Origin of the sequence: Rickettsia endosymbiont of Urophora cardui, assembly GCF_964030725.1 — a bacterium.
Lineage (GTDB): Bacteria > Pseudomonadota > Alphaproteobacteria > Rickettsiales > Rickettsiaceae > Rickettsia.
In genome coordinates this window covers 461372-576714 of sequence record NZ_CAXIPY010000004.1, presented here as the reverse complement: position 1 = coordinate 576714, position 115343 = coordinate 461372, and the positions used below count along the sequence as shown (strand labels likewise).

Here is a 115343-nt window from a genome sequence, read left to right as displayed (position 1 = left end):
AGAGAAAAACTTAAATAGCTATTAGCAATTATTGTATTAGTCGACTTATTTAACACTATTGCTTCATCAAGCGATCTCATTTCTGCTTCGGTGTTTAATGTTGTAGTAAATAAAGCGGGATTATGAATTAAATCATAATACATATCACTTAAATCCTCAGCAACAGCAAGTGCTGTCTCTCGTAACAGCACTTTATGTTCAGCAATATAAGAATCACCAACCATTATAGATTGATCAAGTACCACAGAAATTTTTCGATCGAACCAAGCTTGAATACTAAGATTTAAAAAATAAGCAGAAGATATTGAAACGATTATAGTGGGAATAGCAGCAGCTAGACTAAACGCAACTACTATACGATTTTGTAACTTAGAAGTATTTTGATCGCTATTTTTAAAGAAAAAACTTTGGAAAAATTTGCGAGTTAATAATATGCCAAGAATTAAGAAAATTATTAAATCAATTAGTAAAAACCAAATCACTTTACTAGCATTAACTGCACCATTTTTTGTGCCGATAGATATTGTGTAATAAGTGAAATAAGAGAAAATAATAGCTATTGCGACTAAAATACCTATAAATCTTTTACTATAGAGATATTTAAATAAAAATATTTTTAATTTCGGCATCTTGCTATCTTAAAATCTTAATTCGTTTGTTATTTTAACGTGTTGCATGGCTCGTAAATCGTCATTGCGAGCGACCAAAGGAAGCGTGGCAATCTCATGAATTAGAACTCCTAAGATTGCCACGTCAAGGCTTCGCCTCTTCCTCGCAATGTGACGACTCTCCATCCACGCAAGCGAGTCTTATAGCTTAATCCATTAAGATACTGACACTAAATTTGTGTGATGCCTTATTATATGACATATTAAACATTACCACCATGTAAGGACCTTAGTGAAATAAGCTATACGCAGGAATAACATTGACTATGATAACAAAAAAAGCTAGAAATACTACTATTTCTAGCTTTTATGCTTTCTAATAAATGAAGATGGTAATATAATGGACTGAAAAAATTGGACAAAAAAATGAAGGAGTGTGTTTCCGCAATAAGTTAGAATAAATAGCAATAAACTTAAGAGGAAAGATGAAGAAAAATAAGTTGATGAACGAACATTAGATGTAATAGTTGAGATTATATCTTACATTTAGTAAAATAGGTAGTCTATCCGCCAAAAACACTTCAAATCCTGATCATTTGTAATGGGATAGAGTTTTGACAACAAATTGCTAAGATTTTCAATAAAAATTAATAAGTTATGTTAATTTTTACTGATACATTTCTGTGTTGGTCTAATTTTGATATGGAGCTATTGTTAACGATTTTTTATCGTTCATCTAGTTTTTGCATGATGATATTTTTGATTTATGTGGAGTTAGACACGATTTGTAAATGATTTGCAATGCATCGTAAATTCAAACCAATAGCAGAGATTATTGGATTGATAATATCTCCTATCATACCTTTCAAGAAGTTTCTACCCATCCGACCATATTGCTTTAAGTGACCTATTATTGGCAGGAGTTTCGCACTTAGCAAAAAGTATGTTAATCTAGAGAAAAATAGTTTTAGATAAAAATGACAAGAACAAAATGTAGCAAGGACTTATATAAATCATTTTTACAAGCAAGTAGTGTCAGATATACTAGCAAGGCATTATCTGAAGTGAGTCCAGTAGATCTATCTCACGATAGTGCAAGTCGATGGTTAAAGAGTAAGGATTTTCGTCCTAGCGAAATCTATAAGGAAGTGTCAAAATATATAGATTGGGAAGCACCGTGTTTATTAGTGGGGGATGACACCTTATTATCAAAGCAATACAGTCAGAAGATTGAGCTTGTACGTTATCAATATTCTGGAGCTGTACATGATGTTATACCTGGTATAGGAATGGTAAACTTACTACATTACAATACTAAAATTGCTCAATCTACTCCCGTAGATTATAGAATATATGATAAAGACACTGATGGTAAAACAAAGAATGAGCATTTTTGTGATATGCTTACTTTAGCTAAAGAAAGAGGTCTCAATCCTGATGCCATAGTCATGGATGCTTGGTATAGCGGGTTGAAGAATTTAAAACATATACGTAATTTAGGCTGGCTATGGGTTACCACCCTAAGGAAAAATAGAAAAGTTAATCATAATGTTAGCTTGGAAAGTTTAGAGATACCCGATGAGGGGCTAAAAATTCACCTACGTGGATACGGTTGGGTTACGGTATTTAAGTTTGTGGCAAAGAATGGTCGCATTGATTACATAACAACGAACTTGGACAATCCCACACGTGAGCAAATAGAGAAAATTGTTAAGGCACGTTGGTCTATAGAGGTTTATCATCGAGAATTAAAACAAACTTGTGGTATTGAACGCTGTCAGGCACGCACGGGCCGAGCTCAAAGAAATCATATTTGCCTTGCAGTATTTGCCTGGCTTGATATGAATAAAAGGAGGATAAATGAAAACATTACTTTATATCAACAAACTTGGGAAGTTATAAAATGTAATAGTTGAGATTATATCTTACATTTAGTAAAATAAATTAATTATTAAATGGAGATAAAGAATGAACTTAAATCAAAAAATAATAAAACCAAAATTAGGTTTACTTGAATTAGCTAAGAGCCTTGGTAGTATATCATCAGCATGTAAAGCGATGGGATATAGTAGAGATAGTTATTACAGATTTAAAGAACTGTATGAAACTGGTGGCGAAGAAGCGTTGTATGAAATTAGTCGAAGAAAGCCAATAATAGCGAATAGAGTTGATCCTGCTGTAGAGAAAGCAGTACTAGATATGGCAATAGAATATCCAGCATATGGTCAGCTAAGAGTATCAAATGAGCTTAAAAAGACAGGTGTACTTGTATCACCTGGGGGAGTAAGATCAATTTGGTTACGTAATGATTTAAACAACATCAGTAAAAGACTTAAAGCATTAGAAGCAAAAATGGCTCAAGATGGTATTGTGCTTACTGAGGCACAATTACAAGTGCTAGAGAAGCGTCGTAATGAAAAAGAAGCTCATGGAGAAATTGAGACACAGCATCCAGGATATCTAGGATGCCAAGATACATATTATGTAGGCAACTTTAAGGGTATAGGTAAGGTTTATTCTCAGGTATTTATTGATAGCTACAGCAGAGTAGCTGATGTTAAACTATATACTGATAAAACAGCTTTAACTGCTGCTGATATGCTTAATGACCGAGTGTTACCATGGTATGAGACTCAAGGGATACCAATACTTCGTATTCTGACAGATCGTGGGTCAGAATATAAGGGGAATATAGAGCATCATGCTTTTGAATTATTTCTAAGTATCGAAGGTATAGAGCATACTACTACTAAAGCATATTCTCCTCAAACAAACGGTATGTGTGAGCGTTTTAATAAAACCATGAAACAAGAATTCTTTGATACAGCTATGCGGAAAAAGATTTATACAGCTCTTGATGACCTACAATTAGATCTTGATATCTGGCTAGAGTATTTCAATAATGAAAGACCTCATTCTGGTAAATATTGTTATGGAAAAACTCCTATGCAAACTTTTAAGGATAGTAAGAAATTAGCTGTTGAAAAGAATAATGAAATCTTGTATCTTGAATATGTATCTGACAGTCAAAATTTAACTGACAATCAGGGGCAAAATTTATAGTGTCTGTAAGATCAAATCTTAACTTCTACATATAAAAACATCAATTCAAAACAATATCAGATGGCTTTTAACTGATTCGCAACTTTGCTAAGTGCGAAACTCCTGATTGGTTCTATGGCACTGCGTCTCTTGATCATAGACTTGTCCTCTTGTAACAACTTCTTCCGCGTTTTTGGGGTATATACCTTACTCTTCTCCTTTACATTGCTACCACTATACCCAAGATCAACAAATGATTTCTTTATCTTGATTCCAGTGACACTCTCTACTGCTTCAAAGCTCTGATGCAATGTATGACCATCATAAGGATTATTATGAAACGATTTTGCGGATAAAACAAAATTTCTACGACCACTTACTACTACCGCTACTTTATTGCCAAACTCATATGGCTTGTTGCGTTTTCCCTTTCCTATACACTCTACTTCAGGGGCATGAAAACTATATAATACTTTGTTATCTTCTTTATATTGCTTTTTAGCTTCTCTTTTTAAAACAGATTGGTTATGTATTTGTTTTATTTTTTGCAATACTTCTTGATTTTTGAGAGACAAGTTTAATTGCTTATTTTTGATCTCACGCTCACATACTCTAATCAAACGACCCAGTAATATTTTTAAATGCTTCATTATTTTCCAACGCTTCTTGGCTTTACTATGTTCTTTATATTTCCATAGCTTTACTATATCGCGTTTATAGGTTCTAGCGTATGTTTCATTCAAATGTATACCCAAACTGTTGCAAAGCTTTACTATGCTAAGCCTAGCTTTATCCATTAAATAAACATCGTGTGGGTGTTTGATATTCTTAATTTGTACAGTCGTATCAGCGATGATTAATTCCAAATCTTTTTTTTTAATTGTGTTAGTTTTTATCCCAACCCTGATCAACTCCGATAATATCTCATTATATCCAGCTTCACCTAATACACTACGAAACCGTCGTATACTAGTTTCCGAGATAGCTATGTCTTTTTCTATATATTCCCACCCGCAGAAATACTGCCAATACATATTCTCTTTTAGCTCTTCCTCTGATAATGAATCTGAAAAATTATACATTGCTTGTAGCATCGTTATGCCAAGCATCACTCTATGACATTTTCTATTTCTACCAAATTTCTTAATACAAACATTTTTTGATAACCACTCTTCGAGCCTAGACCAATTTATTAATTCTCTTAATTTATATAGCTTATTATTTGGGTTTAATTCTTCTTTTAATTTATAACCAAACAGTTTCCCTTGTTCTTGCGATTTGATAATGTTGTCTATTGGCATTGACTGAAATCCATAAGGTTTATGACCATATTTTATCATTTTCTTACGGGTAAATTCCAGTATTAATTAAGCCAGATTTATATTTTCTTCCCATACCTCATGGCTTTGTTGCATAAATAAGCTTTTGAATATACTGCCCCTAACCCCGCAATGCTAGCCTAGCCAACAGGCACAGAGATAGGTTTACCAATTTCAAACATTTTGTTTAATAAGTGGCATTTAATAGACATTTCTTTTGTCATATTTTGAGGCTCTGTCTCATCAATTGTGTAAATTTCGTGAACCATTAAATTCTACCATCAAATTTGATCATAAAATGAGCCATAGCTTCATTCCAATTGGGGATAGGCATAGACCATTTTTTGGTAATATAATCAATTGTCAGATATAAAACTTTAAATACTGCGTCATCATTTGGAAAGATGCGTTTATTCTTAGTAACTTTTCTCAATTGGCTATTCAGCGATTCTATCGCATTTGTAGTGTAAATAATCTTACGAATCTCCTTTGGATATTGCAAGAAAATTATCAAATTATCCCAATTATTATACCAAGATTTAGCTATATGCGGATATTGCTTACTCCATTTTTGATCAAATGACTCAAGAGCTAATTCTGCTTCTTTTTCAGTAGCAGAAGTATAGATTAGTTTCAAATCCGCTGCTAATTGCTTTCTATCTTTATATGATACATATTTGAGGCTATTCCTGATCTGATGGACAATACAAATTTGATGTTCAGTTTTCGGATATACTGATGCAATAGCATCAGACATACCAGTTAGATTATCACTACAAGCAATTAAGATATCTTTTACTCCTCGATTCTTCATTTCAGTAAAATTACCAAGCCAAAATTTAGCTCCTTCATTCTCACTTATCCATAAGCCTAAAATATCCTTTCGGCCAGATAAATCTATTCCTAAAGCTACATATACTGATTTATTAATAATAAGTTTATCTTGTCTTACTTTCACTACTAAACAGTCAAAATATACTATAGGGTATACTGATTCAAGAGGTCTACTCTGCCAAATCTTGACCTCATCTATTACTTCATCTGTAATCCTGCTGATTAGGCTCTCACTGATCTCAGCTCCATATAATTCTTGCAATTGTGTTTTAATATCAGACACACTCATACCCTTCGCATATAAGGATATTATCTTTTGGTCTAAGCCATCTATTCTTGTTTGTTTCTTTGAGACTATTATAGGTTCAAATTTACCTTGTCTGTCTCTTGGAACATTTAGCTCTATAGTACCATTCTCACTAATCAGATTCTTACTAAAACTACCATTCCTCGCATTCTCAGTTTCAGCTCTATCATACTTGCTATAACCTAAATGTTCTGACATCTCAGCATGCAGTGCTCGCTCTAAAATACCCTTGGTTAATTCCTTAATTAATCCATTCTGACTTAGTACTGTTTTTAAATCTACTCCGCCTTCTATCAGCAAATCTATTGCTTCATTTATTTTTTTATTCTTCTCTATTTGCATTTCTGTTACCTATATTTTTAATTACTTCTAATATAGGCTCAACAAAAATTTACACAATCATTGCAAAAGACTCTATTTTGATCATGTCTTGATAGAAACTTACTACCAAAAGAAGTTTTAAATCGAAAGAACGTGTTCTCTACACGCTCCCTTCTACCATAATTATTCTTTACCCTCCATGCTTGGTATCCTTTGTTTTGTTGATATATAACAGCTGCATCTCTCTCAGTTTTATCCCTAAGCGATTGAACTTTTACTGAAGAGTTTGGGGGTCTAATAACTGGTTTTATCTTCTTCTTTCTCAACAATTGATATGTAGATTCACCGTCATACCCTCGATCTCCCAGAAAATCCTTGGCTCTGACATTAGCTATTAGTAGTCCAATCTGTGATCTATCATCTATAGTATGCTCTGTGGTACTATCGGCAAGTATCATACCTTGATCTTCTATAACGATATGTAGCTTTTTCCATATGCGACGCTTATATTGCTTACCATGCTTATTTTCTAGCCATTCGTTCCCTGTGTAGGCTTGTATCCCTGTACTATCCATTGAAATACAACTAAATTCTTTATCTTGATTTCCATGTAAATACCTAAGATCTAATGACTTCATACGCTTACTTAATGTTGTATAGTCTGGACATCTAATAGATAAACCCGATATTTCAAAGAGCCAGTTTATAAAGCCTTGGGTTTGGCGTAACTTAAGACCGAATAAGCATCTGATCTTCAAACACTGTAATATAGCGTGATCACTATAGCGTCTAGGTCTTCCTCGTTTCATTTCCTCTCTGTAATCAGCATACCAGCCAATCGCCAAATCACTGGCAATCATAAAATCTATGCGACCCCTATTGCGTAAAAAATTATTATATTCTGACCAATTCGTTATTTTATATTTAGAATACTTGCGTGATTTACTAAAAGGGGCTTTCTTCCGAGATCTCATATAATCTGGATTATTTTTAATTCAGGACATCTTACCAGATTATCACCACTCTTGCTCTACAAATCTTATTTATGCAACAAAGCCGCGATATATAGGGACGATAGTGGACTAATGGTATGGACCTCCTGATATAGAGAATGAAAAGCAGTTGCTAATCTTCTAGGGTTAATATTTAACATATTAAAACAACAATTAAGGAGGTCCATATGGAGGTTACTACAATTGGTATAGATATTGCAAAAAGAATTTTTCAAATTCATGGTGTAGATAAAAATGGCAAGACAGTATTAAAGAAAAAATTGATGAGAGATCAGGTTTTGACATTTATGGCTAATTTACCACAATGTTTAGTAGGGATGGAAGCTTGTGGTGGTTCTAGTTATTGGGCAAGAGAAATAACTAAATTAGGGCATGAAGTAAAACTAATGGCACCGCAATTTGTCAAACCATATGTTAAAACTAATAAAAATGATCAAGCAGATGCTGAAGCGATATGTGAAGCCGTGACAAGACCTAATATGAGATTTGTTGCAATTAAAACTATAGAGCAACAAGAAATTTTATCAATACATAGGGTAAGAGAGAGATTGGTAAAAAATCGTACAGCACTTGCTAATGAAATTAGGGGGCTACTACATGAGTTTGGTTTTATTGTTCCTCAAGGCATTAATAAGGTTATCACAAAATTAATTGAGATTTTAGATGCAGGGAAATTAAGCCAGTTAAGTTATCAAACATTTAGTGAACTAAAAGAAGAATTCTTAGATAATAACAGAAAAATAAAAGAGATAGAAAAACGATTAACAATGATAGCAAGTAACCTAACTCAATATCAACGATTAAGAGCTATACCTGGTCTTGGTTTAATTACTGCTACTGCTTTAATAGCATCAATAGGTAATGCTACAAGTTTTGAGAATGGCAGGCAATTATCGGCATGGCTAGGATTAGTGCCAAGACAACATTCAAGTGGTGGGAAGGATAAGCTGCTGGGAATTAGCAAGCGAGGTGATGTATACTTACGCACTTTATTAATTCAAGGGGCTAGAGCTGTACTAAATGCCAAGATAAGATTTACATCGGAAGAACAGAAATCTAAAAAAGATTTTAGCCAATTTACGAAATGGATGTTTAATTTATCTGAGCGAAGTAGCCATAATAAAACGACAGTTGCCATAGCTAATAAGTTGGCAAGAGTGGTGTTTGCTGTACTAAGATCAGGAGATGATTATGTAGAGAGTAAAGTTTGTAGCTAAAGAGTGTGTAGCATAGCACTTATAAGTAAAATAAATGGTGATTTATATAATGAATAGGTAAAAGCAAAACAATATGTAAGAGATTCCAACCCGAAATATGCTTGAGATAATTAATATTGATGGTAAATAAGACAAACCTTAGCTTACAAAAAAACTGCGTTTTTCAGTGGCTCTTTTAGAAGCCGATGGACTGATAAGTATATAGTTTGTAAGCCAGCGAATTCCATCAGGGCTGTAGAATAAATTAGGTTGATTTATCAGCTATAAGCCGGATACATGACTGCATTTGTTTGTTTTTATTATTGATGTTATTTTTTTCTTGCATTCTACAGGAGGTCCATACATGAAAAATCAAGACAAAAAAATGAGTAGTATGTTTTCCTAATTTTTCGATTATCAGGCAGCAATTTGCTGATAATTTTGCATATAATTCAGATATACATTCATAGGCTTTTTATAACCAATACTTGAATGAAATCTGTGATAATTATATTTATTCAGATAATGATCAATCCCCTCTTTTAACTCTTTAACATTGTTAAAATCATTAATAAAGATACAATTATATTTTAAAGTTCTAAAAAACCTTTCTATTACTATATTATCAATACTTCTACCTTTGCCATTCATTGAAATTTGGATATCATGCTCCTTGAGAATATTTATGTGGTCATAACTGGTATATTGGCTACCTTGATCACTATTAAATATCTGTGGAGCGTTATACTTACTGAGAGCTTGTTTCAAGACATCAGTTACAAGAGATGCATCCATAGAATTTGACAGTTTATAGCTCAATATGGCCTTGCTATGCCAATCTATAATAGCTGCCATATACATAAAGCCACCATTAGTTCTAATGTAAGTAATGTCACCACTCCAAACCTCATTCACATTAGGCACATACACTTGCTTTGTTGAGCCAGATTTAGTCCAATATTGATCAAGTAAGTAGCTATAGATCTTATGCTCACTATCGTTTCGAGAAGTAGATGGTAAATTCCAGTATTAATTAAGCCAGATTTATATTTTCTTCCCATACCTCATTGGGTGTTTTATAACCGAGCACTTTTCTTGGTAAATTATTTAAAAAATCCTCAATTTCTTGTAATTGCTTTATTGTTAATTTTTTTATATCTAAAGATTTAGAGTATACTCTGTGCACCATTGAGTTAATCTTCTCTATCAATGGTTTTTGCCATGGAGAATAAGGATTGCAAAAATATACTTTTCGTTCAGATTTTGGCAATAGTTGTTCATGATTGGTAAATTCTTTGCCATTATCTAACGTTATGCTTTTGATTATATGCGACAATTGTTTAAGTTTTTTATTCATGTTACCAATCACATCTTGTGTTCTTTTTGAACGGTTTAAAGTGAGAAACACTTTTTGTGTTCTGATATCCACAAGAGCGCCTATATTACGACTTTGATTACCTTTGTTAAAAGTTAAATCACCTTCTAAATGACCTATTGCTGCTATCTTTCTATTTATCTCTGGTCTTTCAGTAATGGAAACTCGATTTGGTATTGTAATTCTTTTGTTTCTGATTCTTGTACCATGATGCAACCTATTTTTCCTTTTTCTTGCTAAAGATAAATATAATTTTTGCCTTTGTGCTATAGGAGATGTATAAATAAACTGGTATATACTCTCTGTAGAAATATTGACAGTATCTCGTGATAGTTTACGTCTACCTGAAATTATATCTGGTGAAATACCCTGTGTTAACTGCTTTATTATTTCTGCTCGTAAATTATTATCAATATCTAATTTTCTTTTTCTCTTACCTTGCCTTAAACTGCAAGCAAGTGTGTTAGCCCTATCTGGTCTATAATTATGCCTCATTCTCTTGAGTTCATAACATATAGTGCTTTTATCACGGCCAATCTTTGTCCCTATATATCGCGAGCTATAACCACTCTTATTCATTTCGTATATTTTAAATCTTTCATCTATCGTTAAATGAGCCATGATATATCTATATTTAAATGATGCTCCTCGCAGCAGAGCTACGAGGTATCTAAAAAAGTTTTAGTTGTTTCTTATGATATCACGAAGCAGAGCTTCGGGGAATTAAACCCTGAGAGATTAATTATAGAACTTTCCGATTTTTTCTTATGTGGGTAAATAGCTTCTATACCCATCATCCTCATATATTTCAGTACTCGATCTTTACCGACAATAAAACCATCTTCTAGTAACTGTTGATGAATATAGCGATAACCAAATTCAGGATTATCTGTATATATTTCATCTATTCTATTTAAAATACTTAATTTATTTATACTCATCTCCTTGGATTTATAGTAGGCTGTAGATCGACTAATCTTTAATAGTTCACACTGTCTTGATTTTGAGAGTTGATTTAGCTTGGAGTGTACAAGACTCTTTTTATTTGATAAATCCAAGCTTTTGAGCTTTCCCACGGCCCAGTCCCTCTCAACTGTGATTCTACCAAGAGCTTTAGCAAGTTCATCATTTTGCTCTTGTAAATGATTTATTTGTGCTTGATATTCACTCAAAACTTTAGCTGGTTCAAAAGCTAATGCCGCATTACCTAAAAACTGTTTTTTCCAATTTTGAATTGTTTTAACACTTATTGCATATTTTGAAGCTAACTGACCAAGTGTCGACTCCTCTTTTATTAATTCTAATACTATCCCCGTTTTTTCTGAAGCACTGAAAATTTTTACTTTATTTTTCTTCATCTTTCCTCTTAAGTTTATTGCTATTTATTCTAACTTATTGCGGAAACACACTCCTTCATTTTTTTGTCCAATTTTTTCAGTCCATTATACCAGATAGGGCTAACACACTTGCTTGCAGTTTAAGGCAAGGTAAGAGAAAAAGAAAATTAGATATTGATAATAATTTACGAGCAGAAATAATAAAGCAGTTAACACAGGGTATTTCACCAGATATAATTTCAGGTAGACGTAAACTATCACGAGATACTGTCAATATTTCTACAGAGAGTATATACCAGTTTATTTATACATCTCCTATAGCACAAAGGCAAAAATTATATTTATCTTTAGCAAGAAAAAGGAAAAATAGGTTGCATCATGGTACAAGAATCAGAAACAAAAGAATTACAATACCAAATCGAGTTTCCATTACTGAAAGACCAGAGATAAATAGAAAGATAGCAGCAATAGGTCATTTAGAAGGTGATTTAACTTTTAACAAAGGTAATCAAAGTCGTAATATAGGCGCTCTTGTGGATATCAGAACACAAAAAGTGTTTCTCACTTTAAACCGTTCAAAAAGAACACAAGATGTGATTGGTAACATGAATAAAAAACTTAAACAATTGTCGCATATAATCAAAAGCATAACGTTAGATAATGGCAAAGAATTTACCAATCATGAACAACTATTGCCAAAATCTGAACGAAAAGTATATTTTTGCAATCCTTATTCTCCATGGCAAAAACCATTGATAGAGAAGATTAACTCAATGGTGCACAGAGTATACTCTAAATCTTTAGATATAAAAAAATTAACAATAAAGCAATTACAAGAAATTGAGGATTTTTTAAATAATTTACCAAGAAAAGTGCTCGGTTATAAAACACCCAATGAGGTATGGGAAGAAAATATAAATCTGGCTTAATTAATACTGGAATTTACCAATAACTCTTCTACAAAGCTTTAAAGCAGAAGAGTATTGTTTATTAAATAATATATAATATAATAACAAATTAAATAAGCTACATTTACTTGAGAAAATCATGACGCCAAAAACACCTCTTTTAGATTCCGGTCGGTTAAACTGTCAAATACCAAACCATAAAGCTAAAATTTTAGAACTTAGCAAAAAACAGGAGTTAAACTCTTTATATGTCGAATTTATTGAAAAATTTTTGAGTTATATTCCTATTGATTATGATTTTGAGAATAAACAAAAACTATTTTTTGATTTTGCCGATGAAGCTTTTAACTTTTTTAAGTATAGAGAAAAAGGCGAGAGAAAAATATCAATAACAAATACTGTTATTGAAAACGATTCAGCAATAAATGTGTTAATATTGCTTGATAATAAACCTCATATTGTTGATTTTATCGTATGTCTTCTTAAGAATAAGGCACTGCAAACTAAATTTTTGCTGCATCCAGTAATAAAATGTACTCGTGATAGTAAAGGCAACCTAAAAAAAATACTAGAAAATTCAGCCGCAGAAAAAAAATCAGAATCTATATTACATTTAACAATCCTCGGAAATTTTGATGATAGTGCAGCTAATTTACTAACAAAAGCTATAAATGATAGGCTAGATGAGCTTGAGGAAAGCCATAATGCCTTGCCAAATATGCAGGCAAAGCTCCAAGATTTATCTAAAAATATAATCGATAATGAGAAACTGAATTCCGTAGAGGCTAAAGAATTTTTAAGTTGGTTACAAAATGATAATTTAATTTTATTAGGTACTATTGATTTTGAAGTAAATTCTACAAAATTAAGTAACAAGATTGGGACAACAAAAATATGGCAAGAAGTAAAAGATGAAATTGAAGATATTGTAAAATGTTCTGCTAGCCCATTATATCAAAACCAGCTAATAATACTTGGTAAGATAAATAGTGCCTCGCTTATTCATACGGATAATTTAATTGATTATATTTTAGTAAAGAAAATTGACTCTTCTGGTGAATATATTTCAGGAAGTATAATTTTTGGTATATATAACTCAAATATGTATTACCATTCAATAAGTAATATCCCAATTCTTAGGCAGAAATTTAACTTCGTAATAGGGAAAGCTGGTTTTGCACTGTCTGGTTATAATGCTGATAAGTTAAAAATTTTAATGGAGTCCTTACCTCGTGAGGCTTTAATTCAAATTGATCAAGGTGATTTATATTGCATGTGTTTGCACATGCTTTCTAGTACGATGAGTAAGAAGCTTAAATTATTCATTCAATATGATTGGTCGAGTTCTTTTCTAAATATTATAATTTTCTTACCTAGAGAGCGTCTAACTTCTGAAATACATAACATGATAGATTGTTATTTAGCTGAGAAATTCGGCAGTAAAATCCTATCTAACTATATAACTGAAGTAGTAGGCAGCTTTTCTTATCTTTTTGTCACCCTTGAAGCACAAGATAAACATAAAATAAATTTTGAAGCGGAAAAAATTCAGCAAGATTTAGATCGTATTTCTAGATGTTGGAGCGAAGATTTTTATTTGAAACTTTCTAAAAAATTTGGTGAATATCAAGCAGGAATTAATTTTAAATTATTTGATAATATTTTTCCTGCTGATTATAGGCAAAAATTTTCTCCTGAAATAGCTTTAACAGATATTGAATATTTAACTGAAGCAAGTAGGAATCAAAGACGCATGTTTAATTTGATTGCTACAGGTGAATCAGAATTTTATCTAAAAATATATAGTCCAGGAGTTAGTCTTGCTCTTTCTAATATATTGCCACCAATAGAAAATTTAGGATTTAGTGCAATTGACGAGCAAAGCTTTGTAATTAAAGAAGTCGGTGAGATTAAAGAAAGCTGGATATATAATTTTATTTTAACTTCTGTAGTACCGGTAAAAGATAATGTTCATGAGCTAAAAATAAATGTTGAAGAAGCCTTAGATAAAATGGTTCTTGGCATGCTTGCTAATGACTCTTTAAGTAAATTAATAGTACTTGCCGGTTTTAACTGGAAGCAAGTTAAACTAGTCAAAGCTCTAACAAGATATTTACATCAAACAGGCTTTAGTTATGGCAAGGGTTATATGCAATTGACACTTCTTAAACATCCTGAATATACGAAAAAATTAGTAAATCTATTTGATATAAAATTTAATCCTAAACATCTCGATCATGATTTCAAGGACATCAAAAAACAATTAAATGATTATTTATTAAAAGTTGAAGTAAGTAGTCAGGATAAAGTACTGCGTAGTATGCTTGGTGTTCTTGAGGCTGTTACTAGAACAAATTACTATCAACCTAACAAACATTATTTTTCATTTAAGTTCGATTCCTCTAAAGTCCCCCATTTACCTCAGCCAATCCCATTTGCTGAAATATTTGTTTATTCAAGAAGTTGTGAAGGAGTGCATTTAAGAGGTGGTCCCGTATCACGCGGGGGGCTTAGATGGTCAGATAGAGCAGAAGATTATAGATATGAAGTACTTGGGCTTATGAAAGCACAAATGACTAAAAATTCTGTTATAGTACCTGTTGGTTCTAAGGGCGGTTTTTATCTTCATTTTACTGATGAGGGAATGAGTCGTGATGAATATATGGCAAAGGTCGTTGAGTGTTATAAGAATTTCCTTAGAGGGTTACTGGATATAACCGATAACATAGTTGATGGCAAAGTAGTACACCCTCAAGATATCATTATTTATGATAAGGAAGATCCATATCTTGTAGTTGCTGCCGATAAAGGAACAGCTTCATTTTCAGATTATGCTAATAGCGTTTCCAGAGAATATAATTATTGGCTTGATGACGCTTTTGCTTCAGGTGGTTCTGCTGGTTATGACCATAAGAAAATGGCTATTACCTCTAAAGGTGCTTGGATTTCTGTAACTAATCATTTCAAGACTTTAGGTATAGATGTACAGAAAGACCCTATCACTGTGACAGGGATAGGCGATATGTCAGGTGACGTATTCGGTAATGGAATGCTTCGTTCAAAAGCTATTAAGCTGATTGCTGCTTTTAACCATAAGCACATATTTATTGATCCTGAACCTGATCCTTTAACAAGCTTTAATGAGCGTTTACGTCTATTTAATTTAAAAGGTTCTAACTGGTCTGATTATGATAGTAAGCTGATTTCTAAAGGTGGCGGAATATTTGAGCGTAGTAGTAAATCAGTAAAATTATCGCCAGAAATTAAAAAATTACTTGATGTAAATGATAGTGAAATATCACCTGAAGAGCTAATTAAAGCTATTTTAAAAGCTGAAGTTGATTTGCTATGGAATGGTGGAATAGGCACTTATATTAAAGCAAAAACAGAGAATCATCTAGAGATCGGCGATAAAGCGAATGATAATTTAAGATGTAATGGTGAAGAAATTAGAGCAAAAGTTATTGCGGAAGGCGGAAATGTCGGTGTATCGCAACGAGGCAGAGTTGAGTATGCTAAAAAAGGCGGACGCATCAATACCGATTTTATTGATAATTCAGCAGGTGTTGATTGTTCTGACCATGAAGTAAATATTAAAGTTGCTTTTAGTAATTCTGTTGCTTCCGGTAAGGTTACTTTAGATGAGCGTAACAAGCTGTTAATTGATATGGCAAAGCAAGTTGAAGAATTGGTTTTAGAGGATAATTATAAGCAAACCGAAGCAATAACGATTATGCAGTTATCGCCTACCTTAACAGTCAGTATATTCAGTCAGTTTATAGATATTTTAGAAGAAGAAAAAATATTAGTACGTGAGAATGAATTTTTACCAACTTCCGAAGAATTAAATAGAAGAGCTATAAACGGGGAAGTATTAACCCGTCCTGAACTTTGCTTATTACTTTCATATAGTAAAAGATCGGCTTCTCATGAATTACGTAACTCAACCTTTTCTCATGATAAATATTTTGATTCTTATCTTGTAAATTATTTTCCTAAAATAATGCAAGAGAAGTTTCGGGGGGAAATTTTATCTCATCCTCTTAAGCATGAAATTATTAAAACTGTTGTAATAAATAAAATAGTTAATCAGCTTGGTGGACCACTTATTAGCATAACAAAACGTGAAACTGGTGCTCCTCTTTGCGACATAATAAGATCATATACTATTATTTGTGAAATTTTTGAACTTGATGATATATGGGAAAAGGTAAGCAATCTAGCTACTAATATCGATTATAACATTAAGGTTGATATGTTTACTGAGATAACAAAATTAATGCGTCGTGGTATTTCTTGGGTTATCAAGAATTTAAAACATCCAATTAATATTAGTAAAACCATAGAAGAGTTTAAAAAACCTGCACAGAATCTAAGAGAAGTAGTAGGTAATTTACTAGCCGGAGAAGCAAAAATAAAGTTTGAAGAAAAGTTAAACTATTATGTGAGTAACGGAATAGACAAATCATTTGCTAAAGATATTCTTACCTTTGATAGTTTGATTTCGGTATTTGATATAATACATGTAACGAAACAAGTATCAGGTAATGATGCAGAAATGACAAAAGCTTATTTTACAATCGGTAATATGTTTAGTTTAGACTGGTTACGTAAAACTTGTGATAGACAATTAAACGATTCATATTGGCGTCGTTTGGGTCTACAATCCTTAAAAGATGACTTATATGACAAACAACGTAGATTATTAATAAAAATTATTAATAAATCTCAAACAACTATTGATTTAGATTTATGGATTGATAATAATAAAAGTTTAGTTAAGAATTTTCTTGATTTTATTAAAGAAATTAAATCTCAGGAAGTTATAGACTTAAATGTAATAATTTTAGTAAATAAAAAATTCGAAATATTTTTACAAAAACTTGAATAATTATGCCATCAATGCTTAAGCAGACCAGATTAGATTTGGGTGAAACCTTAAACCAAGTATCTCTAGATTTGAAAATTAGAAAAAAATGAAGGAGTGTGTTTCCGCAATAAGTTAGAACAAATAGCAATAAACTTAAGAGGAAAGATGAAGAAAAATAAAGTAAAAATTTTCAGTGCTTCAGAAAAAACGGGGATAGTATTAGAATTAATCTCTCAGGGTTTAATTCCCCGAAGCTCTGCTTCGTGATATACTACTTGAATGGAAGAAAGCAGTTATATACATAAGAGTCATAATGTCACAGTACTAATATATCATTTAGTAACGCCGGCAAAGTATAGAAGAGTAATATTCAATCAAGAACTAGATGATTATTTGTGTAAAATTTGTGAGCACATAGAAGATCGTTATGAAATTAGATTTTTAGAAATAGGAGTAGATAAAGATCACGTACATTTTTTATTACAGTCAATACCAATGTATAGCCCAACAAAAATAACTCAAATCATAAAAAGTATTACTTCTAAGAAAATGTTTAAGAAATATCCAAATCTTAAAGAAAAATTATGGGGAAGTGAGTTTTGGAGTAAAGGATATTTTATGAGCACAGTAGATAAACATGGTGATGAGCAGAAATTACGTAGTCCGTCCGCCAAAACTCTACAAGCCTTATAGATAATATGGTTTTAAGACAAGAAGTAATACAACAATCCGTAAGAAAATGATAAAATATGGTCATAAACCTTATGGATTTCAGTCAATGCCAATAGACAACATTATCAAATCGCAAGAACAAGGGAAACTGTTTGGTTATAAATTAAAAGAAGAATTAAACCCAAATAATAAGCTATATAAATTAAGAGAATTAATAAATTGGTCTAGGCTCGAAGAGTGGTTATCAAAAAATGTTTGTATTAAGAAATTTGGTAGAAATAGAAAATGTCATAGAGTGATGCTTGGCATAACGATGCTACAAGCAATGTATAATTTTTCAGATTCATTATCAGAGGAAGAGCTAAAAGAGAATATGTATTGGCAGTATTTCTGCGGGTGGGAATATATAGAAAAAGACATAGCTATCTCGGAAACTAGTATACGACGGTTTCGTAGTGTATTAGGTGAAGCTGGATATAATGAGATATTATCGGAGTTGATCAGGGTTGGGATAAAAACTAACACAATTAAAAAAAAAGATTTGGAATTAATCATCGCTGATACGACTGTACAAATTAAGAATATCAAACACCCACACGATGTTTATTTAATGGATAAAGCTAGGCTTAGCATAGTAAAGCTTTGCAACAGTTTGGGTATACATTTGAATGAAACATACGCTAGAACCTATAAACGCGATATAGTAAAGCTATGGAAATATAAAGAACATAGTAAAGCCAAGAAGCGTTGGAAAATAATGAAGCATTTAAAAATATTACTGGGTCGTTTGATTAGAGTATGTGAGCGTGAGATCAAAAATAAGCAATTAAACTTGTCTCTCAAAAATCAAGAAGTATTGCAAAAAATAAAACAAATACATAACCAATCTGTTTTAAAAAGAGAAGCTAAAAAGCAATATAAAGAAGATAACAAAGTATTATATAGTTTTCATGCCCCTGAAGTAGAGTGTATAGGAAAGGGAAAACGCAACAAGCCATATGAGTTTGGCAATAAAGTAGCGGTAGTAGTAAGTGGTCGTAGAAATTTTGTTTTATCCGCAAAATCGTTTCATAATAATCCTTATGATGGTCATACATTGCATCAGAGCTTTGAAGCAGTAGAGAGTGTCACTGGAATCAAGATAAAGAAATCATTTGTTGATCTTGGGTATAGTGGTAGCAATGTAAAGGAGAAGAGTAAGGTATATACCCCAAAAACGCGGAAGAAGTTGTTACAAGAGGACAAGTCTATGATCAAGAGACGCAGTGCCATAGAACCAATAATGGGTCACTTAAAGCAATATGGTCGGATGGGTAGAAACTTCTTGAAAGGTATGATAGGAGATATTATCAATCCAATAATCTCTGCTATTGGTTTGAATTTACGATGCATTGCAAATCATTTACAAATCGTGTCTAACTCCACATAAATCAAAAATATCATCATGCAAAAACTAGATGAACGATAAAAAATCGTTAACAATAGCTCCATATCAAAATTAGACCAACACAGAAATGTATCAGTAAAAATTAACATAACTTATTAATTTTTATTGAAAATCTTAGCAATTTGTTGTCAAAACTCTATCCCATTACAAATGATCAGGATTTGAAGTGTTTTTGGCGGATAGACTACGTAGGCTCTGTCTCATCAATTGTGTAAATTTCGTGAACCATTAAATTCTACCATCAAATTTGATCATAAAATGAGCCATAGCTTCATTCCAATTGGGGATAGGCATAGACCATTTTTTGGTAATATAATCAATTGTCAGATATAAAACCTTAAATACTGCGTCATCATTTGGAAAGATGCGTTTATTCTTAGTAACTTTTCTCAATTGGCTATTCAGCGATTCTATCGCATTTGTAGTGTAAATAATCTTACGAATCTCCTTTGGATATTGCAAGAAAATTATCAAATTATCCCAATTATTATACCAAGATTTAGCTATATGCGGATATTGCTTACTCCATTTTTGATCAAATGACTCAAGAGCTAATTCTGCTTCTTTTTCAGTAGCAGAAGTATAGATTAGTTTCAAATCCGCTGCTAATTGCTTTCTATCTTTATAACCTGAATTCTGGATTAATCTAGGTTTGGAAGTAAGTATTTACAAAGGATAGAAGACACTCTATATAATTTTTAGCAAAAAAACAAGAGTATCCCCATGAAGAAAGATATTACTGCATTATTTTGTTTTGTCGATGATTTTTGTAAAATTAGCGAGCAGTGGATTAATCTCTCAGGGTTTAATTCCCCGAAGCTCTGCTTCGTGATATCATAAGAAACAACTAAAACTTTTTTAGATACCTCGTAGCTCTGCTGCGAGGAGCATCATTTTTGAATCAGTATTTAATATACTAAAAAATAGAATGAACCTAGAGCATACAAGGCATAGATCTCCTGTTAATTTCTTGGTGCATATTCTAGCTTGTGTTACTTCTTATGCTATCACTAAATCTCGTATAAAACTTGATGCTTTAGCTCCAGAACAACTTCTCTTATCCTAAATTGGCGTTAAGAATTTTAAATAAAAAATTATGTTAAATAATATTAGAAAAACTGCCGATAGTTTTATAATGCGGGTTTTATTCGCAATGATCGTTTTTGCCTTTGTTGGCTTTGGCATTAAAGATGTATTACATGGAAGAGGAGGTGGTGGCGATATCGTAACTTTTTCTCATGCGAAAAACATATCGCAAGAAGATTTCCTGCGGGCAAAATCTTTAGAAATTAACGCTATATCTAAACAAGTAGGAGTGAGCCTAACGGAAGAAGAAATAGCACAATTAAATATAGATAATAGAATCTTAAAAAGGCTTGTTTTTGAGAATATCTTAGATTATCTAGTTAGCTATTATGATTTTGATATAAGTGATGATACTGTAAAAAATTTAGTAAAAGAATCACCAGTTTTTAAAAATGATCAAGGAATTTTCGATATAAAACTTTTTAAAACTTATTTTAGAAATTCTTATACAGATGAAGAAAAATATTTAGTACATTTTAAAGAAAAAGCCTTAAAAAATATTTTTGCTGGTACTTTTTTAGATAGCTTTTATGTTCCGAAAGCCATGACTGATAATATAGTAAATTATATGGCTGAAAAAAGAGAAGTAGAATTAGTACAAATGAATCTACAAAACAAGCCAAAAGATTTACAAATCCCAGTTCCTTCTGATCAAGAATTAAAGGATTTTTATCAAAATAACAAATCTTCATTTGAAATACCAGAGAAGCGTAGCTTTTCATATATAAAAGTTACTACTGAAAACTTACAAAAGAAAATCCAAGTTACTAAAGAAGAATTATTAGAATTTTATAATGAGAATAAAGAGGAATTGGGAGAACAAAGTTTTGAGGATGTACAAAAGCAATTATATGAACAAATAGAATCTCAAAAAATTGATATACTCAATATGGAGCTTGCTAAAAACTTAGAAGATGATGTTGCAGCTGGTTCTAGCTTAGTTGAAATCGCAGAAAAATATGAGCTGCCTATTAACAATATCAATAATATAAGCTATGCCGATTTGATCGAAGACAAAATAATTGCCGAAAATGCCGATAGTATTTTTGAGCTTAGTGAGGGAGAATTATCTTATCCGATTGAGGCAGAAGATAAAAGCTATCTAGTACTTGTTGAATTAAAATCTATAAATCCAGCAAAAATACCTGAATTTGATAGTATTAAAGAACAGATAAATAGCACTTGGATCAAGCAATATCTTGCCGATCTGAATATAAAAATTATGAAAGATTTAGCAAAAGAAGATAATTTTGATACAGAAGATAAAGCATCAAATGCTAAAATACGTAACAAAACTTATATAAGATCAGAAATGGAAAATGATCAGATGCTAACTCCTGAAATATTATTATCCATTTTTAACACTAAAATAGGTGCTAATACTCCTGTATTTCAAGTAGGTGATGACTTATATTTTGCCCATATTAAATCTACAAATATAGATGAGCAGGTGGCTAAAAATATTAGAACTAACTCAGAAAAAAATATAGTACACACTATTAAAAATTCTATAATTGATGAATTGATTAACTATACGATCAAGCAAAATGATATGAAAGTGAAGACATAACTCGCTTCTAAAGGTAATTTGGACGTCAAGAAGGTAACTTCGTATCCTCACGTACTTTTGGTACTGCGTGCCGTGTTTCCTACAAATTCCTCTTTATTAGCTTCGCTATGTAAGAACCCCTTATTTACTTATGAATAAAATATGAGCTTTAGAGATTTACCCGAGTTTTTGAAATTGTTAGAAAAAAACGTTGAATTAAAGCGTATTTCTGTTGAAGTTAAAACCGATCTAGAAATTACTGAAATCAGCAGAAGAGCATTGGAGCAAAATGGTCCTGCTTTACTTTTTGAGAATGTTATAAAATCTGACGGCAGTAAATCTACAATACCTGTTTTAACCAACCTTTATGCTAGTATCAATCGTATTTATATGGGGCTTAAGCTTCAGAATATTCAGGAATTAAGAGAGCTAGGAGTTTTACTTGCATTTCTTAAACAACCGCAACCACCATCATCTTTTAAAGAAACATTATCGATGTTACCGCTAGCAAAGCGTATCTTTGCTATGTCGCCTAAAACAGTTTCAAAAGCCGCTTGCCATGAGATTATTATCGACAAGCCTGACCTTAATATATTACCAATCCAAAAATGTTGGTCTCTTGATGTTTCACCTTTAATTACTTGGCCTATAGTTGTAACTAAAGGACCAACCGATGAAAAGGTTGATAATTATAATCTCGGCATATATAGAATGCAGGTTATTTCGGAAAATAAATTATTGATGCGATGGCTTAAGCTGCGGGGTGGTGCAGAGCATCATAAACGTTGGAAAGGAGTAAAAAGAGAGCCTTTTCCAGCTGCTATCGTTATTGGGGCAAATCCGGCAGTAACTATGGCAGCAGTAATGCCGATACCGGAAAATATTTCGGAATATAATTTTGCTGGATTACTTGGTAATGAAAAAATAGAATTGGTAAAGTGTAAAACCATTGATTTAAAAGTTCCAGCACATAGCGAAATAGTGCTTGAGGGGTATGTTAGTCTAGATGAGTATTTACCCGAAGGTCCTTTTGGCGACCATACCGGATATTACAATGATGTTGAAGAATTCCCAGTATTTACTGTAACAGCAATAACGATGAAAAAAAATCCTGTATATTTGAGTACTTATACAGGCAAACCGCCAGATGAGCCATCAATACTTGGTGAAGCATTAAATGAGATTTTTATCCCTCTTATTCAGCAACAATATCCAGAAATTGTTGATTTTTGGCTGCCCCCTGAAGGTTGTTCATATAGGGTGGCGGTAGTATCAATTGGAAAGTTCTATAATTAATTAAGCCAGATATAATCAATTTTTAATCTCTCAGGGTTTAATTCCCCGAAGCTCTGCTGCGTGATATCATAAGAAACAACTAAAACTTTTTTAGATACCTCGTAGCTCTGCTGCGAGGAGCATCATTTAAATATAGATATATCATGGCTCATTTAACGATAGATGAAAGATTTAAAATATACGAAATGAATAAGAGTGGTTATAGCTCGCGATATATAGTCCGTCCGCCAAAACTCTACAAGCCTTATAGATAATATGGTTTTAAGACAAGAAGTAATACAACAATCCGTAAGAAAATGATAAAATATGGTCATAAACCTTATGGATTTCAGTCAATGCCAATAGACAACATTATCAAATCGCAAGAACAAGGGAAACTGTTTGGTTATAAATTAAAAGAAGAATTAAACCCAAATAATAAGCTATATAAATTAAGAGAATTAATAAATTGGTCTAGGCTCGAAGAGTGGTTATCAAAAAATGTTTGTATTAAGAAATTTGGTAGAAATAGAAAATGTCATAGAGTGATGCTTGGCATAACGATGCTACAAGCAATGTATAATTTTTCAGATTCATTATCAGAGGAAGAGCTAAAAGAGAATATGTATTGGCAGTATTTCTGCGGGTGGGAATATATAGAAAAAGACATAGCTATCTCGGAAACTAGTATACGACGGTTTCGTAGTGTATTAGGTGAAGCTGGATATAATGAGATATTATCGGAGTTGATCAGGGTTGGGATAAAAACTAACACAATTAAAAAAAAAGATTTGGAATTAATCATCGCTGATACGACTGTACAAATTAAGAATATCAAACACCCACACGATGTTTATTTAATGGATAAAGCTAGGCTTAGCATAGTAAAGCTTTGCAACAGTTTGGGTATACATTTGAATGAAACATACGCTAGAACCTATAAACGCGATATAGTAAAGCTATGGAAATATAAAGAACATAGTAAAGCCAAGAAGCGTTGGAAAATAATGAAGCATTTAAAAATATTACTGGGTCGTTTGATTAGAGTATGTGAGCGTGAGATCAAAAATAAGCAATTAAACTTGTCTCTCAAAAATCAAGAAGTATTGCAAAAAATAAAACAAATACATAACCAATCTGTTTTAAAAAGAGAAGCTAAAAAGCAATATAAAGAAGATAACAAAGTATTATATAGTTTTCATGCCCCTGAAGTAGAGTGTATAGGAAAGGGAAAACGCAACAAGCCATATGAGTTTGGCAATAAAGTAGCGGTAGTAGTAAGTGGTCGTAGAAATTTTGTTTTATCCGCAAAATCGTTTCATAATAATCCTTATGATGGTCATACATTGCATCAGAGCTTTGAAGCAGTAGAGAGTGTCACTGGAATCAAGATAAAGAAATCATTTGTTGATCTTGGGTATAGTGGTAGCAATGTAAAGGAGAAGAGTAAGGTATATACCCCAAAAACGCGGAAGAAGTTGTTACAAGAGGACAAGTCTATGATCAAGAGACGCAGTGCCATAGAACCAATAATAGGTCACTTAAAGCAATATGGTCGGATGGGTAGAAACTTCTTGAAAGGTATGATAGGAGATATTATCAATCCAATAATCTCTGCTATTGGTTTGAATTTACGATGCATTGCAAATCATTTACAAATCGTGTCTAACTCCACATAAATCAAAAATATCATCATGCAAAAACTAGATGAACGATAAAAAATCGTTAACAATAGCTCCATATCAAAATTAGACCAACACAGAAATGTATCAGTAAAAATTAACATAACTTATTAATTTTTATTGAAAATCTTAGCAATTTGTTGTCAAAACTCTATCCCATTACAAATGATCAGGATTTGAAGTGTTTTTGGCGGATAGACTATATAGTTTTCATGCCCCTGAAGTAGAGTGTATAGGAAAGGGAAAACGCAACAAGCCATATGAGTTTGGCAATAAAGTAGCGGTAGTAGTAAGTGGTCGTAGAAATTTTGTTTTATCCGCAAAATCGTTTCATAATAATCCTTATGATGGTCATACATTGCATCAGAGCTTTGAAGCAGTAGAGAGTGTCACTGGAATCAAGATAAAGAAATCATTTGTTGATCTTGGGTATAGTGGTAGCAATGTAAAGGAGAAGAGTAAGGTATATACCCCAAAAACGCGGAAGAAGTTGTTACAAGAGGACAAGTCTATGATCAAGAGACGCAGTGCCATAGAACCAATAATAGGTCACTTAAAGCAATATGGTCGGATGGGTAGAAACTTCTTGAAAGGTATGATAGGAGATATTATCAATCCAATAATCTCTGCTATTGGTTTGAATTTACGATGCATTGCAAATCATTTACAAATCGTGTCTAACTCCACATAAATCAAAAATATCATCATGCAAAAACTAGATGAACGATAAAAAATCGTTAACAATAGCTCCATATCAAAATTAGACCAACACAGAAATGTATCAGTAAAAATTAACATAACTTATTAATTTTTATTGAAAATCTTAGCAATTTGTTGTCAAAACTCTATCCCATTACAAATGATCAGGATTTGAAGTGTTTTTGGCGGATAGACTATATACCAGTTTATTTATACATCTCCTATAGCACAAAGGCAAAAATTATATTTATCTTTAGCAAGAAAAAGGAAAAATAGGTTGCATCATGGTACAAGAATCAGAAACAAAAGAATTACAATACCAAATCGAGTTTCCATTACTGAAAGACCAGAGATAAATAGAAAGATAGCAGCAATAGGTCATTTAGAAGGTGATTTAACTTTTAACAAAGGTAATCAAAGTCGTAATATAGGCGCTCTTGTGGATATCAGAACACAAAAAGTGTTTCTCACTTTAAACCGTTCAAAAAGAACACAAGATGTGATTGGTAACATGAATAAAAAACTTAAACAATTGTCGCATATAATCAAAAGCATAACGTTAGATAATGGCAAAGAATTTACCAATCATGAACAACTATTGCCAAAATCTGAACGAAAAGTATATTTTTGCAATCCTTATTCTCCATGGCAAAAACCATTGATAGAGAAGATTAACTCAATGGTGCACAGAGTATACTCTAAATCTTTAGATATAAAAAAATTAACAATAAAGCAATTACAAGAAATTGAGGATTTTTTAAATAATTTACCAAGAAAAGTGCTCGGTTATAAAACACCCAATGAGGTATGGGAAGAAAATATAAATCTGGCTTAATTAATACTGGAATTTACCTCAAATTGTAATAGTTGAGATACCGTCTTGAGTGTCAACAACTTTTTCATTATTTTACCTCAATTTTATTTTACAGGGTTTTTATATTTGCACTAAAAGATGTTTTGTTATTAAGAACACCATAAATTATGTGAAGCAACTTACGCATAGCAGCAATCACTATAACCATTTTAGATTTTCCAACATTGCTCAAACGTTGACTAAAATCCTTAATAATCGGATTATGTTTTATAGCAACTATGGCAGGCATATAAAAAGCTTTACGTAAATTAGCATCTCCTGTTTTTGATATTTTTCCTATTCCATGGACAGAAGTGCCTGATTGTTTTGGCTTTGGGTTAAGAGCAACAAACGCAGCTAGTTGTTTTGCAGAATTAAAATTTTCTACAACAAGAAAAGCAAGTATCACTCCTATTGTTTTTTCTCCTATACCAGGGATTGAATCAAGAAGTTTACTTTTATCATGTAAGTCTTTGTGTCCTTTAATATGATTAGAGATAAGTTCTTCTACTTCCTTAATTTGCTTATCCAGAAATTCAATATGAATCATAATGTTAATGGCAACTGCTTTACTTGCTCCGCTCAATCTATTATTTTCTTGATTTTTATTAGCAATCAAACTATCCAAGCGTCTTACCCATTGTTGTAATTCTTTAATATGTATAGGGGTTGGTTGCCAAAGATCAGGTTGCATAGCCTTGCAAAAAGAAGCTATCAATTCACAATCAGATTTGTCAGTTTTAACTCTTGAAAGCTTGCTCATTGCAAAGCCCTTGATGCGAGCTGGATTTACGACACTAACTTTAAATGTATTATCATAAAGATATTGAGCTAACCTAACTTCGTAACCACCTGTTGATTCCATACAAGCGTGAGCAGTATCTATTCCCTTTTTTTCTAACCATTGTTTTAGTGCAGCAAAGCCTTTTGCAGTATTATTAAACTTTTTGGTTTTGATTTTATTATCATTTAATAAAGCTACGTCAAATGTTGCTTTAGAAATATCTATACCCAAAATAATGCTACTCATATTTGACCTTCTATGTTAATAATAAGTAGAATACCCAAAGATCAACCTTGTAAATACAGGTTCATTGATTAATTTCAAGACCTAAGAATACCGTCCGATCTTTAATGAGTATGTGAAGACTAATTGTTTGATCTCAACTACAGGGTTACATAGCCCTAAGATTTAATACGGCATATTAGTCTTCTTACTTAAGTGCCCTTAAGTATCTTATAGTTGTTTACTAAAGACAATACTAAGATACAAGATTATATCTTACATTTAGTAAAATAAATTAATTATTAAATGGAGATAAAGAATGAACTTAAATCAAAAAATAATAAAACCAAAATTAGGTTTACTTGAATTAGCTAAGAGCCTTGGTAGTATATCATCAGCATGTAAAGCGATGGGATATAGTAGAGATAGTTATTACAGATTTAAAGAACTGTATGAAACTGGTGGCGAAGAAGCGTTGTATGAAATTAGTCGAAGAAAGCCAATAATAGCGAATAGAGTTGATCCTGCTGTAGAGAAAGCAGTACTAGATATGGCAATAGAATATCCAGCATATGGTCAGCTAAGAGTATCAAATGAGCTTAAAAAGACAGGTGTACTTGTATCACCTGGGGGAGTAAGATCAATTTGGTTACGTAATGATTTAAACAACATCAGTAAAAGACTTAAAGCATTAGAAGCAAAAATGGCTCAAGATGGTATTGTGCTTACTGAGGCACAATTACAAGTGCTAGAGAAGCGTCGTAATGAAAAAGAAGCTCATGGAGAAATTGAGACACAGCATCCAGGGTATCTAGGATGCCAAGATACATATTATGTAGGCAACTTTAAGGGTATAGGTAAGGTTTATTCTCAGGTATTTATTGATAGCTACAGCAGAGTAGCTGATGTTAAACTATATACTGATAAAACAGCTTTAACTGCTGCTGATATGCTTAATGACCGAGTGTTACCATGGTATGAGGCTCAAGGGATACCAATACTTCGTATTCTGACAGATCGTGGGTCAGAATATAAGGGGAATATAGAGCATCATGCTTTTGAATTATTTCTAAGTATCGAAGGTATAGAGCATACTACTACTAAAGCATATTCTCCTCAAACAAACGGTATGTGTGAGCGTTTTAATAAAACCATGAAACAAGAATTCTTTGATACAGCTATGCGGAAAAAGATTTATACAGCTCTTGATGACCTACAATTAGATCTTGATATCTGGCTAGAGTATTTCAATAATGAAAGACCTCATTCTGGTAAATATTGTTATGGAAAAACTCCTATGCAAACTTTTAAGGATAGTAAGAAATTAGCTGTTGAAAAGAATAATGAAATCTTGTATCTTGAATATGTATCTGACAGTCAAAATTTAACTGACAATCAGGGGCAAAATTTATAGTGTCTGTAAGATCAAATCTTAACTTCTACAAATGAACCAAAAAATGTTGAACTGTACTATTCATTAGTATTATTTAAATCATTATTTATAACTGATTTGATTAATTTATTATACTTTTCTTTTATTGCAACTAAATTATAGTCACCATCATAGTACCCCTCTATGCTAATAATTTTTTGTATGTAGAAATTTAATTGTTCCACTTCTGATGAACCAACATTACTAAAATAAGATTTAATTTTTTTTATTTGATTGATAAGCATAGGAATATCATCAGGTTTTATTACAAACAATCCTATAAATAACACTATTAATGTTTGTATTAGTGACATATTTAAATTAATTTTTTATGCTTATATTTTGGATTTAAAGTATTTTCTCCATTTATTTTTAACATATACTCGTGATAATCCTGATAATTTCCTTCAAACCAAGTGGCATTGCCTTTTATATCATATGCAATAATGTGAGTAGCTATCCTATCTAAAAACCATCTGTCATGACTAATTACTAATACACAACCTGCAAAATCTAAAATTGCATCTTCAAGAGCTCTTAACGTATCAATATCTAAGTCATTAGATGGTTCATCTAATAATATAACATTTGCTCCTTCTTTTAATAACTTCGCTAAATGCACCCTATTACGCTCTCCTCCAGAAAGTTGTCCAACTTTTTTTTGCTGATCACCTCCCCTAAAATTAAAAGCTGCACAATACGCTCTACTTTTAACTATTCTGCTACCAAGCTGTAGTTCATCTAATCCTTCTGCAATTTCTTCCCAAACAGTTTTATTACCATCTAAATGATCACGCGATTGGTCAACATATCCTAATTTTACTGTTGAACCAATTTTAATAGAGCCTTTATCAGGTTTTACTTTACCTGTAATAATATTAAATAATGTAGTTTTCCCTGCACCATTTGGTCCAATTATCCCTACAATCGCTCCACGTGGAACTTTAAAACTAAAATCCGATAAGAGCGTTTTATCATTGTATTTTGTGGCTATATGTGCTGCTTCAATAACTAAATCACCAAGACGTGGACCATTAGGTACAATTATTTGAGTAGGATCACTTTTTTGTTCCTGCTGTTTGTTTAACAACTCTTGATATGCTGTAATACGAGCTTTGCTTTTTGATTGTCTAGCCTTTGGGGCTTGACGAATCCATTCTAATTCACGATTTAATTGTTTTTTTCGCTCATCTTCTTCTTTACTTTCTAGAGCCAATTTTTCTTGTTTTTGTTCCAACCACGAACTATAATTAGACTTCCAAGGTACACAATGACCTCTATCTATTTCTAATATCCATTCTGTAACATTATCTAAAAAATAGCGATCATGTGTAATAACTATTACAGTACCTTTATATTCTTTAAGATAGTTCTCAAGCCAAGAAACTGATTCTGCATCTAAATGATTTGTCGGCTCATCAAGTAATAACATATCAGGTTTTTCTAAAAGAAGTTTACATAAAGCAACTCTTCTTTTTTCTCCACCAGAAATTTCATTAATATTTGCCTCTTTTGATGGGCAACGCAATGCTAGCATTGCAATTTCTATTTCTCGCTCTAAATCCCACGCATCACAATTATCTATTTTTTCTTGTAATTCTGCCTGCTTATCAAAAAGTTGATTCATTTCTTCATCAGTGATTTCAGTAGCCAGCTTATTACTTATTTCATTAAATTCATCGATAAGCTTTTTTTTCTCATGCAGGCCTTCCATAATATTATCAAATACATTTTTATTTGGATTAAGATATGGTTCTTGAGGTAAATAGCCTACTTTTATATTTAGTGCTGCCATTGCTTTACCATCAAATTCCTTATCTATACCTGCCATAATTTTTAATAAAGTAGACTTACCTACTCCATTTGGTCCTATTATTCCAATTTTAGCACTTGGTAAAAAAGATAAATTTGTTTCTTTTAAAATTTTCTTACCGTTTATAGTTTTACTTAAACCATTTATTTCATAAATATATTGAGATGACATAAATTATTTATTTCCTTGTATTAACTTAACTCTAACAAAATTTTATCTAATTCTTTTAAATCCTTATAATGGAATATTAACTTTCCTCCTAAAGAATAATTTTCTATTGTCACTTTTATATTAAATTTTTCTGACAAAATTTTTACTAATGATTGTAAATCATTATCTTCTGTTTTTTCTTTAAAAAGTTGTTTTCCTATTCTATTATTATCAGGATACTTCGTATATTCATTTTGAGACCATTGCCTCACTAACTCTTCTGTTTGACGCACATTCAAATCATTGTCTATAACATAATTTGCTATTACTTCTGCATGCTCATGATTTATTAAGCATCTAGCATGTCCCATACTAAGTATATTTTCATCTAATTTATTTTGAATAGATTGTGGTAAATTATTGAGCCTTAGTAAATTAGCTATATGACTACGGCTTTTACCAAGTCTTTCTGCTAATTTTTCTGCTGTATAATTAAAATTTTCTACTAAATATTTAAAGCCACGAGCTTCTTCCATGACTGTTAAATCCGATCTTTGTATATTCTCAATTAGTGCTATTTCCATACTCTCTTTAGCATCTAAATTTTTTATAATTACCGGTATCTCAGAAATCTTTGCTAATTTACATGCACGCCAGCGTCTTTCACCTGCTATAATTTGAAAACTATTATCAATAATAATAGGCTGAAGTAAACCATTATTTAATATAGAATCTGATAATTCTTTTATTTTATCATATTCAAAATGTTTTCTAGGCTGATTTTCATTTGGTTTTATTCTATCAATATTTATAATTTGTACTATTTCTAAACTTTCTTTTTCTGTAGATATAACCTCTTCACCTAATAATGAAGACAAGCCTCTACCTAACCCTTTATTTTTCATTATCTCTTCCCAAAATTTCTTTTGTAAGTTCCATATACGCCACTGCTCCTGCACATTTATAATCATATATAATAGCAGGTTTTCCATATGAAGGAGCTTCAGATAATTTAATGTTTCTAGGAATTACAGTTTTAAACACTAATTCTCCTAAACAACTTCTTACATCTTCTTCTACTTGCTCAGTTAAACGATTACGCCTATCATACATTGTAAATAATATACCTGCAATCTTTATCTTAGGGTTTAATCTTTTTTCTATAATTTCAACTGTCTTTAGCAAATGACTTAACCCTTCCAAAGAATAAAAATCACATTGCATTGGAATTAATACCTCATCGCCTGCCACTAAAGCATTTATTGTTAATAAATTTAACGAAGGTGGGCAGTCAATAATTATATAATCATATAATGCTTTTATTTCTTCTAATAACTTCATTAAAATATATTCTCGTTCTTCTAATTTTACTAAATCTAGTTCAGCAGCAGATAAATTAGTATTTGAGGTTATTATTTCTAAATTTGGAATATTAGTAGAGATTATTGTATCTTTTAATTTGATTATATTTGTTAATGCTTGATATATAGTATTTTTTCGTTGTTGTTGACTAACGCCAAAACCAGTACTACTATTACCTTGAGGGTCAAGGTCTATTACTAAAACTTTTTTATCCATAGCTGCAAGAGCAGTAGCTAAATTTACAGTGGTAGTAGTTTTAGCTACACCTCCTTTTTGATTAACTACGGAAATTACTTTTACAGTCATATTATTTTTGTTAAGCCGCTAATTTCTAAAATTTTACTTTCTTTTGAAGTTATACTTTGGTTTATTAAACACTTAAATAACCATTTTTTTCTAGCTTCTTTTATTTCAGATAAATAGCTTTTTCCTTTTGGAAGCAAAAATTTATTTGGCACAGAGATATTTTTTGTGCAATCAAATATTGTATTTAAATTAGAAAAAGCTCTACAGGTTAATATATTACAGCTTATTTCTGTTTTTTCAATTCTTTGATTAATTATTTGTATATTATTATTTGATATTTTTGCTGCTTTCTCTAAAAAGATGCATTTACGTAAATCAGCTTCTATTAAACTTGTCTTTTCTACTCCAGCGATAGACAATATTATACCTGGAAAACCTGCCCCACTTCCTATATCAACCAAATGTATTTCTTTATCGTTAATATACTGTATTAATTGCAAGGAATCTAATATATGACGTTTCCAAAAATTTTGCGTACTATTTTCTGATATAAGGTTAATAGCTTTATTCCACTTTTGTACTAATTCTTGAAAAATTTGTAATTTTTCAATTACTTCATGTGGAACTTCTATCATTATATTTAGTTTTTAAATAAATTATAATAGCAGTAATTGCAGCAGGAGTAACACCGGAAATTTGTCGTGCCGCAGCAATAGTAATAGGGTTATGATAAGAAAGCTTTTCCTGTATTTCTAATGATATACTTGGTATTTTAAAATAGTCAATATTTTTAGGAATTGGATAAGCTTCCTCGCTTTGGAATAAATTAATGTCAGCATGTTGCCTGGCTAAATACGAAGCATATTTAGCTTCAATATAAAGTAGTTGTAAAATATTATTATCTATATCTTTAAGTACAGGAAAAATTTTAATAGCTTGTTCAACATCAAAATTAGGTATTTTAAATAAATCTAACACTGTTTTATGTGTACCATCCTGTGCAACTTGTATCCCCATTTTAGCGAGTTTACTAGTAGTTAAAGATAAAGTATTTAATAATGATTTTGTACTTTCTATATTTTTACATTTTATTGCAAATATTTCTTTACGCTTTTCAGATATAACACCAATACTTATTCCCATCTCTGTCAAACGTAAATCAGCATTATCTGCTCTTATAGATAATCTATATTCTGAACGTGAAGTAAACATCCGATATGGCTCTAACGTTCCAAACGACGTTAAATCATCTATCATGACTCCAATATAACTATTTGCTCTTGTTAGTACAACAGGCTGTTGATTTTTTACTGCTAAAGCGGCATTAATACCTGCTACTATACCTTGTCCTGCAGCTTCTTCATATCCTGTAGTACCATTAATTTGACCTGCAAAATACAAACCTGTTATTTTTTTTGTTTCCAGTGTACTACTTATTTCACGTGGATCAATATAATCATACTCTATAGCATAACCTGGACGTAAAATTATTGCATTCTCTAAGCCTGGGATAGTTTTTATTAATTGATGTTGTACTTCTTCAGGTAAAGAAGTAGAAATTCCGTTTGGATAAATTGTATGGTCGTCTAACCCTTCAGGCTCTAAAAAAATACGATGCTCTGATTTTGTACTAAATCTAACTATTTTATCTTCTATAGAAGGACAATAACGTGGACCTATCCCCTCTATTTGACCAGAGTACATTGCGGATTTACCAAGGTTTGCTCGGATAATATTATGCGTTTCTGTAGTAGTTTTTGTTACAAAGCAATTTATTTGGGGGACATTTACATTATCAGTTAATTCTGAAAAAGGTCTAGGCATTTTATCCCCAGGTTGTGATTCTACTTTACTGTAATCAATAGTACGCCCATCGATTCTTGGAGGGGTGCCTGTTTTTAATCGCGAGAGTTTAAAACCTAGTCTTCTTAAGGTATTTGATAACCCATAAGATGGTTCTTCATCTACTCTACCAGCAGGGATTTTTTTTGATCCAATATGAATTAGCCCTGATAAAAATGTACCTGTAGTTAATATAATTTTTTGACATGGTATTTTACTACCATTATTTAAGATGACTGCTTTTATTTCTGAAGATTTAATTTCAATATCTTCTACTTTTGCATATAGTATTTCTAAATTTGGGTAGTTTGTTAGTATTTGATACATTGCTTTTTTATAAAGCTTTCTATCGGCTTGTGCTCTAGGTCCCCAAACTGCTGGTCCTCTAGTTTCATTAAGCATTTTATAGTGTATACCAGCTTGATCTATAACATATCCCATTAATCCATCAAGTGCATCAATTTCCTTCACTAATGTACCTTTTGCAATTCCACCAATTGCAGGATTACAGGACATTTCACCCAAATTTTCTGGTTTTGGCGTAATTAATAGAGTAGAAACCCAAAGACGTGCGGAGGCGGCAGCAGCTTCAACACCAGCATGCCCACCTCCTATCACTATTACGTCATATTTTTGCATTAATTATTATATAATTTCAGATTTTTTAAAGAAAAACTTAATTTCTCTTTTTGCACTATTTTCACTATCAGAACCGTGAATACTATTAGCTTCAATTGATTCACCTATATCCTTTCTAATAGTTCCAGCTTCAGCTTCTGCTGGATTAGTTGCTCCCATAACTTTACGGTTTAAAGTTATAGCGTCCATACCTTTAAGAACTTGAAGCACTACTGGACCTGAAGTAATATATTCAACTAAACTATCAAAAAATGGCCTTGCTCTATGTTCATCATAAAAACATTCTGCTTCATATTTAGTTAAAGTTGTCATTTTCTGAGCTACTATTTTTAAGCCCGCATTTTCTAAGTAAGTATTAACTTGCCCTATTTTATTCCTTTTTATAGCATCAGGCTTAATCATTGAAAAAGTATATTGTATTGTCATTTTTAACCCATTTATATAATTAATGATGCTCCTCGCAGCAGAGCTACGAGGTATCTAAAAAAGTTTTAGTTGTTTTCTTATGATATCACGAAGCAGAGCTTCGGGGAATTAAACCCTGAGAGATTAAATTTATTTCTTTGCTGAACAATTCCATGTTAAAGCGAATAAGCTACTTCCTAAAAGAACAGAAATACTAAAAAATATAAACACCCCATCCCATCCATAATTATCACTTATCCATCCAACACCGACTCCTGCAATTGCTGCTCCTAAATAACCAAACAATCCTGATAATCCATTAGCTGTGCCAACAGCTTGACGAGTACTAAAATCAGCCACGGTAATACCTACAAGTAGTTGTGGACCTGAGACAAAAAAACCAACAAGAGAAAGAATTACTATACTTAGCAACTCGCTTTGGATAGGAAGCTTCCAAAATAAGATTAGCAATAAACTAAGTGCTAGCATACATATTGTACTTACAGGACCACGTCTTCCTTGAAATAATTTATCAGATAAAAAGCCTGCTATTAACGCCCCTGGAATGCTTATCATTTCATATAAACCTATTTGTAAACCAGCATTTAAAAGACTTATACCTCGTAAATCTTTTAAAAATGTAGGAGCCCAATAAATTACCCCTAAACGTATTATATATACAAACATGTTTGCTAAACAAACATACCATATTAATTTATTGCAAAATACTATTTTAAGTAATTCGGCAGTTGGCAATTTACCATAATCACTTATTAATTCAGGAGGGTAATTTTTATATTCTTCAACTGTAGACAAACCTACTTCTTTGGGAGAATTACGAAGTCTATTATATAAAAAAATTGATACTACACAAGCAACCACGCCAGGTACAAAAAAAGCAGATCTCCAACCGAACTTATCAATCAGGTAACCACAGCTTACCATAGCAAGAGCACCGCCTATTTGGTTAGAAGTTGCTCCCATTGCCCATTTAGTTCCTAGCTCTTTAGAAGCAAACCAGTGAGTTAACATTTTTGTAGCAGGAGGCCAGCCCATTGACTGAAACCAATTACTTGCTATCCACAAAATACCAATAAGGAATAAAGAATCTGAAAAGCCTATTAGAATAGTGATAATACCCACGCACAAAAGCCCCAAAACCATAAATATCCGAGCATTAGTCTTATCACTGATAAATCCATTACAAAATTTACTAACTCCATACATTATGGAAGAAGCAGTTAATATCCAACCGATTTGAGTTTTTGTAACATCAAAATATTCTCTAATAGCTGGCGTTGCTATATTAAAATTTTGACGACAAAAATAAAAAGTTGCATAACCTATAATGATAGAATACAAAATCCTTATTCGCCAACTATTATATTTCTTAACATATGGTGTTCTTGGAATTTTAACTTCATATTTTGTATTTCTCATATCATAAATCCTATAATTATAAAGAAAACAGGTCCCTAAAAACCTATTTTCTTATATTGAAACTATTTTTCAGTATTATTTACTAAAACTTGATATTCTTTATTTAATCCCTTAACGGCATATATCCATAATATTACTATCACAAAAAATATAGAAGCAAAATATGGGGTTGCTTCAACAAACCCTAATGCCGGGAATATGATAAAAAATGTAGATTGAATAATAGCACCACCTGATTTACCAAATCTTCCGCCGATAACTTCAACAGCAGCTTGACCTTTTACTCGTAAATCTTTATCAAGTGGAATATAAGCCATATTTTTAGTAGCATCAAATAGAGAATATTTTACACCTTTACTTAAAACATTTTGAATTGTACCGATCATAACCGCAAGTGCTAAAGGACCTGATGCTAAAATACCTGTTAGATACATAGCAATTACACTATCAAAAAAGATAAACGCAAAAAACGCAATACCGGTAATTAGCATCATTAAAGGCGTAATCATCGCAGCAGTTAACCAAGATACTTTCCTCAAAATATTACTTCCTATAATCATAAAAGCTATAGCAACCCAACCTTGATAAGCTTGAAACTGCCCCATATACATAGTATAAGCTTCTTTTGTCGGGTGTAATTCTTTTAACTTTGATTTCCAAACACCTTCAACGAGATTTACAGAAATACCATAAGCAATAAGTAATAATGCGATATAACCTACATATTTAGAAGTAAATATCATTTTAAAGCTTTCTATTAACGACATCTTAGCTTTAGCCTTTTTCTCTTTTACAAGTGCTGGATCATAAAGTTTAGGATCAGTTAAAACATTTTTATTCATCCATCTATATGTAAGTATTACAGCCAAACTACTTATTATCATAATAACAAATAATGGAGTAAACTTTAAATGCTCTGCTACTATTTGGGTTTTTTCATGTAAAAAATACCCAATAATTAGCGATGTTACAGGTAATGCTAAATTAGCAAGCAATCCAAACATTGAATAAAAACGCTTAGCTTCATCGGTTTTAGTAATTTGGTTAGCAAATTGCCAAAATAGTAAGCTTAGCATTAATGTTCCCCAAAGCTCAGCCATAGTATAGAAAGATGCAAAACTCCATTTCCCAACTATTCTTATAAACCATTTAAAATTAGGATATGCTAAACTTAAGGATTCTATAGTTTTAGGATTAGGGTGCACTAAATCAGGATTAGGGTAAAGAACAAATGCAAATAATGCAAAATATGCTAGGAAAAAAGAAGTAATTACATAAAATACGTTTTCTTGCTTTAAAATGTCACATAGCTTAACGTAAACTATCATAGCAATTACCGCAGAAGGAAGTACTATATAAGTTTTTAAGAAGCTTATTGCTTCAGCTCCTATATCAGTTACTACAAAACCGTCTTTAATTGAACGAAGTGTTGAGTAATTTAGTAAAATACAAAACATCATAAATGCCATTGGCAAAAACTTTTTGTTCTCATACCTCTCAATAGGCCAAATTACTTTTCTTAGTTCCGAGATATAATTATCGCTTTTCGTAGTACTCATAAATTAAATTTTTCTATTTGTTTCAAAGGTAAGTATTGTACTAAAATATGTTAGAAAAGTCAAATATGATGATTATTTATAATAGGCTGCAATCAATATGACCCAAGAATTTTTATAAATTATTTCTTTAACCTCAAATCCTATTTTTTCATAAGCATCTCTAACATCTTCCAATTGATTATCAAGAAAACCTGACAATACTAAATAACCATTTTTATTCATAACTGAAGTTTTGACAAAAATTCTAATTTTTCTGACTAAAGTAAAAATTTATATTTAAAGTTAAATATTTAGTGCTTTTATCAGCTTAAAAGCGATATTTCTACAATTTAAAGTAAATTATTTGATATATAATACAAATTATAGATTGATACACTCGCCACTTTTTTTAGTTAATCACCCTGCATTGTAAATGCAGGGCTTAAGATTACGGCATAAATGCCTTAGCTATAGCTAGTTTTCAACTTGAAAGTTTCCAAACTTATCATCTCTCGATTCATGTTTATCAATATAGTCCTTAATCATTTTGTCAGTCACATTGCCTGTGGTTCTGACAAAATATCCAACAGCCCATAAGTGTTTACCCCAATACTGTTGCCGTAATTCTGGAAATTCCTGCTGAATCTTCCTTGAACTCTTTCCTTTTAGATACTGTACCCCCTTACTAATACTTTGATAAGATGGCACAGATACATAGATATGTACGTGATTTGAAGCTATCTTCCCTCTTAATATCTCTACACCATTATTCTTACAGATCTCTTGGATTAGGTCCTTGACTCTCCTACCAATATCACCAACCAATATATTATAGCGATATTTAGTCACCCATACTATATGTGATGAACGAACATTAGAATTACCCATGACGAATATTAAAATTACCCATTTTTGAGTAAAAAATATTGTCTAAAGTGTTACATTATTATCCTCCGATTTTATAGTTAATTTTTTGCCTTTAGCTGTAGCGATTCTATAACTTTCAGTATTGAGTTCAAGAATTGAAGAATGGTGAACCAATCTGTCAATAACTGCTGACGTAGTCATTTCATCTTTAAAAATAGTATTCCATTTTGCAAAAACTAAATTGCTAGTAATTAATATACTACGCATTTCATAACGTTCAGCTAATAAGGTAAATAAAACATCAGTTTCTTCACGATTATATGGTACATATGATATATCATCAATTATCAATATTTCAAAATAATCGAATTTTTTAATAATTTGCTTAAGTTTTAAACTAAGCTTTGCTTCTAGTAATTGTTGAACCAAATTAGCTGCTGTTGTATATAATACACGTCTACCAGCAAGACACCACTCACGCGCTAAACCTATACTAAGATGACTTTTGCCAGTGCCAGGATTACCAAAAATAAGTATATTTTCATAGCGATCCATAAATTCTCCTTGTGCAAGATATTGGATCTTAGTTGGCGATAATCCTGGGATACGCTTAATATCAAAGTTGCTTAATAACTTATCTCGAGAGAGTTTTGCTTGCTTCAGCAATCTGGCAATACGTTGTTGTTGTCTATGTTCTAACTCACGTATGGCTAACTCCTGTAGATAATCTATATATGTTTTCTTTTCTTGCTCAAAGCTTTCTGCAACTGATTTATAGCACGATGCAAAAGTAGGTAGTCTATCCGCCAAAAACACTTCAAATCCTGATCATTTGTAATGGGATAGAGTTTTGACAACAAATTGCTAAGATTTTCAATAAAAATTAATAAGTTATGTTAATTTTTACTGATACATTTCTGTGTTGGTCTAATTTTGATATGGAGCTATTGTTAACGATTTTTTATCGTTCATCTAGTTTTTGCATGATGATATTTTTGATTTATGTGGAGTTAGACACGATTTGTAAATGATTTGCAATGCATCGTAAATTCAAACCAATAGCAGAGATTATTGGATTGATAATATCTCCTATCATACCTTTCAAGAAGTTTCTACCCATCCGACCATATTGCTTTAAGTGACCTATTATTGGTTCTATGGCACTGCGTCTCTTGATCATAGACTTGTCCTCTTGTAACAACTTCTTCCGCGTTTTTGGGGTATATACCTTACTCTTCTCCTTTACATTGCTACCACTATACCCAAGATCAACAAATGATTTCTTTATCTTGATTCCAGTGACACTCTCTACTGCTTCAAAGCTCTGATGCAATGTATGACCATCATAAGGATTATTATGAAACGATTTTGCGGATAAAACAAAATTTCTACGACCACTTACTACTACCGCTACTTTATTGCCAAACTCATATGGCTTGTTGCGTTTTCCCTTTCCTATACACTCTACTTCAGGGGCATGAAAACTATATAATACTTTGTTATCTTCTTTATATTGCTTTTTAGCTTCTCTTTTTAAAACAGATTGGTTATGTATTTGTTTTATTTTTTGCAATACTTCTTGATTTTTGAGAGACAAGTTTAATTGCTTATTTTTGATCTCACGCTCACATACTCTAATCAAACGACCCAGTAATATTTTTAAATGCTTCATTATTTTCCAACGCTTCTTGGCTTTACTATGTTCTTTATATTTCCATAGCTTTACTATATCGCGTTTATAGGTTCTAGCGTATGTTTCATTCAAATGTATACCCAAACTGTTGCAAAGCTTTACTATGCTAAGCCTAGCTTTATCCATTAAATAAACATCGTGTGGGTGTTTGATATTCTTAATTTGTACAGTCGTATCAGCGATGATTAATTCCAAATCTTTTTTTTTAATTGTGTTAGTTTTTATCCCAACCCTGATCAACTCCGATAATATCTCATTATATCCAGCTTCACCTAATACACTACGAAACCGTCGTATACTAGTTTCCGAGATAGCTATGTCTTTTTCTATATATTCCCACCCGCAGAAATACTGCCAATACATATTCTCTTTTAGCTCTTCCTCTGATAATGAATCTGAAAAATTATACATTGCTTGTAGCATCGTTATGCCAAGCATCACTCTATGACATTTTCTATTTCTACCAAATTTCTTAATACAAACATTTTTTGATAACCACTCTTCGAGCCTAGACCAATTTATTAATTCTCTTAATTTATATAGCTTATTATTTGGGTTTAATTCTTCTTTTAATTTATAACCAAACAGTTTCCCTTGTTCTTGCGATTTGATAATGTTGTCTATTGGCATTGACTGAAATCCATAAGGTTTATGACCATATTTTATCATTTTCTTACGGATTGTTGTATTACTTCTTGTCTTAAAACCATATTATCTATAAGGCTTGTAGAGTTTTGGCGGACGGACTAGGTAAGCAAAGGTTCTTGAGTAAATTATTTAGCGGTTGCGGAGTTATTATCTGTTTACTCATGCAACCTCCATTGTTTTAAAGCAATGTAATTGATCATATTCAGACAGTATTGGTTGATTAATTTTTACTGAACAAACAGTTTGAGTCTGGCTATTTAGTAAATCTGTAATATGATCAATTATTGGCTCAATCTTCTTTTCTAATAGCACTTCTAACCTGAATTCTGGATTAATCTAGGTTTGGAAGTAAGTATTTACAAGGGATAGAAGATACTCTATATAATTTTTAGCAAAAAAACAAGAGTATCCCCATGAAGAAAGATATTACTGCATTATTTTGTTTTGTCGATGATTTTTGTAAAATTAGCGAGCAGTGGATTAATAAATCATTTCTAACAATGATGCTCCTCGCAGCAGAGCTACGAGGTATCTAAAAAAGTTTTAGTTGTTTCTTATGATATCACGAAGCAGAGCTTCGGGGAATTAAACCCTGAGAGATTAAAAATTGATTATATCTGGCTTAATTAATTATAGAACTTTCCGCTGTATCAAAGAATTCTTGTTTCATTGTTTTATTAAAACGCTCACACATACCGTTTGTTTGAGGAGAATATGCTTTAGTAGTAGTATGCTCTATACCTTCGATACTTAGAAATAATTCAAAAGCATGATGCTCTATATTCCCCTTATATTCTGACCCACGATCTGTAAGAATACGAAGTATTGGTATCCCTTGAGTCTCATACCATGGTAACACTCGGTCATTAAGCATATCAGCAGCAGTTAAAGCTGTTTTATCAGTATATAGTTTAACATCAGCTACTCTGCTGTAGCTATCAATAAATACCTGAGAATAAACCTTACCTATACCCTTAAAGTTGCCTACATAATATGTATCTTGGCATCCTAGATACCCTGGATGCTGTGTCTCAATTTCTCCATGAGCTTCTTTTTCATTACGACGCTTCTCTAGCACTTGTAATTGTGCCTCAGTAAGCACAATACCATCTTGAGCCATTTTTGCTTCTAATGCTTTAAGTCTTTTACTGATGTTGTTTAAATCATTACGTAACCAAATTGATCTTACTCCCCCAGGTGATACAAGTACACCAGTTTTTTTAAGCTCATTTGATACTCTTAGCTGACCATATGCTGGATATTCTATTGCCATATCTAGTACTGCTTTCTCTACAGCAGGATCAACTCTATTCGCTATTATTGGCTTTCTTCGACTAATTTCATACAACGCTTCTTCGCCACCAATTTAATACAGTTCTTTAAATCTGTAATAACTATCTCTACTATATCCCATCGCTTTACATGCTGATGATATACTACCAAGGCTCTTAGCTAATTCAAGTAAACCTAATTTTGGTTTTATTATTTTTTGATTTAAGTTCATTCTTTATCTCCATTTAATAACTAAACAACCCTCAGCTATAAGCTGAGGGGTTATAAAGTGGAATCGATTAGAAATCGATCATCATTTACTGGCTCACCTTCTTGTTCATCAATATACTGCTGTATCATTTCGTCAGTAATATTACCTGAACTCACCGCCATATATCCTCTAGCCCAAAAATGATTACCCCAAAATTGTTTCCTTAAATGAGCAAATTCTTGCAATAATATTCTTGAGCTACTCCCTTTTAGATATTGTACAAGCTTACTTAAAGCCACTTGAGGACGGTATGAAATAAATATATGAACATGATCACAAGATACTTTACCTGAAATTATATATGCTTCATGTTCCATGCAAATTTGCCTTAATAAATCCCTGACTCTCTCAGTTACTTTTCCTACCAATGCTCTTTTTCTATACTTTGGTATCCATATAATATGTACTTTTAAATCATACTGGCTATGACTATTTTTTCTATAACTTCTCATATCTTTTTATCAATTCGTTGCTAAAGCAACTTCATTATATCTTCCCTTCGCCTGAAGGCGAGGGATTTTTTATCCCCGTAGGGGGACATTAATTTATTTTACTAAATGTAAGATATAATCTTGTATCTTAGTATTGTCTTTAGTAAACAACTATAAGATACTTAAGGGCACTTAAGTAAGAAGACTAATATGCCGTATTAAATCTTAGGGCTATGTAACCCTGTAGTTGAGATCAAACAATTAGTCTTCACATACTCATTAAAGATCGGACGGTATTCTTAGGTCTTGAAATTAATCAATGAACCTGTATTTACAAGGTTGATCTTTGGGTATTCTACTTATTATTAACATAGAAGGTCAAATATGAGTAGCATTATTTTGGGTATAGATATTTCTAAAGCAACATTTGACGTAGCTTTATTAAATGATAATAAAATCAAAACCAAAAAGTTTAATAATACTGCAAAAGGCTTTGCTGCACTAAAACAATGGTTAGAAAAAAAGGGAATAGATACTGCTCACGCTTGTATGGAATCAACAGGTGGTTACGAAGTTAGGTTAGCTCAATATCTTTATGATAATACATTTAAAGTTAGTGTCGTAAATCCAGCTCGCATCAAGGGCTTTGCAATGAGCAAGCTTTCAAGAGTTAAAACTGACAAATCTGATTGTGAATTGATAGCTTCTTTTTGCAAGGCTATGCAACCTGATCTTTGGCAACCAACCCCTATACATATTAAAGAATTACAACAATGGGTAAGACGCTTGGATAGTTTGATTGCTAATAAAAATCAAGAAAATAATAGATTGAGCGGAGCAAGTAAAGCAGTTGCCATTAACATTATGATTCATATTGAATTTCTGGATAAGCAAATTAAGGAAGTAGAAGAACTTATCTCTAATCATATTAAAGGACACAAAGACTTACATGATAAAAGTAAACTTCTTGATTCAATCCCTGGTATAGGAGAAAAAACAATAGGAGTGATACTTGCTTTTCTTGTTGTAGAAAATTTTAATTCTGCAAAACAACTAGCTGCGTTTGTTGGTCTTAACCCAAAGCCAAAACAATCAGGCACTTCTGTCCATGGAATAGGAAAAATATCAAAAACAGGAGATGCTAATTTACGTAAAGCTTTTTATATGCCTGCCATAGTTGCTATAAAACATAATCCGATTATTAAGGATTTTAGTCAACGTTTGAGCAATGTTGGAAAATCTAAAATGGTTATAGTGATTGCTGCTATGCGTAAGTTGCTTCACATAATTTATGGTGTTCTTAATAACAAAACATCTTTTAGTGCAAATATAAAAACCCTGTAAAATAAAATTGAGGTAAAATAATGAAAAAGTTGTTGACACTCAAGACGGTATCTCAACTATTACATTTTATATCTGACAATTGATTATATTACCAAAAAATGGTCTATGCCTATCCCCAATTGGAATGAAGCTATGGCTCATTTTATGATCAAATGTGATGGTAGGATTTAATGGCTCACGAAATTTACGCAATTGATGAAACAGAGCCGACAATTGATTATATTACCAAAAAATGGTCTATGCCTATCCCCAATTGGAATGAAGCTATGGCTCATTTTATGATCAAATTTGATGGTAGGATTTAATGGCTCACGAAATTTACACAATTGATGAAACAGAGCCGACAATTGATTATATTACCAAAAAATGGTCTATGCCTATCCCCAATTGGAATGAAGCTATGGCTCATTTATTCTTTTCTATAAAAAGGTGCAGAAATGCACTTCTTTATAGAAAATCCCCGATATTCTCTAAAAACAACCTAGCCCTATGAGAAGCTGTGTTGTTAAAAAACTCTTGGGCTGGCTGATTTGCTAAAATCTGTCCTTGATCCATAAAAATAATACGATCAGCTATCAGTTTTGCAAATTTTAAGTGATGGGTTACTACTACCATACTCATTTGTTCTTTTAGTAAATTTATATTCTCGATCACATCCTTAATATTTTCAGGATCTAACGCTGAGGTCGGTTCATCAAATAATAAAATTTCTGGCTTCATCATTAAAGCCCTTGCTATTGCAATACGCTGTTTCTGCCCGCCGGACAAATTTGCCGGATATGAGTCAAACTTCTGGCTTAGCTTAAACTTCTCAAGCAATTCCTTTGCTTTTAATATAGCTTCATCTTTTGGAATTTTTAAAACATTCACTGGTGTATAGATCAGATTATCACCTACAGTTAAATGCGGAAAGAGGTTAAAATTCTGAAAAACCATCCCCACCTTTAGCCGCAATTTTCTTCTATCTTTTGGCAGCAGCTTTTTGCCATCTACAAGCAAAGTTCCGCTAGTTGGCTCTTCTAAATTATTTAAAACACGCAATAACGTAGTCTTACCACCCCCTGACGGACCAATTATTACAGTGGTTTCTTTAGAGGTAAAACTTAAATCTATATTTTTAATGCCATAATTTTTGCCGTAACGCTTACAAACTTTTTCTAAAATAATCATATATTACACTATAAACCTATAGCCATCATAAAGCGGCTTAACATTATCTGGAAGTATTTTTGTAATTTCATGATAATCTATAGTATGACGCATATTTGTCAATAATATTTGCTCTGGTTTATATTTCTCTCGCCACTCTAATACTTTATCAAGCCCTGCATGGTTTTTATTTGAAGTATAATCCATGCAATCTAAAATCCATATTTTTATATTTTGCAAAAATTTTTCTGACTCAGGGGGAAAATTAATAACATCAGGCGAATAAACAAAATCACCTATCCGCAAACCTAAACTATCTATAGGACCATGATTTTGTCTAAAAAACTGTATTTCAATTGTGTTAATCTTAATTTTCTCAAAAAAATCAACATTTTTAGTTTCAAATATCTGTCCTTGCTTGAATAAATTAGTACTAAACAAATAATCAAATTTTTTATGCAAGTTTTCAGCACTATTATTTTCGGTATAAATTTCTAGCGGTTTATTCTGCATAAAAGCAAATATCCGCAAATCATCAATTCCGTTAAGATGATCCGAATGATAATGGGTTAATACCGCACAATCAAGTTTATTTATCTTTTCTCTTACTAGCTGATGTTTGATATCAAAGCCAAAATCAACTAATATTTGACTATTTTCATCATCGATATATATTGCTGATCTAGTTCTTTTATTGTACTTTGAATCTGATAAACATACAGAGCAACCGCATCCGATTACCGGTACGCCTATAGATGCTCCGCAGCCCAGTATTGTTACCTGTAACATAAACTAATAAAATAATGTTTGAAGTTTTTTATAATTTTTGCGGTTTAAACCAAGAAATATTTTTATTCTTAAATAAAATTACTAATATCGGGCTGTTTGCCTATTTTTTAAGAATATTTTCTTTTTGTTTTAATATCGCTAATTTTGCCATAATATATATTTTATACTGTATATATCTTTATATTCAACTAAAGAAAATCAAAAACGATAATGAGCAACAAAATAAATTTTGGCATAGTTATAATAAATTAGTTGAAATCGGGATAGTATATGGCGTATCTGGTTTGGTTTTTACTGCTCTTAAATTTACTGTTAATTTACCACGCCCTTATTGTAGCCTACCTGAGGGAAGTTTTATCACTATATTAAATACTGCAAGTGAAAGATGCTTATCGAGTTTTCCAAGTAGTCACGCAGCACTTAGCGTTTTATTAACGTATTTTATTTGGAATTATGTAAAATTACCAGTTAAAATATTAATGATTTGTGTTATTATATTAGTGTCTCTATCTCGCATTAGTCTTGCTATGCACTATCCAAGCGACATAATTTATGGTATTATCACCGGGCTTATAACAATATTAATTGGTAGGCTAATTGACCGAATTTTTAAAAATAATGTAATAAAGTGGGTGGGCAGGTTTATTCTTCGTCATTGCGAGGAAAAACTGTAAGTTTTGACGAAGCAATCTCAGGCGTTTTTCTTCATGAGATTGCCACGTCGCTACGCTTCTCGCAATGACGACGATCAAGCCACGGAATGACACATTTGGAACAAATATATGCTGTTGTATAGAAAATATTTTATAAAAAATATCCTACCTCTGCTTATAGTCATTACTTTTTCAATAACTAGCTTGGTATGGATTACTCAAGTATTAAAGCTTTTATATTTATTTGATAAAGGTATAAAAGTTATGGATTTCTTGAGTTTAATAATTTTAGTACTGCCTACCTTATTATTTATTCTGTTACCCATCATAACAGTTATTACAATAATTTATATTTATAATAACCTAAAAATTGAGAGGCAATTAATTATATTACAAACTTCGGGAGTAGGTAACCTACAATTAGCCTTACCTGCTTTATATGTTGCATTGATAGTTGCATTACTTGCTTATTATATATCTTCCACTGTCATGCCTTTATCCCATATAAAGTTAAAATCACGTTTAAGCTTTATAAAGAATAACTACATATCAAGTATGATTGAGGAAAAAACTTTTAACAAAATAACGAAAGATATTACTGTTTATATAGATAAAAAATCTGCAGGGAATGTTATGAAAGGCGTAATCATATTTGATAACCGCAATACTGATAACCCATCAGTAGTATTTGCAAATTCTGGCATACTTGATATATATGAGAATGATCCTATTTTTGAGCTTAGTAAGGGTAGTAGACAAGAATATGACATAAATGGGAATATAACGCAGCTAACTTTTGATTCATTGATGATAAAGCTGCAAAATGATAATCCATTAATCTCACAAAGAACAACACATAATAAGGAAGCAAACGAATATTATATTGAAGAATTGCTTGAACCTCCTGTTGATTTAAATCCCATGAAAAAAATTAAATTAATTGCCGAAGCCCACCAACGAATCATCTGGCCTTTATATAATTTTGTATTGCCATTTTTAGCATTGGCAGTTTTCTTAAAATATCCTTATAGTAAAAAAACAACTTTCATGCCGATATTATTTGCTGCTTTATCAGTATTAATAGCTACTTCTGCTCACTTTACATTACAAAATTTTGCTTCAAAAAATTTAGCTTTTATTACTGCTTGCTACTTGAATATATTCTTTATTTTATCAATAGGGTTATATTTATTTATACGTAAAAAGATATAGTTCCCCTGTCATCCCGTGGTTTATGAACTAGAGCCAGTTAAAAATACTAATAAAATTAGTCTTTTTAACTGAATCCCGCTACAAGTGAGCTAGATGACAACTGGAAAACTGATCCACGCGGGCAATGTCCCCACGGCATGACACAAAGGGTGTTTTTCAAGCTATATTACTCCTGAAGTTTTGACAAAAATTCTAATTTTTCTGACTAAAGTAAAAATTTATATTTAAAGTTAAATATTTAGTGCTTTTATCAGCTTAAAAGCGATATTTCTACAATTTAAAGTAAATTATTTGATATATAATACACATTATAGATTGATACACTCGCCACTTTTTTTAATAAACATTTTTTGTCAAAACTTCAGTTTATAAGAAGGTTTGCCTGAACCTTGATTCTGTACATAATTACGTAATTTCTGCTCATCACCATGTTTACCTACTGTGCTCATAAAATATCCTTTACTCCAAAACTCACTTCCCCATAATTTTTCTTTAAGATTTGGATATTTCTCAAACATTTTCTTAGAAGTAATACTTTTTATGATTTGAGTTATTTTTGTTGGGCTATACATTGGTATTGACTGTAATAAAAAATGTACGTGATCTTTATCTACTCCTATTTCTAAAAATCTAATTTCATAACGATCTTCTATAGCTAACGCGACTAGAATTATTCCTTAGAATAATGTAAGATAATGATTTTAACTACGGTAGAGATGAAAGCATACAGTCAGGATTTAAGAGATAGGGTAATCAGTCTTCACAAAACCTCTAAATATAGAATAAAAGCAATATCAGACTTATTAGGTATAGAGCGTCATACGATATCAAATTGGATTAGACGTTATAAAGAAAATGGAGACTACAGCTCAAGACAACATCTGCAAAGTGGACGTGATGCTAGGTTTACTAATAAGGAGAATATAATTGAATTTTTAGCAAATAATCCTGATAGCCGAGCTATAGATATAAGAGATGCAGTAGCGCCCGAGCTGCCAATGAGCACATTTTATGACACGCTTCATAGAATGAAAATTACATATAAAAAAAGAGCCAAAATACAAAGGCAGGGATGAAGAAGCTAGAAAACAATTTGTGGAATATATTGATCAAATAGCATCTGATAAACTTGTGTATTGTGACGAAATGGGGGTAAGTAATAATATAACCATGTTGTACGGATGGTCAGAAAGAGGAACAAGAGCTTACTCAGAGCAAGCAGGTTTTGCTACTGAGCGAGTAAATATAGTTGCTGGTTATAATAATGGCACCAAAGAACTAAACAACCCTCAGCTATAAGCTGAGGGGTTATAAAGTGGAATCGATTAGAAATCGATCTGATGAACGAACATTAGAATTACCCATGACGAATATTTGTAATAGTTGAGATACCGTCTTGAGTGTCAACAACTTTTTCATTATTTTACCTCAATTTTATTTTACAGGGTTTTTATATTTGCACTAAAAGATGTTTTGTTATTAAGAACACCATAAATTATGTGAAGCAACTTACGCATAGCAGCAATCACTATAACCATTTTAGATTTTCCAACATTGCTCAAACGTTGACTAAAATCCTTAATAATCGGATTATGTTTTATAGCAACTATGGCAGGCATATAAAAAGCTTTACGTAAATTAGCATCTCCTGTTTTTGATATTTTTCCTATTCCATGGACAGAAGTGCCTGATTGTTTTGGCTTTGGGTTAAGACCAACAAACGCAGCTAGTTGTTTTGCAGAATTAAAATTTTCTACAACAAGAAAAGCAAGTATCACTCCTATTGTTTTTTCTCCTATACCAGGGATTGAATCAAGAAGTTTACTTTTATCATGTAAGTCTTTGTGTCCTTTAATATGATTAGAGATAAGTTCTTCTACTTCCTTAATTTGCTTATCCAGAAATTCAATATGAATCATAATGTTAATGGCAACTGCTTTACTTGCTCCGCTCAATCTATTATTTTCTTGATTTTTATTAGCAATCAAACTATCCAAGCGTCTTACCCATTGTTGTAATTCTTTAATATGTATAGGGGTTGGTTGCCAAAGATCAGGTTGCATAGCCTTGCAAAAAGAAGCTATCAATTCACAATCAGATTTGTCAGTTTTAACTCTTGAAAGCTTGCTCATTGCAAAGCCCTTGATGCGAGCTGGATTTACGACACTAACTTTAAATGTATTATCATAAAGATATTGAGCTAACCTAACTTCGTAACCACCTGTTGATTCCATACAAGCGTGAGCAGTATCTATTCCCTTTTTTTCTAACCATTGTTTTAGTGCAGCAAAGCCTTTTGCAGTATTATTAAACTTTTTGGTTTTGATTTTATTATCATTTAATAAAGCTACGTCAAATGTTGCTTTAGAAATATCTATACCCAAAATAATGCTACTCATATTTGACCTTCTATGTTAATAATAAGTAGAATACCCAAAGATCAACCTTGTAAATACAGGTTCATTGATTAATTTCAAGACCTAAGAATACCGTCCGATCTTTAATGAGTATGTGAAGACTAATTGTTTGATCTCAACTACAGGGTTACATAGCCCTAAGATTTAATACGGCATATTAGTCTTCTTACTTAAGTGCCCTTAAGTATCTTATAGTTGTTTACTAAAGACAATACTAAGATACAAGATTATATCTCACATTTAGTAAAATAAACTAAACAACCCTCAGCTATAAGCTGAGGGATTATAAAGTGGAATCGATTAGAAATCGATCATCATTTACTGGCTCACCTTCTTGTTCATCAATATACTGCTGTATCATTTCGTCAGTAATATTACCTGAACTCACTGCCATATATCCTCTAGCCCAAAAATGATGTAGAAGTCAAGATTTGATCTTACAGACACTATAAATTTCGTACCTGATTGTCAGTTAAATTTTGACTGTCAGATACATATTCAAGATACAAGATTTCATTATTCTTTTCAACAGCTAATTTCTTACTATCCTTAAAAGTTTGCATAGGAGTTTTACCATAACAATATTTACCAGAATGAGGTCTTTCATTATTGAAATACTCTAGCCAGATATCAAGATCTAATTGTAGGTCATCAAGATTTGTATAAATCTTTTTCCGCATAGCTGTATCAAAGAATTCTTGTTTCATTGTTTTATTAAAACGCTCACACATACCGTTTGTTTGAGGAGAATATGCTTTAGTAGTAGTATGCTCTATACCTTCGATACTTAGAAATAATTCAAAAGCATGATGCTCTATATTCCCCTTATATTCTGACCCACGATCTGTAAGAATACGAAGTATTGGTATCCCTTGAGTCTCATACCATGGTAACACTCGGTCATTAAGCATATCAGCAGCAGTTAAAGCTGTTTTATCAGTATATAGTTTAACATCAGCTACTCTGCTGTAGCTATCAATAAATACCTGAGAATAAACCTTACCTATACCCTTAAAGTTGCCTACATAATATGTATCTTGGCATCCTAGATACCCTGGATGCTGTGTCTCAATTTCTCCATGAGCTTCTTTTTCATTACGACGCTTCTCTAGCACTTGTAATTGTGCCTCAGTAAGCACAATACCATCTTGAGCCATTTTTGCTTCTAACCTGAATTCTGGATTAGCTAATTTTGAGATATAGCAGGTTGGAAAGTTCTATAATTAATTAAGCCAGATATAATCAATTTTTAATCTCTCAGGGTTTAATTCCCCGAAGCTCTGCTTCGTGATATCATAAGAAACAACTAAAACTTTTTTAGATACCTCGTAGCTCTGCTGCGAGGAGCATCATTTAAATATAGATATATCATGGCTCATTTAACGATAGATGAAAGATTTAAAATATACGAAATGAATAAGAGTGGTTATAGCTCGCGATATATAGGGACAAAGGCATTCCAAATTGATCTATGTCTTGTATGTTCGATCTCGAAAGCACCCTTCAGCACACTAAATACTGTTTCGATAATTGAGCGTTTGCGTAATAATATTTTTTCAAATAATGGCATAAGTTTATTCTTCATTTTCTTCTTTATGCCAGTTACTAACTTGATTCCTTTGCTGTATAGATCATCAAAGAGCTCCTGTTTGATATAACCCTTATCGCCAAACAATAATCCCGTGATATGTTTGGTGATTATCGAAACCGGCGCTCTATCATCTACATTACCAGGCGTTAGTTTTAGACCTTGAATCTCACCTTTTTCGTTAATAACCAAATGTAATTTTAGACCAAAAAACCAACTTTTTGTTGTTTTACCCAAAGCAGCAATACCGGCAAAGACTTTATTACGAGAGATTCTTTTTCGATGACAAACCTCTAAAGATGTGGCGTCAATATAAGAAACTCCCGTAGATTGAGCTGCCTGCATATACCATTCAAGTAATAAAACTAAATAACTCAGAACTCTTGGTTTTAGAGCTATAAAACGAGTATATGATGGAAGAGTTACAAAGTCTGATTTATATAATTGTAGATAGGACATATAAAAATATTTAAAGTTTTTACAAGGTGATTGATGGTATAAAAGCACTATTGTTAACAGCTCAGAATGGCTTTGTTGCATAAATAAAATTTGTAGAGCAAGAGTGGTGATAATCTGGTAAGATGTCCTGAATTAAAAAATAATCCAGATTATATGAGATCTCGGAAGAAAGCCCCTTTTAGTAAATCACGCAAGTATTCTAAATATAAAATAACGAATTGGTCAGAATATAATAATTTTTTACGCAATAGGGGTCGCATAGATTTTATGATTGCCAGTGATTTGGCGATTGGCTGGTATGCTGATTACAGAGAGGAAATGAAACGAGGAAGACCTAGACGCTATAGTGATCACGCTATATTACAGTGTTTGAAGATCAGATGCTTATTCGGTCTTAAGTTACGCCAAACCCAAGGCTTTATAAACTGGCTCTTTGAAATATCGGGTTTATCTATTAGATGTCCAGACTATACAACATTAAGTAAGCGTATGAAGTCATTAGATCTTAGGTATTTACATGGAAATCAAGATAAAGAATTTAGTTGTATTTCAATGGATAGTACAGGGATACAAGCCTACACAGGGAACGAATGGCTAGAAAATAAGCATGGTAAGCAATATAAGCGTCGCATATGGAAAAAGCTACATATCGTTATAGAAGATCAAGGTATGATACTTGCCGATAGTACCACAGAGCATACTATAGATGATAGATCACAGATTGGACTACTAATAGCTAATGTCAGAGCCAAGGATTTTCTGGGAGATCGAGGGTATGACGGTGAATCTACATATCAATTGTTGAGAAAGAAGAAGATAAAACCAGTTATTAGACCCCCAAACTCTTCAGTAAAAGTTCAATCGCTTAGGGATAAAACTGAGAGAGATGCAGCTGTTATATATCAACAAAACAAAGGATACCAAGCATGGAGGGTAAAGAATAATTACGGTAGAAGGGAGCGTGTAGAGAACACGTTCTTTCGATTTAAAACTTCTTTTGGTAGTAAGTTTCTATCAAGACATGATCAAAATATGACAAAAGAAATGTCTATTAAATGCCACTTATTAAACAAAATGTTTGAAATTGGTAAACGGAAAGTTCTATAATTAATTAAGCCAGATATAATCAATTTTTAATCTCTCAGGGTTTAATTCCCCGAAGCTCTGCTTCGTGATATCATAAGAAACAACTAAAACTTTTTTAGATACCTCGTAGCTCTGCTGCGAGGAGCATCATTTTAAATATAGATATATCATGGCTCATTTAACGATAGATGAAAGATTTAAAATATACGAAATGAATAAGAGTGGTTATAGCTCGCGATATATAGGGACAAAGATTGGCCGTGATAAAAGCACTATATGTTATGAACTCAAGAGAATGAGGCATAATTATAGACCAGATAGGGCTAACACACTTGCTTGCAGTTTAAGGCAAGGTAAGAGAAAAAGAAAATTAGATATTGATAATAATTTACGAGCAGAAATAATAAAGCAGTTAACACAGGGTATTTCACCAGATATAATTTCAGGTAGACGTAAACTATCACGAGATACTGTCAATATTTCTACAGAGAGTATATACCAGTTTATTTATACATCTCCTATAGCACAAAGGCAAAAATTATATTTATCTTTAGCAAGAAAAAGGAAAAATAGGTTGCATCATGGTACAAGAATCAGAAACAAAAGAATTACAATACCAAATCGAGTTTCCATTACTGAAAGACCAGAGATAAATAGAAAGATAGCAGCAATAGGTCATTTAGAAGGTGATTTAACTTTTAACAAAGGTAATCAAAGTCGTAATATAGGCGCTCTTGTGGATATCAGAACACAAAAAGTGTTTCTCACTTTAAACCGTTCAAAAAGAACACAAGATGTGATTGGTAACATGAATAAAAAACTTAAACAATTGTCGCATATAATCAAAAGCATAACGTTAGATAATGGCAAAGAATTTACCAATCATGAACAACTATTGCCAAAATCTGAACGAAAAGTATATTTTTGCAATCCTTATTCTCCATGGCAAAAACCATTGATAGAGAAGATTAACTCAATGGTGCACAGAGTATACTCTAAATCTTTAGATATAAAAAAATTAACAATAAAGCAATTACAAGAAATTGAGGATTTTTTAAATAATTTACCAAGAAAAGTGCTCGGTTATAAAACACCCAATGAGGTATGGGAAGAAAATATAAATCTGGCTTAATTAATACTGGAATTTACCCCAAAATTAGGTTTACTTGAATTAGCTAAGAGCCTTGGTAGTATATCATCAGCATGTAAAGCGATGGGATATAGTAGAGATAGTTATTACAGATTTAAAGAACTGTATGAAACTGGTGGCGAAGAAGCGTTGTATGAAATTAGTCGAAGAAAGCCAATAATAGCGAATAGAGTTGATCCTGCTGTAGAGAAAGCAGTACTAGATATGGCAATAGAATATCCAGCATATGGTCAGCTAAGAGTATCAAATGAGCTTAAAAAGACAGGTGTACTTGTATCACCTGGAGGAGTAAGATCAATTTGGTTACGTAATGATTTAAACAACATCAGTAAAAGACTTAAAGCATTAGAAGCAAAAATGGCTCAAGATGGTATTGTGCTTACTGAGGCACAATTACAAGTGCTAGAGAAGCGTCGTAATGAAAAAGAAGCTCATGGAGAAATTGAGACACAGCATCCAGGGTATCTAGGATGCCAAGATACATATTATGTAGGCAACTTTAAGGGTATAGGTAAGGTTTATTCTCAGGTATTTATTGATAGCTACAGCAGAGTAGCTGATGTTAAACTATATACTGATAAAACAGCTTTAACTGCTGCTGATATGCTTAATGACCGAGTGTTACCATGGTATGAGACTCAAGGGATACCAATACTTCGTATTCTGACAGATCGTGGGTCAGAATATAAGGGGAATATAGAGCATCATGCTTTTGAATTATTTCTAAGTATCGAAGGTATAGAGCATACTACTACTAAAGCATATTCTCCTCAAACAAACGGTATGTGTGAGCGTTTTAATAAAACCATGAAACAAGAATTCTTTGATACAGCTATGCGGAAAAAGATTTATACAGATCTTGATGACCTACAATTAGATCTTGATATCTGGCTAGAGTATTTCAATAATGAAAGACCTCATTCTGGTAAATATTGTTATGGAAAAACTCCTATGCAAACTTTTAAGGATAGTAAGAAATTAGCTGTTGAAAAGAATAATGAAATCTTGTATCTTGAATATATATCTGACAGTCAAAATTTAACTGACAATCAGGGGCAAAATTTATAGTGTCTGTAAGATCAAATCTTAACTTCTACAAATGATGATCGATTTCTAATCGATTCCACTTTATAACCCCTCAGCTTATAGCTGAGGGTTGTTTAGTTTTCCTATTCTATGCCTTTGCTGATTTGTTGATAATAGACGGTGTTCTATCCATTCTTCATATATTTTACAAAAATTATCTACTAAATAGTCCGTCCGCCAAAACTCTACAAGCCTTATAGATAATATGGTTTTAAGACAAGAAGTAATACAACAATCCGTAAGAAAATGATAAAATATGGTCATAAACCTTATGGATTTCAGTCAATGCCAATAGACAACATTATCAAATCGCAAGAACAAGGGAAACTGTTTGGTTATAAATTAAAAGAAGAATTAAACCCAAATAATAAGCTATATAAATTAAGAGAATTAATAAATTGGTCTAGGCTCGAAGAGTGGTTATCAAAAAATGTTTGTATTAAGAAATTTGGTAGAAATAGAAAATGTCATAGAGTGATGCTTGGCATAACGATGCTACAAGCAATGTATAATTTTTCAGATTCATTATCAGAGGAAGAGCTAAAAGAGAATATGTATTGGCAGTATTTCTGCGGGTGGGAATATATAGAAAAAGAATAGCTATCTCGGAAACTAGTATACGACGGTTTCGTAGTGTATTAGGTGAAGCTGGATATAATGAGATATTATCGGAGTTGATCAGGGTTGGGATAAAAACTAACACAATTAAAAAAAAAGATTTGGAATTAATCATCGCTGATACGACTGTACAAATTAAGAATATCAAACACCCACACGATGTTTATTTAATGGATAAAGCTAGGCTTAGCATAGTAAAGCTTTGCAACAGTTTGGGTATACATTTGAATGAAACATACGCTAGAACCTATAAACGCGATATAGTAAAGCTATGGAAATATAAAGAACATAGTAAAGCCAAGAAGCGTTGGAAAATAATGAAGCATTTAAAAATATTACTGGGTCGTTTGATTAGAGTATGTGAGCGTGAGATCAAAAATAAGCAATTAAACTTGTCTCTCAAAAATCAAGAAGTATTGCAAAAAATAAAACAAATACATAACCAATCTGTTTTAAAAAGAGAAGCTAAAAAGCAATATAAAGAAGATAACAAAGTATTATATAGTTTTCATGCCCCTGAAGTAGAGTGTATAGGAAAGGGAAAACGCAACAAGCCATATGAGTTTGGCAATAAAGTAGCGGTAGTAGTAAGTGGTCGTAGAAATTTTGTTTTATCCGCAAAATCGTTTCATAATAATCCTTATGATGGTCATACATTGCATCAGAGCTTTGAAGCAGTAGAGAGTGTCACTGGAATCAAGATAAAGAAATCATTTGTTGATCTTGGGTATAGTGGTAGCAATGTAAAGGAGAAGAGTAAGGTATATACCCCAAAAACGCGGAAGAAGTTGTTACAAGAGGACAAGTCTATGATCAAGAGACGCAGTGCCATAGAACCAATAATAGGTCACTTAAAGCAATATGGTCGGATGGGTAGAAACTTCTTGAAAGGTATGATATGTAGAAGTTAAGATTTGATCTTACAGACACTATAAATTTTGCCCCTGATTGTCAGTTAAATTTTGACTGTCAGATACATATTCAAGATACAAGATTTCATTATTCTTTTCAACAGCTAATTTCTTACTATCCTTAAAAGTTTGCATAGGAGTTTTTCCATAACAATATTTACCAGAATGAGGTCTTTCATTATTGAAATACTCTAGCCAGATATCAAGATCTAATTGTAGGTCATCAAGAGCTGTATAAATCTTTTTCCGCATAGCTGTATCAAAGAATTCTTGTTTCATGGTTTTATTAAAACGCTCACACATACCGTTTGTTTGAGGAGAATATGCTTTAGTAGTAGTATGCTCTATACCTTCGATACTTAGAAATAATTCAAAAGCATGATGCTCTATATTCCCCTTATATTCTGACCCACGATCTGTCAGAATACGAAGTATTGGTATCCCTTGAGTCTCATACCATGGTAACACTCGGTCATTAAGCATATCAGCAGCAGTTAAAGCTGTTTTATCAGTATATAGTTTAACATCAGCTACTCTGCTGTAGCTATCAATAAATACCTGAGAATAAACCTTACCTATACCCTTAAAGTTGCCTACATAATATGTATCTTGGCATCCTAGATATCCTGGATGCTGTGTCTCAATTTCTCCATGAGCTTCTTTTTCATTACGACGCTTCTCTAGCACTTGTAATTGTGCCTCAGTAAGCACAATACCATCTTGAGCCATTTTTGCTTCTAATGCTTTAAGTCTTTTACTGATGTTGTTTAAATCATTACGTAACCAAATTGATCTTACTCCCCCAGGTGATACAAGTACACCTGTCTTTTTAAGCTCATTTGATACTCTTAGCTGACCATATGCTGGATATTCTATTGCCATATCTAGTACTGCTTTCTCTACAGCAGGATCAACTCTATTCGCTATTATTGGCTTTCTTCGACTAATTTCATACAACGCTTCTTCGCCACCAGTTTCATACAGTTCTTTAAATCTGTAATAACTATCTCTACTATATCCCATCGCTTTACATGCTGATGATATACTACCAAGGCTCTTAGCTAATTCAAGTAAACCTAATTTTGGTTTTATTATTTTTTGATTTAAGTTCATTCTTTATCTCCATTTAATAATTAATTTATTTTACTAAATGTAAGATATAATCTCAACTATTACATATGATAGGAGATATTATCAATCCAATAATCTCTGCTATTGGTTTGAATTTACGATGCATTGCAAATCATTTACAAATCGTGTCTAACTCCACATAAATCAAAAATATCATCATGCAAAAACTAGATGAACGATAAAAAATCGTTAACAATAGCTCCATATCAAAATTAGACCAACACAGAAATGTATCAGTAAAAATTAACATAACTTATTAATTTTTATTGAAAATCTTAGCAATTTGTTGTCAAAACTCTATCCCATTACAAATGATCAGGATTTGAAGTGTTTTTGGCGGATAGACTAAATAATATACAGTTATGATACATCTTTTCATGTTGAGTTACTGATCTTTTATTAAAAAAATCTATCATAACTCAACATTAATCTCCTTTAAACCCTTTCTCTATAAGCTTTCTATCTATCCCTTATCCTAAATTAGCGTTGAGAGATTAAATGTAAGATCAAATGTCAACTAATACAACTAAATCTCGTATAAAACTTGATGCTTTAGCTCCAGAACAACTTCTCTTATCCTAAATTGGCGTTACTAGACTTGTTTAAATCCAAATATATTATCTCGGCATTTTTATTTTTCAGCTGATCTGCAAGATAAATAGCCGAATCACCTGTGCCGCTGCCAATTACTAAACATCTAAAACCATTATAGCTAACGCGGAAAGGTTTTTACCATAGTTTTTGTATTTACTCACATATTCACCAGATCTAAATCCTATTAAACATTGCTGGACTAACTTTAAAAACTGTTTACGTAAAATTATTGATCAATGCCTAAGTTTTTCCTAATCTGTGGTAGAAACATTTCCGTGTTAGCTATATCAAAATTTTCTTTACCTTTATATAAAAAATGATTTAACTCACCTAGAAACTCACCGCAAACAGTAAGCAAACGTTCTTTTTCTTGATTTGGATCTCTAAATGGATGGGGATAGTTTTGATAATGCTCTTCGACTTTGGCTAAATCTTTTGAAATTTTTGTAGAAGCATCTTTTATTTTTTTAAAATTGCTCATAAACATCATTTTTAAGTTATTATTACATCTTTTATAATTAACTGAATAGTGTAATTATTTTGCCAATTATTTGTCTTTAATGTTCCTAATACTGAAATATTATGTGCTTTAGGACTAAGTAATACCTCTTCAAATGAAGTACCTAACGAATTAAAAGCAATAGCTTGTAATGCTTTACTACTGGAACTTTTTTTATTCGGAGCAAACAAGCATCTAATATGCTTACTTCCCACTATATCCGCTTTTAATACAAATAAATTATCAAATTTAAATATAGGTTCATAATTACCTTGACCAAAAGGCTCTAAAGTACTTAATTCTTCCATTAAAGGTAAGTGGACGCTACTAAGACTTAAATCAAGATCATATTCTGCTTGCTTATAATTTTCTAGTCTATTTAGGCTAATTCTAAAAGCGTTATTTAAGAATTCTTGTAATTCTTGTATTTTTTCGGCAGCTACTGTAAAACCTGCTGCCATGGCGTGTCCTCCGCCTGTAATTAGTAAATTTTTGACTTTAGCATTAATAATCTCAGCACCAAAATCAATACCTAAAATAGAGCGACATGATGCTTTACCAATTCCGTCATTTAGGGCTATAACTGCTACCGGCTTATCAAATTTCTCTTTAAGTCTTCCTGCAACAATACCTATAACACCGGGATGCCATCCTTCTTTAACAATAAATAATAAACTATTATCTTGCTGCGTCTTAGCCATTTCCATTGCTTCTTCTATCATCAGCATTTCAATGACTTTACGTTCATTATTATGTTTCTCAAGCTCTTCAGCTAATTTAAGAGCTTCATTAGAGCAATCGGTAGATAATAGATTAGCACCTAAACTTGCTTTTCCTACTCTACCACCAGCATTGATACGCGGACCTAAAATAAAACCTAAATGATAGCATTTTGGGATTTCATTAAGCCCTGCCATATCATATAACGTTTTAATACCGATATTTTGCCTTTGATGCATTATTTTTAAGCCGCTCGATACAAAAGCACGGTTTAACCCAATAAGCTTTACCATATCGCATACAGTACCAAGAGCCACCAAATCCAAATATTTCATCAAATTAGGCGGAAGAGTTTTCTCAAAATAATTTTGCCTCTTTAAATCTGATAATATCCCAGTTGCAAATAAAAAAGCGACCCCTACAGCTGCAAGATGTTTACATTCACTTGTCTCATCAACACGATTTGGGTTTACTATAGCTACTGCTTCAGGTAATATTTCAGTAGAAATATGATGATCAATAACGATTACGTCAAGCCCTGCATCCTTTGCGTATTTCAAGGCTTCATGAGCCATCGCACCACAATCAACTGTTATTAATAATTCAGTGCCGTTATCTTTAATTTTTTGCATAGCAGAAGGAGTAGGACCGTACCCTTCAGCTATACGATCAGGGACATAAATATCACAAACAATATTTAAATCTTTGAAAACATTTTTAAGTAATGCTGACGAAGTAGCACCATCGACGTCATAATCAGCAAATATACATATTTTTTGCTTACTTAAGATAGCTTTAATAGCTCTATCTACTGCCTTTTGCATATCAAGCAGATGGAAAGGATCAGGAAGCAAATTTTTGATTTTTGGCATTAAAAAATCTTCTGCCTTAGCTATATCCTCAATCCTTAAAGATATCATTCTAGCAAGCAAATCACTGATTTTAAAACTACGGCATAATTCTATGACTATTTCCTCGTTAACGCTTCTACGCTGCCATATTTTACCATTTATAGATGCTTGCAATTTCATTAATTACCTAAATTGTTTAAACGTTTCCATATGATGTTAGGTAATTATACAATAAAAATCATCATTTTTACCCATACAATCAAACGTGCCGCAATCACTTTCCTTTTCTGAATCTAAAATTTTTGTTTGACTATTATTATCACTATCCTTGTGCTCTTTTAATGAGTCTGTATCAGCAGTGATACTAATTATTTCTAAATCTTCATCATTATAGTTATCTTTTTTCTCTTCTATTTCATTTAACAGAATTGATTCATTACTATTTAAACTATTATTAGAATGAGTTTTTTCTATTCTTACATTTCCAATTGACACGCTAGACATTCTACCTTGAGGATCATATGTATATATCGTTATATCATTTTCATCTTTATCCATACTTCACCTCTTATAACCTGAATTCTGGATTCGCTAATTTTGAGATATAGCAGGTTTGTTAGGTTTCATACAGTATGCAATTAGTGCGGATAAGTCTGAAGTTTTGACAAAAATTCTAATTATTTCTGACTAAAGTAAAAATTTATATTTAAAGTTAAATATTTAGTGCTTTTATCAGCTTAAAAGCGATATTTCTACAATTTAAAGTAAATTATTTGATATATAATACAAATTATAGATTGATACACTCGCCACTTTTTTTAATAAAAATTTTTTGTCAAAACTTCAGGATATGTACAAAGGCATTCCAAATTGATCTATGTCTTGTATGCTCGATCTCGAAAGAACCCTTCAGCACACTAAATACTGTTTCGATAATTGACTGAAGTTGTGACAAAATCCTTTCCATAAGGAGAAATGTATTCCAATTTTTTTATACTTTTTTAGTAATAACAAAATTTATTTATTCTATCTGGGTACATAATGTATCAAAAACTGTAGCAATTTTGTCTAATATTGCTGGTTTATACTCACTAATATTATTGGGTAATTCTAGCTTTTTAATGATGCTCCTCGCAGCAGAGCTACGAGGTATCTAAAAAAGTTTTAGTTGTTTCTTATGATATCACGAAGCAGAGCTTCGGGGAATTAAACCCTGAGAGATTAAATGAGGTTTTGGTAATTTGATTACTTCCATCAAAACTTGATTTTATTGTAATTTCCAACTTACCATGTTTATTACTTTTGCGTATTACTGGTGCAAATGGTTTGACCTGATGATTATTTCTAATATTGCGATAGTGGACTAATGGTATGGACCTCCTGATATAGAGAATGAAAAGCAGTTGCTAATCTTCTAGGGTTAATATTTAACATATTAAAACAACAATTAAGGAGGTCCATATGGAGGTTACTACAATTGGTATAGATATTGCAAAAAGAATTTTTCAAATTCATGGTGTAGATAAAAATGGCAAGACAGTATTAAAGAAAAAATTGATGAGAGATCAGGTTTTGACATTTATGGCTAATTTACCACAATGTTTAGTAGGGATGGAAGCTTGTGGTGGTTCTAGTTATTGGGCAAGAGAAATAACTAAATTAGGGCATGAAGTAAAACTAATGGCACCGCAATTTGTCAAACCATATGTTAAAACTAATAAAAATGATCAAGCAGATGCTGAAGCGATATGTGAAGCCGTGACAAGACCTAATATGAGATTTGTTGCAATTAAAACTATAGAGCAACAAGAAATTTTATCAATACATAGGGTAAGAGAGAGATTGGTAAAAAATCGTACAGCACTTGCTAATGAAATTAGGGGGCTACTACATGAGTTTGGTTTTATTGTTCCTCAAGGCATTAATAAGGTTATCACAAAATTAATTGAGATTTTAGATGCAGGGAAATTAAGCCAGTTAAGTTATCAAACATTTAGTGAACTAAAAGAAGAATTCTTAGATAATAACAGAAAAATAAAAGAGATAGAAAAACGATTAACAATGATAGCAAGTAACCTAACTCAATATCAACGATTAAGAGCTATACCTGGTCTTGGTTTAATTACTGCTACTGCTTTAATAGCATCAATAGGTAATGCTACAAGTTTTGAGAATGGCAGGCAATTATCGGCATGGCTAGGATTAGTGCCAAGACAACATTCAAGTGGTGGGAAGGATAAGCTGCTGGGAATTAGCAAGCGAGGTGATGTATACTTACGCACTTTATTAATTCAAGGGGCTAGAGCTGTACTAAATGCCAAGATAAGATTTACATCGGAAGAACAGAAATCTAAAAAAGATTTTAGCCAATTTACGAAATGGATGTTTAATTTATCTGAGCGAAGTAGCCATAATAAAACGACAGTTGCCATAGCTAATAAGTTGGCAAGAGTGGTGTTTGCTGTACTAAGATCAGGAGATGATTATGTAGAGAGTAAAGTTTGTAGCTAAAGAGTGTGTAGCATAGCACTTATAAGTAAAATAAATGGTGATTTATATAATGAATAGGTAAAAGCAAAACAATATGTAAGAGATTCCAACCCGAAATATGCTTGAGATAATTAATATTGATGGTAAATAGTCTATCCGCCAAAAACACTTCAAATCCTGATCATTTGTAATGGGATAGAGTTTTGACAACAAATTGCTAAGATTTTCAATAAAAATTAATAAGTTATGTTAATTTTTACTGATACATTTCTGTGTTGGTCTAATTTTGATATGGAGCTATTGTTAACGATTTTTTATCGTTCATCTAGTTTTTGCATGATGATATTTTTGATTTATGTGGAGTTAGACACGATTTGTAAATGATTTGCAATGCATCGTAAATTCAAACCAATAGCAGAGATTATTGGATTGATAATATCTCCTATCATACCTTTCAAGAAGTTTCTACCCATCCGACCATATTGCTTTAAGTGACCTATTATTGGTTCTATGGCACTGCGTCTCTTGATCATAGACTTGTCCTCTTGTAACAACTTCTTCCGCGTTTTTGGGGTATATACCTTACTCTTCTCCTTTACATTGCTACCACTATACCCAAGATCAACAAATGATTTCTTTATCTTGATTCCAGTGACACTCTCTACTGCTTCAAAGCTCTGATGCAATGTATGACCATCATAAGGATTATTATGAAACGATTTTGCGGATAAAACAAAATTTCTACGACCACTTACTACTACCGCTACTTTATTGCCAAACTCATATGGCTTGTTGCGTTTTCCCTTTCCTATACACTCTACTTCAGGGGCATGAAAACTATATAATACTTTGTTATCTTCTTTATATTGCTTTTTAGCTTCTCTTTTTAAAACAGATTGGTTATGTATTTGTTTTATTTTTTGCAATACTTCTTGATTTTTGAGCGACAAGTTTAATTGCTTATTTTTGATCTCACGCTCACATACTCTAATCAAACGACCCAGTAATATTTTTAAATGCTTCATTATTTTCCAACGCTTCTTGGCTTTACTATGTTCTTTATATTTCCATAGCTTTACTATATCGCGTTTATAGGTTCTAGCGTATGTTTCATTCAAATGTATACCCAAACTGTTGCAAAGCTTTACTATGCTAAGCCTAGCTTTATCCATTAAATAAACATCGTGTGGGTGTTTGATATTCTTAATTTGTACAGTCGTATCAGCGATGATTAATTCCAAATCTTTTTTTTTAATTGTGTTAGTTTTTATCCCAACCCTGATCAACTCCGATAATATCTCATTATATCCAGCTTCACCTAATACACTACGAAACCGTCGTATACTAGTTTCCGAGATAGCTATGTCTTTTTCTATATATTCCCACCCGCAGAAATACTGCCAATACATATTCTCTTTTAGCTCTTCCTCTGATAATGAATCTGAAAAATTATACATTGCTTGTAGCATCGTTATGCCAAGCATCACTCTATGACATTTTCTATTTCTACCAAATTTCTTAATACAAACATTTTTTGATAACCACTCTTCGAGCCTAGACCAATTTATTAATTCTCTTAATTTATATAGCTTATTATTTGGGTTTAATTCTTCTTTTAATTTATAACCAAACAGTTTCCCTTGTTCTTGCGATTTGATAATGTTGTCTATTGGCATTGACTGAAATCCATAAGGTTTATGACCATATTTTATCATTTTCTTACGGATTGTTGTATTACTTCTTGTCTTAAAACCATATTATCTATAAGGCTTGTAGAGTTTTGGCGGACGGACTAAATAAGACAAACCTTAGCTTACAAAAAAACTGCGTTTTTCAGTGGCTCTTTTAGAAGCCGATGGACTGATAAGTATATAGTTTGTAAGCCAGCGAATTCCATCAGGGCTGTAGAATAAATTAGGTTGATTTATCAGCTATAAGCCGGATACATGACTGCATTTGTTTGTTTTTATTATTGATGTTATTTTTTTCTTGCATTCTACAGGAGGTCCATACATGAAAAATCAAGACAAAAAAATGAGTAGTAGGCTCTGTCTCATCAATTGTGTAAATTTCGTGAACCATTAAATTCTACCATCAAATTTGATCATAAAATGAGCCATAGCTTCATTCCAATTGGGGATAGGCATAGACCATTTTTTGGTAATATAATCAATTGTCAGATATAAAACCTTAAATACTGCATCATCATTTGGAAAGATGCGTTTATTCTTAGTAACTTTTCTCAATTGGCTATTCAGCGATTCTATCGCATTTGTAGTGTAAATAATCTTACGAATCTCCTTTGGATATTGCAAGAAAATTATCAAATTATCCCAATTATTATACCAAGATTTAGCTATATGCGGATATTGCTTACTCCATTTTTGATCAAATGACTCAAGAGCTAATTCTGCTTCTTTTTCAGTAGCAGAAGTATAGATTAGTTTCAAATCCGCTGCTAATTGCTTTCTATCTTTATATTATACATATTTGAGGCTATTCCTGATGGCTTTGTTGCATAAATAAGCTTTTGAATATACTGCCCCTAACCCCGCAATGCTAGCCTAGCCAACAGGCACAGAGATAGGTTTACCAATTTCAAACATTTTGTTTAATAAGTGGCATTTAATAGACATTTCTTTTGTCATATTTTGATCATGTCTTGATAGAAACTTACTACCAAAAGAAGTTTTAAATCGAAAGAACGTGTTCTCTACACGCTCCCTTCTACCATAATTATTCTTTACCCTCCATGCTTGGTATCCTTTGTTTTGTTGATATATAACAGCTGCATCTCTCTCAGTTTTATCCCTAAGCGATTGAACTTTTACTGAAGAGTTTGGGGGTCTAATAACTGGTTTTATCTTCTTCTTTCTCAACAATTGATATGTAGATTCACCGTCATACCCTCGATCTCCCAGAAAATCCTTGGCTCTGACATTAGCTGTTAGTAGTCCAATCTGTGATCTATCATCTATAGTATGCTCTGTGGTACTATCGGCAAGTATCATACCTTGATCTTCTATAACGATATGTAGCTTTTTCCATATGCGACGCTTATATTGCTTACCATGCTTATTTTCTAGCCATTCGTTCCCTGTGTAGGCTTGTATCCCTGTACTATCCATTGAAATACAACTAAATTCTTTATCTTGATTTCCATGTAAATACCTAAGATCTAATGACTTCATACGCTTACTTAATGTTGTATAGTCTGGACATCTAATAGATAAACCCGATATTTCAAAGAGCCAGTTTATAAAGCCTTGGGTTTGGCGTAACTTAAGACCGAATAAGCATCTGATCTTCAAACACTGTAATATAGCGTGATCACTATAGCGTCTAGGTCTTCCTCGTTTCATTTCCTCTCTGTAATCAGCATACCAGCCAATCGCCAAATCACTGGCAATCATAAAATCTATGCGACCCCTATTGCGTAAAAAATTATTATATTCCGACCAATTCGTTATTTTATATTTAGAATACTTGCGTGATTTACTAAAAACCTGAATTCTGGATTAATCTAGGTTTGGAAGTAAGTATTTACAAGGGATAGAAGATACTCTATATAATTTTTAGCAAAAAAACAAGAGTATCCCCATGAAGAAAGATATTACTGCATTATTTTGTTTTGTCGATGATTTTTGTAAAATTAGCGAGCAGTGGATTAATAAATCATTTCTACCATTAATTAATCTCTCAGGGTTTAATTCCCCGAAGCTCTGCTTCGTGATATACTACTTGAATGGAAGAAAGCAGTTATGTACATAAGAGTCATAATGTCACAGTACTAATATATCATTTAGTAACGCCGGCAAAGTATAGAAGAGTAATATTCAATCAAGAACTAGATGATTATTTGTGTAAAATTTGTGAGCACATAGAAGATCGTTATGAAATTAGATTTTTAGAAATAGGAGTAGATAAAGATCACGTACATTTTTTATTACAGTCAATACCAATGTATAGCCCAACAAAAATAACTCAAATCATAAAAAGTATTACTTCTAAGAAAATGTTTGAGAAATAGTCCGTCCGCCAAAACTCTACAAGCCTTATAGATAATATGGTTTTAAGACAAGAAGTAATACAACAATCCGTAAGAAAATGATAAAATATGGTCATAAACCTTATGGATTTCAGTCAATGCCAATAGACAACATTATCAAATCGCAAGAACAAGGGAAACTGTTTGGTTATAAATTAAAAGAAGAATTAAACCCAAATAATAAGCTATATAAATTAAGAGAATTAATAAATTGGTCTAGGCTCGAAGAGTGGTTATCAAAAAATGTTTGTATTAAGAAATTTGGTAGAAATAGAAAATGTCATAGAGTGATGCTTGGCATAACGATGCTACAAGCAATGTATAATTTTTCAGATTCATTATCAGAGGAAGAGCTAAAAGAGAATATGTATTGGCAGTATTTCTGCGGGTGGGAATATATAGAAAAAGACATAGCTATCTCGGAAACTAGTATACGACGGTTTCGTAGTGTATTAGGTGAAGCTGGATATAATGAGATATTATCGGAGTTGATCAGGGTTGGGATAAAAACTAACACAATTAAAAAAAAAGATTTGGAATTAATCATCGCTGATACGACTGTACAAATTAAGAATATCAAACACCCACACGATGTTTATTTAATGGATAAAGCTAGGCTTAGCATAGTAAAGCTTTGCAACAGTTTGGGTATACATTTGAATGAAACATACGCTAGAACCTATAAACGCGATATAGTAAAGCTATGGAAATATAAAGAACATAGTAAAGCCAAGAAGCGTTGGAAAATAATGAAGCATTTAAAAATATTACTGGGTCGTTTGATTAGAGTATGTGAGCGTGAGATCAAAAATAAGCAATTAAACTTGTCTCTCAAAAATCAAGAAGTATTGCAAAAAATAAAACAAATACATAACCAATCTGTTTTAAAAAGAGAAGCTAAAAAGCAATATAAAGAAGATAACAAAGTATTATATAGTTTTCATGCCCCTGAAGTAGAGTGTATAGGAAAGGGAAAACGCAACAAGCCATATGAGTTTGGCAATAAAGTAGCGGTAGTAGTAAGTGGTCGTAGAAATTTTGTTTTATCCGCAAAATCGTTTCATAATAATCCTTATGATGGTCATACATTGCATCAGAGCTTTGAAGCAGTAGAGAGTGTCACTGGAATCAAGATAAAGAAATCATTTGTTGATCTTGGGTATAGTGGTAGCAATGTAAAGGAGAAGAGTAAGGTATATACCCCAAAAACGCGGAAGAAGTTGTTACAAGAGGACAAGTCTATGATCAAGAGACGCAGTGCCATAGAACCAATAATAGGTCACTTAAAGCAATATGGTCGGATGGGTAGAAACTTCTTGAAAGGTATGATAGGAGATATTATCAATCCAATAATCTCTGCTATTGGTTTGAATTTACGATGCATTGCAAATCATTTACAAATCGTGTCTAACTCCACATAAATCAAAAATATCATCATGCAAAAACTAGATGAACGATAAAAAATCGTTAACAATAGCTCCATATCAAAATTAGACCAACACAGAAATGTATCAGTAAAAATTAACATAACTTATTAATTTTTATTGAAAATCTTAGCAATTTGTTGTCAAAACTCTATCCCATTACAAATGATCAGGATTTGAAGTGTTTTTGGCGGATAGACGAAATATCCAAATCTTAAAGAAAAATTATGGGGAAGTGAGTTTTGGAGTAAAGGATATTTTATGAGCACAGTAGGTAAACATGGTGATGAGCAGAAATTACGTAATTATGTACAGAATCAAGGTTCAGGCAAACCTTCTTATAAAGCATTTCAACAAAAACAGTTAAAGCTTTTTGGATAGATACCTCGTAGCTCTGCTGCGAGGAGCATCATTTACTTCTAATATAGGCTCAACAAAAATTTACACAATCATTGCAAAAGACTCGCTTATTTATGCAACAAAGCCGCTGCGAGGAGCATCATTTCATACCAACAGTTTTCGGGGATATTTGATTTGTTACTAAAACCGCATATAATTAAATGATCTTTTGCTCTAGTCATTGCAACGTAAAGTAATCTTATATATTCTTGTAGATCTTTTAGCTTTTCTGCATCTTTCATTTTTTGTAGAAATTCAGGAGTGTCAGCAGCATTAGCAGAAAAGAACATTCGACCACTTGTATAACTTGCTTCTAAAGGTAATTTATGCGTCAATCCGGTACTCGCATCCTCACGTACTAAAGTGTACGCTGCGGTGCTGCGTTCCGTGTTTCCTATAAATTCCTCTTTATTAGCTGCGTTCTCCAAATGGTCTATTCCCCTATTATCATCCCAAATAAATTTACTACTGCTGATAGGTAGGGTGGTGGAGTCGCATAATATAACAATTGGTGCTTCTAAACCCTTAGAGCCGTGTACTGTCATCACTCTTATTTTATCGGAATGCTCCATATCACGCTTAATCCAAATATCGTTATTCTCAAACCAAGATACAAAACTTTGCAAAGAATTATCCATATTATTTGCGTAATTGCTGCTTAGTGTTAGTAGCTCATTTACCATATCATCGATATGTAAATTTAGAGTATTCACAAGTAAATCGAAAAAATTATCGAGAGTAGAATTTTGGTAAAGCTTGATAAAAGAAGTAAGTTTATTATATATATCTGGATGTGAGGACAGATTTTTCCATAAACTTTTATCGTTTTTATTTGTTAGAAGTTCGTATAATTGTTGCTCGCTAATACCGATAATCGGTGATTTAAGTAAGGCTGCAAGGTTTAAATCGTCGTAAGGTAAAAGTACAAATTTAGCTACCGAAATTAAATCCATCATCGATAAGTGCTCTTTAAGGTTTACTTTATCGCTTGCCTCGACTTTAAGGTTAGCTTTGTTAAGCTCTTTTATAAGATTATTGCTAAATTCATCTCGCTTTCTTACCAAAATCATAAAATCTTTTTCGGATATAGGATTACCGGTTGCTGGTAGAATTTCTTTGCTGGCTATTTTTTCCTTTATGAAGCTAATAATTTTTTCTATAAGTAAATCAGCTGACAAAAGAGCATTGGCATAATCTTGTGGCAATGCCCAAAAAAGTTCCTCCTGCTTTTCGCTTGTTACCAAAGACCAAATTGTTACAGAACCGGTATGTGTACGAAAGGCAGAAATTACCGGATTATCGGATAGGAAGAGAGTAGGGTAATGAGCTTTTATATATTTAAAAACCTGATGAGTAAATTGTAAAATTTCGCCGCATGATCTATAAGAATATTCAAGCATAATTTTCTTAAATTTTTTATTTGCTTTAGCGAGATTCGTTTGTAATTTCTCATTCACTAAATTAAAATTCGCAAGATCAGCACCTTGAAAACTATAAATAGATTGCTTATCATCCCCAACGATAAAAATACTACTATCAGGTCTATTAAACTCGGTTATTAGAGTGGTGATTATATTCCATTGTTCACGGCTCGTATCTTGTGCTTCGTCGACAAGTATATGATCAATCTTGCTTTCAAGCTTATGCGATAACCACTCATGTATAGCTTTATTCTCAAATAATTTTTCGGTGTAATAAATTAAATCATCATAATCAAGAAAGTTATTTTCTTCTTTAAATTTCTCATATTTCTCTAGCAAAATATAAGCAAGTTTACAAAGTAAATTAGTATGATATTCTAGCTCTTCTATGCGATATTCTTCGTCTAATTTATAAATCTGAGATGTTAGTTTCTCTAACTCTAACAGCAATTTAGGATATTTTTGGGTTAGCTCTTTCGATAAAAGGCTTTTACGTTTTTTTTCGTCTTTGGTAAAAAATAACTCTTTCGGCTCTATTTCTAAATCATAATCTGCAAATAAATTTTTTACCTTATCATAGATATTATTTAGCTCGGATAGTGCTAATCTCTTATTGTGTATTTCTGTCGGAATAGTTTTATGAGTGAATAATTTTTTGAATTTAATCTTCCGATCAATGATCTCGCTGAAAATATCCTGCAAAGTTATTTCATGAAAACGATTTAGTAAAGTTTTAATTAAATCATTATGTTCATCGCTTAAATAAATCTCATTTCGTATTTTTAGAAAGATATCTTGTAATTGTGTCTCTTCAAGAATCTGAAACTCGGGTGTTATGCCGGCTTCTACGGGAAAAGTTTTAAGGATTTTTTGACAAAATGCATGAATGGTATAGATATTTAAAGGCTCGTTGTTATCAAGCAATTTGCTATATAGATTTTTTGCATTTTCAAGCTCTAAAGCAAGCGGCTTTTGACCACTCATTAAGAAAAGCTCCTGTTCTAGTTGTTTAGGATTGCAAAGAGAGAAAGTTTTGAGTTTGTTACTAATTCTTAGCTGCATCTCTATGCTAGCTGCGTTAGTAAAAGTGAGGCATAAGATATTTTGAAAATTTACTCCTTTGATTAATAGGCGTAAAAAACGATCAGTGAGAATTTTGGTTTTACCAGTGCCAGCAGACGCCGACACCCAAACGGAATAATCAGGATCAGAAGCTTGTTGTTGTAGATTGTTCATTTGTTTTTGCGTGTGCATGACAGAGAACGCCTATAAATCCTATAAATTACAACTAAAGATGCGGCGAGTCCAAACCAAGTAAAAGCGTATTCTAAATGATCATTTCTAATAGCTGCTAAATGATTTATTGACAGTGGTAGCAAAATATCCAAGTTGCTAATATCTTTGCTTTCTTCAATAAGATAAAAATTCTCGAGATTTAAGCCTAAAACTTTAGATGCCTCTTTTAAGTCTAAGGTCAACCATACATTGTTTTTAATATCATTGGCAGGCAAGTAGCTACGAGTTTTTTCGGATGGCATAGTAACGCCGATAAGCTCATGTGGTTCGTCATTGGTTGCTTGCGTAATAATATTTTTATTGCGGTGACTAAACCAGCCTCGAGCTACTAAAATAACCTTATTATAATTAGTTTCAAATGGCGTTACTAAATAATAACCATCTTTCTCGCTCGACATTGATCTTCTGCCATACAAATATATATCTTTATTAGGTAAAAAATGCCCATGAAGTTTTATTTTTTGATAAGGTAAGTTGTCATGAATTTCAGCTAAATCGATTGCAGGTGAGGTAAGATTTTCTTGCATTGATGCTAAAAATAGCTTCTTTTCTTTTAAGCGATTAAGCTGCCAAAAACCTAGTGAGACAAGGATTATAAAGGTGATGAGTACGGTGAGTTTGGTTTTCATGATTGGGTTTTAGGAATGTTAATAATCGTCATTGCGAGGAAATTACGTAGTAACTTGTACGTACGCAATCTCATGCAATAGTATAAAATTCCTGAGATTGCCACGTCGATGCTATGCATCGCCTCGCAATGACGCTTTACGAAGCAGGTTTTAAAATCTTGCTCACGAATTCCTTATGTTTTTGTAATTCTTCTTTTGTTGGTTTAATAACGGGAATATTCCTATGTGCTTGAGAATCCACGCGATTATAGCTTAAGTTATTTATTTTAGCAGCTTCATCAAGCATCTTAAAGGCTGACTGCCTACCACCGGTTAGTTCTACATATACTTCAGCAAGTAAGGCTGCATCTTTAAGAGCACCGTGAAGTTGTCTGCCGGAATTATCCACCTTAAATCTTTTACATAAAGCATCAAGGCTATATTTTGATCCAGGAAACATACTTTTAGCCATCACTAAAGTATCAATAGCATGCTCAAGTTCTAGGAGTTTAATTTCAGCTCTTTTTAATAATGATAATTCATGATTTAGAAATTTGACATCGAAAGGTGCATTATGAATAACAAGTTTACCATCTGCAATAAACTCTAAAAAATCATCTGCAATAGTATGAAATAGTGGTTTATCTTTTAGAAACTCACCGGAAATGCCATGAATTCTATAAGCCTCAAATGGCATGTCTCGTCCTGGATTAAGATAGAAATGAAAATGTCTGCCGGTTAGTACCTTATTTACCATTTCAATAGCACCGATCTCAACAATTCGGTGACCGCCTTTTGGATCAAGTCCCGTAGTTTCCGTATCTAAAATTATTTCTCTTAAACTCGACATTCTAAATTTGCTATTAGGTTATTTGTTTGTTTTTCCAAGTCTAACATATCAACGCCGCTATTTATAGCAAAATCTGCTTTTGCTATTTTACTCTCCTGCGAAAGCTGAATTTCCTTTATCTTGTTATAGATTTCCACATCAAAAGAAGATCTGGTTGTTGCTCTTTGCATTCTTATTTCTTCAGAGCAATGCACAGTTACGACAAAATCGAAATATTTATCAAATTTAGCTTCATACAATAAAGGAATCTCGGCAAACCCAAATTTAGAGTTTACGTTTTCCTGTTTAAATTGACTTAGTTTTTTTATCAGCAGTGGATAAATAAAATTTTGTAATTTCTCACGTGCGAGATCATTGTTATAAATTAAATTACTAATCTTTCCAATATTAAAAGTTTCAAGCTCCGGCAATAATTTTAAAATACCGGTTTGGATCTTTGAATCTTGATATAATTCTTTTATGCATCTATCGGCACAAAAAGTCTTATATCCTTTTTCTGCTAAATAGTCCAAAATAAAAGTTTTGCCCGATGCATAGCTACCGGTAATACCTATTGCTAACATTTTGTTATAAAAATTTTATGTTCATTAGCGAGTTTTATAGTTTTCTCTTCTTCAGCTATAATTACTTGGTTTTTTTGAATTGCAACGCCTTTGTAATTATATTTAGCAAGATTTTTTATAGTATTAACGCCTATAGTTGGTAAATCTAGCCTATTATCTTGTCCTATTTTTGAAAGTTTAATAAGCACTCCACCGCAAGATTTTTTACGTAAGTCTGCACATCTAGCTATTAAATTATCCGTCCCCTCGGCTGCTTCTATGCCAAGTACATAACCATCTTCAACTATAACCGACTGACCTACATCAAATTTACTTAAATGATTTAATAATTTTACCCCAAATTCAATATCTTTTTTATCAGAATTTGTAGGGCTAGTATCAGTTATAATAGTAGAATCACATTGTTGATTTTGATATATCTCACTACTTGAAATTATCTTAAAACCATAACTCTCAAAGAATTTAGCTACTATTCTTAATAAATTATCATCCCCACGAATTTTTTGGCTAATTATTTTAAGAAGTAATAAACCACCTATTTTATCCACTGCCAAGTTTTTAAAATTCGGTCTGTCGACTCCGCCTATAAGAATAATGTTTTTTACGTTATGTTGTGTAAAATACTTAATAGCTGCTCCAACCATACCGATTTTAAAAGGTTGATACTCAAAGTCCTTAATTAATTCTATATTAGCTTCGCCCTCTATCGCAGCTATATAACAATTACCACCTTGTTTTTTATAATTACCCGCTATTAAAGAAGGTAGCGAACCTTTACCGGCAATAATCCCAAGATTTGGTAGCATAAAATAGTTTATAATTTAAAATCTAATATTGATTATAAGCGTATTTTAAATATAAATCTAGAACCTGAAGTTTTGACAAAAATTCTAATTTTTCTGACTAAAGTAAAAATTTATATTTAAAGATGAAGAACTCGGCCGCAAGCGACCGAGTTTCAAAACAGGTTAAACTGCTTTGTTTCTTTTTCAATTTTATCCATTGCGTTTAGTTGATTTTGGTATCCACACAAAGTGATACATTATTCTAAAAACATGATGACTATTACGCCTCAATTCCATTCTACTAAATTATAATATGCCAACGCTTATATTATAACGCTATCCATCTAGGGAGCAAGCTCCCTAGATTTTCGCTATGCGGTTAAATATTTAGTGCTTTTATCAGCTTAAAAGCGATATTTCTACAATTTAAAGTAAATTATTGGATATATAATACAAATTATAGATTGATACACTCGCCACTTTTTTTAATAAAAATTTTTTGTCAAAACTTCAGTAGAACACCTTTACAAATTAATCAAATTAAGCGATAATAGTAAGTGCTAATATAGCTATAGTAATAAACGTAATTTAGAATAGAGGTTGCGGACTCGGGGGCAGTACCCGACGCCTCCACCAATACTCATACTCGATGAATTTCAAAAATTGGCTACGTTGTCCTACAAGTACTCCGGTACTCACGTATTAAGTATACGCTCCGTTCCTCGTCTTGTGGACGCCTTGCTCTTTTTGAAATTGATCTTCGTATGACACAGTATAACAATATGATATACGATGCTAATACTGCTTATATTTTGAAAGATAAGTAGTATTTTGAGGGGGCGAAATAGGATCGACGTGCCTAATAAAAAAATTGCTTTTACTCGGGATGATTCCGCCGCAGGCTTTTGCCTTACGGGTCAAAACAAAGAAACGCAAACGATAATAATCGTTATGTAGGTGGTTCAGCTTTAGCTGCAGCTTAGTCCTACGCGGTTTGGGGGTTTACCGGGCAACAGAAAAACCCTCATATATACTCGTTTTATTTGAAATACGCTGAATGTTGTTTTTTGCTTTTAATCTCACGTATTAAGTATACGCAGCTAGTCAAAGCTTCAAAACGCCTTGCTATTTTTCAAATTAAACTTCGTCTATTGTTTATCTACTTTTGATTAATATGAATATCGAATATAAAAAATTTTTAAATGAATCTATGCTGGAATTTGTAAAAAAGGTTTTAGCAAGGATTCAGCATGAAAATTTATATTGGGACCAATTAATATATATATCATATAAGACTGATCATCCAGCTGTCATTTTGCCTTTAAAAGTTAGACAAGCATACCCAAAAGAAATAACGATAGTACTTCAGAATCAATTTGAGAATATAATAGTAAAAGATACCGGATTTTCTGTAATGTTAAGTTTTAGCGGCATTAAAGAAACAATTTATATACCATTTGATGCTCTTATTAGTTTTGTTGATTCAAGCAATAGCTATAGTTTCACTTTTAATCAGCAATTAAATATACAAAATAATAACACAGCTGAAATATTGAAAATAGAAAAGCAAATTCTGGAAGAAGAAAATAATGATAAAATTGATGAAGCTTTGTTATCACAAAATGTTATTGTGCTAGATAAATTCCGTAACTCTTCTAAGTCTAAACCTATTAAACCTAGTTAAAATATTGAAAGAAGATATATCAAAAGTCATTATATATACCGATGGTGCATGTTCTGGCAATCCAGGTCCAGGAGGGTGGGGAGCGTTCCTTCAATTTAATGAGGTGAATAAGGAAATGTTTGGGCATGAGCTTGAGACTACTAATAACCGTATGGAAATTACAGCAGCTCTTGAAGCACTAAAAATTCTAAAAAAACCTTGTCATGTGGAAATTTATACTGATAGTAAGTATTTGCAACAAGGGATTACCGTTTGGATCCATAATTGGATAAAAAACAACTGGTGTAAAAGCAACAATGAACCCGTTAAAAATGCTGATTTATGGCAAAATTTGTACGAAGAATTAAGCAAACATACTATCATTTGGAAATGGGTAAAAGGACATGCAAGTAATAGCGGTAATATTGCTGCTGATAAACTTGCAGTACAAGGAAGACAAACTGCTATAGAAATTTTAAAATGTCGTGGATAAATAAGTTTTTTATTACTTTTTTTCATAAAAAAGTAGGAGAAGATGAGTTACTAAACCAATATTACGAAAGTAAGAAGCTTGACTATTTAGGGCGTCCTAAAAGATTTGTTATTTATAAAAATGCTAATGAACCAACAAAAATTTCGCCCAGTTGGCATGCATGGTTGCATCATTTAGTAAATGAAGTACCAAAAAATATTAAGCTTTTTTCTTGGCAAGAAAGTAACAAAATAAGCCAAAAATCATCTAAATCATCGAATGCTAGATATAGCAGATGGCAACCATAAATCAACTATTTGGTATAAAAAACAATGAAACAAAACATTATTGAAACAATTATCGGTTTTGCAGTATTAATTATTGCTTTCCTATTCTTAATTTTTGCTTATAAAACTGGTAGTTCTATGACTAACGCCAAAGGCTATCAGCTCACTGCCAGTTTTCAAAGTGCTGAAGGGATATCAGTCGGAAGTGACGTGATGATTTCAGGTATAAAAATCGGTAATGTTAAAAAGATTTGTTTAGATCCAACTAGCTATTTTGCTACTGTATATTTAAATGTTAATGAGAATGTTAAAATACCTAAAGACTCAAAAGCTCAAGTAGTTACTAGTGGTCTACTTGGAGGTAAATATATTGCAATCGTACCAGGAAACGATAATGATGATTTAACGCCTCATGAGGAAATAAAATATACTCAATCGGCAATTAATATCGAGTCCTTAATTAATAAAATCGTTTCTTCATTCGGTAGTAAGTAAATCCCTCAATATCTGGGCTTTGCTTCCTCTTTTTGGAATTACAAATTTAGTTTTTATATTATATAGTTTTTTAAGAGAACTAATAATTACTTCGGAATTTTGTAGCGGTACGTTAATTATTATTTCTTTAGCTGGTTTTCTTGTTTGATAAAACTGTCCAATAAAAGACTCGAAAACTTCTGCTTTAATATTTGTCTGATTATAAATGGGGGAATAGTTTTGCTCCCCCCATTTCTGTCCTCCTCTGTAAAGCAGAACTTTAATTTGGAATCGGCTATCCTCTCTAATTACAATCACATCAGCATCTATTATCCCTTCATATTGTTTTCCGATGCGTAATTTAGATAATTTTATAAGAATGATGCTCCTCGCAGCAGAGCTACGAGGTATCTAAAAAAGTTTTAGTTGTTTCTTATGATATCACGAAGCAGAGCTTCGGGGAATTAAACCCTGAGAGATTAATCCACTGCTCGCTAATTTTACAAAAATCATCGACAAAACAAAATAATGCAGTAATATCTTTCTTCATGGGGATACTCTTGTTTTTTTGCTAAAAATTATATAGAGTATCTTCTATCCCTTGTAAATACTTACTTCCAAACCTAGATTAATCCAGAATTCAGGTAATAAGTGTTAAAACAATTCAAAATTGGAAAAAACAGTTTTTAGGTAATGCGGCATTAGCTTTTGAACCAGCTAAAGTTTTGAGTGAATATCAAGAACAAATAAATCATTTACAAGAGCAAAATGATGAACTTGCTAAAGCTCTTGGTAGAATCACAGTTGAGAGGGACTGGGCCGTGGGAAAGCTCAAAAGCTTGGATTTATCAAATAAAAAGAGTCTTGTACACTCCAAGCTAAATCAACTCTCAAAATCAAGACAGTGTGAACTATTAAAGATTAGTCGATCTACAGCCTACTATAAATCCAAGGAGATGAGTATAAATAAATTAAGTATTTTAAATAGAATAGATGAAATATATACAGATAATCCTGAATTTGGTTATCGCTATATTCATCAACAGTTACTAGAAGATGGTTTTATTGTCGGTAAAGATCGAGTACTGAAATATATGAGGATGATGGGTATAGAAGCTATTTACCCACATAAGTGACTAACGAATATTAGAATTACCCTCAACGAACATTAAAATTACCTATAAAAAAGAAGTAACTATGGACAGTAAAATCGAATAAAAATTTATTTTTAAATATTTAAATATTATTCGAGAATTACTGATGACATGTACAAATAACCAAGTAGGTATTTTAATGCAAAAGATCAAAAAATATAATCAGATAATTTCTGCTGCAAAAGCAGGTATGAGTGTAAAAACGGCACGTAAGTATTTACGTATTAATAAGTATCCAAGCGAATTACGCACAATACGTAAATATAGGACACGTAAGGATCCATTTGTGAAGCACTGGGATGAAATAGAATCGGAAAGTTCTATAATTAATTAAGCCAGATATAATCAATTTTTAATCTCTCAGGGTTTAATTCCCCGAAGCTCTGCTTCGTGATATCATAAGAAACAACTAAAACTTTTTTAGATACCTCGTAGCTCTGCTGCGAGGAGCATCATTAAATATAGATATATCATGGCTCATTTAACGATAGATGAAAGATTTAAAATATACGAAATGAATAAGAGTGGTTATAGCTCGCGATATATAGGGACAAAGATTGGCCGTGATAAAAGCACTATATGTTATGAACTCAAGAGAATGAGGCATAATTATAGACCAGATAGGGCTAACACACTTGCTTGCAGTTTAAGGCAAGGTAAGAGAAAAAGAAAATTAGATATTGATAATAATTTACGAGCAGAAATAATAAAGCAGTTAACACAGGGTATTTCACCAGATATAATTTCAGGTAGACGTAAACTATCACGAGATACTGTCAATATTTCTACAGAGAGTATATACCAGTTTATTTATACATCTCCTATAGCACAAAGGCAAAAATTATATTTATCTTTAGCAAGAAAAAGGAAAAATAGGTTGCATCATGGTACAAGAATCAGAAACAAAAGAATTACAATACCAAATCGAGTTTCCATTACTGAAAGACCAGAGATAAATAGAAAGATAGCAGCAATAGGTCATTTAGAAGGTGATTTAACTTTTAACAAAGGTAATCAAAGTCGTAATATAGGCGCTCTTGTGGATATCAGAACACAAAAAGTGTTTCTCACTTTAAACCGTTCAAAAAGAACACAAGATGTGATTGGTAACATGAATAAAAAACTTAAACAATTGTCGCATATAATCAAAAGCATAACGTTAGATAATGGCAAAGAATTTACCAATCATGAACAACTATTGCCAAAATCTGAACGAAAAGTATATTTTTGCAATCCTTATTCTCCATGGCAAAAACCATTGATAGAGAAGATTAACTCAATGGTGCACAGAGTATACTCTAAATCTTTAGATATAAAAAAATTAACAATAAAGCAATTACAAGAAATTGAGGATTTTTTAAATAATTTACCAAGAAAAGTGCTCGGTTATAAAACACCCAATGAGGTATGGGAAGAAAATATAAATCTGGCTTAATTAATACTGGAATTTACCCACTACAAATGCGATAGAATCGCTGAATAGCCAATTGAGAAAAGTTACTAAGAATAAACGCATCTTTCCAAATGATGACGCAGTATTTAGTCCGTCCGCCAAAACTCTACAAGCCTTATAGATAATATGGTTTTAAGACAAGAAGTAATACAACAATCCGTAAGAAAATGATAAAATATGGTCATAAACCTTATGGATTTCAGTCAATGCCAATAGACAACATTATCAAATCGCAAGAACAAGGGAAACTGTTTGGTTATAAATTAAAAGAAGAATTAAACCCAAATAATAAGCTATATAAATTAAGAGAATTAATAAATTGGTCTAGGCTCGAAGAGCGGTTATCAAAAAATGTTTGTATTAAGAAATTTGGTAGAAATAGAAAATGTCATAGAGTGATGCTTGGCATAACGATGCTACAAGCAATGTATAATTTTTCAGATTCATTATCAGAGGAAGAGCTAAAAGAGAATATGTATTGGCAGTATTTCTGCGGGTGGGAATATATAGAAAAAGACATAGCTATCTCGGAAACTAGTATACGACGGTTTCGTAGTGTATTAGGTGAAGCTGGATATAATGAGATATTATCGGAGTTGATCAGGGTTGGGATAAAAACTAACACAATTAAAAAAAAAGATTTGGAATTAATCATCGCTGATACGACTGTACAAATTAAGAATATCAAACACCCACACGATGTTTATTTAATGGATAAAGCTAGGCTTAGCATAGTAAAGCTTTGCAACAGTTTGGGTATACATTTGAATGAAACATACGCTAGAACCTATAAACGCGATATAGTAAAGCTATGGAAATATAAAGAACATAGTAAAGCCAAGAAGCGTTGGAAAATAATGAAGCATTTAAAAATATTACTGGGTCGTTTGATTAGAGTATGTGAGCGTGAGATCAAAAATAAGCAATTAAACTTGTCTCTCAAAAATCAAGAAGTATTGCAAAAAATAAAACAAATACATAACCAATCTGTTTTAAAAAGAGAAGCTAAAAAGCAATATAAAGAAGATAACAAAGTATTATATAGTTTTCATGCCCCTGAAGTAGAGTGTATAGGAAAGGGAAAACGCAACAAGCCATATGAGTTTGGCAATAAAGTAGCGGTAGTAGTAAGTGGTCGTAGAAATTTTGTTTTATCCGCAAAATCGTTTCATAATAATCCTTATGATGGTCATACATTGCATCAGAGCTTTGAAGCAGTAGAGAGTGTCACTGGAATCAAGATAAAGAAATCATTTGTTGATCTTGGGTATAGTGGTAGCAATGTAAAGGAGAAGAGTAAGGTATATACCCCAAAAACGCGGAAGAAGTTGTTACAAGAGGACAAGTCTATGATCAAGAGACGCAGTGCCATAGAACCAATAATAGGTCACTTAAAGCAATATGGTCGGATGGGTAGAAACTTCTTGAAAGGTATGATAGGAGATATTATCAATCCAATAATCTCTGCTATTGGTTTGAATTTACGATGCATTGCAAATCATTTACAAATCGTGTCTAACTCCACATAAATCAAAAATATCATCATGCAAAAACTAGATGAACGATAAAAAATCGTTAACAATAGCTCCATATCAAAATTAGACCAACACAGAAATGTATCAGTAAAAATTAACATAACTTATTAATTTTTATTGAAAATCTTAGCAATTTGTTGTCAAAACTCTATCCCATTACAAATGATCAGGATTTGAAGTGTTTTTGGCGGATAGACTATTTAGTCCGTCCGCCAAAACTCTACAAGCCTTATAGATAATATGGTTTTAAGACAAGAAGTAATACAACAATCCGTAAGAAAATGATAAAATATGGTCATAAACCTTATGGATTTCAGTCAATGCCAATAGACAACATTATCAAATCGCAAGAACAAGGGAAACTGTTTGGTTATAAATTAAAAGAAGAATTAAACCCAAATAATAAGCTATATAAATTAAGAGAATTAATAAATTGGTCTAGGCTCGAAGAGTGGTTATCAAAAAATGTTTGTATTAAGAAATTTGGTAGAAATAGAAAATGTCATAGAGTGATGCTTGGCATAACGATGCTACAAGCAATGTATAATTTTTCAGATTCATTATCAGAGGAAGAGCTAAAAGAGAATATGTATTGGCAGTATTTCTGCGGGTGGGAATATATAGAAAAAGACATAGCTATCTCGGAAACTAGTATACGACGGTTTCGTAGTGTATTAGGTGAAGCTGGATATAATGAGATATTATCGGAGTTGATCAGGGTTGGGATAAAAACTAACACAATTAAAAAAAAAGATTTGGAATTAATCATCGCTGATACGACTGTACAAATTAAGAATATCAAACACCCACACGATGTTTATTTAATGGATAAAGCTAGGCTTAGCATAGTAAAGCTTTGCAACAGTTTGGGTATACATTTGAATGAAACATACGCTAGAACCTATAAACGCGATATAGTAAAGCTATGGAAATATAAAGAACATAGTAAAGCCAAGAAGCGTTGGAAAATAATGAAGCATTTAAAAATATTACTGGGTCGTTTGATTAGAGTATGTGAGCGTGAGATCAAAAATAAGCAATTAAACTTGTCTCTCAAAAATCAAGAAGTATTGCAAAAAATAAAATAAATACATAACCAATCTGTTTTAAAAAGAGAAGCTAAAAAGCAATATAAAGAAGATAACAAAGTATTATATAGTTTTCATGCCCCTGAAGTAGAGTGTATAGGAAAGGGAAAACGCAACAAGCCATATGAGTTTGGCAATAAAGTAGCGGTAGTAGTAAGTGGTCGTAGAAATTTTGTTTTATCCGCAAAATCGTTTCATAATAATCCTTATGATGGTCATACATTGCATCAGAGCTTTGAAGCAGTAGAGAGTGTCACTGGAATCAAGATAAAGAAATCATTTGTTGATCTTGGGTATAGTGGTAGCAATGTAAAGGAGAAGAGTAAGGTATATACCCCAAAAACGCGGAAGAAGTTGTTACAAGAGGACAAGTCTATGATCAAGAGACGCAGTGCCATAGAACCAATAATAGGTCACTTAAAGCAATATGGTCGGATGGGTAGAAACTTCTTGAAAGGTATGATAGGAGATATTATCAATCCAATAATCTCTGCTATTGGTTTGAATTTACGATGCATTGCAAATCATTTACAAATCGTGTCTAACTCCACATAAATCAAAAATATCATCATGCAAAAACTAGATGAACGATAAAAAATCGTTAACAATAGCTCCATATCAAAATTAGACCAACACAGAAATGTATCAGTAAAAATTAACATAACTTATTAATTTTTATTGAAAATCTTAGCAATTTGTTGTCAAAACTCTATCCCATTACAAATGATCAGGATTTGAAGTGTTTTTGGCGGATAGACTATTTAAGGTTTTATATCTGACAATTGATTATATTACCAAAAAATGGTCTATGCCTATCCCCAATTGGAATGAAGCTATGGCTCATTTTATGATCAAATTTGATGGTAGAATTTAATGGTTCACGAAATTTACACAATTGATGAGACAGAGCCGACATTTTTTGTAAACATTTGTTACCATAGTAAAGCTCTATTTCTTCAGAATAAATATAAGCTTTTAAAGTATAACCTATTAAGCGACTAGGCACAGAATAAGCTACAGATAAAATACTAACTGTACTGCTTGGATTAACACGTACTGATAATATTGTAGGTGCATTCCATTTCCTGATTGGTAACTCTTGTAAATGAACTAATTCTTCAGCTAATTTTTCTTTTCTACAGCTATTTCGCTTTTCTTTAATTTGTGTAAGGAATAATTCATAAGCTTTTAAATCAACAAAATTACGTGATCCACGTAATAGCAGATGTTGATTCACTGCTTGCTTAAATGTATCATGACTTTTTTCAACAGAACCATTTTCATGACTGACGCCTGGATTATTTCGCGATGGTGCAACATTGTAATAACCAAGCAATTCTTGCCATCTTTCTGTAAATTGTCTACTATTACCACATTGCTTGGTAGCTGCACTTAAATTATCTGTACGATGCTCTGGTAAAACTCCACCTAACTCCCATACAGCTTTTTCAAACCCTGATGCTAATGTATCAAAACTTTCACTATGGCATATGCTAAAAGTTTCCCAACATGAATAAGGCAACATAAAATGAAATAGTAAGTGAGGATATGGTTGCCCACCAATACAAATACCCAATTGATTCATATTGGTCCAATCAGACTGACTCTGTTTGCCAGGAAGAATATTTTGTAAAAAGATTACTGTCTTATCCTTACCATGTGCAGCTCTCCATTGTTTCAACCTTTTCTGCAAACAGCGTCATTGCTTCCCATTATAATTCCCATGATACTTTTCTGTCAAATATGCTAATATGGTAGTTGCTTGCAACTCCGGTGCTGATTCTAGCATTGATTCTATTTCATCCCAGTGCTTCACAAATGGATCCTTACGTGTCCTAGGTAAATTCCAGTATTAATTAAGCCAGATTTATATTTTCTTCCCATACCTCATTGGGTGTTTTATAACCGAGCACTTTTCTTGGTAAATTATTTAAAAAATCCTCAATTTCTTGTAATTGCTTTATTGTTAATTTTTTTATATCTAAAGATTTAGAGTATACTCTGTGCACCATTGAGTTAATCTTCTCTATCAATGGTTTTTGCCATGGAGAATAAGGATTGCAAAAATATACTTTTCGTTCAGATTTTGGCAATAGTTGTTCATGATTGGTAAATTCTTTGCCATTATCTAACGTTATGCTTTTGATTATATGCGACAATTGTTTAAGTTTTTTATTCATGTTACCAATCACATCTTGTGTTCTTTTTGAACGGTTTAAAGTGAGAAACACTTTTTGTGTTCTGATATCCACAAGAGCGCCTATATTACGACTTTGATTACCTTTGTTAAAAGTTAAATCACCTTCTAAATGACCTATTGCTGCTATCTTTCTATTTATCTCTGGTCTTTCAGTAATGGAAACTCGATTTGGTATTGTAATTCTTTTGTTTCTGATTCTTGTACCATGATGCAACCTATTTTTCCTTTTTCTTGCTAAAGATAAATATAATTTTTGCCTTTGTGCTATAGGAGATGTATAAATAAACTGGTATAGCTAACGCGAAAAGGTTTTTACCATAGTTTTTGTATTTACTCACATATTCACCAGATCTAAATCCTATTAAACATTGCTGGACTAACTTTAAAAACTGTTTACATAAAATTATTGATCAATGCCTAAGTTTTTCCTAATCTGTGGTAGAAACATTTCCGTGTTAGCTATATATACTCTCTGTAGAAATATTGACAGTATCTCGTGATAGTTTACGTCTACCTGAAATTATATCTGGTGAAATACCCTGTGTTAACTGCTTTATTATTTCTGCTCGTAAATTATTATCAAGATCTAATTTTCTTTTTCTCTTACCTTGCCTTAAACTGCAAGCAAGTGTGTTAGCCCTATCTGGTCTATAATTATGCCTCATTCTCTTGAGTTCATAACATATAGTGCTTTTATCACGGCCAATCTTTGTCCCTATATATCGCGAGCTATAACCACTCTTATTCATTTCGTATATTTTAAATCTTTCATCTATCGTTAAATGAGCCATGATATATCTATATTTAAATGATGCTCCTCGCAGCAGAGCTACGAGGTATCTAAAAAAGTTTTAGTTGTTTCTTATGATATCACGAAGCAGAGCTTCGGGGAATTAAACCCTGAGAGATTAAAAATTGATTATATCTGGCTTAATTAATTATAGAACTTTCCGTTCCCTGTGTAGGCTTGTATCCCTGTACTATCCATTGAAATACAACTAAATTCTTTATCTTGATTTCCATGTAAATACCTAAGATCTAATGACTTCATACGCTTACTTAATGTTGTATAGTCTGGACATCTAATAGATAAACCCGATATTTCAAAGAGCCAGTTTATAAAGCCTTGGGTTTGGCGTAACTTAAGACCGAATAAGCATCTGATCTTCAAACACTGTAATATAGCGTGATCACTATAGCGTCTAGGTCTTCCTCGTTTCATTTCCTCTCTGTAATCAGCATACCAGCCAATCGCCAAATCACTGGCAATCATAAAATCTATGCGACCCCTATTGCGTAAAAAATTATTATATTCTGACCAATTCGTTATTTTATATTTAGAATACTTGCGTGATTTACTAAAAGGGGCTTTCTTCCGAGATCTCATATAATCTGGATTATTTTTTAATTCAGGACATCTTACCAGATTATCACCACTCTTGCTCTACAAATTTTATTTATGCAACAAAGCCATGCCTCACAGGCTTACTACTCTAGGATGATACACATCTCCTCACAATGACGTATATTACCCCTCACCGCCCCCGCTATCCTCTGCCACAGAACTCTCTTTATTAGCCGCAGGGCGGTTCTTATTCGATTTTTTATTACGATATCTGCGTTTTGTTTTTTTTGGTAGTGGTTTTTCTTCTACTACTACACCATCATCCGTAATTTCTATTTCTTCCTTTACAACACTTATTACCTGATCTTTTACCTCTTTTATTTCAGGCACTTTTTTCTTTTCTTCACTGACAACATTATTATTATTGCCTGTTTTCCATTTATGCTTATTCTTACGCAGCTGCTCTTTTTTAGGCTCTTCTTCGGTATAATCAGCACTATGATTTTGAATCACCGGCTTACCAGCATTGAGGTTATTATTATTTTTCTTTAATAATTTTACTTTTTCGATTGAATAGCTATCAGATGTAGCGTTAGGATCAGAATAAAAATTGAGCCTTATATTATATTTCTCTTCAATCAACTTTATTTCCTGACGTTTATTATTAAGTAGATAAATCACCGAAGAAACATTAGCAAAAACATTTATTATATCAATTCTATCTTCGAAAATTTCATTTTCAATAGTACGCAAGATTAGCATAGCATTCGCCTCATCGGCTCTAACAACGCCTTTGCCATTACAATGAGAACAAATTGAAGAATTAGTTTCTAGGAAAGAAGAACGTAACCTCTGCCTTGAAAATTCAAGCAATCCAAACTGGCTAATATTACCGGTTTGTATACGTGCACGATCACGACTTAAGAATTCTTTAAAAGATCTCTCGATAATTTTACGATTTTTTGTCTCATCCATATCAATGCAATCAACAACTATAAGACCTGATAAATCTCTAAGCTTAACTTGTCTTGCTATTTCTTTTGCTGCTTCTAAATTAGTTTTTAAGGCTGTTTCTTCAATATTTTTTTCAGAAGTTGATCTACCGGAATTCACATCTATAGAAATAAGAGCTTCAGTTGGATTAATAACAATATATCCTCCTGAAGGTAAAGTTACCACAGGCTGGTATAGCTTAATTAATTGTTCCTCTGCTTGAAACTTAGTAAATATAGGAGTTTTACCTTTATGCTCTTTAAGTTTTGTCATCTCTGAAGGTAACAAATCTTGCATAAATTTTGCTGCATCTTCATATGCTTCTTGCCCATGAATTATGACCTCTTTGACATTATGATCACACATATCACGTATAGTTTTACGTATTATGCTATCTTCTTCATGAATAAAGCACGGAGCTGGAAAATTAACAGTACTTTTACGGATTTTATTCCATAACCTTGATAAATAGCTATAATCTTTTTTCAGGTCCAAAGTACTACAACCTCTACCTGCTGTCCTGATAATTACACTATAAGGACTCTTATCGCCGTTTACTACCTTGTTTAAAATATTCTTAAGCCTTTTTCTTTCATCACCATTTGATATTTTACGAGATATACCATTTTGTGCTGCTTTATTAGGCATTAAAACACAATATTTACCCGCTAAAGATACATAAGTAGTAAAAGCTGCACATTTATTTCCACGCTCCTCTTTAGTAACTTGAACTAATAATATTTGGTTTTTTCTTATTACGTCTTGTACTTTATATTGCTTATATTGAGGAATATTTTCTTCCTTATCGCTTTGGATAATTTCAATATCATCTGCTGCTTCTAAATTAAGCTCTGACTGAAATTTACTCTCTACTAACTCCTCTATAGCCTTTAGATCGATTTCTTCACCATCAATTAATGGGTCATATGAAGTAGTTGCCTGCATCTCATCCTCATCATCAAGAACGATATTAGGCGGTACTATCTCAGGAAATGCATTAATTGGAAAATTCTTCTCTGATGCAGGTAAATTGTAATAATTGGGATGTATTTCGCTAAAAGGCAAAAAGCCGCTTTTATCCATACCATATTCTATGAACACAGCTTGCAAAGATGGCTCTATTCTCGTTACTTTTGCTAAATAAATATTACCTTTATTTTGTTGTTTTCTTGTTGTTTGAAATTCAATATCTTCTATATTATTGCTTTGTCCCAATAAAACCACTCTTGTTTCATTTGAGAAATTAGCATCAATTATTATCTTTTTATTCATTAATCTCGCTCACTAACTCGAAGAATAAATAATTAATATAACACCTTAAGCATATCTTGTAATGATGCTCCTCGCAGCAGAGCTACGAGGTATCTAAAAAAGTTTTAGTTGTTTCTTATGATATCACGAAGCAGAGCTTCGGGGAATTAAACCCTGAGAGATTAATCTATTTAAATAAGTACCTATCTTTCTTTAGATTCTGTGCATAACCATAGGTAAATTAAGTAGCGAATTATATTATTATTTTTCTTACATTAAATTATTTATCATATATAAAAACTACATTAGATATTTATTTTATATATCTAATGCTATATAAGCTCCTCATACTAAAATATTAACTATAAATATCTTAATGAAATTACAAATCTCTTTAATTATTCAGAATAACTATTTATACTAAACTCTGTATATCTAAAATAGTTTTAACCTTTGTATCGTATCTTGATACAGTAAACTTAATGATGCTCCTCGCAGCAGAGCTACGAGGTATCTAAAAAAGTTTTAGTTGTTTCTTATGATATCACGAAGCAGAGCTTCGGGGAATTAAACCCTGAGAGATTAACTATGAGTTATATACCATGTATGTATGTTTAGCAAACACTTAATTTATGACTTTAAAAAACGATTATAAGACAATTTTATTTTCACTTTTGGGAATATTTATTTTTTCTTGTATTAATGCTACAAATTTTTATACTTCTAAAATTTTCTTACTTATAAATAAAGGTTTAGGTGGAGAAGAGATAAATAATATCAATCAAACTAAATTCCTAGGCTCAATAATTGCTGCTTTCGCTTTAACCCAGCTAATCAATAAATTAAGTAATAAAGTAATTATTATTACTAGTTTAATATTGCTCATTCTTTGTACTATTAACTTAGTCTTGCTAGATGATTTTACTTTCATTAAAATTAACTTTATTATAATCAACGCAGGAATATTTGCATATTTCACCTCAACAGTACTAGAGATTATTGAAACTTCCGGTGAAAAAAAATATTTTTGCTTAGCTTGTGTAATATTATTATGGGCATGTGGAAATCTAATAATAAACTTAATAAGTCAATTCATTAACCCAACAAATAATACCATAATAATTTGTGCTTTATTATACTGCAGCAATATTTTAACTGAGTTTCTACATTCTAATCCCACTATCCACACTTTGAAATTAGATTCAAAAATTTCATCTTTGATAAAAAATGTGGAATTACAAATATTAACAGGATTTGTAGTATCTTATGTTACCTTAGATATATTTTGGTATTATGAAGCGTTTGCGTTAAAAAAAGAATTAGCATTAATTAATCTATCACTAATATTGAAATATATTTTTACAGGAATATTATTTTCCATAATACCTATTTGTTATCTAATAAATAAAGCAAATAAATATTTAGCTAATTTCATATTAACTTTAGTCCTACTCATATGCTTTATTTTATTACCACTACATGGTTGGAACAAAAACCTAAATATATTATATGTTATATTGATCGGAAGTTGCTTAGGATCAATTTTTATTTGCAATATTTTAATATTGATTGATAAATTTAAAGGATATGAATTTAGAACAGCACTATTTTCATACTTTTCTATGTGTAGCGTAGGTATTTATGCTGGTGCTTTATCTTCTAGCGTTCCTTACGGCACAGTGAATGGAAGTGACTTCTTATTTTCTATTTCTGCTGTAGTTGGTAGCTTTGTCGTTTATCATGCTTGGTATCTTATTAGCTACAGATTATATAATATGCCTACAAAATGAAAAACTCCTTAAATAAAAGAGACATCTCAATATTAATCGGTAATGCGTTAGACCATTTTGATACTGCACTTTATGGATTTCTCGCTCCACTTCTTGCCGGCATTTTCTTTCCGAATCACGATAAAAGAGTAGCGTTAATTTTAACTTATAGCGTTCTTGCTACTTCCCTATTTACTCGCCCTATAGGTTCTTACTTTTTTGGAGTAATTGCTAAAAAATATGGTGGAGTTTTTGCATTATCTCACTCTTTAATCGGCGTTGCTTTAACCACTGCTTTAATAGGATTGATACCCTCACATGCTCAAATAGGCTGGCTTGCACCGCTATTATTAGTCGTAATTAGGACTATGCAGGGTATATATTCTGAAGGAGAATGTGCTATTGCTAAGTTATTTATTTTAGAGAATAAAGAAGAAAAAAAAGCCTTTAAAGCTTCTTATCTTTATAATACCTCTACCATGTTTGGAATTATCTTCGCATCTTATATCAGTACTATAGTTTTAAATACTGATTATAACGGTTACTGGCGAGTATGCTTTATATTTGGCGGGCTTACTGCACTTGCCGGTTATTTTTTAAGGAAGAGCAAGGCGGTTATTCTGTCATCCCGTGGCTTGTCCACGGGATTTAATAAATCAACAGATAATAATGCAGTAGCTGGTTTTCTGGATCTAGTTCCCAAGCCACGGGATGACACTAGGATAACACCTATTTTTCCTCGCAATGACATAATAAATGACCTACTCATAATATGGAATAATAAACTAAATATCATACGAATCAGCTTTGCCATAGGCTTTTCATATATGACCTACATAGTGCCGTTCGTCTTTATGAATAGCTTTATGCCTCTCATTACTGATATTTCCTTAGAAACAATGATGAAGTTTAATACGGAATTTCTGATTTTTGATATGATTATGATTACAGTAATCGGGAATCTAACCAAAAAATTTCATTATCTTAAAATATTAAGAGGCACTCTTATATTAATGATTTTAAGCTTAATTCCCCTATGGTGGTTTTTAAATAACTCATCAATATGGTATGTTAATTTTGTTCGTATATTTATTATATTAGCCGGAGTTAGCTTTCTTGCCCCATTAAATTGCTGGCTCAATGATCTGTTTAAAACTGCCTATAAATATATGCTAGTTGGTATCGGCAGCAGCATCGGCTCTTCACTAATCGGGCGGCTTGCTCCCTCCACATGCTTAATGCTCTGGCATATCACAAATAGCAGTATATCGATTGCGGTTTATATAACCGTGATATCACTAGTAGCTTTGTGGTGTGTTAAACCTAAAGTGAATTGAGATATTCCTCAGGCGTCATACCTATAATTTTCGTTAGTTCCTGATAACAATCTTCATGAACAAGATTGCTAAATTTAGTTTTGTCATGATCGATTAACGGAGCATATAAGTGAGCATTTTCTTTTATAAACTGAAGTTTTGACAAAAAGATAGCCAAATATAATGGACTAATGGTATGGACCTCCTGATATAGAGAATGAAAAGCAGTTGCTAATCTTCTAGGGTTAATATTTAACATATTAAAACAACAATTAAGGAGGTCCATATGGAGGTTACTACAATTGGTATAGATATTGCAAAAAGAATTTTTCAAATTCATGGTGTAGATAAAAATGGCAAGACAGTATTAAAGAAAAAATTGATGAGAGATCAGGTTTTGACATTTATGGCTAATTTACCACAATGTTTAGTAGGGATGGAAGCTTGTGGTGGTTCTAGTTATTGGGCAAGAGAAATAACTAAATTAGGGCATGAAGTAAAACTAATGGCACCGCAATTTGTCAAACCATATGTTAAAACTAATAAAAATGATCAAGCAGATGCTGAAGCGATATGTGAAGCCGTGACAAGACCTAATATGAGATTTGTTGCAATTAAAACTATAGAGCAACAAGAAATTTTATCAATACATAGGGTAAGAGAGAGATTGGTAAAAAATCGTACAGCACTTGCTAATGAAATTAGGGGGCTACTACATGAGTTTGGTTTTATTGTTCCTCAAGGCATTAATAAGGTTATCACAAAATTAATTGAGATTTTAGATGCAGGGAAATTAAGCCAGTTAAGTTATCAAACATTTAGTGAACTAAAAGAAGAATTCTTAGATAATAACAGAAAAATAAAAGAGACAGGAGTTTCGCACTTAGCAAAATTGTGTATTAGTTAGAAGCCATTTAATGTTGTTCTGAATTGATGTTTTTATAACTTCCCAAGTTTGTTGATATAAAGTAATGTTTTCATTTATCCTCCTTTTGTTCATATCAAGCCAGGCCAATACAGCAAGGCAAATATGATTTCTTTGAGCTCGACCCGTGCGTGCCTGACAGCATTCAATACCACAAGTTTGTTTCAATTCTCGATGATAAACTTCTATAGACCAACGCGCCTTAACAATTTTCTCTATTTGCTCACGTGTAGGATTCTCTAAATTAGTTGTTATGTAATCAATGCGACCATTTTTTGCCACAAACTTAAATACCGTAACCCAACCGTATCCACGTAGGTGAATTTTTAGCCCTTCATCGGGAATCTCTAAAGTTTCCAAGCTAACATTACGATTAACTTTTCTATTTTTTCTTAGGTTGGTAACCCATATCCAACCTAAATTACGTATATGTTTTAAATTATCCAAACCACTATACCAAGCATCCATAACTATAGCATCAGGCTTGATACCTCTTTCTTTAGCTAAAGTAAGCATATCACAAAAATGCTCGTTCTTTGTTTTACCATCAGTTTCTTTATCATATATTCTATAATCTACAGGAGTAGATTGATCAATTTGAGTATTGTAATGCAGTAAGTTTACCATTCCTATACCAGGTATAACATCATGTACAGCCCCAGAATATTGATAATTTACAAGCTCGATCCTCTTACTGTATTGCTTTGACAATAAGGTGTCATCTCCCACTAATAAACAAGGATCTTCCAGATCAATATATTTTGACACTTTGCTATAGATTTCGCTAGGGCGAAAATCCTTACTCTTTAACCATCGACTTGCACTATCGTGCGATAGATCTAATGGACTTACTTCAGATAATGCTTTGCTAGTATATCTTACACTACTTGCTTGTAAGAATGATTTATATAAATCTTTGCTACATTTTGATCTTGTCATTTTTATCTAAAACTATTTTTCTCTAGATTAGCATATTATTTGCTAAGTGCGAAACTCCTGAGAGATAGAAAAACGATTAACAATGATAGCAAGTAACCTAACTCAATATCAACGATTAAGAGCTATACCTGGTCTTGGTTTAATTACTGCTACTGCTTTAATAGCATCAATAGGTAATGCTACAAGTTTTGAGAATGGCAGGCAATTATCGGCATGGCTAGGATTAGTGCCAAGACAACATTCAAGTGGTGGGAAGGATAAGCTGCTGGGAATTAGCAAGCGAGGTGATGTATACTTACGCACTTTATTAATTCAAGGGGCTAGAGCTGTACTAAATGCCAAGATAAGATTTACATCGGAAGAACAGAAATCTAAAAAAGATTTTAGCCAATTTACGAAATGGATGTTTAATTTATCTGAGCGAAGTAGCCATAATAAAACGACAGTTGCCATAGCTAATAAGTTGGCAAGAGTGGTGTTTGCTGTACTAAGATCAGGAGATGATTATGTAGAGAGTAAAGTTTGTAGCTAAAGAGTGTGTAGCATAGCACTTATAAGTAAAATAAATGGTGATTTATATAATGAATAGGTAAAAGCAAAACAATATGTAAGAGATTCCAACCCGAAATATGCTTGAGATAATTAATATTGATGGTAAATAAGACAAACCTTAGCTTACAAAAAAACTGCGTTTTTCAGTGGCTCTTTTAGAAGCCGATGGACTGATAAGTATATAGTTTGTAAGCCAGCGAATTCCATCAGGGCTGTAGAATAAATTAGGTTGATTTATCAGCTATAAGCCGGATACATGACTGCATTTGTTTGTTTTTATTATTGATGTTATTTTTTTCTTGCATTCTACAGGAGGTCCATACATGAAAAAATTGGACAAAAAAATGAAGGAGTGTGTTTCCGCAATAAGTTAGAATAAATAGCAATAAACTTAAGAGGAAAGATGAAGAAAAATAAAGTAAAAATTTTCAGTGCTTCAGAAAAAACGGGGATAGTATTAGAATTAATAAAAGAGGAGTCGACACTTGGTCAGTTAGCTTCAAAATATGCAATAAGTGTTAAAACAATTCGGAAAGTTCTATAATTAATTAAGCCAGATATAATCAATTTTTAATCTCTCAGGGTTTAATTCCCCGAAGCTCTGCTTCGTGATATCATAAGAAACAACTAAAACTTTTTTAGATACCTCGTAGCTCTGCTGCGAGGAGCATCATTTAAATATAGATATATCATGGCTCATTTAACGATAGATGAAAGATTTAAAATATACGAAATGAATAAGAGTGGTTATAGCTCGCGATATATAGGGACAAAGATTGGCCGTGATAAAAGCACTATATGTTATGAACTCAAGAGAATGAGGCATAATTATAGACCAGATAGGGCTAACACACTTGCTTGCAGTTTAAGGCAAGGTAAGAGAAAAAGAAAATTAGATATTGATAATAATTTACGAGCAGAAATAATAAAGCAGTTAACACAGGGTATTTCACCAGATATAATTTCAGGTAGACGTAAACTATCACGAGATACTGTCAATATTTCTACAGAGAGTATATAGTCTATCCGCCAAAAACACTTCAAATCCTGATCATTTGTAATGGGATAGAGTTTTGACAACAAATTGCTAAGATTTTCAATAAAAATTAATAAGTTATGTTAATTTTTACTGATACATTTCTGTGTTGGTCTAATTTTGATATGGAGCTATTGTTAACGATTTTTTATCGTTCATCTAGTTTTTGCATGATGATATTTTTGATTTATGTGGAGTTAGACACGATTTGTAAATGATTTGCAATGCATCGTAAATTCAAACCAATAGCAGAGATTATTGGATTGATAATATCTCCTATCATACCTTTCAAGAAGTTTCTACCCATCCGACCATATTGCTTTAAGTGACCTATTCAGGAGTTTCGCACTTAGCAAAATTGTGTATTAGTTAGAAGCCATTTAATGTTGTTCTGAATTGATGTTTTTATAACTTCCCAAGTTTGTTGATATAAAGTAATGTTTTCATTTATCCTCCTTTTGTTCATATCAAGCCAGGCCAATACAGCAAGGCAAATATGATTTCTTTGAGCTCGACCCGTGCGTGCCTGACAGCATTCAATACCACAAGTTTGTTTCAATTCTCGATGATAAACTTCTATAGACCAACGCGCCTTAACAATTTTCTCTATTTGCTCACGTGTAGGATTCTCTAAATTAGTTGTTATGTAATCAATGCGACCATTTTTTGCCACAAACTTAAATACCGTAACCCAACCGTATCCACGTAGGTGAATTTTTAGCCCTTCATCGGGAATCTCTAAAGTTTCCAAGCTAACATTACGATTAACTTTTCTATTTTTTCTTAGGTTGGTAACCCATATCCAACCTAAATTACGTATATGTTTTAAATTATCCAAACCACTATACCAAGCATCCATAACTATAGCATCAGGCTTGATACCTCTTTCTTTAGCTAAAGTAAGCATATCACAAAAATGCTCGTTCTTTGTTTTACCATCAGTTTCTTTATCATATATTCTATAATCTACAGGAGTAGATTGATCAATTTGAGTATTGTAATGCAGTAAGTTTACCATTCCTATACCAGGTATAACATCATGTACAGCCCCAGAATATTGATAATTTACAAGCTCGATCCTCTTACTGTATTGCTTTGACAATAAGGTGTCATCTCCTACTAATAAACAAGGATCTTCCAGATCAATATATTTTGACACTTTGCTATAGATTTCGCTAGGGCGAAAATCCTTACTCTTTAACCATCGACTTGCACTATCGTGCGATAGATCTAATGGACTTACTTCAGATAATGCTTTGCTAGTATATCTTACACTACTTGCTTGTAAGAATGATTTATATAAATCTTTGCTACATTTTGATCTTGTCATTTTTATCTAAAACTATTTTTCTCTAGATTAGCATATTATTTGCTAAGTGCGAAACTCCTGCTATTATTGGTTCTATGGCACTGCGTCTCTTGATCATAGACTTGTCCTCTTGTAACAACTTCTTCCGCGTTTTTGGGGTATATACCTTACTCTTCTCCTTTACATTGCTACCACTATACCCAAGATCAACAAATGATTTCTTTATCTTGATTCCAGTGACACTCTCTACTGCTTCAAAGCTCTGATGCAATGTATGACCATCATAAGGATTATTATGAAACGATTTTGCGGATAAAACAAAATTTCTACGACCACTTACTACTACCGCTACTTTATTGCCAAACTCATATGGCTTGTTGCGTTTTCCCTTTCCTATACACTCTACTTCAGGGGCATGAAAACTATATAATACTTTGTTATCTTCTTTATATTGCTTTTTAGCTTCTCTTTTTAAAACAGATTGGTTATGTATTTGTTTTATTTTTTGCAATACTTCTTGATTTTTGAGAGACAAGTTTAATTGCTTATTTTTGATCTCACGCTCACATACTCTAATCAAACGACCCAGTAATATTTTTAAATGCTTCATTATTTTCCAACGCTTCTTGGCTTTACTATGTTCTTTATATTTCCATAGCTTTACTATATCGCGTTTATAGGTTCTAGCGTATGTTTCATTCAAATGTATACCCAAACTGTTGCAAAGCTTTACTATGCTAAGCCTAGCTTTATCCATTAAATAAACATCGTGTGGGTGTTTGATATTCTTAATTTGTACAGTCGTATCAGCGATGATTAATTCCAAATCTTTTTTTTTAATTGTGTTAGTTTTTATCCCAACCCTGATCAACTCCGATAATATCTCATTATATCCAGCTTCACCTAATACACTACGAAACCGTCGTATACTAGTTTCCGAGATAGCTATGTCTTTTTCTATATATTCCCACCCGCAGAAATACTGCCAATACATATTCTCTTTTAGCTCTTCCTCTGATAATGAATCTGAAAAATTATACATTGCTTGTAGCATCGTTATGCCAAGCATCACTCTATGACATTTTCTATTTCTACCAAATTTCTTAATACAAACATTTTTTGATAACCACTCTTCGAGCCTAGACCAATTTATTAATTCTCTTAATTTATATAGCTTATTATTTGGGTTTAATTCTTCTTTTAATTTATAACCAAACAGTTTCCCTTGTTCTTGCGATTTGATAATGTTGTCTATTGGCATTGACTGAAATCCATAAGGTTTATGACCATATTTTATCATTTTCTTACGGATTGTTGTATTACTTCTTGTCTTAAAACCATATTATCTATAAGGCTTATAGAGTTTTGGCGGACGGACTAAATAGTCTATCCGCCAAAAACACTTCAAATCCTGATCATTTGTAATGGGATAGAGTTTTGACAACAAATTGCTAAGATTTTCAATAAAAATTAATAAGTTATGTTAATTTTTACTGATACATTTCTGTGTTGGTCTAATTTTGATATGGAGCTATTGTTAACGATTTTTTATCGTTCATCTAGTTTTTGCATGATGATATTTTTGATTTATGTGGAGTTAGACACGATTTGTAAATGATTTGCAATGCATCGTAAATTCAAACCAATAGCAGAGATTATTGGATTGATAATATCTCCTATCATACCTTTCAAGAAGTTTCTACCCATCCGACCATATTGCTTTAAGTGACCTATTATTGGTTCTATGGCACTGCGTCTCTTGATCATAGACTTGTCCTCTTGTAACAACTTCTTCCGCGTTTTTGGGGTATATACCTTACTCTTCTCCTTTACATTGCTACCACTATACCCAAGATCAACAAATGATTTCTTTATCTTGATTCCAGTGACACTCTCTACTGCTTCAAAGCTCTGATGCAATGTATGACCATCATAAGGATTATTATGAAACGATTTTGCGGATAAAACAAAATTTCTACGACCACTTACTACTACCGCTACTTTATTGCCAAACTCATATGGCTTGTTGCGTTTTCCCTTTCCTATACACTCTACTTCAGGGGCATGAAAACTATATAATACTTTGTTATCTTCTTTATATTGCTTTTTAGCTTCTCTTTTTAAAACAGATTGGTTATGTATTTGTTTTATTTTTTGCAATACTTCTTGATTTTTGAGAGACAAGTTTAATTGCTTATTTTTGATCTCACGCTCACATACTCTAATCAAACGACCCAGTAATATTTTTAAATGCTTCATTATTTTCCAACGCTTCTTGGCTTTACTATGTTCTTTATATTTCCATAGCTTTACTATATCGCGTTTATAGGTTCTAGCGTATGTTTCATTCAAATGTATACCCAAACTGTTGCAAAGCTTTACTATGCTAAGCCTAGCTTTATCCATTAAATAAACATCGTGTGGGTGTTTGATATTCTTAATTTGTACAGTCGTATCAGCGATGATTAATTCCAAATCTTTTTTTTTAATTGTGTTAGTTTTTATCCCAACCCTGATCAACTCCGATAATATCTCATTATATCCAGCTTCACCTAATACACTACGAAACCGTCGTATACTAGTTTCCGAGATAGCTATGTCTTTTTCTATATATTCCCACCCGCAGAAATACTGCCAATACATATTCTCTTTTAGCTCTTCCTCTGATAATGAATCTGAAAAATTATACATTGCTTGTAGCATCGTTATGCCAAGCATCACTCTATGACATTTTCTATTTCTACCAAATTTCTTAATACAAACATTTTTTGATAACCGCTCTTCGAGCCTAGACCAATTTATTAATTCTCTTAATTTATATAGCTTATTATTTGGGTTTAATTCTTCTTTTAATTTATAACCAAACAGTTTCCCTTGTTCTTGCGATTTGATAATGTTGTCTATTGGCATTGACTGAAATCCATAAGGTTTATGACCATATTTTATCATTTTCTTACGGATTGTTGTATTACTTCTTGTCTTAAAACCATATTATCTATAAGGCTTGTAGAGTTTTGGCGGACGGACTTTTTATCGTTCATCTAGTTTTTGCATGATGATATTTTTGATTTATGTGGAGTTAGACACGATTTGTAAATGATTTGCAATGCATCGTAAATTCAAACCAATAGCAGAGATTATTGGATTGATAATATCTCCTATCATACCTTTCAAGAAGTTTCTACCCATCCGACCATATTGCTTTAAGTGACCTATTATTGGTTCTATGGCACTGCGTCTCTTGATCATAGACTTGTCCTCTTGTAACAACTTCTTCCGCGTTTTTGGGGTATATACCTTACTCTTCTCCTTTACATTGCTACCACTATACCCAAGATCAACAAATGATTTCTTTATCTTGATTCCAGTGACACTCTCTACTGCTTCAAAGCTCTGATGCAATGTATGACCATCATAAGGATTATTATGAAACGATTTTGCGGATAAAACAAAATTTCTACGACCACTTACTACTACCGCTACTTTATTGCCAAACTCATATGGCTTGTTGCGTTTTCCCTTTCCTATACACTCTACTTCAGGGGCATGAAAACTATATAATACTTTGTTATCTTCTTTATATTGCTTTTTAGCTTCTCTTTTTAAAACAGATTGGTTATGTATTTGTTTTATTTTTTGCAATACTTCTTGATTTTTGAGAGACAAGTTTAATTGCTTATTTTTGATCTCACGCTCACATACTCTAATCAAACGACCCAGTAATATTTTTAAATGCTTCATTATTTTCCAACGCTTCTTGGCTTTACTATGTTCTTTATATTTCCATAGCTTTACTATATCGCGTTTATAGGTTCTAGCGTATGTTTCATTCAAATGTATACCCAAACTGTTGCAAAGCTTTACTATGCTAAGCCTAGCTTTATCCATTAAATAAACATCGTGTGGGTGTTTGATATTCTTAATTTGTACAGTCGTATCAGCGATGATTAATTCCAAATCTTTTTTTTTAATTGTGTTAGTTTTTATCCCAACCCTGATCAACTCCGATAATATCTCATTATATCCAGCTTCACCTAATACACTACGAAACCGTCGTATACTAGTTTCCGAGATAGCTATGTCTTTTTCTATATATTCCCACCCGCAGAAATACTGCCAATACATATTCTCTTTTAGCTCTTCCTCTGATAATGAATCTGAAAAATTATACATTGCTTGTAGCATCGTTATGCCAAGCATCACTCTATGACATTTTCTATTTCTACCAAATTTCTTAATACAAACATTTTTTGATAACCACTCTTCGAGCCTAGACCAATTTATTAATTCTCTTAATTTATATAGCTTATTATTTGGGTTTAATTCTTCTTTTAATTTATAACCAAACAGTTTCCCTTGTTCTTGCGATTTGATAATGTTGTCTATTGGCATTGACTGAAATCCATAAGGTTTATGACCATATTTTATCATTTTCTTACGGATTGTTGTATTACTTCTTGTCTTAAAACCATATTATCTATAAGGCTTGTAGAGTTTTGGCGGACGGACTATATACCAGTTTATTTATACATCTCCTATAGCACAAAGGCAAAAATTATATTTATCTTTAGCAAGAAAAAGGAAAAATAGGTTGCATCATGGTACAAGAATCAGAAACAAAAGAATTACAATACCAAATCGAGTTTCCATTACTGAAAGACCAGAGATAAATAGAAAGATAGCAGCAATAGGTCATTTAGAAGGTGATTTAACTTTTAACAAAGGTAATCAAAGTCGTAATATAGGCGCTCTTGTGGATATCAGAACACAAAAAGTGTTTCTCACTTTAAACCGTTCAAAAAGAACACAAGATGTGATTGGTAACATGAATAAAAAACTTAAACAATTGTCGCATATAATCAAAAGCATAACGTTAGATAATGGCAAAGAATTTACCAATCATGAACAACTATTGCCAAAATCTGAACGAAAAGTATATTTTTGCAATCCTTATTCTCCATGGCAAAAACCATTGATAGAGAAGATTAACTCAATGGTGCACAGAGTATACTCTAAATCTTTAGATATAAAAAAATTAACAATAAAGCAATTACAAGAAATTGAGGATTTTTTAAATAATTTACCAAGAAAAGTGCTCGGTTATAAAACACCCAATGAGGTATGGGAAGAAAATATAAATCTGGCTTAATTAATACTGGAATTTACCATACAACGCTTCTTCGCCACCAGTTTCATACAGTTCTTTAAATCTGTAATAACTATCTCTACTATATCCCATCGCTTTACATGCTGATGATATACTACCAAGGCTCTTAGCTAATTCAAGTAAACCTAATTTTGGTTTTATTATTTTTTGATTTAAGTTCATTCTTTATCTCCATTTAATAATTAATTTATTTTACTAAATGTAAGATATAATCTTGTATCTTAGTATTGTCTTTAGTAAACAACTATAAGATACTTAAGGGCACTTAAGTAAGAAGACTAATATGCCGTATTAAATCTTAGGGCTATGTAACCCTGTAGTTGAGATCAAACAATTAGTCTTCACATACTCATTAAAGATCGGACGGTATTCTTAGGTCTTGAAATTAATCAATGAACCTGTATTTACAAGGTTGATCTTTGGGTATTCTACTTATTATTAACATAGAAGGTCAAATATGAGTAGCATTATTTTGGGTATAGATATTTCTAAAGCAACATTTGACGTAGCTTTATTAAATGATAATAAAATCAAAACCAAAAAGTTTAATAATACTGCAAAAGGCTTTGCTGCACTAAAACAATGGTTAGAAAAAAAGGGAATAGATACTGCTCACGCTTGTATGGAATCAACAGGTGGTTACGAAGTTAGGTTAGCTCAATATCTTTATGATAATACATTTAAAGTTAGTGTCGTAAATCCAGCTCGCATCAAGGGCTTTGCAATGAGCAAGCTTTCAAGAGTTAAAACTGACAAATCTGATTGTGAATTGATAGCTTCTTTTTGCAAGGCTATGCAACCTGATCTTTGGCAACCAACCCCTATACATATTAAAGAATTACAACAATGGGTAAGACGCTTGGATAGTTTGATTGCTAATAAAAATCAAGAAAATAATAGATTGAGCGGAGCAAGTAAAGCAGTTGCCATTAACATTATGATTCATATTGAATTTCTGGATAAGCAAATTAAGGAAGTAGAAGAACTTATCTCTAATCATATTAAAGGACACAAAGACTTACATGATAAAAGTAAACTTCTTCAGGAGTTTCGCACTTAGCAAAATTGTGTATTAGTTAGAAGCCATTTAATGTTGTTCTGAATTGATGTTTTTATAACTTCCCAAGTTTGTTGATATAAAGTAATGTTTTCATTTATCCTCCTTTTGTTCATATCAAGCCAGGCCAATACAGCAAGGCAAATATGATTTCTTTGAGCTCGACCCGTGCGTGCCTGACAGCATTCAATACCACAAGTTTGTTTCAATTCTCGATGATAAACTTCTATAGACCAACGCGCCTTAACAATTTTCTCTATTTGCTCACGTGTAGGATTCTCTAAATTAGTTGTTATGTAATCAATGCGACCATTTTTTGCCACAAACTTAAATACCGTAACCCAACCGTATCCACGTAGGTGAATTTTTAGCCCTTCATCGGGAATCTCTAAAGTTTCCAAGCTAACATTACGATTAACTTTTCTATTTTTTCTTAGGTTGGTAACCCATATCCAACCTAAATTACGTATATGTTTTAAATTATCCAAACCACTATACCAAGCATCCATAACTATAGCATCAGGCTTGATACCTCTTTCTTTAGCTAAAGTAAGCATATCACAAAAATGCTCGTTCTTTGTTTTACCATCAGTTTCTTTATCATATATTCTATAATCTACAGGAGTAGATTGATCAATTTGAGTATTGTAATGCAGTAAGTTTACCATTCCTATACCAGGTATAACATCATGTACAGCCCCAGAATATTGATAATTTACAAGCTCGATCCTCTTACTGTATTGCTTTGACAATAAGGTGTCATCTCCCACTAATAAACAAGGATCTTCCAGATCAATATATTTTGACACTTTGCTATAGATTTCGCTAGGGCGAAAATCCTTACTCTTTAACCATCGACTTGCACTATCGTGCGATAGATCTAATGGACTTACTTCAGATAATGCTTTGCTAGTATATCTTACACTACTTGCTTGTAAGAATGATTTATATAAATCTTTGCTACATTTTGATCTTGTCATTTTTATCTAAAACTATTTTTCTCTAGATTAGCATATTATTTGCTAAGTGCGAAACTCCTGTTCTTGATTCAATCCCTGGTATAGGAGAAAAAACAATAGGAGTGATACTTGCTTTTCTTGTTGTAGAAAATTTTAATTCTGCAAAACAACTAGCTGCGTTTGTTGGTCTTAACCCAAAGCCAAAACAATCAGGCACTTCTGTCCATGGAATAGGAAAAATATCAAAAACAGGAGATGCTAATTTACGTAAAGCTTTTTATATGCCTGCCATAGTTGCTATAAAACATAATCCGATTATTAAGGATTTTAGTCAACGTTTGAGCAATGTTGGAAAATCTAAAATGGTTATAGTGATTGCTGCTATGCGTAAGTTGCTTCACATAATTTATGGTGTTCTTAATAACAAAACATCTTTTAGTGCAAATATAAAAACCCTGTAAAATAAAATTGAGGTAAAATAATGAAAAAGTTGTTGACACTCAAGACGGTATCTCAACTATTACAGCTTAATTAATACTGGAATTTACCGCATATAAGGATATTATCTTTTGGTCTAAGCCATCTATTCTTGTTTGTTTCTTTGAGACTATTATAGGTTCAAATTTACCTTGTCTGTCTCTTGGAACATTTAGCTCTATAGTCTATCCGCCAAAAACACTTCAAATCCTGATCATTTGTAATGGGATAGAGTTTTGACAACAAATTGCTAAGATTTTCAATAAAAATTAATAAGTTATGTTAATTTTTACTGATACATTTCTGTGTTGGTCTAATTTTGATATGGAGCTATTGTTAACGATTTTTTATCGTTCATCTAGTTTTTGCATGATGATATTTTTGATTTATGTGGAGTTAGACACGATTTGTAAATGATTTGCAATGCATCGTAAATTCAAACCAATAGCAGAGATTATTGGATTGATAATATCTCCTATCATACCTTTCAAGAAGTTTCTACCCATCCGACCATATTGCTTTAAGTGACCTATTATTGGTTCTATGGCACTGCGTCTCTTGATCATAGACTTGTCCTCTTGTAACAACTTCTTCCGCGTTTTTGGGGTATATACCTTACTCTTCTCCTTTACATTGCTACCACTATACCCAAGATCAACAAATGATTTCTTTATCTTGATTCCAGTGACACTCTCTACTGCTTCAAAGCTCTGATGCAATGTATGACCATCATAAGGATTATTATGAAACGATTTTGCGGATAAAACAAAATTTCTACGACCACTTACTACTACCGCTACTTTATTGCCAAACTCATATGGCTTGTTGCGTTTTCCCTTTCCTATACACTCTACTTCAGGGGCATGAAAACTATATAATACTTTGTTATCTTCTTTATATTGCTTTTTAGCTTCTCTTTTTAAAACAGATTGGTTATGTATTTGTTTTATTTTTTGCAATACTTCTTGATTTTTGAGAGACAAGTTTAATTGCTTATTTTTGATCTCACGCTCACATACTCTAATCAAACGACCCAGTAATATTTTTAAATGCTTCATTATTTTCCAACGCTTCTTGGCTTTACTATGTTCTTTATATTTCCATAGCTTTACTATATCGCGTTTATAGGTTCTAGCGTATGTTTCATTCAAATGTATACCCAAACTGTTGCAAAGCTTTACTATGCTAAGCCTAGCTTTATCCATTAAATAAACATCGTGTGGGTGTTTGATATTCTTAATTTGTACAGTCGTATCAGCGATGATTAATTCCAAATCTTTTTTTTTAATTGTGTTAGTTTTTATCCCAACCCTGATCAACTCCGATAATATCTCATTATATCCAGCTTCACCTAATACACTACGAAACCGTCGTATACTAGTTTCCGAGATAGCTATGTCTTTTTCTATATATTCCCACCCGCAGAAATACTGCCAATACATATTCTCTTTTAGCTCTTCCTCTGATAATGAATCTGAAAAATTATACATTGCTTGTAGCATCGTTATGCCAAGCATCACTCTATGACATTTTCTATTTCTACCAAATTTCTTAATACAAACATTTTTTGATATAGCTAACGCGGAAAGGTTTTTACCATAGTTTTTGTATTTACTCACATATTCACCAGATCTCAATCCTATTAAACATTGCTGGACTAACTTTAAAAACTGTTTACGTAAAATTATTGATCAATGCCTAAGTTTTTCCTAATCTGTGGTAGAAACATTTCCGTGTTAGCTATAACCACTCTTCGAGCCTAGACCAATTTATTAATTCTCTTAATTTATATAGCTTATTATTTGGGTTTAATTCTTCTTTTAATTTATAACCAAACAGTTTCCCTTGTTCTTGCGATTTGATAATGTTGTCTATTGGCATTGACTGAAATCCATAAGGTTTATGACCATATTTTATCATTTTCTTACGGATTGTTGTATTACTTCTTGTCTTAAAACCATATTATCTATAAGGCTTGTAGAGTTTTGGCGGACGGACTCTATAGTACCATTCTCACTAATCAGATTCTTACTAAAACTACCATTCCTCGCATTCTCAGTTTCAGCTCTATCATACTTGCTATAACCTAAATGTTCTGACATCTCAGCATGCAGTGCTCGCTCTAAAATACCCTTGGTTAATTCCTTAATTAATCCATTCTGACTTAGTACTGTTTTTAAATCTACTCCACCTTCTATCAGCAAATCTATTGCTTCATTTATTTTTTTATTCTTCTCTATTTGCATTTCTGTTACCTATATTTTTAATTACTTCTAATATAGGCTCAACAAAAATTTACACAATCATTGCAAAAGACTCATACAAATTAATATTATACTAATATCTTAATAAAAAATTAACTATCTTACTATAGATTTGTTTTTTTGTGTTAAGTTTTGCTTTTGTTTTTCTACTTGACGCTTTACTATCTGATTTAATTCTTCACGTCTTTTTTTATAATTGTAGGTAATATTGTTCTCTGTTTTTGTATCTATATTTTGTTTTTTAATGACATTGATATCATATAAGCGTTGGCATTGCATATTTTAGTTCCTAATAAAATCGTTATAACAATATAGACGGAAAGGAGCAGAGCTCATTTTCCAAAAGAACATCTTTAAAGATCAGATTATTATGACTTTTTAGGTTTAAAGAATTTATCAGTTTTTGGTGGTACTGCTTCTTTAGTAACTAAAGAAGCCTTCGTCCCATCTAGGTTAAAGCATTGTTTTCCTTCGATCAATAGTTTTTTGTATCTTTTATCAGAGCAATATCTTTTAAAAAATCTGCGAATTTGTTGGTTTGAGAAATTATCCTTTTCTGCATCTATAATTTCTTTATGAATACCTATAGCTAGAGGTTTTGCAGGAATAGAAAAGCAGAGAGGGTATTTTGTTTGTAATAATTTTAGAACGTGTTTGTATTCTGCTTTCCATCTTGCAAGTTTAGTTTTGATAGCTTCTTGTTGTTCTTGTGCTAATATTTGTGCTTTAGCGACTTTATTGTTGCAAGCATTAGGCTTGAGATATTTAGTAGGTTTAGTATTAGCCGTTTTTTGCTGCAGCATATTTTTATCGATGACCACTACTTGTTTTTGTGGTAGTTGAGGTAAAATAGTTTGCAGCGGCATTGTAAGCTTTAATGTGGATCTAGCAGTTTGCATAATGCTTCTGACTCATTGCTTAGTTTGTTGATTTCAGCAATAGATAAACCGGTAACTTGAGAAATAAAATCATAATCAGAGCCAGCAGCAAGCATATTTTTTGCCACTTCATATTTTCCTTTAGCTTCTCCGATCTGCATACCTCTAGCTTCGCCTCTAGCTTCAGCGGATTCAATCATGAAATCTTCGACAGCTTTGTTATCCATGATGCGTTTAATTTCCTGCTCATAAGCAAGGAGTTCTGCTTCATTCCAGTTAAACTGATTTAATGCTTCATAAGCACGCCCTACTACAAGATCACTACCTATAATTTTCTGCAGGTCAGCTTCACTTGTGTTAGTAGCATATTTAAAAAAATAGCACCATTTTTCGGTAATAGTTTTTAAGTTTTCAATTTTATCTATATTAAATTTAGGTAGTTCAATAAAGCTAAAAGAGAAATCCTTTAAGTCATGTTCAAAAGTAACTTTATCAAGGATAACATGATGAGAGATATAATCAGCTTTATCAGGGAAGATAATATAATCACTAATAGCAATAAAGATGACTTCCTTAAGGTTAGCATAGAGACCGTCTTGTTTTTGTCCTTGGGATAGTTGTCGAGAATAGGCTTTAGCAGCATAATATTGAGCTCTTTTCTCAAAGCCTTTAGAAGGGGAGACTTGCATTTCTACGATGATTTGCGTACCATTTTGAGCTTTACAAAGAACATCGACGAGAGATTGCTTTTTATAAGCAATCTCGGGATCTTGGATAGGACTTAAGAAAGTAACATCCTGTATTTGTTCATTATCTTTAAATTCCATGATGTCATTAATAAAATGAATAAGAATATCTTTGTTTTTTTCAGAACCAAAGATTTTCTTGAAGGCGACATCATTTTTAGGATCGAGGAACTTTGAAACTGCCATAATTAGTTACTAATATTTGTATGTGCATTATATTATAGACCTGAATTCTGGATTAATCTAGGTTTGGAAGTAAGTATTTACAAGGGATAGAAGATACTCTATATAATTTTTAGCAAAAAAACAAGAGTATCCCCATGAAGAAAGATATTACTGCATTATTTTGTTTTGTCGATGATTTTTGTAAAATTAGCGAGCAGTGGATTAATAAATCATTTCTACCATTAATTAATAAAAACCCTACAAGAAAGCCTGAAATAAGCTATTCTGAGCGGCTTTGTTGCATAAATAAGCTTTTGAATATACTGCCCCTAACCCCGCAATGCTAGCCTAGCCAACAGGCACAGAGATAGGTTTACCAATTTCAAACATTTTGTTTAATAAGTGGCATTTAATAGACATTTCTTTTGTCATATTTTGATCATGTCTTGATAGAAACTTACTACCAAAAGAAGTTTTAAATCGAAAGAACGTGTTCTCTACACGCTCCCTTCTACCATAATTATTCTTTACCCTCCATGCTTGGTATCCTTTGTTTTGTTGATATATAACAGCTGCATCTCTCTCAGTTTTATCCCTAAGCGATTGAACTTTTACTGAAGAGTTTGGGGGTCTAATAACTGGTTTTATCTTCTTCTTTCTCAACAATTGATATGTAGATTCACCGTCATACCCTCGATCTCCCAGAAAATCCTTGGCTCTGACATTAGCTATTAGTAGTCCAATCTGTGATCTATCATCTATAGTATGCTCTGTGGTACTATCGGCAAGTATCATACCTTGATCTTCTATAACGATATGTAGCTTTTTCCATATGCGACGCTTATATTGCTTACCATGCTTATTTTCTAGCCATTCGTTCCCTGTGTAGGCTTGTATCCCTGTACTATCCATTGAAATACAACTAAATTCTTTATCTTGATTTCCATGTAAATACCTAAGATCTAATGACTTCATACGCTTACTTAATGTTGTATAGTCTGGACATCTAATAGATAAACCCGATATTTCAAAGAGCCAGTTTATAAAGCCTTGGGTTTGGCGTAACTTAAGACCGAATAAGCATCTGATCTTCAAACACTGTAATATAGCGTGATCACTATAGCGTCTAGGTCTTCCTCGTTTCATTTCCTCTCTGTAATCAGCATACCAGCCAATCGCCAAATCACTGGCAATCATAAAATCTATGCGACCCCTATTGCGTAAAAAATTATTATATTCTGACCAATTCGTTATTTTATATTTAGAATACTTGCGTGATTTACTAAAAGGGGCTTTCTTCCGAGATCTCATATAATCTGGATTATTTTTAATTCAGGACATCTTACCAGATTATCACCACTCTTGCTCTACAAATCTTATTTATGCAACAAAGCCATTGATCATTATCTGAATAAATATAATTATCACAGATTTCATTCAAGTATTGGTTATAAAAAGCCTATGAATGTATATCTGAATTATATGCAAAATTATCAGCAAATTGCTGCCTGATAATCGAAAAATTAGGAAAACATACTACTCATTTTTTTGTCTTGATTTTTCAGTCCACTATCATTATCCCCTCCTACATTATCAGCATCACCAATCGTAGCAACCGTTATGTCATTATGGTCAATATAATTCAGACATACGGCATTTGATGATCGATCTTACTTTTAAAACATGAAATAACCTCATTTTTCTCTATTCTCAGCTCAATATTCTGTATTTGTCGCTCTAACTTTTCTGATGATTTACTATATCGTTTAGATTTTAATAACGCCAGTTGTTCCTTTAAACTATTATTTTCTTCAGTTCATGACCTATTTTCTGCATAAGAAATTTATTTTTAATTGTCAATGATTCTATATCAAGATTTAATGTTGCAACAATTTGATGCAACTCTCTTATTTCTGATAGTAAATTTTTATTAATCACAAATGATATTCCAGTATCTCAAATCAAGTACTAACATTACAGAAGCCATTTTTTATAAATAGCAAATCCAACTACTTATTACTAAAAAACTATCCAAATGACTAATTGTTATAGTAAAACTATATAGACTAAATTATCAAGTGTATATTTGAAATTAAAACTACATTGCTAAAACTAAAACGAATTTATCCAATATATTCAGGTCTATTAGACCATCTTGGATTACGCCAATCTATACCTTCTATTAACATTGATAATTGTGCCTTGGTAATGCTAATAGATTGCTTTTAATCAACCTTAGGCCATGTGAACTTACCACTATCTATAATACACACAAAAACCTTGACCATGTGCAGAACTAAATTTGCCTATCCCCGAGGTAAGCCTACGGGATATTAACGGCAAATTTCCCTTTGGACCGTTCTGCTTTTATTCAAACAATCGTGGCAAGCCACGGGAAATTCAACCTAGGAGCAACTAAATAACCCTCAGCTTATAGCTGAGGGTTGTATGTAAGATCAAATATCAACTACTAAATCTGATAAGCGTTTTAAGAATTCTGACAATTCAGTTTTTAAATGAACAAATGCAGCATCACTATTTTTATTACTTTTAATCTGTTTTTCAAGATCTTTTATGCTTCGGATTAAGGTATTATATCCTGAATCATTGCCAGTATATCCTAGTTCTTTTGCTCTTTCCAAATTATCCCTCGCACTAGCCAAGTAGTTTAAAGCAATTTCCTTGTCTGTTTTATAATTTTCTTCTGCCATTTTAGACATAATGTTAGCATGGATTATAGGCAGTGGTATTGTTCTATTAATGCTAACGAGCTCAACAAGAGCATTTTCTAATGTTTCTATTGCTGCCTTTGATTTTTTTTCTTCTATTAAGCGTGCAGCGGTCTTAAGTGCAGAGGGATATGTTGCTAAAGGTAAATTATAGGTATGAATATTAATTTCATCTCGTAAAATATTTAGCAATACACGACTATGAGGATAGTTTTTTTCCTTTATTGCTTTTTCTGCTGCTTTACTGATATTTCTAATATTACTTATTTTTTGCGGAGCCGCATCTATTAGTATTACCTGTGAAGATATCGGTAGTAAAGCGTTTTCAGGACGACGAGCTAATAATATATTAACTTTGCCTGTAGCATATTCAATTGTAGCAATAGCCTCTTTTTCTTTACCCTCTTTCAAATAAGATATGGCTTTTTTGGTGTTATCAATGACAGTAACTGCATCTTGGACAATAGCTTCTTCCATCTGTTGTTTGACTTGTTGATGCTGCTGTTCAATTGCTGAGTGAGCAATTTCTTTACTTTGAGCCCATACCGTAGGAGCATAGCACAAAATAATAAACATGAATCCTCTGAGGATATTTGGTATGTTTGAACTATAAACTAAAAATTTAAATATATATTTATACATGGTAACCTACTCTTATGGATTGATTGCAGTGTAAACAGATTGTATTCAAGAGTTTTCTTATTATTGCTTTAGCCACAGAACTTCTTATAGATTTTATATGCTTATAAAATCTATTAAGATATATGGACTACACTTTTTCACAATAAGCAAACACCGTGCACTAAAGTTATTCTAAGTTTTATAAACGAAAAATTTAACTCAACCATATCAACGCTCCAACGAAACTTAGAAAGCACATAAATACGTTCATTTGTGATAGTGCTTTTTTGTTCAAATTTATACTATCACACTTCCTTGTTTTTTATCTTTACTGAGAAAACTTCATATAACCCAGGAGCAGTTATGCTATTAGCAAATCGTTGTTAACGTTTTCAACTCCTGGTATAGACCAAGCTGCGTCTACCGCTTCATCCATTTCATCAAAATTACGCACTGCGCCTTTAAGGACTATTGTTTTTCCTTCTACTTTTACTTGAATTTTACTAGCATCAATCCTAGCGTGACGTTCAAACTCCTTGGTAATCTGTTCTTTTACTTTATGCGCATCTATATTAGCTGAAGCTTTTACTATAATATTATTAATTACTGATTTTACTCCCCCAAGATTTCTGACGGCAGACACAGCTGCATTTCTTTGATATTGCCATTCTACTTCTCCTGATAAAGTAATATAACCGTCTTCTACTATTATTTTAATACGCTCATCAGGTATCATTAAGTTTGATTTTAATGCTTTATTTGCTTCTTCGGCTATTTCTACATCACTTCTTTTAATCATTGTAGTTGCATCTACCTTAATTTCATCTACTACTCCTCGAATTCCAGCTATACTCTTTACAGCATTCTCAGCAACCGATTTTTCGACAAAGGTTTTAACTGTCCCTCCTAATACTACGATATCATGATTGCCTTTTATTGCGACAGTAATATTTGTATCATCAAGTCTTGGTTCAAAGCGAAGTTTTTCCATTACTTTAGTATATAATTTGCCATTACTGACCATAATTACCTCTATTTTAAAATTAACAATTACAATATTTTTAAGTAGAATCCATCCTTCTGGATTCTACTATAATAATATAGTTTTTTAAATTACTTTAATCTTTTTAGCTTTACTTTGTTCTTTTTTAGGTATCTTAATAGATAAGATACCATCCTTAAATTGTGCTTCTATATGTTCTTCATCAATATTAGATGGTAAACTAATAGAACGGTAGAAAGAGCCATAATATCGTTCCTGCATATGATAATTATAATCTTTTTTTTCAGTAGATTGTTCTTTTTGACCTTCAATAGTTAGGATGTTACTGTCTATTTTTAGATCAATATTATCTTGTGTAACGCCTGGTAATTCCATTTCTAGATTATACTCAGAGTCATTTTCCATAATATTAGTTCTTGGTGATAGCATTCTATTATTTTCAGAAGCAGGATAAGAAAAAGAAGCTATTTCATTAAAGATATCATCAATATAGCTTCTTTTATTAGAGTTATTTTGGAGTTCTGATTTATTTCTAATACGTGGTAAATTAAAAGCCATAAAAACCTCCTATTTAAGTTAAATAATAATAAATTAATACATTATCTGATGAACGAACATTAGAATTACCCATGACGAGGCTCTGTCTCATCAATTGTGTAAATTTCGTGAACCATTAAATTCTACCATCAAATTTGATCATAAAATGAGCCATAGCTTCATTCCAATTGGGGATAGGCATAGACCATTTTTTGGTAATATAATCAATTGTCAGATATAAAACCTTAAATACTGCGTCATCATTTGGCAAGATGCGTTTATTCTTAGTAACTTTTCTCAATTGGCTATTCAGCGATTCTATCGCATTTGTAGTGTAAATAATCTTACGAATCTCCTTTTGATATTGCAAGAAAATTATCAAATTATCCCAATTATTATACCAAGATTTAGCTATATGCGGATATTGCTTACTCCATTTTTGATCAAATGACTCAAGAGCTAATTCTGCTTCTTTTTCAGTAGCAGAAGTATAGATTAGTTTCAAATCCGCTGCTAATTGCTTTCTATCTTTATATGATACATATTTGAGGCTATTCCTGATCTGATGGACAATACAAATTTGATGTTCAGTTTTCGGATATACTGATGCAATAGCATCAGACATACCAGTTAGATTATCACTACAAGCAATTAAGATATCTTTTACTCCTCGATTCTTCATTTCAGTAAAATTACCAAGCCAAAATTTAGCTCCTTCATTCTCACTTATCCATAAGCCTAAAATATCCTTTCTGCCAGATAAATCTATTCCTAAAGCTACATATACTGATTTATTAATAATAAGTTTATCTTGTCTTACTTTCACTACTAAACAGTCAAAATATACTATAGGGTATACTGATTCAAGAGGTCTACTCTGCCAAATCTTGACCTCATCTATTACTTCATCTGTAATCCTGCTGATTAGGCTCTCACTGATCTCAGCTCCATATAATTCTTGCAATTGTGTTTTAATATCAGACACACTCATACCCTTCGCATATAAGGATATTATCTTTTGGTCTAAGCCATCTATTCTTGTTTGTTTCTTTGAGACTATTATAGGTTCAAATTTACCTTGTCTGTCTCTTGGAACATTTAGCTCTATAGTACCATTCTCACTAATCAGATTCTTACTAAAACTACCATTCCTCCTGAAGTTTTGACAAAATCCTTTCCATAAGGAGAAATGTATTCCAATTTTTTTATACTTTTTTAGTAATAACAAAATTTATTTATTCTATTTGGGTACATAATGTGTCAAAAACTGTAGCAATTTTGTCTAATATTGCTGGTTTATACTTACTAATATTATTTGGTAATTCTAGCTTTTTATTAAATGAGGTTTTGGTAATTTGGTTACTTCCATCAAAACTTGATTTTATTGTAA

General features: G+C 32.2%; 92 protein-coding genes, 1 other RNA gene and 34 pseudogenes (2 of these 127 running past the window's edge). 55 read left to right on the top strand and 72 right to left on the bottom strand.

The window, feature by feature from the left end:
- Together AAHI98_RS06275 and AAHI98_RS06270 are read right to left on the bottom strand one after the other, a co-directional pair.
- Nucleotides 1–629, bottom strand: partial view of a sensor histidine kinase NtrY-like gene (locus AAHI98_RS06275; protein WP_342225350.1) — the beginning only. The gene continues 1204 nt to the left of window position 1, outside the view; the window shows 629 of its 1833 coding nt (coding positions 1–629); its start codon is at nt 627–629; its stop codon lies beyond the left edge, outside the window.
- A 743-nt stretch (nt 630–1372) separates the two neighbouring features.
- Complete coding sequence (locus tag AAHI98_RS06270) at nt 1373–1546, bottom strand: hypothetical protein (protein ID WP_342225349.1); 174 nt, start codon at nt 1544–1546, stop codon at nt 1373–1375.
- 39 nt (nt 1547–1585) lie between these two features.
- Between AAHI98_RS06270 and AAHI98_RS06265 the strand changes: the two genes are divergently transcribed.
- Nucleotides 1586–2524: an IS701 family transposase gene (locus AAHI98_RS06265; protein ID WP_342225348.1), complete on the top strand. Its 939-nt coding sequence runs from the start codon at nt 1586–1588 to the stop codon at nt 2522–2524.
- A gap of 52 nt (nt 2525–2576) precedes the next feature.
- On the top strand, nt 2577–3671 hold the full coding sequence (locus AAHI98_RS06260; protein ID WP_342224693.1) for an IS481 family transposase: 1095 nt from the start codon (nt 2577–2579) through the stop codon (nt 3669–3671).
- A gap of 56 nt (nt 3672–3727) precedes the next feature.
- Here the strand turns inward: AAHI98_RS06260 and AAHI98_RS06255 are convergent, their stop codons facing one another.
- From AAHI98_RS06255 to AAHI98_RS06240, 4 genes are all read right to left on the bottom strand, one after another.
- Entirely contained in the window at nt 3728–4990 is a 1263-nt protein-coding gene (locus AAHI98_RS06255; protein ID WP_342225347.1) for an IS5 family transposase, read from the bottom strand.
- 119 nt (nt 4991–5109) lie between these two features.
- Nucleotides 5110–5238: a hypothetical protein gene (locus AAHI98_RS06250; protein WP_342224698.1), complete on the bottom strand. Its 129-nt coding sequence runs from the start codon at nt 5236–5238 to the stop codon at nt 5110–5112.
- On the bottom strand, nt 5238–6452 hold the full coding sequence (locus tag AAHI98_RS06245) for an IS256 family transposase (RefSeq protein ID WP_342224662.1): 1215 nt from the start codon (nt 6450–6452) through the stop codon (nt 5238–5240). The genes AAHI98_RS06250 and AAHI98_RS06245 overlap by 1 nt, the downstream gene beginning before the upstream one ends.
- Nucleotides 6453–6490: 38 nt before the next feature.
- Nucleotides 6491–7405, bottom strand: a complete 915-nt coding sequence (locus AAHI98_RS06240) for an IS5 family transposase (protein ID WP_342225346.1) — start codon at nt 7403–7405, stop codon at nt 6491–6493.
- 206 nt (nt 7406–7611) lie between these two features.
- Here AAHI98_RS06240 and AAHI98_RS06235 point away from each other — a divergent pair, with 206 nt between their 5' ends.
- Entirely contained in the window at nt 7612–8661 is a 1050-nt protein-coding gene (locus AAHI98_RS06235) for an IS110 family RNA-guided transposase (protein ID WP_342224642.1), read from the top strand.
- Nucleotides 8662–9057: 396 nt separating this feature from the next.
- Here the strand turns inward: AAHI98_RS06235 and AAHI98_RS06230 are convergent.
- From AAHI98_RS06230 to AAHI98_RS06220, 3 genes and pseudogenes are all read right to left on the bottom strand, one after another.
- Nucleotides 9058–9651, bottom strand: a pseudogene (locus AAHI98_RS06230) (IS3 family transposase); the annotation flags it as partial.
- Between the two features lie 22 nt (nt 9652–9673).
- Entirely contained in the window at nt 9674–10636 is a 963-nt protein-coding gene (locus tag AAHI98_RS06225) for an IS30 family transposase (protein ID WP_342224646.1), read from the bottom strand.
- A 71-nt stretch (nt 10637–10707) separates the two neighbouring features.
- Nucleotides 10708–11373, bottom strand: coding sequence for an IS3 family transposase (locus tag AAHI98_RS06220; RefSeq protein ID WP_342225345.1), 666 nt, complete (start codon nt 11371–11373; stop codon nt 10708–10710).
- A gap of 89 nt (nt 11374–11462) precedes the next feature.
- Here AAHI98_RS06220 and AAHI98_RS06215 point away from each other — a divergent pair.
- The 5 genes and pseudogenes from AAHI98_RS06215 to AAHI98_RS06195 form a co-directional block, all read left to right on the top strand.
- A pseudogene (locus tag AAHI98_RS06215) lies at nt 11463–12281 on the top strand (IS30 family transposase); the annotation flags it as partial.
- Nucleotides 12282–12399: 118 nt separating this feature from the next.
- Nucleotides 12400–17151 (top strand): NAD-glutamate dehydrogenase, encoded by a 4752-nt coding sequence (locus tag AAHI98_RS06210; protein WP_342225343.1) that lies wholly within the window; start codon nt 12400–12402, stop codon nt 17149–17151.
- Between the two features lie 2 nt (nt 17152–17153).
- Nucleotides 17154–17237, top strand: a pseudogene (locus AAHI98_RS06205) (helix-turn-helix domain-containing protein); the annotation flags it as partial.
- A 172-nt stretch (nt 17238–17409) separates the two neighbouring features.
- Nucleotides 17410–17787, top strand: a pseudogene (gene tnpA / locus AAHI98_RS06200) (IS200/IS605 family transposase); the annotation flags it as partial.
- Nucleotides 17788–17869: 82 nt separating this feature from the next.
- Nucleotides 17870–19231 carry an IS5 family transposase gene (locus AAHI98_RS06195; protein WP_342225342.1) on the top strand — a complete coding sequence of 454 codons (1362 nt, stop codon included), beginning with the start codon at nt 17870–17872 and terminating at the stop codon, nt 19229–19231.
- 246 nt (nt 19232–19477) lie between these two features.
- On the opposite strand, the pseudogene AAHI98_RS06190 reads toward AAHI98_RS06195, so the two are convergent.
- Nucleotides 19478–19876: pseudogene (locus tag AAHI98_RS06190) on the bottom strand (transposase); the annotation flags it as partial.
- 256 nt (nt 19877–20132) lie between these two features.
- Here AAHI98_RS06190 and AAHI98_RS18550 point away from each other — a divergent pair.
- The 6 genes and pseudogenes from AAHI98_RS18550 to AAHI98_RS06165 all read left to right on the top strand — a co-directional run.
- Nucleotides 20133–20315, top strand: a pseudogene (locus AAHI98_RS18550) (IS982 family transposase); the annotation flags it as partial.
- Between the two features lie 30 nt (nt 20316–20345).
- Nucleotides 20346–21905: a SurA N-terminal domain-containing protein gene (locus AAHI98_RS06185; protein WP_342225251.1), complete on the top strand. Its 1560-nt coding sequence runs from the start codon at nt 20346–20348 to the stop codon at nt 21903–21905.
- A gap of 141 nt (nt 21906–22046) precedes the next feature.
- Nucleotides 22047–23174: pseudogene (locus AAHI98_RS06180) on the top strand (UbiD family decarboxylase); the annotation flags it as partial.
- A gap of 302 nt (nt 23175–23476) precedes the next feature.
- Nucleotides 23477–24838 carry an IS5 family transposase gene (locus tag AAHI98_RS06175; RefSeq protein ID WP_342224717.1) on the top strand — a complete coding sequence of 454 codons (1362 nt, stop codon included), beginning with the start codon at nt 23477–23479 and terminating at the stop codon, nt 24836–24838.
- 190 nt (nt 24839–25028) lie between these two features.
- Entirely contained in the window at nt 25029–25532 is a 504-nt protein-coding gene (locus AAHI98_RS06170) for a transposase (RefSeq protein ID WP_342224861.1), read from the top strand.
- A gap of 201 nt (nt 25533–25733) precedes the next feature.
- Nucleotides 25734–26375, top strand: a pseudogene (locus tag AAHI98_RS06165) (IS30 family transposase); the annotation flags it as partial.
- Nucleotides 26376–26463: 88 nt separating this feature from the next.
- On the opposite strand, the gene AAHI98_RS06160 reads toward AAHI98_RS06165, so the two are convergent.
- Complete coding sequence (locus AAHI98_RS06160; RefSeq protein ID WP_342225341.1) at nt 26464–27423, bottom strand: transposase; 960 nt, start codon at nt 27421–27423, stop codon at nt 26464–26466.
- A gap of 295 nt (nt 27424–27718) precedes the next feature.
- On the opposite strand from AAHI98_RS06160, the gene AAHI98_RS06155 reads away from it, so the two are divergent.
- Nucleotides 27719–28813: an IS481 family transposase gene (locus tag AAHI98_RS06155; RefSeq protein ID WP_342225340.1), complete on the top strand. Its 1095-nt coding sequence runs from the start codon at nt 27719–27721 to the stop codon at nt 28811–28813.
- Nucleotides 28814–28869: 56 nt separating this feature from the next.
- Here AAHI98_RS06155 and AAHI98_RS06150 read toward each other — a convergent pair whose 3' ends face one another.
- The 13 genes from AAHI98_RS06150 to AAHI98_RS06090 form a co-directional block, all read right to left on the bottom strand.
- Nucleotides 28870–29145: a DUF2672 domain-containing protein gene (locus AAHI98_RS06150; RefSeq protein WP_342225339.1), complete on the bottom strand. Its 276-nt coding sequence runs from the start codon at nt 29143–29145 to the stop codon at nt 28870–28872.
- 2 nt (nt 29146–29147) lie between these two features.
- Nucleotides 29148–30815, bottom strand: coding sequence for an energy-dependent translational throttle protein EttA (gene ettA / locus AAHI98_RS06145; RefSeq protein WP_342225338.1), 1668 nt, complete (start codon nt 30813–30815; stop codon nt 29148–29150).
- Between the two features lie 20 nt (nt 30816–30835).
- The gene (locus AAHI98_RS06140) at nt 30836–31702 is read right to left on the bottom strand and encodes a ParB/RepB/Spo0J family partition protein (protein ID WP_341792491.1); all 867 of its coding nucleotides are present in this window, start codon (nt 31700–31702) and stop codon (nt 30836–30838) included.
- Complete coding sequence (locus AAHI98_RS06135) at nt 31689–32462, bottom strand: ParA family protein (protein ID WP_342225337.1); 774 nt, start codon at nt 32460–32462, stop codon at nt 31689–31691. Before AAHI98_RS06135 ends, AAHI98_RS06140 begins: the two co-directional genes overlap by 14 nt.
- Entirely contained in the window at nt 32459–33037 is a 579-nt protein-coding gene (gene rsmG, locus AAHI98_RS06130; protein ID WP_342225336.1) for a 16S rRNA (guanine(527)-N(7))-methyltransferase RsmG, read from the bottom strand. The genes AAHI98_RS06135 and rsmG overlap by 4 nt, the downstream gene beginning before the upstream one ends.
- On the bottom strand, nt 33018–34883 hold the full coding sequence (mnmG, locus tag AAHI98_RS06125; protein WP_342225335.1) for a tRNA uridine-5-carboxymethylaminomethyl(34) synthesis enzyme MnmG: 1866 nt from the start codon (nt 34881–34883) through the stop codon (nt 33018–33020). The genes rsmG and mnmG overlap by 20 nt, the downstream gene beginning before the upstream one ends.
- A gap of 6 nt (nt 34884–34889) precedes the next feature.
- Nucleotides 34890–35309, bottom strand: coding sequence for a nucleoside-diphosphate kinase (gene ndk, locus AAHI98_RS06120; protein WP_342225334.1), 420 nt, complete (start codon nt 35307–35309; stop codon nt 34890–34892).
- Nucleotides 35310–35438: 129 nt separating this feature from the next.
- Nucleotides 35439–36728: an MFS transporter gene (locus AAHI98_RS06115; protein WP_342225333.1), complete on the bottom strand. Its 1290-nt coding sequence runs from the start codon at nt 36726–36728 to the stop codon at nt 35439–35441.
- A 62-nt stretch (nt 36729–36790) separates the two neighbouring features.
- Entirely contained in the window at nt 36791–38287 is a 1497-nt protein-coding gene (gene tlc1, locus AAHI98_RS06110; RefSeq protein ID WP_342225332.1) for an ATP/ADP exchange transporter Tlc1, read from the bottom strand.
- A gap of 72 nt (nt 38288–38359) precedes the next feature.
- On the bottom strand, nt 38360–38509 hold the full coding sequence (locus tag AAHI98_RS06105) for a 50S ribosomal protein L11 methyltransferase (protein WP_342225331.1): 150 nt from the start codon (nt 38507–38509) through the stop codon (nt 38360–38362).
- Nucleotides 38510–38740: 231 nt separating this feature from the next.
- Nucleotides 38741–39154, bottom strand: a complete 414-nt coding sequence (tnpA, locus tag AAHI98_RS06100) for an IS200/IS605 family transposase (protein ID WP_342225330.1) — start codon at nt 39152–39154, stop codon at nt 38741–38743.
- A 42-nt stretch (nt 39155–39196) separates the two neighbouring features.
- Nucleotides 39197–39943 carry an IS21-like element helper ATPase IstB gene (gene istB / locus AAHI98_RS06095; RefSeq protein ID WP_342225329.1) on the bottom strand — a complete coding sequence of 249 codons (747 nt, stop codon included), beginning with the start codon at nt 39941–39943 and terminating at the stop codon, nt 39197–39199.
- Between the two features lie 190 nt (nt 39944–40133).
- Nucleotides 40134–41495: an IS5 family transposase gene (locus AAHI98_RS06090; protein ID WP_342224717.1), complete on the bottom strand. Its 1362-nt coding sequence runs from the start codon at nt 41493–41495 to the stop codon at nt 40134–40136.
- A 392-nt stretch (nt 41496–41887) separates the two neighbouring features.
- Here AAHI98_RS06090 and AAHI98_RS06085 point away from each other — a divergent pair.
- Nucleotides 41888–41983, top strand: a pseudogene (locus AAHI98_RS06085) (IS982 family transposase); the annotation flags it as partial.
- A 134-nt stretch (nt 41984–42117) separates the two neighbouring features.
- Here the strand turns inward: AAHI98_RS06085 and AAHI98_RS06080 are convergent.
- Together AAHI98_RS06080 and tnpA (AAHI98_RS06075) are read right to left on the bottom strand one after the other, a co-directional pair.
- Nucleotides 42118–42978 (bottom strand): annotated as a pseudogene (locus tag AAHI98_RS06080) (IS481 family transposase); the annotation flags it as partial.
- A 50-nt stretch (nt 42979–43028) separates the two neighbouring features.
- Nucleotides 43029–43469: an IS200/IS605 family transposase gene (gene tnpA / locus AAHI98_RS06075; RefSeq protein ID WP_342224764.1), complete on the bottom strand. Its 441-nt coding sequence runs from the start codon at nt 43467–43469 to the stop codon at nt 43029–43031.
- Nucleotides 43470–43832: 363 nt separating this feature from the next.
- Between tnpA (AAHI98_RS06075) and AAHI98_RS06070 the strand changes: the two genes are divergently transcribed.
- Together AAHI98_RS06070 and AAHI98_RS06065 are read left to right on the top strand one after the other, a co-directional pair.
- The gene (locus AAHI98_RS06070) at nt 43833–44792 is read left to right on the top strand and encodes a transposase (RefSeq protein ID WP_342224639.1); all 960 of its coding nucleotides are present in this window, start codon (nt 43833–43835) and stop codon (nt 44790–44792) included.
- A gap of 170 nt (nt 44793–44962) precedes the next feature.
- Entirely contained in the window at nt 44963–45097 is a 135-nt protein-coding gene (locus AAHI98_RS06065) for a hypothetical protein (protein WP_342225327.1), read from the top strand.
- A 142-nt stretch (nt 45098–45239) separates the two neighbouring features.
- On the opposite strand, the gene AAHI98_RS06060 is transcribed toward AAHI98_RS06065, so the two are convergent.
- Nucleotides 45240–45962: an amino acid ABC transporter ATP-binding protein gene (locus AAHI98_RS06060; protein WP_342225326.1), complete on the bottom strand. Its 723-nt coding sequence runs from the start codon at nt 45960–45962 to the stop codon at nt 45240–45242.
- A gap of 3 nt (nt 45963–45965) precedes the next feature.
- Complete coding sequence (locus AAHI98_RS06055; RefSeq protein WP_342225325.1) at nt 45966–46730, bottom strand: MBL fold metallo-hydrolase; 765 nt, start codon at nt 46728–46730, stop codon at nt 45966–45968.
- A gap of 14 nt (nt 46731–46744) precedes the next feature.
- Between AAHI98_RS06055 and AAHI98_RS06050 the strand changes: the two genes are divergently transcribed.
- Both AAHI98_RS06050 and AAHI98_RS06045 read left to right on the top strand, forming a co-directional pair.
- A complete protein-coding gene (locus AAHI98_RS06050; RefSeq protein WP_342225324.1) occupies nt 46745–47404 on the top strand; it encodes a phosphatase PAP2 family protein in 660 nt (219 codons plus the stop codon).
- A gap of 108 nt (nt 47405–47512) precedes the next feature.
- On the top strand, nt 47513–48595 hold the full coding sequence (locus tag AAHI98_RS06045; protein WP_342225323.1) for an LptF/LptG family permease: 1083 nt from the start codon (nt 47513–47515) through the stop codon (nt 48593–48595).
- A gap of 353 nt (nt 48596–48948) precedes the next feature.
- On the opposite strand, the gene tnpA (AAHI98_RS06040) is transcribed toward AAHI98_RS06045, so the two are convergent.
- Nucleotides 48949–49248 carry an IS200/IS605 family transposase gene (tnpA, locus tag AAHI98_RS06040; RefSeq protein WP_342225392.1) on the bottom strand — a complete coding sequence of 100 codons (300 nt, stop codon included), beginning with the start codon at nt 49246–49248 and terminating at the stop codon, nt 48949–48951.
- 42 nt (nt 49249–49290) lie between these two features.
- Between tnpA (AAHI98_RS06040) and AAHI98_RS06035 the strand changes: the two genes are divergently transcribed.
- Nucleotides 49291–49671, top strand: coding sequence for an IS630 transposase-related protein (locus AAHI98_RS06035; protein ID WP_342224696.1), 381 nt, complete (start codon nt 49291–49293; stop codon nt 49669–49671).
- A 70-nt stretch (nt 49672–49741) separates the two neighbouring features.
- Nucleotides 49742–49894: a hypothetical protein gene (locus AAHI98_RS06030; RefSeq protein WP_342225322.1), complete on the top strand. Its 153-nt coding sequence runs from the start codon at nt 49742–49744 to the stop codon at nt 49892–49894.
- Nucleotides 49895–50034: 140 nt separating this feature from the next.
- On the opposite strand, the gene AAHI98_RS06025 is transcribed toward AAHI98_RS06030, so the two are convergent.
- The 4 genes and pseudogenes from AAHI98_RS06025 to AAHI98_RS06010 all read right to left on the bottom strand — a co-directional run.
- Nucleotides 50035–50994 carry a transposase gene (locus AAHI98_RS06025; RefSeq protein ID WP_342224639.1) on the bottom strand — a complete coding sequence of 320 codons (960 nt, stop codon included), beginning with the start codon at nt 50992–50994 and terminating at the stop codon, nt 50035–50037.
- Between the two features lie 301 nt (nt 50995–51295).
- Nucleotides 51296–51430, bottom strand: a pseudogene (locus tag AAHI98_RS06020) (transposase); the annotation flags it as partial.
- 28 nt (nt 51431–51458) lie between these two features.
- Nucleotides 51459–52181 (bottom strand): annotated as a pseudogene (locus AAHI98_RS06015) (integrase core domain-containing protein); the annotation flags it as partial.
- A 257-nt stretch (nt 52182–52438) separates the two neighbouring features.
- Nucleotides 52439–53131 (bottom strand): annotated as a pseudogene (locus tag AAHI98_RS06010) (IS982 family transposase); the annotation flags it as partial.
- 81 nt (nt 53132–53212) lie between these two features.
- On the opposite strand from AAHI98_RS06010, the gene AAHI98_RS06005 reads away from it, so the two are divergent.
- The 5 genes from AAHI98_RS06005 (at nt 53213) to AAHI98_RS05985 (ending at nt 57910) form a co-directional block, all read left to right on the top strand.
- Nucleotides 53213–54166 (top strand): IS5 family transposase, encoded by a 954-nt coding sequence (locus tag AAHI98_RS06005; RefSeq protein ID WP_342225321.1) that lies wholly within the window; start codon nt 53213–53215, stop codon nt 54164–54166.
- Nucleotides 54167–54314: 148 nt separating this feature from the next.
- Nucleotides 54315–55277 (top strand): IS30 family transposase, encoded by a 963-nt coding sequence (locus AAHI98_RS06000; protein WP_342224646.1) that lies wholly within the window; start codon nt 54315–54317, stop codon nt 55275–55277.
- Between the two features lie 3 nt (nt 55278–55280).
- The gene (locus AAHI98_RS05995) at nt 55281–56363 is read left to right on the top strand and encodes an IS481 family transposase (RefSeq protein WP_342225391.1); all 1083 of its coding nucleotides are present in this window, start codon (nt 55281–55283) and stop codon (nt 56361–56363) included.
- A 264-nt stretch (nt 56364–56627) separates the two neighbouring features.
- Nucleotides 56628–56981 (top strand): transposase, encoded by a 354-nt coding sequence (locus AAHI98_RS05990; RefSeq protein WP_342225320.1) that lies wholly within the window; start codon nt 56628–56630, stop codon nt 56979–56981.
- Nucleotides 56957–57910 carry a hypothetical protein gene (locus tag AAHI98_RS05985; RefSeq protein ID WP_342225319.1) on the top strand — a complete coding sequence of 318 codons (954 nt, stop codon included), beginning with the start codon at nt 56957–56959 and terminating at the stop codon, nt 57908–57910. Before AAHI98_RS05990 ends, AAHI98_RS05985 begins: the two co-directional genes overlap by 25 nt.
- An 18-nt stretch (nt 57911–57928) precedes the next feature.
- On the opposite strand, the gene AAHI98_RS05980 is transcribed toward AAHI98_RS05985, so the two are convergent.
- The 5 genes and pseudogenes from AAHI98_RS05980 to AAHI98_RS05960 all read right to left on the bottom strand — a co-directional run.
- Nucleotides 57929–59023 (bottom strand): IS481 family transposase, encoded by a 1095-nt coding sequence (locus AAHI98_RS05980; protein ID WP_342224693.1) that lies wholly within the window; start codon nt 59021–59023, stop codon nt 57929–57931.
- An 898-nt stretch (nt 59024–59921) separates the two neighbouring features.
- Nucleotides 59922–60116 (bottom strand): annotated as a pseudogene (locus AAHI98_RS05975) (class I SAM-dependent methyltransferase); the annotation flags it as partial.
- Between the two features lie 11 nt (nt 60117–60127).
- Entirely contained in the window at nt 60128–61885 is a 1758-nt protein-coding gene (recJ, locus tag AAHI98_RS05970; RefSeq protein WP_342225318.1) for a single-stranded-DNA-specific exonuclease RecJ, read from the bottom strand.
- Nucleotides 61886–61921: 36 nt separating this feature from the next.
- Nucleotides 61922–62263 (bottom strand): hypothetical protein, encoded by a 342-nt coding sequence (locus AAHI98_RS05965; protein WP_342225317.1) that lies wholly within the window; start codon nt 62261–62263, stop codon nt 61922–61924.
- Nucleotides 62264–62552: 289 nt separating this feature from the next.
- A pseudogene (locus AAHI98_RS05960) lies at nt 62553–62675 on the bottom strand (transposase); the annotation flags it as partial.
- Nucleotides 62676–63166: 491 nt separating this feature from the next.
- Here AAHI98_RS05960 and AAHI98_RS05955 point away from each other — a divergent pair.
- Nucleotides 63167–64216 (top strand): IS110 family RNA-guided transposase, encoded by a 1050-nt coding sequence (locus tag AAHI98_RS05955; RefSeq protein ID WP_342224642.1) that lies wholly within the window; start codon nt 63167–63169, stop codon nt 64214–64216.
- A 332-nt stretch (nt 64217–64548) separates the two neighbouring features.
- Here the strand turns inward: AAHI98_RS05955 and AAHI98_RS05950 are convergent, their stop codons facing one another.
- The 3 genes and pseudogenes from AAHI98_RS05950 to AAHI98_RS05940 all read right to left on the bottom strand — a co-directional run bounded on the left by AAHI98_RS05950 (nt 64549) and on the right by AAHI98_RS05940 (nt 67665).
- Entirely contained in the window at nt 64549–65910 is a 1362-nt protein-coding gene (locus tag AAHI98_RS05950) for an IS5 family transposase (RefSeq protein WP_342224717.1), read from the bottom strand.
- Nucleotides 65911–66276: 366 nt separating this feature from the next.
- Nucleotides 66277–66702, bottom strand: a pseudogene (locus AAHI98_RS05945) (transposase); the annotation flags it as partial.
- A 57-nt stretch (nt 66703–66759) separates the two neighbouring features.
- Nucleotides 66760–67665 (bottom strand): IS5 family transposase, encoded by a 906-nt coding sequence (locus AAHI98_RS05940; protein WP_342225390.1) that lies wholly within the window; start codon nt 67663–67665, stop codon nt 66760–66762.
- A 130-nt stretch (nt 67666–67795) separates the two neighbouring features.
- Between AAHI98_RS05940 and AAHI98_RS18545 the strand changes: the two are divergent.
- The 4 genes and pseudogenes from AAHI98_RS18545 to AAHI98_RS05925 all read left to right on the top strand — a co-directional run.
- Nucleotides 67796–67924: pseudogene (locus AAHI98_RS18545) on the top strand (IS982 family transposase); the annotation flags it as partial.
- Nucleotides 67925–67940: 16 nt separating this feature from the next.
- Nucleotides 67941–68219 (top strand): annotated as a pseudogene (tnpA, locus tag AAHI98_RS05935) (IS200/IS605 family transposase); the annotation flags it as partial.
- An 83-nt stretch (nt 68220–68302) separates the two neighbouring features.
- Nucleotides 68303–69664, top strand: a complete 1362-nt coding sequence (locus AAHI98_RS05930; protein WP_342224717.1) for an IS5 family transposase — start codon at nt 68303–68305, stop codon at nt 69662–69664.
- Nucleotides 69665–69880: 216 nt separating this feature from the next.
- Nucleotides 69881–70048 (top strand): annotated as a pseudogene (locus tag AAHI98_RS05925) (transposase); the annotation flags it as partial.
- Between the two features lie 86 nt (nt 70049–70134).
- On the opposite strand, the gene AAHI98_RS05920 reads toward AAHI98_RS05925, so the two are convergent.
- From AAHI98_RS05920 to AAHI98_RS05900, 5 genes are all read right to left on the bottom strand, one after another.
- Nucleotides 70135–72723 carry an exodeoxyribonuclease V subunit beta gene (locus AAHI98_RS05920; protein ID WP_342225316.1) on the bottom strand — a complete coding sequence of 863 codons (2589 nt, stop codon included), beginning with the start codon at nt 72721–72723 and terminating at the stop codon, nt 70135–70137.
- Nucleotides 72720–73412 (bottom strand): SURF1 family protein, encoded by a 693-nt coding sequence (locus AAHI98_RS05915; protein WP_342225315.1) that lies wholly within the window; start codon nt 73410–73412, stop codon nt 72720–72722. The genes AAHI98_RS05920 and AAHI98_RS05915 overlap by 4 nt, the downstream gene beginning before the upstream one ends.
- A gap of 136 nt (nt 73413–73548) precedes the next feature.
- The gene (gene dnaQ, locus AAHI98_RS05910) at nt 73549–74241 is read right to left on the bottom strand and encodes a DNA polymerase III subunit epsilon (protein ID WP_342225314.1); all 693 of its coding nucleotides are present in this window, start codon (nt 74239–74241) and stop codon (nt 73549–73551) included.
- Nucleotides 74229–74804, bottom strand: coding sequence for a dephospho-CoA kinase (gene coaE / locus AAHI98_RS05905; protein WP_342225313.1), 576 nt, complete (start codon nt 74802–74804; stop codon nt 74229–74231). Before coaE ends, dnaQ begins: the two co-directional genes overlap by 13 nt.
- A complete protein-coding gene (locus AAHI98_RS05900) occupies nt 74798–75610 on the bottom strand; it encodes an LpxI family protein (protein WP_342225312.1) in 813 nt (270 codons plus the stop codon). The genes coaE and AAHI98_RS05900 overlap by 7 nt, the downstream gene beginning before the upstream one ends.
- A gap of 498 nt (nt 75611–76108) precedes the next feature.
- Between AAHI98_RS05900 and ssrA the strand changes: the two genes are divergently transcribed.
- The 5 genes from ssrA (at nt 76109) to mlaD (ending at nt 78506) form a co-directional block, all read left to right on the top strand.
- Nucleotides 76109–76616: a transfer-messenger RNA gene (ssrA, locus tag AAHI98_RS05895) on the top strand.
- 147 nt (nt 76617–76763) lie between these two features.
- Nucleotides 76764–77273 carry a ClpXP protease specificity-enhancing factor SspB gene (locus tag AAHI98_RS05890; RefSeq protein WP_342225311.1) on the top strand — a complete coding sequence of 170 codons (510 nt, stop codon included), beginning with the start codon at nt 76764–76766 and terminating at the stop codon, nt 77271–77273.
- 4 nt (nt 77274–77277) lie between these two features.
- Entirely contained in the window at nt 77278–77745 is a 468-nt protein-coding gene (gene rnhA / locus AAHI98_RS05885) for a ribonuclease HI (RefSeq protein WP_342225310.1), read from the top strand.
- The gene (locus AAHI98_RS05880; RefSeq protein WP_011477057.1) at nt 77733–78032 is read left to right on the top strand and encodes an NADH-ubiquinone oxidoreductase subunit NDUFA12 family protein; all 300 of its coding nucleotides are present in this window, start codon (nt 77733–77735) and stop codon (nt 78030–78032) included. The genes rnhA and AAHI98_RS05880 overlap by 13 nt, the downstream gene beginning before the upstream one ends.
- Before the next feature lie 24 nt (nt 78033–78056).
- The gene (mlaD, locus tag AAHI98_RS05875) at nt 78057–78506 is read left to right on the top strand and encodes an outer membrane lipid asymmetry maintenance protein MlaD (RefSeq protein ID WP_342225309.1); all 450 of its coding nucleotides are present in this window, start codon (nt 78057–78059) and stop codon (nt 78504–78506) included.
- Here the strand turns inward: mlaD and AAHI98_RS05870 are convergent.
- Nucleotides 78489–78803, bottom strand: a complete 315-nt coding sequence (locus AAHI98_RS05870; protein WP_342225308.1) for a hypothetical protein — start codon at nt 78801–78803, stop codon at nt 78489–78491. The two genes, mlaD and AAHI98_RS05870, sit on opposite strands and share 18 nt — an antisense overlap.
- A gap of 407 nt (nt 78804–79210) precedes the next feature.
- Between AAHI98_RS05870 and AAHI98_RS05865 the strand changes: the two genes are divergently transcribed.
- The 8 genes and pseudogenes from AAHI98_RS05865 to AAHI98_RS05830 all read left to right on the top strand — a co-directional run bounded on the left by AAHI98_RS05865 (nt 79211) and on the right by AAHI98_RS05830 (nt 84589).
- On the top strand, nt 79211–79621 hold the full coding sequence (locus AAHI98_RS05865; RefSeq protein ID WP_342225307.1) for an IS3 family transposase: 411 nt from the start codon (nt 79211–79213) through the stop codon (nt 79619–79621).
- Between the two features lie 124 nt (nt 79622–79745).
- The gene (locus tag AAHI98_RS05860; RefSeq protein ID WP_342225306.1) at nt 79746–79973 is read left to right on the top strand and encodes a hypothetical protein; all 228 of its coding nucleotides are present in this window, start codon (nt 79746–79748) and stop codon (nt 79971–79973) included.
- A gap of 138 nt (nt 79974–80111) precedes the next feature.
- Complete coding sequence (locus AAHI98_RS05855; RefSeq protein WP_342224646.1) at nt 80112–81074, top strand: IS30 family transposase; 963 nt, start codon at nt 80112–80114, stop codon at nt 81072–81074.
- A 19-nt stretch (nt 81075–81093) separates the two neighbouring features.
- A pseudogene (locus tag AAHI98_RS05850) lies at nt 81094–81177 on the top strand (transposase); the annotation flags it as partial.
- Nucleotides 81178–81259: 82 nt separating this feature from the next.
- The gene (locus AAHI98_RS05845; RefSeq protein WP_342225295.1) at nt 81260–82621 is read left to right on the top strand and encodes an IS5 family transposase; all 1362 of its coding nucleotides are present in this window, start codon (nt 81260–81262) and stop codon (nt 82619–82621) included.
- Between the two features lie 287 nt (nt 82622–82908).
- Entirely contained in the window at nt 82909–83715 is an 807-nt protein-coding gene (locus tag AAHI98_RS05840) for a transposase (protein WP_342225305.1), read from the top strand.
- Nucleotides 83716–84270 (top strand): transposase, encoded by a 555-nt coding sequence (locus AAHI98_RS05835; protein WP_342225389.1) that lies wholly within the window; start codon nt 83716–83718, stop codon nt 84268–84270. It abuts the gene before it with no gap.
- Nucleotides 84271–84460: 190 nt separating this feature from the next.
- Nucleotides 84461–84589, top strand: coding sequence for a hypothetical protein (locus AAHI98_RS05830; protein ID WP_342225304.1), 129 nt, complete (start codon nt 84461–84463; stop codon nt 84587–84589).
- 60 nt (nt 84590–84649) lie between these two features.
- Here AAHI98_RS05830 and AAHI98_RS18115 read toward each other — a convergent pair.
- From AAHI98_RS18115 to AAHI98_RS05810, 5 genes and pseudogenes are all read right to left on the bottom strand, one after another.
- Nucleotides 84650–85240 (bottom strand): annotated as a pseudogene (locus AAHI98_RS18115) (Mu transposase domain-containing protein); the annotation flags it as partial.
- 331 nt (nt 85241–85571) lie between these two features.
- Nucleotides 85572–86207: pseudogene (locus tag AAHI98_RS05825) on the bottom strand (IS30 family transposase); the annotation flags it as partial.
- 175 nt (nt 86208–86382) lie between these two features.
- Nucleotides 86383–86706, bottom strand: a pseudogene (locus AAHI98_RS05820) (transposase); the annotation flags it as partial.
- Between the two features lie 143 nt (nt 86707–86849).
- Complete coding sequence (locus AAHI98_RS05815; RefSeq protein WP_342225302.1) at nt 86850–87302, bottom strand: transposase; 453 nt, start codon at nt 87300–87302, stop codon at nt 86850–86852.
- 141 nt (nt 87303–87443) lie between these two features.
- Nucleotides 87444–89525 (bottom strand): Rne/Rng family ribonuclease, encoded by a 2082-nt coding sequence (locus AAHI98_RS05810; protein ID WP_342225301.1) that lies wholly within the window; start codon nt 89523–89525, stop codon nt 87444–87446.
- 611 nt (nt 89526–90136) lie between these two features.
- Here AAHI98_RS05810 and AAHI98_RS05805 point away from each other — a divergent pair.
- The 3 genes and pseudogenes from AAHI98_RS05805 to AAHI98_RS05795 form a co-directional block, all read left to right on the top strand.
- On the top strand, nt 90137–91294 hold the full coding sequence (locus AAHI98_RS05805; RefSeq protein ID WP_342225300.1) for a hypothetical protein: 1158 nt from the start codon (nt 90137–90139) through the stop codon (nt 91292–91294).
- Nucleotides 91291–92610 carry an MFS transporter gene (locus AAHI98_RS05800; protein ID WP_342225299.1) on the top strand — a complete coding sequence of 440 codons (1320 nt, stop codon included), beginning with the start codon at nt 91291–91293 and terminating at the stop codon, nt 92608–92610. The genes AAHI98_RS05805 and AAHI98_RS05800 overlap by 4 nt, the downstream gene beginning before the upstream one ends.
- Nucleotides 92611–92875: 265 nt before the next feature.
- Nucleotides 92876–93457 (top strand): annotated as a pseudogene (locus AAHI98_RS05795) (IS110 family RNA-guided transposase); the annotation flags it as partial.
- A 15-nt stretch (nt 93458–93472) separates the two neighbouring features.
- On the opposite strand, the gene AAHI98_RS05790 reads toward AAHI98_RS05795, so the two are convergent.
- A complete protein-coding gene (locus AAHI98_RS05790; protein WP_342224656.1) occupies nt 93473–94453 on the bottom strand; it encodes an IS701 family transposase in 981 nt (326 codons plus the stop codon).
- 61 nt (nt 94454–94514) lie between these two features.
- Here AAHI98_RS05790 and AAHI98_RS05785 point away from each other — a divergent pair.
- The 3 genes and pseudogenes from AAHI98_RS05785 to AAHI98_RS05775 form a co-directional block, all read left to right on the top strand.
- A pseudogene (locus AAHI98_RS05785) lies at nt 94515–94985 on the top strand (IS110 family RNA-guided transposase); the annotation flags it as partial.
- A gap of 423 nt (nt 94986–95408) precedes the next feature.
- Nucleotides 95409–95549 (top strand): hypothetical protein, encoded by a 141-nt coding sequence (locus tag AAHI98_RS05780; RefSeq protein WP_342225298.1) that lies wholly within the window; start codon nt 95409–95411, stop codon nt 95547–95549.
- A 147-nt stretch (nt 95550–95696) separates the two neighbouring features.
- A pseudogene (locus AAHI98_RS05775) lies at nt 95697–96023 on the top strand (transposase); the annotation flags it as partial.
- A 367-nt stretch (nt 96024–96390) separates the two neighbouring features.
- Here the strand turns inward: AAHI98_RS05775 and AAHI98_RS05770 are convergent.
- From AAHI98_RS05770 to AAHI98_RS05755, 4 genes are all read right to left on the bottom strand, one after another.
- Nucleotides 96391–97371, bottom strand: coding sequence for an IS701 family transposase (locus AAHI98_RS05770; RefSeq protein WP_342224656.1), 981 nt, complete (start codon nt 97369–97371; stop codon nt 96391–96393).
- 22 nt (nt 97372–97393) lie between these two features.
- Complete coding sequence (locus AAHI98_RS05765; RefSeq protein ID WP_342225296.1) at nt 97394–98650, bottom strand: IS5 family transposase; 1257 nt, start codon at nt 98648–98650, stop codon at nt 97394–97396.
- A 287-nt stretch (nt 98651–98937) separates the two neighbouring features.
- Nucleotides 98938–100299: an IS5 family transposase gene (locus AAHI98_RS05760; protein WP_342225295.1), complete on the bottom strand. Its 1362-nt coding sequence runs from the start codon at nt 100297–100299 to the stop codon at nt 98938–98940.
- A 120-nt stretch (nt 100300–100419) separates the two neighbouring features.
- A complete protein-coding gene (locus tag AAHI98_RS05755) occupies nt 100420–101781 on the bottom strand; it encodes an IS5 family transposase (protein ID WP_342224717.1) in 1362 nt (453 codons plus the stop codon).
- A gap of 76 nt (nt 101782–101857) precedes the next feature.
- Between AAHI98_RS05755 and AAHI98_RS05750 the strand changes: the two are divergent.
- Nucleotides 101858–102499 (top strand): annotated as a pseudogene (locus tag AAHI98_RS05750) (IS30 family transposase); the annotation flags it as partial.
- 18 nt (nt 102500–102517) lie between these two features.
- Here AAHI98_RS05750 and AAHI98_RS05745 read toward each other — a convergent pair.
- Nucleotides 102518–102679, bottom strand: a pseudogene (locus AAHI98_RS05745) (helix-turn-helix domain-containing protein); the annotation flags it as partial.
- 295 nt (nt 102680–102974) lie between these two features.
- Between AAHI98_RS05745 and AAHI98_RS05740 the strand changes: the two are divergent.
- Nucleotides 102975–103562 (top strand): annotated as a pseudogene (locus AAHI98_RS05740) (IS110 family transposase); the annotation flags it as partial.
- A gap of 11 nt (nt 103563–103573) precedes the next feature.
- On the opposite strand, the gene AAHI98_RS05735 reads toward AAHI98_RS05740, so the two are convergent.
- Nucleotides 103574–104554, bottom strand: a complete 981-nt coding sequence (locus AAHI98_RS05735; protein WP_342224656.1) for an IS701 family transposase — start codon at nt 104552–104554, stop codon at nt 103574–103576.
- A 59-nt stretch (nt 104555–104613) separates the two neighbouring features.
- On the opposite strand from AAHI98_RS05735, the pseudogene AAHI98_RS05730 reads away from it, so the two are divergent.
- Nucleotides 104614–104994: pseudogene (locus tag AAHI98_RS05730) on the top strand (transposase); the annotation flags it as partial.
- Between the two features lie 69 nt (nt 104995–105063).
- Here the strand turns inward: AAHI98_RS05730 and AAHI98_RS05725 are convergent.
- The 6 genes and pseudogenes from AAHI98_RS05725 to AAHI98_RS05700 form a co-directional block, all read right to left on the bottom strand.
- Nucleotides 105064–105195 (bottom strand): annotated as a pseudogene (locus AAHI98_RS05725) (transposase); the annotation flags it as partial.
- A 201-nt stretch (nt 105196–105396) separates the two neighbouring features.
- On the bottom strand, nt 105397–106629 hold the full coding sequence (locus AAHI98_RS05720) for an IS5 family transposase (protein WP_342225294.1): 1233 nt from the start codon (nt 106627–106629) through the stop codon (nt 105397–105399).
- A gap of 121 nt (nt 106630–106750) precedes the next feature.
- Nucleotides 106751–106930 (bottom strand): hypothetical protein, encoded by a 180-nt coding sequence (locus tag AAHI98_RS05715; protein WP_342225293.1) that lies wholly within the window; start codon nt 106928–106930, stop codon nt 106751–106753.
- A gap of 77 nt (nt 106931–107007) precedes the next feature.
- Nucleotides 107008–107250 (bottom strand): annotated as a pseudogene (locus AAHI98_RS05710) (transposase); the annotation flags it as partial.
- Between the two features lie 392 nt (nt 107251–107642).
- Nucleotides 107643–108173 carry a ProQ/FINO family protein gene (locus AAHI98_RS05705; RefSeq protein WP_342225291.1) on the bottom strand — a complete coding sequence of 177 codons (531 nt, stop codon included), beginning with the start codon at nt 108171–108173 and terminating at the stop codon, nt 107643–107645.
- Nucleotides 108149–109084 (bottom strand): Rpn family recombination-promoting nuclease/putative transposase, encoded by a 936-nt coding sequence (locus AAHI98_RS05700; protein WP_342225290.1) that lies wholly within the window; start codon nt 109082–109084, stop codon nt 108149–108151. The genes AAHI98_RS05705 and AAHI98_RS05700 overlap by 25 nt, the downstream gene beginning before the upstream one ends.
- Nucleotides 109085–109218: 134 nt before the next feature.
- On the opposite strand from AAHI98_RS05700, the pseudogene AAHI98_RS05695 reads away from it, so the two are divergent.
- Nucleotides 109219–109368 (top strand): annotated as a pseudogene (locus AAHI98_RS05695) (IS982 family transposase); the annotation flags it as partial.
- Nucleotides 109369–109411: 43 nt separating this feature from the next.
- Here AAHI98_RS05695 and AAHI98_RS05690 read toward each other — a convergent pair.
- The 7 genes and pseudogenes from AAHI98_RS05690 to AAHI98_RS05665 form a co-directional block, all read right to left on the bottom strand.
- Nucleotides 109412–110374, bottom strand: coding sequence for an IS5 family transposase (locus tag AAHI98_RS05690; RefSeq protein WP_342224734.1), 963 nt, complete (start codon nt 110372–110374; stop codon nt 109412–109414).
- Nucleotides 110375–110705: 331 nt separating this feature from the next.
- Nucleotides 110706–110849, bottom strand: coding sequence for a hypothetical protein (locus tag AAHI98_RS18110; protein WP_410526214.1), 144 nt, complete (start codon nt 110847–110849; stop codon nt 110706–110708).
- Nucleotides 110850–111519: 670 nt separating this feature from the next.
- A complete protein-coding gene (locus tag AAHI98_RS05685; protein WP_342225288.1) occupies nt 111520–112434 on the bottom strand; it encodes a YfdX family protein in 915 nt (304 codons plus the stop codon).
- Between the two features lie 340 nt (nt 112435–112774).
- Nucleotides 112775–113437: a BON domain-containing protein gene (locus tag AAHI98_RS05680; RefSeq protein ID WP_342225287.1), complete on the bottom strand. Its 663-nt coding sequence runs from the start codon at nt 113435–113437 to the stop codon at nt 112775–112777.
- An 84-nt stretch (nt 113438–113521) separates the two neighbouring features.
- Complete coding sequence (locus tag AAHI98_RS05675) at nt 113522–113974, bottom strand: Hsp20/alpha crystallin family protein (RefSeq protein WP_342225286.1); 453 nt, start codon at nt 113972–113974, stop codon at nt 113522–113524.
- A 115-nt stretch (nt 113975–114089) separates the two neighbouring features.
- Nucleotides 114090–115106, bottom strand: a pseudogene (locus tag AAHI98_RS05670) (IS256 family transposase); the annotation flags it as partial.
- A gap of 82 nt (nt 115107–115188) precedes the next feature.
- Nucleotides 115189–115343 carry the final stretch of a transposase gene (locus AAHI98_RS05665; RefSeq protein WP_342225284.1) on the bottom strand. The gene runs 511 nt beyond the window's last position, so 155 of the gene's 666 nt are visible here — the last part of the coding sequence; its start codon lies off the right edge, out of view; the stop codon is at nt 115189–115191.

Coding starts and splice junctions, on each gene's coding strand:
- AAHI98_RS06265 (WP_342225348.1), top strand. CDS start 1,586: ATGACAAGAACAAAATGTAGCAAGGACTTATATAAATCATTTTTACAA.
- AAHI98_RS06260 (WP_342224693.1), top strand. CDS start 2,577: ATGAACTTAAATCAAAAAATAATAAAACCAAAATTAGGTTTACTTGAA.
- AAHI98_RS06255 (WP_342225347.1), bottom strand. CDS start 4,990: ATGATAAAATATGGTCATAAACCTTATGGATTTCAGTCAATGCCAATA.
- AAHI98_RS06250 (WP_342224698.1), bottom strand. CDS start 5,238: ATGGTTCACGAAATTTACACAATTGATGAGACAGAGCCTCAAAATATG.
- AAHI98_RS06245 (WP_342224662.1), bottom strand. CDS start 6,452: ATGCAAATAGAGAAGAATAAAAAAATAAATGAAGCAATAGATTTGCTG.
- AAHI98_RS06240 (WP_342225346.1), bottom strand. CDS start 7,405: ATGAGATCTCGGAAGAAAGCCCCTTTTAGTAAATCACGCAAGTATTCT.
- AAHI98_RS06235 (WP_342224642.1), top strand. CDS start 7,612: ATGGAGGTTACTACAATTGGTATAGATATTGCAAAAAGAATTTTTCAA.
- AAHI98_RS06225 (WP_342224646.1), bottom strand. CDS start 10,636: ATGGCTCATTTAACGATAGATGAAAGATTTAAAATATACGAAATGAAT.
- AAHI98_RS06220 (WP_342225345.1), bottom strand. CDS start 11,373: ATGAAGAAAAATAAAGTAAAAATTTTCAGTGCTTCAGAAAAAACGGGG.
- AAHI98_RS06210 (WP_342225343.1), top strand. CDS start 12,400: ATGACGCCAAAAACACCTCTTTTAGATTCCGGTCGGTTAAACTGTCAA.
- AAHI98_RS06195 (WP_342225342.1), top strand. CDS start 17,870: ATGATAAAATATGGTCATAAACCTTATGGATTTCAGTCAATGCCAATA.
- AAHI98_RS06185 (WP_342225251.1), top strand. CDS start 20,346: ATGTTAAATAATATTAGAAAAACTGCCGATAGTTTTATAATGCGGGTT.
- AAHI98_RS06175 (WP_342224717.1), top strand. CDS start 23,477: ATGATAAAATATGGTCATAAACCTTATGGATTTCAGTCAATGCCAATA.
- AAHI98_RS06160 (WP_342225341.1), bottom strand. CDS start 27,423: ATGAGTAGCATTATTTTGGGTATAGATATTTCTAAAGCAACATTTGAC.
- AAHI98_RS06155 (WP_342225340.1), top strand. CDS start 27,719: ATGAACTTAAATCAAAAAATAATAAAACCAAAATTAGGTTTACTTGAA.
- AAHI98_RS06150 (WP_342225339.1), bottom strand. CDS start 29,145: ATGTCACTAATACAAACATTAATAGTGTTATTTATAGGATTGTTTGTA.
- ettA (WP_342225338.1), bottom strand. CDS start 30,815: ATGTCATCTCAATATATTTATGAAATAAATGGTTTAAGTAAAACTATA.
- AAHI98_RS06135 (WP_342225337.1), bottom strand. CDS start 32,462: ATGACTGTAAAAGTAATTTCCGTAGTTAATCAAAAAGGAGGTGTAGCT.
- rsmG (WP_342225336.1), bottom strand. CDS start 33,037: ATGATAGAAGTTCCACATGAAGTAATTGAAAAATTACAAATTTTTCAA.
- mnmG (WP_342225335.1), bottom strand. CDS start 34,883: ATGCAAAAATATGACGTAATAGTGATAGGAGGTGGGCATGCTGGTGTT.
- ndk (WP_342225334.1), bottom strand. CDS start 35,309: ATGACAATACAATATACTTTTTCAATGATTAAGCCTGATGCTATAAAA.
- AAHI98_RS06115 (WP_342225333.1), bottom strand. CDS start 36,728: ATGAGAAATACAAAATATGAAGTTAAAATTCCAAGAACACCATATGTT.
- tlc1 (WP_342225332.1), bottom strand. CDS start 38,287: ATGAGTACTACGAAAAGCGATAATTATATCTCGGAACTAAGAAAAGTA.
- AAHI98_RS06105 (WP_342225331.1), bottom strand. CDS start 38,509: ATGAATAAAAATGGTTATTTAGTATTGTCAGGTTTTCTTGATAATCAA.
- tnpA (WP_342225330.1), bottom strand. CDS start 39,154: ATGGGTAATTCTAATGTTCGTTCATCACATATAGTATGGGTGACTAAA.
- AAHI98_RS06090 (WP_342224717.1), bottom strand. CDS start 41,495: ATGATAAAATATGGTCATAAACCTTATGGATTTCAGTCAATGCCAATA.
- tnpA (WP_342224764.1), bottom strand. CDS start 43,469: ATGAGAAGTTATAGAAAAAATAGTCATAGCCAGTATGATTTAAAAGTA.
- AAHI98_RS06070 (WP_342224639.1), top strand. CDS start 43,833: ATGAGTAGCATTATTTTGGGTATAGATATTTCTAAAGCAACATTTGAC.
- AAHI98_RS06065 (WP_342225327.1), top strand. CDS start 44,963: ATGGCTCACGAAATTTACGCAATTGATGAAACAGAGCCGACAATTGAT.
- AAHI98_RS06060 (WP_342225326.1), bottom strand. CDS start 45,962: ATGATTATTTTAGAAAAAGTTTGTAAGCGTTACGGCAAAAATTATGGC.
- AAHI98_RS06055 (WP_342225325.1), bottom strand. CDS start 46,730: ATGTTACAGGTAACAATACTGGGCTGCGGAGCATCTATAGGCGTACCG.
- AAHI98_RS06050 (WP_342225324.1), top strand. CDS start 46,745: ATGTTTGAAGTTTTTTATAATTTTTGCGGTTTAAACCAAGAAATATTT.
- AAHI98_RS06045 (WP_342225323.1), top strand. CDS start 47,513: ATGCTGTTGTATAGAAAATATTTTATAAAAAATATCCTACCTCTGCTT.
- AAHI98_RS06035 (WP_342224696.1), top strand. CDS start 49,291: ATGATTTTAACTACGGTAGAGATGAAAGCATACAGTCAGGATTTAAGA.
- AAHI98_RS06030 (WP_342225322.1), top strand. CDS start 49,742: ATGGGGGTAAGTAATAATATAACCATGTTGTACGGATGGTCAGAAAGA.
- AAHI98_RS06025 (WP_342224639.1), bottom strand. CDS start 50,994: ATGAGTAGCATTATTTTGGGTATAGATATTTCTAAAGCAACATTTGAC.
- AAHI98_RS06005 (WP_342225321.1), top strand. CDS start 53,213: ATGAGATCTCGGAAGAAAGCCCCTTTTAGTAAATCACGCAAGTATTCT.
- AAHI98_RS06000 (WP_342224646.1), top strand. CDS start 54,315: ATGGCTCATTTAACGATAGATGAAAGATTTAAAATATACGAAATGAAT.
- AAHI98_RS05990 (WP_342225320.1), top strand. CDS start 56,628: ATGATAAAATATGGTCATAAACCTTATGGATTTCAGTCAATGCCAATA.
- AAHI98_RS05980 (WP_342224693.1), bottom strand. CDS start 59,023: ATGAACTTAAATCAAAAAATAATAAAACCAAAATTAGGTTTACTTGAA.
- recJ (WP_342225318.1), bottom strand. CDS start 61,885: ATGAAATTGCAAGCATCTATAAATGGTAAAATATGGCAGCGTAGAAGC.
- AAHI98_RS05965 (WP_342225317.1), bottom strand. CDS start 62,263: ATGGATAAAGATGAAAATGATATAACGATATATACATATGATCCTCAA.
- AAHI98_RS05955 (WP_342224642.1), top strand. CDS start 63,167: ATGGAGGTTACTACAATTGGTATAGATATTGCAAAAAGAATTTTTCAA.
- AAHI98_RS05950 (WP_342224717.1), bottom strand. CDS start 65,910: ATGATAAAATATGGTCATAAACCTTATGGATTTCAGTCAATGCCAATA.
- AAHI98_RS05930 (WP_342224717.1), top strand. CDS start 68,303: ATGATAAAATATGGTCATAAACCTTATGGATTTCAGTCAATGCCAATA.
- AAHI98_RS05920 (WP_342225316.1), bottom strand. CDS start 72,723: ATGAACAATCTACAACAACAAGCTTCTGATCCTGATTATTCCGTTTGG.
- AAHI98_RS05915 (WP_342225315.1), bottom strand. CDS start 73,412: ATGAAAACCAAACTCACCGTACTCATCACCTTTATAATCCTTGTCTCA.
- dnaQ (WP_342225314.1), bottom strand. CDS start 74,241: ATGTCGAGTTTAAGAGAAATAATTTTAGATACGGAAACTACGGGACTT.
- coaE (WP_342225313.1), bottom strand. CDS start 74,804: ATGTTAGCAATAGGTATTACCGGTAGCTATGCATCGGGCAAAACTTTT.
- AAHI98_RS05900 (WP_342225312.1), bottom strand. CDS start 75,610: ATGCTACCAAATCTTGGGATTATTGCCGGTAAAGGTTCGCTACCTTCT.
- AAHI98_RS05890 (WP_342225311.1), top strand. CDS start 76,764: ATGAATATCGAATATAAAAAATTTTTAAATGAATCTATGCTGGAATTT.
- AAHI98_RS05880 (WP_011477057.1), top strand. CDS start 77,733: ATGTCGTGGATAAATAAGTTTTTTATTACTTTTTTTCATAAAAAAGTA.
- mlaD (WP_342225309.1), top strand. CDS start 78,057: ATGAAACAAAACATTATTGAAACAATTATCGGTTTTGCAGTATTAATT.
- AAHI98_RS05860 (WP_342225306.1), top strand. CDS start 79,746: ATGACATGTACAAATAACCAAGTAGGTATTTTAATGCAAAAGATCAAA.
- AAHI98_RS05855 (WP_342224646.1), top strand. CDS start 80,112: ATGGCTCATTTAACGATAGATGAAAGATTTAAAATATACGAAATGAAT.
- AAHI98_RS05845 (WP_342225295.1), top strand. CDS start 81,260: ATGATAAAATATGGTCATAAACCTTATGGATTTCAGTCAATGCCAATA.
- AAHI98_RS05840 (WP_342225305.1), top strand. CDS start 82,909: ATGATAAAATATGGTCATAAACCTTATGGATTTCAGTCAATGCCAATA.
- AAHI98_RS05815 (WP_342225302.1), bottom strand. CDS start 87,302: ATGAGATCTCGGAAGAAAGCCCCTTTTAGTAAATCACGCAAGTATTCT.
- AAHI98_RS05810 (WP_342225301.1), bottom strand. CDS start 89,525: ATGAATAAAAAGATAATAATTGATGCTAATTTCTCAAATGAAACAAGA.
- AAHI98_RS05805 (WP_342225300.1), top strand. CDS start 90,137: ATGACTTTAAAAAACGATTATAAGACAATTTTATTTTCACTTTTGGGA.
- AAHI98_RS05800 (WP_342225299.1), top strand. CDS start 91,291: ATGAAAAACTCCTTAAATAAAAGAGACATCTCAATATTAATCGGTAAT.
- AAHI98_RS05790 (WP_342224656.1), bottom strand. CDS start 94,453: ATGACAAGATCAAAATGTAGCAAAGATTTATATAAATCATTCTTACAA.
- AAHI98_RS05780 (WP_342225298.1), top strand. CDS start 95,409: ATGAAGAAAAATAAAGTAAAAATTTTCAGTGCTTCAGAAAAAACGGGG.
- AAHI98_RS05770 (WP_342224656.1), bottom strand. CDS start 97,371: ATGACAAGATCAAAATGTAGCAAAGATTTATATAAATCATTCTTACAA.
- AAHI98_RS05765 (WP_342225296.1), bottom strand. CDS start 98,650: ATGATAAAATATGGTCATAAACCTTATGGATTTCAGTCAATGCCAATA.
- AAHI98_RS05760 (WP_342225295.1), bottom strand. CDS start 100,299: ATGATAAAATATGGTCATAAACCTTATGGATTTCAGTCAATGCCAATA.
- AAHI98_RS05755 (WP_342224717.1), bottom strand. CDS start 101,781: ATGATAAAATATGGTCATAAACCTTATGGATTTCAGTCAATGCCAATA.
- AAHI98_RS05735 (WP_342224656.1), bottom strand. CDS start 104,554: ATGACAAGATCAAAATGTAGCAAAGATTTATATAAATCATTCTTACAA.
- AAHI98_RS05715 (WP_342225293.1), bottom strand. CDS start 106,930: ATGATAAAATATGGTCATAAACCTTATGGATTTCAGTCAATGCCAATA.
- AAHI98_RS05705 (WP_342225291.1), bottom strand. CDS start 108,173: ATGCAAACTGCTAGATCCACATTAAAGCTTACAATGCCGCTGCAAACT.
- AAHI98_RS05700 (WP_342225290.1), bottom strand. CDS start 109,084: ATGGCAGTTTCAAAGTTCCTCGATCCTAAAAATGATGTCGCCTTCAAG.
- AAHI98_RS05690 (WP_342224734.1), bottom strand. CDS start 110,374: ATGAGATCTCGGAAGAAAGCCCCTTTTAGTAAATCACGCAAGTATTCT.
- AAHI98_RS05685 (WP_342225288.1), bottom strand. CDS start 112,434: ATGTATAAATATATATTTAAATTTTTAGTTTATAGTTCAAACATACCA.
- AAHI98_RS05680 (WP_342225287.1), bottom strand. CDS start 113,437: ATGGTCAGTAATGGCAAATTATATACTAAAGTAATGGAAAAACTTCGC.
- AAHI98_RS05675 (WP_342225286.1), bottom strand. CDS start 113,974: ATGGCTTTTAATTTACCACGTATTAGAAATAAATCAGAACTCCAAAAT.